This is a genomic window from Nocardioides sp. P4_G10 (genome assembly GCF_056401175.1).
On sequence record NZ_JBFUJV010000007.1, the window covers coordinates 1 to 114,628 of the forward strand.

The 114,628-nt window shown below is 71.4% G+C and carries 95 protein-coding genes and 1 pseudogene (1 of these 96 cut by a window edge); 50 read left to right on the forward strand and 46 right to left on the reverse strand.

The features are described 5' to 3' along the window. Positions 1 to 327: 327 nt before the first annotated feature. Together AC1DP1_RS09850 and AC1DP1_RS09855 are read left to right on the forward strand one after the other, a co-directional pair. Positions 328 to 666 carry a hypothetical protein gene (locus tag AC1DP1_RS09850; protein WP_477506711.1) on the forward strand — a complete coding sequence of 113 codons (339 nt, stop codon included), beginning with the start codon at positions 328 to 330 and terminating at the stop codon, positions 664 to 666. Further along, entirely contained in the window at positions 663 to 1,784 is a 1,122-nt protein-coding gene (locus AC1DP1_RS09855; RefSeq protein ID WP_457192331.1) for an AI-2E family transporter, read from the forward strand. Before AC1DP1_RS09850 ends, AC1DP1_RS09855 begins: the two co-directional genes overlap by 4 nt. A gap of 55 nt (positions 1,785 to 1,839) precedes the next feature. Here the strand turns inward: AC1DP1_RS09855 and AC1DP1_RS09860 are convergent, their stop codons facing one another. The 13 genes from AC1DP1_RS09860 to AC1DP1_RS09920 form a co-directional block, all read right to left on the reverse strand. Then, positions 1,840 to 5,583 carry a 5'-nucleotidase C-terminal domain-containing protein gene (locus AC1DP1_RS09860; RefSeq protein ID WP_477506712.1) on the reverse strand — a complete coding sequence of 1,248 codons (3,744 nt, stop codon included), beginning with the start codon at positions 5,581 to 5,583 and terminating at the stop codon, positions 1,840 to 1,842. Between the two features lie 209 nt (positions 5,584 to 5,792). Next, positions 5,793 to 7,160, reverse strand: a complete 1,368-nt coding sequence (locus AC1DP1_RS09865) for an LLM class flavin-dependent oxidoreductase (protein WP_477506713.1) — start codon at positions 7,158 to 7,160, stop codon at positions 5,793 to 5,795. After that, positions 7,157 to 8,116, reverse strand: a complete 960-nt coding sequence (locus AC1DP1_RS09870) for an aldo/keto reductase (protein ID WP_477506714.1) — start codon at positions 8,114 to 8,116, stop codon at positions 7,157 to 7,159. The genes AC1DP1_RS09865 and AC1DP1_RS09870 overlap by 4 nt, the downstream gene beginning before the upstream one ends. A gap of 61 nt (positions 8,117 to 8,177) precedes the next feature. Beyond that, positions 8,178 to 9,476, reverse strand: coding sequence for an LLM class flavin-dependent oxidoreductase (locus tag AC1DP1_RS09875; RefSeq protein ID WP_477506715.1), 1,299 nt, complete (start codon positions 9,474 to 9,476; stop codon positions 8,178 to 8,180). Then, positions 9,476 to 10,585: an acyl-CoA dehydrogenase family protein gene (locus AC1DP1_RS09880; protein WP_477506716.1), complete on the reverse strand. Its 1,110-nt coding sequence runs from the start codon at positions 10,583 to 10,585 to the stop codon at positions 9,476 to 9,478. The genes AC1DP1_RS09875 and AC1DP1_RS09880 overlap by 1 nt, the downstream gene beginning before the upstream one ends. Continuing rightward, complete coding sequence (locus AC1DP1_RS09885) at positions 10,569 to 11,312, reverse strand: SDR family NAD(P)-dependent oxidoreductase (protein WP_477506717.1); 744 nt, start codon at positions 11,310 to 11,312, stop codon at positions 10,569 to 10,571. The genes AC1DP1_RS09880 and AC1DP1_RS09885 overlap by 17 nt, the downstream gene beginning before the upstream one ends. After that, on the reverse strand, positions 11,312 to 12,637 hold the full coding sequence (locus tag AC1DP1_RS09890; protein WP_477506718.1) for an NtaA/DmoA family FMN-dependent monooxygenase: 1,326 nt from the start codon (positions 12,635 to 12,637) through the stop codon (positions 11,312 to 11,314). The genes AC1DP1_RS09885 and AC1DP1_RS09890 overlap by 1 nt, the downstream gene beginning before the upstream one ends. Next, on the reverse strand, positions 12,634 to 13,866 hold the full coding sequence (locus tag AC1DP1_RS09895) for an acyl-CoA dehydrogenase family protein (protein WP_477506719.1): 1,233 nt from the start codon (positions 13,864 to 13,866) through the stop codon (positions 12,634 to 12,636). Before AC1DP1_RS09895 ends, AC1DP1_RS09890 begins: the two co-directional genes overlap by 4 nt. Further along, entirely contained in the window at positions 13,863 to 14,903 is a 1,041-nt protein-coding gene (locus AC1DP1_RS09900) for an ABC transporter substrate-binding protein (protein ID WP_477506720.1), read from the reverse strand. The genes AC1DP1_RS09895 and AC1DP1_RS09900 overlap by 4 nt, the downstream gene beginning before the upstream one ends. Further along, on the reverse strand, positions 14,900 to 15,721 hold the full coding sequence (locus AC1DP1_RS09905; RefSeq protein WP_477506721.1) for an ABC transporter ATP-binding protein: 822 nt from the start codon (positions 15,719 to 15,721) through the stop codon (positions 14,900 to 14,902). Before AC1DP1_RS09905 ends, AC1DP1_RS09900 begins: the two co-directional genes overlap by 4 nt. Then, positions 15,708 to 16,580 carry an ABC transporter permease gene (locus tag AC1DP1_RS09910; RefSeq protein WP_477506722.1) on the reverse strand — a complete coding sequence of 291 codons (873 nt, stop codon included), beginning with the start codon at positions 16,578 to 16,580 and terminating at the stop codon, positions 15,708 to 15,710. Before AC1DP1_RS09910 ends, AC1DP1_RS09905 begins: the two co-directional genes overlap by 14 nt. Then, complete coding sequence (locus tag AC1DP1_RS09915) at positions 16,577 to 18,178, reverse strand: rhodanese-like domain-containing protein (RefSeq protein ID WP_477506723.1); 1,602 nt, start codon at positions 18,176 to 18,178, stop codon at positions 16,577 to 16,579. The genes AC1DP1_RS09910 and AC1DP1_RS09915 overlap by 4 nt, the downstream gene beginning before the upstream one ends. 408 nt (positions 18,179 to 18,586) lie before the next feature. Beyond that, positions 18,587 to 19,945 (reverse strand): APC family permease, encoded by a 1,359-nt coding sequence (locus AC1DP1_RS09920; protein ID WP_477506724.1) that lies wholly within the window; start codon positions 19,943 to 19,945, stop codon positions 18,587 to 18,589. Between the two features lie 181 nt (positions 19,946 to 20,126). Between AC1DP1_RS09920 and AC1DP1_RS09925 the strand changes: the two genes are divergently transcribed. The 6 genes from AC1DP1_RS09925 (at position 20,127) to AC1DP1_RS09950 (ending at position 26,998) form a co-directional block, all read left to right on the forward strand. Beyond that, entirely contained in the window at positions 20,127 to 20,579 is a 453-nt protein-coding gene (locus tag AC1DP1_RS09925; RefSeq protein WP_477506725.1) for a cation transporting ATPase C-terminal domain-containing protein, read from the forward strand. A gap of 14 nt (positions 20,580 to 20,593) precedes the next feature. Then, positions 20,594 to 21,595 (forward strand): ornithine carbamoyltransferase, encoded by a 1,002-nt coding sequence (gene argF / locus AC1DP1_RS09930; RefSeq protein WP_457192323.1) that lies wholly within the window; start codon positions 20,594 to 20,596, stop codon positions 21,593 to 21,595. A 6-nt stretch (positions 21,596 to 21,601) separates the two neighbouring features. After that, a complete protein-coding gene (gene arcC / locus AC1DP1_RS09935) occupies positions 21,602 to 22,528 on the forward strand; it encodes a carbamate kinase (RefSeq protein ID WP_457192321.1) in 927 nt (308 codons plus the stop codon). Further along, a complete protein-coding gene (locus AC1DP1_RS09940) occupies positions 22,525 to 23,787 on the forward strand; it encodes an arginine deiminase (protein ID WP_457192319.1) in 1,263 nt (420 codons plus the stop codon). The genes arcC and AC1DP1_RS09940 overlap by 4 nt, the downstream gene beginning before the upstream one ends. Positions 23,788 to 23,964: 177 nt before the next feature. Then, a complete protein-coding gene (locus tag AC1DP1_RS09945) occupies positions 23,965 to 25,512 on the forward strand; it encodes a Na+/H+ antiporter NhaC family protein (protein WP_457192315.1) in 1,548 nt (515 codons plus the stop codon). Beyond that, the gene (locus AC1DP1_RS09950) at positions 25,505 to 26,998 is read left to right on the forward strand and encodes a YfcC family protein (protein ID WP_477506726.1); all 1,494 of its coding nucleotides are present in this window, start codon (positions 25,505 to 25,507) and stop codon (positions 26,996 to 26,998) included. Before AC1DP1_RS09945 ends, AC1DP1_RS09950 begins: the two co-directional genes overlap by 8 nt. Before the next feature lie 115 nt (positions 26,999 to 27,113). Here AC1DP1_RS09950 and AC1DP1_RS09955 read toward each other — a convergent pair whose 3' ends face one another. The 3 genes from AC1DP1_RS09955 to AC1DP1_RS09965 form a co-directional block, all read right to left on the reverse strand. After that, on the reverse strand, positions 27,114 to 27,410 hold the full coding sequence (locus tag AC1DP1_RS09955) for a hypothetical protein (RefSeq protein WP_477506727.1): 297 nt from the start codon (positions 27,408 to 27,410) through the stop codon (positions 27,114 to 27,116). 224 nt (positions 27,411 to 27,634) lie between these two features. After that, a complete protein-coding gene (locus AC1DP1_RS09960) occupies positions 27,635 to 28,798 on the reverse strand; it encodes a peptidoglycan-binding domain-containing protein (RefSeq protein WP_477506728.1) in 1,164 nt (387 codons plus the stop codon). A 23-nt stretch (positions 28,799 to 28,821) separates the two neighbouring features. Next, on the reverse strand, positions 28,822 to 29,415 hold the full coding sequence (locus AC1DP1_RS09965; RefSeq protein ID WP_477506729.1) for a DUF1269 domain-containing protein: 594 nt from the start codon (positions 29,413 to 29,415) through the stop codon (positions 28,822 to 28,824). A 404-nt stretch (positions 29,416 to 29,819) separates the two neighbouring features. Here AC1DP1_RS09965 and AC1DP1_RS09970 point away from each other — a divergent pair. Next, positions 29,820 to 29,954, forward strand: a pseudogene (locus tag AC1DP1_RS09970) (DUF3500 domain-containing protein); the annotation flags it as partial. A 26-nt stretch (positions 29,955 to 29,980) separates the two neighbouring features. Here AC1DP1_RS09970 and AC1DP1_RS09975 read toward each other — a convergent pair. Continuing rightward, positions 29,981 to 31,438 carry an MFS transporter gene (locus AC1DP1_RS09975; protein ID WP_477506730.1) on the reverse strand — a complete coding sequence of 486 codons (1,458 nt, stop codon included), beginning with the start codon at positions 31,436 to 31,438 and terminating at the stop codon, positions 29,981 to 29,983. A gap of 153 nt (positions 31,439 to 31,591) precedes the next feature. Between AC1DP1_RS09975 and AC1DP1_RS09980 the strand changes: the two genes are divergently transcribed. After that, on the forward strand, positions 31,592 to 32,374 hold the full coding sequence (locus AC1DP1_RS09980; protein ID WP_477506731.1) for a TetR/AcrR family transcriptional regulator: 783 nt from the start codon (positions 31,592 to 31,594) through the stop codon (positions 32,372 to 32,374). Positions 32,375 to 32,544: 170 nt separating this feature from the next. On the opposite strand, the gene glnA is transcribed toward AC1DP1_RS09980, so the two are convergent. Further along, a complete protein-coding gene (glnA, locus tag AC1DP1_RS09985; RefSeq protein WP_477506732.1) occupies positions 32,545 to 33,966 on the reverse strand; it encodes a type I glutamate--ammonia ligase in 1,422 nt (473 codons plus the stop codon). Positions 33,967 to 34,146: 180 nt separating this feature from the next. Between glnA and AC1DP1_RS09990 the strand changes: the two genes are divergently transcribed. Next, positions 34,147 to 34,530 (forward strand): RDD family protein, encoded by a 384-nt coding sequence (locus tag AC1DP1_RS09990; RefSeq protein ID WP_477506733.1) that lies wholly within the window; start codon positions 34,147 to 34,149, stop codon positions 34,528 to 34,530. Between the two features lie 53 nt (positions 34,531 to 34,583). On the opposite strand, the gene AC1DP1_RS09995 is transcribed toward AC1DP1_RS09990, so the two are convergent. The 3 genes from AC1DP1_RS09995 to AC1DP1_RS10005 all read right to left on the reverse strand — a co-directional run bounded on the left by AC1DP1_RS09995 (position 34,584) and on the right by AC1DP1_RS10005 (position 36,940). Continuing rightward, positions 34,584 to 35,291: a DUF4191 domain-containing protein gene (locus AC1DP1_RS09995; RefSeq protein WP_477506734.1), complete on the reverse strand. Its 708-nt coding sequence runs from the start codon at positions 35,289 to 35,291 to the stop codon at positions 34,584 to 34,586. A gap of 73 nt (positions 35,292 to 35,364) precedes the next feature. After that, complete coding sequence (gene lipA / locus AC1DP1_RS10000) at positions 35,365 to 36,306, reverse strand: lipoyl synthase (protein ID WP_191195920.1); 942 nt, start codon at positions 36,304 to 36,306, stop codon at positions 35,365 to 35,367. 64 nt (positions 36,307 to 36,370) lie between these two features. Further along, positions 36,371 to 36,940 carry a DUF4188 domain-containing protein gene (locus AC1DP1_RS10005; RefSeq protein ID WP_477506735.1) on the reverse strand — a complete coding sequence of 190 codons (570 nt, stop codon included), beginning with the start codon at positions 36,938 to 36,940 and terminating at the stop codon, positions 36,371 to 36,373. An 81-nt stretch (positions 36,941 to 37,021) separates the two neighbouring features. Between AC1DP1_RS10005 and AC1DP1_RS10010 the strand changes: the two genes are divergently transcribed. Beyond that, entirely contained in the window at positions 37,022 to 37,660 is a 639-nt protein-coding gene (locus AC1DP1_RS10010; RefSeq protein WP_477506736.1) for a MerR family transcriptional regulator, read from the forward strand. Between the two features lie 18 nt (positions 37,661 to 37,678). Here the strand turns inward: AC1DP1_RS10010 and lipB are convergent, their stop codons facing one another. Further along, complete coding sequence (gene lipB, locus AC1DP1_RS10015; protein WP_457191768.1) at positions 37,679 to 38,431, reverse strand: lipoyl(octanoyl) transferase LipB; 753 nt, start codon at positions 38,429 to 38,431, stop codon at positions 37,679 to 37,681. A 166-nt stretch (positions 38,432 to 38,597) separates the two neighbouring features. Between lipB and AC1DP1_RS10020 the strand changes: the two genes are divergently transcribed. Beyond that, entirely contained in the window at positions 38,598 to 39,173 is a 576-nt protein-coding gene (locus AC1DP1_RS10020) for a hypothetical protein (protein WP_477506737.1), read from the forward strand. On the opposite strand, the gene AC1DP1_RS10025 is transcribed toward AC1DP1_RS10020, so the two are convergent. From AC1DP1_RS10025 to lpdA, 4 genes are all read right to left on the reverse strand, one after another. After that, positions 39,119 to 40,009: a TIGR01777 family oxidoreductase gene (locus AC1DP1_RS10025; protein WP_477506738.1), complete on the reverse strand. Its 891-nt coding sequence runs from the start codon at positions 40,007 to 40,009 to the stop codon at positions 39,119 to 39,121. The genes AC1DP1_RS10020 and AC1DP1_RS10025 overlap by 55 nt on opposite strands. A 40-nt stretch (positions 40,010 to 40,049) precedes the next feature. Next, positions 40,050 to 43,559 (reverse strand): ATP-binding cassette domain-containing protein, encoded by a 3,510-nt coding sequence (locus tag AC1DP1_RS10030; protein WP_477506739.1) that lies wholly within the window; start codon positions 43,557 to 43,559, stop codon positions 40,050 to 40,052. Between the two features lie 339 nt (positions 43,560 to 43,898). Beyond that, entirely contained in the window at positions 43,899 to 45,785 is a 1,887-nt protein-coding gene (gene sucB / locus AC1DP1_RS10035) for a 2-oxoglutarate dehydrogenase, E2 component, dihydrolipoamide succinyltransferase (protein WP_477506740.1), read from the reverse strand. 40 nt (positions 45,786 to 45,825) lie between these two features. Beyond that, positions 45,826 to 47,202 carry a dihydrolipoyl dehydrogenase gene (gene lpdA / locus AC1DP1_RS10040; protein WP_457190363.1) on the reverse strand — a complete coding sequence of 459 codons (1,377 nt, stop codon included), beginning with the start codon at positions 47,200 to 47,202 and terminating at the stop codon, positions 45,826 to 45,828. A gap of 145 nt (positions 47,203 to 47,347) precedes the next feature. On the opposite strand from lpdA, the gene AC1DP1_RS10045 reads away from it, so the two are divergent. Beyond that, the gene (locus AC1DP1_RS10045; RefSeq protein WP_300052602.1) at positions 47,348 to 47,707 is read left to right on the forward strand and encodes a hypothetical protein; all 360 of its coding nucleotides are present in this window, start codon (positions 47,348 to 47,350) and stop codon (positions 47,705 to 47,707) included. Between the two features lie 28 nt (positions 47,708 to 47,735). On the opposite strand, the gene AC1DP1_RS10050 is transcribed toward AC1DP1_RS10045, so the two are convergent. Further along, positions 47,736 to 49,262, reverse strand: coding sequence for a leucyl aminopeptidase (locus AC1DP1_RS10050; RefSeq protein WP_457190361.1), 1,527 nt, complete (start codon positions 49,260 to 49,262; stop codon positions 47,736 to 47,738). 45 nt (positions 49,263 to 49,307) lie between these two features. Between AC1DP1_RS10050 and gcvT the strand changes: the two genes are divergently transcribed. The 8 genes from gcvT to AC1DP1_RS10090 all read left to right on the forward strand — a co-directional run bounded on the left by gcvT (position 49,308) and on the right by AC1DP1_RS10090 (position 54,804). Continuing rightward, complete coding sequence (gcvT, locus tag AC1DP1_RS10055; RefSeq protein ID WP_457190359.1) at positions 49,308 to 50,417, forward strand: glycine cleavage system aminomethyltransferase GcvT; 1,110 nt, start codon at positions 49,308 to 49,310, stop codon at positions 50,415 to 50,417. Position 50,418: 1 nt separating this feature from the next. After that, the gene (locus AC1DP1_RS10060; protein ID WP_457190358.1) at positions 50,419 to 50,670 is read left to right on the forward strand and encodes a hypothetical protein; all 252 of its coding nucleotides are present in this window, start codon (positions 50,419 to 50,421) and stop codon (positions 50,668 to 50,670) included. A gap of 75 nt (positions 50,671 to 50,745) precedes the next feature. Then, complete coding sequence (locus tag AC1DP1_RS10065) at positions 50,746 to 51,621, forward strand: hypothetical protein (protein WP_477506741.1); 876 nt, start codon at positions 50,746 to 50,748, stop codon at positions 51,619 to 51,621. A 32-nt stretch (positions 51,622 to 51,653) separates the two neighbouring features. After that, entirely contained in the window at positions 51,654 to 52,433 is a 780-nt protein-coding gene (locus AC1DP1_RS10070; protein WP_477506742.1) for a class I SAM-dependent methyltransferase, read from the forward strand. A gap of 30 nt (positions 52,434 to 52,463) precedes the next feature. Continuing rightward, positions 52,464 to 53,273: a thymidylate synthase gene (locus tag AC1DP1_RS10075; protein ID WP_477506743.1), complete on the forward strand. Its 810-nt coding sequence runs from the start codon at positions 52,464 to 52,466 to the stop codon at positions 53,271 to 53,273. Further along, positions 53,270 to 53,773: a dihydrofolate reductase gene (locus tag AC1DP1_RS10080; protein WP_477506744.1), complete on the forward strand. Its 504-nt coding sequence runs from the start codon at positions 53,270 to 53,272 to the stop codon at positions 53,771 to 53,773. The genes AC1DP1_RS10075 and AC1DP1_RS10080 overlap by 4 nt, the downstream gene beginning before the upstream one ends. Then, positions 53,770 to 54,120, forward strand: a complete 351-nt coding sequence (locus AC1DP1_RS10085) for a GntR family transcriptional regulator (RefSeq protein ID WP_457190348.1) — start codon at positions 53,770 to 53,772, stop codon at positions 54,118 to 54,120. The genes AC1DP1_RS10080 and AC1DP1_RS10085 overlap by 4 nt, the downstream gene beginning before the upstream one ends. Before the next feature lie 273 nt (positions 54,121 to 54,393). Beyond that, a complete protein-coding gene (locus tag AC1DP1_RS10090; protein ID WP_457190346.1) occupies positions 54,394 to 54,804 on the forward strand; it encodes an NUDIX hydrolase in 411 nt (136 codons plus the stop codon). A gap of 8 nt (positions 54,805 to 54,812) precedes the next feature. On the opposite strand, the gene AC1DP1_RS10095 is transcribed toward AC1DP1_RS10090, so the two are convergent. Both AC1DP1_RS10095 and AC1DP1_RS10100 read right to left on the reverse strand, forming a co-directional pair. Next, positions 54,813 to 55,616, reverse strand: a complete 804-nt coding sequence (locus tag AC1DP1_RS10095) for a nucleotidyltransferase domain-containing protein (RefSeq protein WP_477506745.1) — start codon at positions 55,614 to 55,616, stop codon at positions 54,813 to 54,815. Then, complete coding sequence (locus tag AC1DP1_RS10100; protein WP_300052633.1) at positions 55,613 to 55,945, reverse strand: TfoX/Sxy family protein; 333 nt, start codon at positions 55,943 to 55,945, stop codon at positions 55,613 to 55,615. The genes AC1DP1_RS10095 and AC1DP1_RS10100 overlap by 4 nt, the downstream gene beginning before the upstream one ends. 82 nt (positions 55,946 to 56,027) lie before the next feature. Here AC1DP1_RS10100 and dapA point away from each other — a divergent pair, with 82 nt between their 5' ends. The 3 genes from dapA (at position 56,028) to AC1DP1_RS10115 (ending at position 60,491) form a co-directional block, all read left to right on the forward strand. Next, the gene (gene dapA, locus AC1DP1_RS10105; RefSeq protein ID WP_477506746.1) at positions 56,028 to 56,918 is read left to right on the forward strand and encodes a 4-hydroxy-tetrahydrodipicolinate synthase; all 891 of its coding nucleotides are present in this window, start codon (positions 56,028 to 56,030) and stop codon (positions 56,916 to 56,918) included. A gap of 28 nt (positions 56,919 to 56,946) precedes the next feature. Next, entirely contained in the window at positions 56,947 to 58,632 is a 1,686-nt protein-coding gene (locus tag AC1DP1_RS10110) for a ribonuclease J (protein ID WP_477506747.1), read from the forward strand. Between the two features lie 77 nt (positions 58,633 to 58,709). Continuing rightward, positions 58,710 to 60,491 carry an ATP-binding protein gene (locus AC1DP1_RS10115; protein ID WP_477506748.1) on the forward strand — a complete coding sequence of 594 codons (1,782 nt, stop codon included), beginning with the start codon at positions 58,710 to 58,712 and terminating at the stop codon, positions 60,489 to 60,491. Here the strand turns inward: AC1DP1_RS10115 and cydD are convergent. The 3 genes from cydD to AC1DP1_RS10130 are packed head-to-tail and all read right to left on the reverse strand — an operon-like array spanning position 60,451 to position 66,305. After that, positions 60,451 to 63,801 carry a thiol reductant ABC exporter subunit CydD gene (gene cydD, locus AC1DP1_RS10120; protein WP_477506749.1) on the reverse strand — a complete coding sequence of 1,117 codons (3,351 nt, stop codon included), beginning with the start codon at positions 63,799 to 63,801 and terminating at the stop codon, positions 60,451 to 60,453. The genes AC1DP1_RS10115 and cydD overlap by 41 nt on opposite strands. Further along, a complete protein-coding gene (cydB, locus tag AC1DP1_RS10125; RefSeq protein ID WP_477506750.1) occupies positions 63,798 to 64,817 on the reverse strand; it encodes a cytochrome d ubiquinol oxidase subunit II in 1,020 nt (339 codons plus the stop codon). The genes cydD and cydB overlap by 4 nt, the downstream gene beginning before the upstream one ends. 39 nt (positions 64,818 to 64,856) lie before the next feature. Then, positions 64,857 to 66,305: a cytochrome ubiquinol oxidase subunit I gene (locus AC1DP1_RS10130; protein WP_477506751.1), complete on the reverse strand. Its 1,449-nt coding sequence runs from the start codon at positions 66,303 to 66,305 to the stop codon at positions 64,857 to 64,859. Positions 66,306 to 66,396: 91 nt separating this feature from the next. On the opposite strand from AC1DP1_RS10130, the gene AC1DP1_RS10135 reads away from it, so the two are divergent. Together AC1DP1_RS10135 and AC1DP1_RS10140 are read left to right on the forward strand one after the other, a co-directional pair. Beyond that, a complete protein-coding gene (locus AC1DP1_RS10135; protein WP_477506752.1) occupies positions 66,397 to 66,786 on the forward strand; it encodes a BlaI/MecI/CopY family transcriptional regulator in 390 nt (129 codons plus the stop codon). Between the two features lie 9 nt (positions 66,787 to 66,795). Continuing rightward, positions 66,796 to 67,662, forward strand: coding sequence for a M56 family metallopeptidase (locus AC1DP1_RS10140; RefSeq protein ID WP_477506753.1), 867 nt, complete (start codon positions 66,796 to 66,798; stop codon positions 67,660 to 67,662). 83 nt (positions 67,663 to 67,745) lie between these two features. Here AC1DP1_RS10140 and AC1DP1_RS10145 read toward each other — a convergent pair whose 3' ends face one another. Continuing rightward, positions 67,746 to 71,189 (reverse strand): M4 family metallopeptidase, encoded by a 3,444-nt coding sequence (locus tag AC1DP1_RS10145; protein ID WP_477506754.1) that lies wholly within the window; start codon positions 71,187 to 71,189, stop codon positions 67,746 to 67,748. A 183-nt stretch (positions 71,190 to 71,372) separates the two neighbouring features. Here AC1DP1_RS10145 and AC1DP1_RS10150 point away from each other — a divergent pair, with 183 nt between their 5' ends. From AC1DP1_RS10150 to AC1DP1_RS10170, 5 genes are all read left to right on the forward strand, one after another. Further along, positions 71,373 to 74,012, forward strand: coding sequence for an FtsK/SpoIIIE family DNA translocase (locus tag AC1DP1_RS10150; protein WP_477506755.1), 2,640 nt, complete (start codon positions 71,373 to 71,375; stop codon positions 74,010 to 74,012). Continuing rightward, positions 74,012 to 75,712, forward strand: coding sequence for a helix-turn-helix domain-containing protein (locus AC1DP1_RS10155; RefSeq protein WP_477506756.1), 1,701 nt, complete (start codon positions 74,012 to 74,014; stop codon positions 75,710 to 75,712). Before AC1DP1_RS10150 ends, AC1DP1_RS10155 begins: the two co-directional genes overlap by 1 nt. A 190-nt stretch (positions 75,713 to 75,902) precedes the next feature. After that, complete coding sequence (gene rimO / locus AC1DP1_RS10160; RefSeq protein WP_457190373.1) at positions 75,903 to 77,363, forward strand: 30S ribosomal protein S12 methylthiotransferase RimO; 1,461 nt, start codon at positions 75,903 to 75,905, stop codon at positions 77,361 to 77,363. Continuing rightward, a complete protein-coding gene (pgsA, locus tag AC1DP1_RS10165) occupies positions 77,360 to 77,974 on the forward strand; it encodes a CDP-diacylglycerol--glycerol-3-phosphate 3-phosphatidyltransferase (protein ID WP_457190320.1) in 615 nt (204 codons plus the stop codon). The genes rimO and pgsA overlap by 4 nt, the downstream gene beginning before the upstream one ends. A 144-nt stretch (positions 77,975 to 78,118) precedes the next feature. Continuing rightward, complete coding sequence (locus AC1DP1_RS10170) at positions 78,119 to 83,536, forward strand: ExeM/NucH family extracellular endonuclease (RefSeq protein WP_477506757.1); 5,418 nt, start codon at positions 78,119 to 78,121, stop codon at positions 83,534 to 83,536. A 145-nt stretch (positions 83,537 to 83,681) separates the two neighbouring features. On the opposite strand, the gene AC1DP1_RS10175 is transcribed toward AC1DP1_RS10170, so the two are convergent. Then, positions 83,682 to 85,448 carry a glycoside hydrolase family 15 protein gene (locus AC1DP1_RS10175; protein WP_477506758.1) on the reverse strand — a complete coding sequence of 589 codons (1,767 nt, stop codon included), beginning with the start codon at positions 85,446 to 85,448 and terminating at the stop codon, positions 83,682 to 83,684. Between the two features lie 18 nt (positions 85,449 to 85,466). Between AC1DP1_RS10175 and AC1DP1_RS10180 the strand changes: the two genes are divergently transcribed. Continuing rightward, positions 85,467 to 85,955: a CinA family protein gene (locus tag AC1DP1_RS10180; protein ID WP_477506759.1), complete on the forward strand. Its 489-nt coding sequence runs from the start codon at positions 85,467 to 85,469 to the stop codon at positions 85,953 to 85,955. A 120-nt stretch (positions 85,956 to 86,075) separates the two neighbouring features. Beyond that, a complete protein-coding gene (locus tag AC1DP1_RS10185) occupies positions 86,076 to 86,387 on the forward strand; it encodes a helix-turn-helix domain-containing protein (RefSeq protein WP_457190311.1) in 312 nt (103 codons plus the stop codon). Between the two features lie 19 nt (positions 86,388 to 86,406). Here the strand turns inward: AC1DP1_RS10185 and AC1DP1_RS10190 are convergent, their stop codons facing one another. Together AC1DP1_RS10190 and AC1DP1_RS10195 are read right to left on the reverse strand one after the other, a co-directional pair. Next, a complete protein-coding gene (locus AC1DP1_RS10190; protein ID WP_457190309.1) occupies positions 86,407 to 87,198 on the reverse strand; it encodes a DNA-formamidopyrimidine glycosylase family protein in 792 nt (263 codons plus the stop codon). Then, a complete protein-coding gene (locus AC1DP1_RS10195; RefSeq protein ID WP_477506760.1) occupies positions 87,191 to 91,738 on the reverse strand; it encodes an ATP-dependent helicase in 4,548 nt (1,515 codons plus the stop codon). The genes AC1DP1_RS10190 and AC1DP1_RS10195 overlap by 8 nt, the downstream gene beginning before the upstream one ends. 155 nt (positions 91,739 to 91,893) lie before the next feature. Between AC1DP1_RS10195 and AC1DP1_RS10200 the strand changes: the two genes are divergently transcribed. Further along, positions 91,894 to 92,118, forward strand: a complete 225-nt coding sequence (locus AC1DP1_RS10200) for a hypothetical protein (protein ID WP_477506761.1) — start codon at positions 91,894 to 91,896, stop codon at positions 92,116 to 92,118. A gap of 65 nt (positions 92,119 to 92,183) precedes the next feature. On the opposite strand, the gene AC1DP1_RS10205 is transcribed toward AC1DP1_RS10200, so the two are convergent. Both AC1DP1_RS10205 and AC1DP1_RS10210 read right to left on the reverse strand, forming a co-directional pair. Beyond that, the gene (locus AC1DP1_RS10205; RefSeq protein WP_477506762.1) at positions 92,184 to 92,537 is read right to left on the reverse strand and encodes a YciI family protein; all 354 of its coding nucleotides are present in this window, start codon (positions 92,535 to 92,537) and stop codon (positions 92,184 to 92,186) included. Positions 92,538 to 92,628: 91 nt separating this feature from the next. Next, on the reverse strand, positions 92,629 to 93,300 hold the full coding sequence (locus tag AC1DP1_RS10210) for a 2'-5' RNA ligase family protein (protein ID WP_477506763.1): 672 nt from the start codon (positions 93,298 to 93,300) through the stop codon (positions 92,629 to 92,631). A gap of 179 nt (positions 93,301 to 93,479) precedes the next feature. On the opposite strand from AC1DP1_RS10210, the gene AC1DP1_RS10215 reads away from it, so the two are divergent. From AC1DP1_RS10215 to AC1DP1_RS10230, 4 genes are all read left to right on the forward strand, one after another. Then, positions 93,480 to 93,755 carry a Fe-S cluster assembly protein HesB gene (locus AC1DP1_RS10215; RefSeq protein WP_477506764.1) on the forward strand — a complete coding sequence of 92 codons (276 nt, stop codon included), beginning with the start codon at positions 93,480 to 93,482 and terminating at the stop codon, positions 93,753 to 93,755. Between the two features lie 110 nt (positions 93,756 to 93,865). Beyond that, positions 93,866 to 94,663, forward strand: coding sequence for an aldo/keto reductase (locus tag AC1DP1_RS10220; RefSeq protein ID WP_477506765.1), 798 nt, complete (start codon positions 93,866 to 93,868; stop codon positions 94,661 to 94,663). Between the two features lie 303 nt (positions 94,664 to 94,966). Further along, positions 94,967 to 95,497, forward strand: coding sequence for a hypothetical protein (locus AC1DP1_RS10225; protein WP_477506766.1), 531 nt, complete (start codon positions 94,967 to 94,969; stop codon positions 95,495 to 95,497). Positions 95,498 to 95,696: 199 nt separating this feature from the next. Further along, the gene (locus tag AC1DP1_RS10230; protein WP_477506767.1) at positions 95,697 to 96,359 is read left to right on the forward strand and encodes a maleylpyruvate isomerase family mycothiol-dependent enzyme; all 663 of its coding nucleotides are present in this window, start codon (positions 95,697 to 95,699) and stop codon (positions 96,357 to 96,359) included. Between the two features lie 237 nt (positions 96,360 to 96,596). Here the strand turns inward: AC1DP1_RS10230 and AC1DP1_RS10235 are convergent, their stop codons facing one another. Further along, on the reverse strand, positions 96,597 to 97,484 hold the full coding sequence (locus AC1DP1_RS10235; protein ID WP_477506768.1) for an NAD-dependent epimerase/dehydratase family protein: 888 nt from the start codon (positions 97,482 to 97,484) through the stop codon (positions 96,597 to 96,599). A gap of 136 nt (positions 97,485 to 97,620) precedes the next feature. Here AC1DP1_RS10235 and AC1DP1_RS10240 point away from each other — a divergent pair, with 136 nt between their 5' ends. From AC1DP1_RS10240 to AC1DP1_RS10260, 5 genes are all read left to right on the forward strand, one after another. Next, on the forward strand, positions 97,621 to 98,472 hold the full coding sequence (locus AC1DP1_RS10240; RefSeq protein ID WP_477506769.1) for an ATP-binding protein: 852 nt from the start codon (positions 97,621 to 97,623) through the stop codon (positions 98,470 to 98,472). Between the two features lie 26 nt (positions 98,473 to 98,498). Further along, positions 98,499 to 100,346, forward strand: a complete 1,848-nt coding sequence (locus tag AC1DP1_RS10245) for a helix-turn-helix transcriptional regulator (RefSeq protein WP_477506770.1) — start codon at positions 98,499 to 98,501, stop codon at positions 100,344 to 100,346. 132 nt (positions 100,347 to 100,478) lie between these two features. Next, entirely contained in the window at positions 100,479 to 101,303 is an 825-nt protein-coding gene (locus tag AC1DP1_RS10250; protein ID WP_477506771.1) for an alpha/beta fold hydrolase, read from the forward strand. 13 nt (positions 101,304 to 101,316) lie between these two features. Continuing rightward, the gene (locus tag AC1DP1_RS10255) at positions 101,317 to 102,156 is read left to right on the forward strand and encodes an alpha/beta hydrolase (RefSeq protein WP_477506772.1); all 840 of its coding nucleotides are present in this window, start codon (positions 101,317 to 101,319) and stop codon (positions 102,154 to 102,156) included. A gap of 16 nt (positions 102,157 to 102,172) precedes the next feature. Further along, positions 102,173 to 102,670, forward strand: a complete 498-nt coding sequence (locus AC1DP1_RS10260; RefSeq protein ID WP_477506828.1) for a winged helix-turn-helix transcriptional regulator — start codon at positions 102,173 to 102,175, stop codon at positions 102,668 to 102,670. 81 nt (positions 102,671 to 102,751) lie between these two features. On the opposite strand, the gene AC1DP1_RS10265 is transcribed toward AC1DP1_RS10260, so the two are convergent. The 3 genes from AC1DP1_RS10265 to AC1DP1_RS10275 all read right to left on the reverse strand — a co-directional run bounded on the left by AC1DP1_RS10265 (position 102,752) and on the right by AC1DP1_RS10275 (position 105,542). Further along, complete coding sequence (locus AC1DP1_RS10265; protein ID WP_477506773.1) at positions 102,752 to 103,429, reverse strand: alpha/beta fold hydrolase; 678 nt, start codon at positions 103,427 to 103,429, stop codon at positions 102,752 to 102,754. A 434-nt stretch (positions 103,430 to 103,863) separates the two neighbouring features. Next, entirely contained in the window at positions 103,864 to 105,156 is a 1,293-nt protein-coding gene (locus AC1DP1_RS10270; RefSeq protein WP_477506774.1) for an RNA polymerase sigma factor, read from the reverse strand. 23 nt (positions 105,157 to 105,179) lie between these two features. Then, positions 105,180 to 105,542 (reverse strand): YciI family protein, encoded by a 363-nt coding sequence (locus AC1DP1_RS10275; RefSeq protein ID WP_300052708.1) that lies wholly within the window; start codon positions 105,540 to 105,542, stop codon positions 105,180 to 105,182. A gap of 170 nt (positions 105,543 to 105,712) precedes the next feature. On the opposite strand from AC1DP1_RS10275, the gene AC1DP1_RS10280 reads away from it, so the two are divergent. From AC1DP1_RS10280 to AC1DP1_RS10305, 6 genes are all read left to right on the forward strand, one after another. After that, a complete protein-coding gene (locus AC1DP1_RS10280) occupies positions 105,713 to 106,873 on the forward strand; it encodes a PQQ-dependent sugar dehydrogenase (protein ID WP_477506775.1) in 1,161 nt (386 codons plus the stop codon). Between the two features lie 96 nt (positions 106,874 to 106,969). Continuing rightward, the gene (locus AC1DP1_RS10285; protein ID WP_477506776.1) at positions 106,970 to 107,365 is read left to right on the forward strand and encodes an SdpI family protein; all 396 of its coding nucleotides are present in this window, start codon (positions 106,970 to 106,972) and stop codon (positions 107,363 to 107,365) included. 240 nt (positions 107,366 to 107,605) lie between these two features. Then, positions 107,606 to 108,532 (forward strand): ABC transporter ATP-binding protein, encoded by a 927-nt coding sequence (locus AC1DP1_RS10290; protein ID WP_457190287.1) that lies wholly within the window; start codon positions 107,606 to 107,608, stop codon positions 108,530 to 108,532. Between the two features lie 11 nt (positions 108,533 to 108,543). Then, entirely contained in the window at positions 108,544 to 109,395 is an 852-nt protein-coding gene (locus tag AC1DP1_RS10295) for an ABC transporter permease (protein WP_477506777.1), read from the forward strand. Between the two features lies 1 nt (position 109,396). Then, positions 109,397 to 110,197, forward strand: coding sequence for an ABC transporter permease (locus AC1DP1_RS10300; RefSeq protein WP_457190283.1), 801 nt, complete (start codon positions 109,397 to 109,399; stop codon positions 110,195 to 110,197). A gap of 27 nt (positions 110,198 to 110,224) precedes the next feature. Further along, on the forward strand, positions 110,225 to 111,853 hold the full coding sequence (locus AC1DP1_RS10305) for an AMP-binding protein (protein ID WP_477506778.1): 1,629 nt from the start codon (positions 110,225 to 110,227) through the stop codon (positions 111,851 to 111,853). A gap of 9 nt (positions 111,854 to 111,862) precedes the next feature. Here AC1DP1_RS10305 and AC1DP1_RS10310 read toward each other — a convergent pair whose 3' ends face one another. The 4 genes in view from AC1DP1_RS10310 to AC1DP1_RS10325 are tightly spaced (each overlapping or abutting the next) and all read right to left on the reverse strand, a layout consistent with a single transcriptional unit that may run on beyond the window. Next, positions 111,863 to 112,840, reverse strand: a complete 978-nt coding sequence (locus AC1DP1_RS10310) for a nucleoside hydrolase (RefSeq protein WP_477506779.1) — start codon at positions 112,838 to 112,840, stop codon at positions 111,863 to 111,865. Next, on the reverse strand, positions 112,837 to 113,736 hold the full coding sequence (locus AC1DP1_RS10315) for a hypothetical protein (protein WP_477506780.1): 900 nt from the start codon (positions 113,734 to 113,736) through the stop codon (positions 112,837 to 112,839). Before AC1DP1_RS10315 ends, AC1DP1_RS10310 begins: the two co-directional genes overlap by 4 nt. Continuing rightward, complete coding sequence (locus AC1DP1_RS10320; RefSeq protein WP_477506781.1) at positions 113,733 to 114,281, reverse strand: hypothetical protein; 549 nt, start codon at positions 114,279 to 114,281, stop codon at positions 113,733 to 113,735. Before AC1DP1_RS10320 ends, AC1DP1_RS10315 begins: the two co-directional genes overlap by 4 nt. Further along, on the reverse strand, positions 114,278 to 114,628 hold the 3' end of the coding sequence (locus tag AC1DP1_RS10325; protein WP_477506782.1) for an ABC transporter ATP-binding protein. 528 nt of this gene lie beyond the right edge of the window; only the last 351 of its 879 coding nucleotides appear in the window; its start codon lies off the right edge, out of view — the gene reads right to left on this strand; its stop codon occupies positions 114,278 to 114,280. Before AC1DP1_RS10325 ends, AC1DP1_RS10320 begins: the two co-directional genes overlap by 4 nt.

The following is a 114,628-nucleotide window of genomic DNA, read 5'->3' on the forward strand; positions in this document are numbered from 1 at the left end:
TGGCGACAGTGCGACCGTCCTCGACCGACTTCAGGTCTTCATAGGCACTCCATGCTGACTCGGTGTCCGCGTAGTCGGCGACGACGAGGGCGTAGGCGCCATCCGTCACGCCGGTGACGATGTCGGCATCGGGTCCGTCCGGGCCCTGGTTCTCCGTCATGACTGCTCCTTGCTTCGTTCCGAGGTGGTCACCTCGCCGATCGTGGCAGCCAGGACCGTGCGGAGGGTCACCCGTCGCGGGGGACCGGTGCGGACGGCGTAGGCGAAACCACGAACGACCGAAGACGTCGCGCGCGGAACATGGCGGTTCGCCCCTATGGTGGCGAGGTGCCCGACGCGCCTGATGACCCCATCGCCTACTCCGCGCTCCAGCCAGGTACGCCCGTGCAGACGAGAGACGGGTCCCAGTTCGCCACGGTCCAGAGGGTGCTGGTCGACGAGAAGGTCTCGGTGTTCGACGGCATCGTGGTCCTGACGGCAACGGGGACAGGTTTCGTGGACGCCGACCAGGTCCACTCGATCTACACGAGCCACGTCCGGACGACGCTGTCCGCAGAGCAGGCCGCGAACCTTCCGCCGCCCGACGGATCCAACCTGGTCGAGATCAAGCCGGCACGATCGATGGGTGATCGGCTCGGCCGCCTCTTCGGACGGCGGAGACGGTGACCGAGGAGGGCGCCGAGGACACGGTTCACGCTGCACGTCGCGCGGCGACGGCGGCCACTCGGGAGTTCGTGCACCTGAGGCTCCCGTCCTGGCTCCGGACCCTCGGCACGGGCGCATGGCTCGTGGTCGGGATCGCCGTGCTCGTCGGGATCGCCCTCTTGCTGCTCGCAGGGGTGGCCTCGCTGATGATCCCGTTGGTTGTCGCCGCGGTTCTCGCCGCGATCCTGGTGCCGGCGGTCGACCGGCTCGAGCGCTGGCGCGTGCCGCGCTGGCTGGGAGCGGCTCTGCTCCTGCTGGTCGGGCTGTCGATCGTCGTGGTCGTCTTCGTGGTGGTCCTCCGGGTGCTCGTCGACCAGGGCTACGACATCTGGCTCGAGGTGACCGCAGGTCTCGACGCGGCCGGCGACCAGCTGGATCCGGGCGCCGATCGCGGCGAGCATCTCGCGACGGTGCTGGCATCGGCGTTGCGCGCCCTCCTCGCCGGCGCGCTGGGCTCGGCGCTGTTCTCCGCGACCGCTCTGCTCGTCGGGGTCGTGCTCAGCGTGTTCGTCCTGCTGTTCCTGCTCAAGGACTGGCACCCGATCACGACCTGGAGCACACATCACGCGGGTCTGCCGCCGCGTGTGTCGAGCGAGCTCCTGGACGGCACCGTCCGGGCGTTCCGGGGCTACGCCCTCGGGCTGACGGAGATCGGCGTGATGAACGCCGCCGTGGTCGGCATCGGGGCCGTCGCCCTCGGCGTACCGTCAGCGGGGGCGATCGCCCTGGTCACCTTCATCGCCTCCTACGTGCCCTACTTCGGTGCCGTTCTCGCCGGCTCCTTCGCGGTCGTGGTCGCACTCGGAGCGCAGGGGCTTCCCATCGCCCTGGCGATGCTGGCGATCGTGCTGCTGGCCAACACCACCATCCAGAACTTCTTCGAGCCCTTCGCGTTCGGGCGCTCACTGCGACTGCACCCGCTGGTGGTCCTCGTCGCCACCACCGCAGGCACGCTGCTCTTCGGATTGATGGGCGCCATCCTGGCTGCCCCGCTCACCTCCGCCTCCCTCAACGCGCTGCGCGTCCTCAGGGAGGTCGGACTCTTCGACGGGGCGACGCCGAGCGATCAGCCCCGCTGATTCCGGGGTGGACCGGCCATCTGCTCGCCGACTCACGCTGACGAGGCTGCACGGGTCAGTTCTGCGTGAGCCTCCCCTCGACCTGCGGGTCGACCGGGCTGTTGGCCGTCACGTAGTCGGTGGCGATCTGCATCAGGTCGTCGCCGGGCTGCTGGACGTCGGTTCCGCCCGCGAAGACCGTGTAGCCGTCACCGCCGGTGAACATGAAGTCGTTGATCACCAGCCGCACCGAGTCGCCGTCGGCGATCGGCGTCTGCGTCCCCCCGATGCCGTCGGGTGTCCTCCACATCCCGTCGACGATCGGAGTGGTGCCCTCGCAGTGGAAGGTCGCACGCAGACCGGAGACCTGCGGGAAGCGCCCGGTGGCGATCGACGTGTTGCACACCGGCGAGAACCCGTTGAGGAACGCCTGCCGCAGCTGTGCACCCGTGACGGTGAGGAGGGTGGTGCGGTTGCCGAACGGCAGCACCGCGAACATCTCGCCCCACGTGATCTCGCACGGCGCCTCACCCGCACTGGGCGGCGAGCAGACGATGTCCTGCCGCAGCCCGCCGGAGTTGGTGTAGGCCGCGTCGATGCCGGGGTACTTACCCAGCATCGCGTCGGCCACCATGTTGCCCATCTCGGACTCGTGCAGCCGGGTCGGGTCGCGCAGGATGTCGTTGGCCTGCGTGCCGATCACCTGGTTGCGCAGGACCGCGGTCTGCGCGTTGGCGTCGTCGACGATCGCCTGGACGTCGGGACGTCCCGCGACGCCGAGCGTCTTGGCGACCCGGGTCGCCCCTCCGGCCCACGCCACGTCGCCGTGGCGCACCATCAGCTGGAGCACGGAGTACGACGCGCCGGCGTTGACGCCCTCGGTGACGAGGATGTCGCCGCGCATCAGGTTCGACACCCGGTGGGTGTGCCCGACCACCATCGCGTCGACGGTCGTGTCCTGAAGCGAGTCGGCGATGTCGAGGATCGGACCCTCCCACGCGGCCCCCGGCGTGTTGCCGACGGGGTTGCTGCCCAGCGCGGTGCCCTGGTGGATGACGACGACCTGGACCTTGACGCCCTGCCGGCGCAGCCGCTCGGACTCGGCCTTGATGCGGGGCGCCTCGTCGAGGAACTCCAGTCCCTCCGTGGCGCCGGCCGCGACGAGCTCCGGGGTCTCCTTGAGCCCTGCACCGATGACGCCGACCTTCACGCCGTTGACCTGGAACACCACCGACGGCGTGACCCAGTCCGGTGCCTCTCCGGTGTCCGCGTCGACGATGTTGGTCGCCAGGAACGGGAAGTCGGCCCGCGCCTGCTGCTCCAGCAGCCGGGCGACGCCGTAGTCGAACTCGTGGTTGCCGTACGACGTGGCGTCGAGGCCCCAGGCGTTCTCCACGTCGATCGCCGGGGTGTCCTCGAGCAGCGCCGAGCTCGGGGGAGAGGCGCCCACGTTGTCGCCGCCGGCCAGGATCAGGCCCTCTCCCGGCAGCGCGGCGAGGTCCTCGTCGAACATCGTCGCGAGGAAGGCCGCGCCGCCCACCCGGGCGTTGATGCCGGCGTCGTACGCCCGCGTGGTCGGGTCGAGCTGGCCGTGGAAGTCGTTCAGGCCCACGATCGACACGGGCGTGTACTTCTTCCCGCCGTCGGACACGTCGAGCAGGACCTTGCCCTGGCTCTGCTGCGGCTCGGGGATCCCGAGCAGGAACGCCAGCGTCGGGGCGAGGTCGATCGATCGGGCGTCGACCTTGCCGTGGCCGATGCCCTCGCCACCGGCGAGGAACGTCGCGCGCATGTTGACGTTGGCCGCCAGGTCCTGCACGTCGGGGACGTAGCCGTGCTGCCCGAAGAAGTGCGAGGGCGCCACGAGCGTGCCGGGCGTCTCCGCGTCGAACTGGTAGGGCGGGTAGGAGAAGACCACCAGGTCACCGGTGCGGGTCGGGTGCGCCATGTCGGCGGTGCTGCCCGGACCGTTGGGGATGTAGCGAGACTCCGCCTTGGTGAAGGCGCGGTCGATGACCTTCCACCCCTCAGGGTTGCCGTCGTGCGTCCAGTCGTTGGGGTCGGTCAGGGCGAGGTACTTCGCCTTGATCGCCGCCACGGTCGACGCCTCGTCGGCCGCTGCGACCTGCTGGAGGCCACCTCCGGCCGGGTCGCGCCCGGCGAGGTTGAGGTAGACCTGCAGCGCGCCGCCGGCCCAGCAGGCCTTGGCCTTGCCGATCGTCTCGCCGGTGGCCGTGCGGCAGTTCGAGGTCTGCGGTCGCGACAGCAGGCCCATCTCGACCAGCGGCAGGCTGGCGTCGATCGCGAGGAACTGCGGCGCGAAGCCGTGGTCGGAGCCGACGAACGTGGTCGGGTCCTTGCCGACCAGCGAGCGCGCCAGGCGCAGCGTCTGGTCGGACTCCTGGTAGGCCTCGCGGATGAACGCGGAGCGTTGCTTCACGCGTCCGTCCTTGACGCCGTCGAGGTCCACGTCGTCGTACGCCGGGTTGGCTGCACCGTTGGGCAGGCGCTTGCTGACCAGGCCCAGGAACTGGTGCTGGAACTCGTCGGTGGTCGGCATGCCGACCATGAGCAGGTCGGGCTCATAGGTCTCGGCGATGTACTCCAGCATCGGCCAGTGGCCGGTGGACCAGTAGAGGCCCTGCTGGACGTAGGTCTCCTCGCTGGTGACGCCCGCCTCGAGGATCGCGAAGTCGGCCGCGGTGGAGGTCGGGAACTCGGCGGCGAGGTACTCGTCGAACTCGGTGTAGCCCGGCTCGCCCGGCCACGTCGGCCAGCTCGCGATCGCGCGGGTCACCGAGGTGTGGAACAGCCGGACGCGGGACAGGTCGGGGGAGAGGGTCTCGACCTTCACCAGCATGCCGGCGGTCTTGCCGGCCAGCGCGCCGCCGACGATCTTCACCTTCACGTCGGCCCACTGGCCCTGCTTCAGGTCGCCGACGGCGTCCGCGCCGTTCTTCGTGGGCGAGAACAGCACCCGGTCGTACTTCGCGCGGCCGTCGTTGCGGCTGTCGTAGATGTAGGCGTTCAGGCCGTACTTGTCGACCGTCCCGTCGAGCACCCGCATCCGCATCTCCTGCGCCGGGCTGTACGACCTCGGCACTCCGCTCCAGCCCGTGGCCGGGGTGGGGGCGGCGGCCGGGAACGGCTCGCGTCCGGCATACCCGGCCGGGTGGTCGAACTGCAGCCCGAACGAGGCGATGAACGGCGCGTCGTCGAAGAGCACGTCGCCCTTCTGGCCGATGAAGTTCGTGGTCACGCCCCGACCGGAGGAGAAGGTCTGGAAGTCGATCGTCGGCCCCTGGATCGAGGCGTTGCGCCCGCCGGCCCACTCCATCTGGGCGACCTTCAGGCCACCGCGCTCGGCCGCTTGCGCGATAGACTCCGCCTGCAGCACGCCGGGGTCGAACGCTGCGGTGCGGGTGGTGCCGAACGGGTCACCGTTCTTGTGGAACGTGTTGTTGGTCGAGCCGGTCACGCCCGGCCACGCTCCGGTCGCCATCGTGTACCAGCCCGCGCCGGTGTTCGGCGGCGCCTGGGTGAGCATGCCGTCACCGCGCGCCTTGACACCGTTCTTGAGGAACTTCCGCATCGTCGGCATCACGCCCTGGTCGGCGTACTTCTCGACCAAGTCCTGACGCATGCCGTCCGAGGCGAAGAAGACCGCCTTGCCCGGGGTGGAGTCGGGCGACGGATGGTGTCCGCCGCCCTTGTGGGCCGACGCGGCGGGCGTACCCACGGCGAGGGCTGCGACGGCGGCCGGGGCCACGAGGGCCAGGGCTGCTGCGATGACGACTGGACGACGGTCTCTGCGGTTCACGGCACCCTCCAAGGCGGGGTGGGAGCCCGTCCCTCAGGGACCGTGCTGCGCCCGGGCGCGGCTCCCCGGGGATGGATCGAACCTCCACCCGCGCTCCGGTGGCGTCAAGGCCCCGCTTGGGTATGTGCCTGCCGCAGGCGGAGCGTCGTCCTTCCGGTCCAGACCGGCACCCACACGGGCGCCGGCCGGGTACGTCGTCGAGGTCCTGGTCAGGCGCTGAGGGTCCGGTCCTCGCTGGGTTCGAGAGTCGGGGGTCGGGAACCGGGACCGAGCAGCTTGTCTCGCAGCGTCCCGGGCTCGTACGCCGTCGGGTAGGCGCCGCGCGCCTGCAGCTCGGGCACCACGTGCTCGATCACGTCGGCGAAGCTGCCGGGCGTGACGACGTAGGTGAGGTTGAACCCGTTCACGTCGGTCTCCTCGACCAGCGCCTGGAGCTCGTCGGCGACCTCCGTGCCGGACCCGACGCTGAGCAGCCCGAGCCCGCCGATCGCGGCCATCCGGCCCAGGTCGCGCACGGTCCACGGCCGGCCGTCGTCGCGCAACCCGGAGTAGGCAGCGGCATAGGTGTGGATGGCGTTGGACGTGATCTCRCCGAGCGGGGTGTCGAGGTCGTGGGTCGAGAGGTCTTCCCCCATCCAGCCCGACACGAGCGCGAGGGCTCCCTCGACGTCGGCGTACTGCAGGTAGTCGGCGTGCTTGGCGTGCGCGGCCTCGGAGGTGGTGTCGGTGATGATCGTGAGCTTGGTGTAGATCCGGACCGAGCGGGGATCACGCCCGGCGTCGGCCAGCGCCGCCCGGGCTCGTGCGACCGTCGCGGCCAGGGAGGCCGGACCGGACGCGCCGACGAAGATCGCCTCGGCGTGCCGGGCGGCGAAAGCGAGGCCGCGTGGCGAGGACCCGGCCTGGTAGATCACGGGGGTGCGCTGCGGCGACGGCTCGGAGAGGTGGTGGCCGGGTACGTCGAACCAGCGTCCGTGGTGGCCGACGGGGTGCACCCGCTCGGGGTCGGTGAACACGCCCGTGGCGGTGTCCCGCACGACCGCGTCGTCCTCCCACGAGTCCTCCCACAGCTTGCGGGCGACCTCCACGTACTCGTCGGCGTGGTCGTAGCGCAGGTCGTGGTCGAGCGGCTCGCCGCCCATGTTGCGCGCTGCGGACTCGAGGTAGCCGGTGACGATGTTCCAGCCGACCCGGCCGTCTGTGAGGTGGTCGAGCGTCGACATCCGGCGGGCGAACGGGAACGGGTGCTCGGCGGACGTGTTGGCCGTGACCCCGAAGCCCAGGTGCGTGGTCACGTGCGCCATTGCCGGCACCAGCAGCAGCGGGTCGTTGACGGGCGCCTGCGCGCCGGAGCGGAGGGACGCGGCCGCCGAGCCTCCATAGAGGTCGTAGTGGCCCAGCACGTCGGCGAGGAAGACCCCGTCGAAGAGCCCGCGCTCGAGCAGCCGGGCCAGGTCGGTCCAGTGGTCGAGGTCGGTGTAGCGCGCCGAGCGGTCCTCGGGGTGGCGCCACATGCCGGGGGACTGGTGGCTCACGGTGTTCATGGCGAACGCGTTGAGCCGGATCCGTCTGGTCACGACGCCACCGGGGTCTCGACGCGGAGCAGCTCGGGACGTGGCGAGCGGTGGCCCCGCACCTGGTCGGCCAGGGCGTCGAGCCGGGTGCGCTGCCCGTCGGAGAGGCGTACGTCGATCGCGCGGGTGTTGCTGCGCACGCGGCTCACCTGCTTGGTGCCGGGGATCGGCACGACGTCGTCGCCCTGGGCGAGGACCCAGGCGAGCGCGACCTGGCCGGGCTCGACGCCGAGCTCGCCGGCGACCGCGCGGACCTCGGCGGCCAGCGCCAGGTTGTGGTCCAGCGCCTGCTCGGTGAAGCGTTCGCGCCCCTGGAGCCGCGCGGGGACGTCGTCGAGCGTGCGGATGGCACCGGTGAGCAGCCCGCGGCCGAGCGGCGAGTAGGGGACGAGGCCGATGCCGAGCTCGCGGGCGACCGGCACGGTGTGGTCCTCGATGTCGCGGCTGAAGACCGACCACTCGGTCTGGATCGCGGCGATCGGGTGCACGGCGTGGGCCCGGCGGATGGTGTCGGGCGCTGCCTCGGACAGGCCGAGGTAGAGGACCTTGCCCTCGGCCACGAGCTCGGCCATCGTCCCGACGACCTCCTCGATCGGGAACCGCGGGTCGGTGCGGTGGAGGTACCAGAGGTCGACGTGGTCCGTGCCCAGCCGGCGCAGCGACGCCTCGATGGCGGCGCGCGCGTAGGCCGGGCTGCCGTCCACGGTCCCCGATCCGTCGACGGCGTAGCCGAACTTGGTGGCGAGCACGACGTCCTCGCGGATCGGCGCGACCACCTTGCCGACGAGGGTCTCGCTGGTGCCTCCGCCGTAGACGTCGGCGGTGTCGAGCAGCGTGACGCCCTCCTCGAGCGCAGCGGCGATGACGTCGCGCGCGGCCGCCTCGTGCTCGGGCTGCACGAGGCTCATGCAGCCGAGGCCGACAGGTCCGACCTCGAGGGGACCGAGGTGACGGGTCATGGGGTGTCCTTCCGGGGAACGGGATGGGGTGGCGGGATCGGTGCTGGCGGTCGGCCGGGGCTCAGCCGACCAGGCGGGAGCGCAGGGTCTCGCCCGGGGCGTACGCTGTGCGGGTCAGGCCGCGGCGCTGGAGCTCGGGGACGACCAGGTCGACGAAGTCGCGCAGTCCGCGCGGCTGCGCCTCGAACATCAGCACGAAGCCGTCCGCGGCTCCCTCGTCGAGCCATTGCTCGAGGTCGTCCGCGACGGAGACGGGGTCCCCGACGAGGGTCCGGTGGCCGAGCGATCCCTCCCGCAGGAAGTCGCCGATCGTGCGGCCCGGCTCGTCGAAGAAGGCGAGCACCGACTGCCGGAACCCCTCGGCGCCACCCGTCGAGGGGGTGGTGCGGACCGAGTCGGGCAAGGGCTCGTCGAGATCGAGGATCGCGGGGTCCACGCCGATGAAGTGGGCGAGGCCGGCCAGCCGGGCGTCCGGCGAGCCGACGAGGTCGTTGAGCTCGGCGCGCCTGGCCAGCGCCTCGTCGCGGCTCCGGCCCACGGTGACGGTGACACCCGGGAAGAGCTTCACCTCGTCGGGGTCGCGACCAGCCTTCTCCGCCCGCAACCGCAGGTCGTCGCGGTAGTCGCGAGCCGAGGCCACCGTCAGCTGTGCGGCGAACACCGCGTCCGCGGTGCGGGCGGCCAGGTCGCGCCCGGCGTCGGAGCCCCCGGCCTGGAAGACGACCGGTCGGCCCTGCGGCGGCGCCGGCACCTGGAGAGGTCCGGCGACGGAGAAGAACTCGCCGGAGTGGTCGATGGCGTGGACCTGGTCCAGGTCGACGAACGTGCGGGTGGCGCGGTCGAAGGCCAGCGACCCGTCCTTCCAGGAGCCCCACAGCGCGCCGACCACGTCGACGAACTCCTCGGCCCGGCGGTAGCGCGCGTCCTTGTCCGGCAGGTCGGTCAGGCCGTGGTTGCGCGCAGAGTTGGGGTCGAAGCTCGTCACGACGTTCCAGCCGGCGCGACCCCCGCTGACGTGGTCCAGCGAGGCGGTGGTGCGGGCGACGGCGTAGGGCTCGGAGAGGGTGGTGCTGATGCTCGCCACCAGCCCGATGTGCTGCGTGGCCGCCGCCAGCGCGGAGAGGGTGACGACAGGGTCGAACGTCCAGCGGGGCTGGCGGCCGGTCTCGGGCTGGAGCGCCGCGAAGTCGGCGAAGAAGACCGCGTCGAGGCGCCCGCGCTCGGCCAGCTCGGCGAGCTCGCGGTGGTAGTCGAGGCTGATGAACGCCCGCGGGTCGGCGTCGGGGAGCAGCCACGCCCCGGCGTGCACGCCCGAGGGCTGCATGTTGACGATGAGCGGCAGGCGCGAGCGTGTGGTCATCAGAAGAACGACCCTTCCGGTGCGGGGGTGCCGTTGAGGGCGTGGTCGCCGAGCACGCGAAGCTTGTAGGAACCCGGGTTGTGGGCGATGACCGTGCGGGCGTTGCGCCAGTGCCGGTCGAGGGCGAGGCCGGAGCGCACCGCCGAGGCGGAGCCCGCGTCCAGCAGGCCCGAGGTCGAGCGGGTGACGAGCTCGTCGACGACCACCTTCGCGCGCGCCGCGTCGAGCGGGGCCCGGCCGGTCCCGAGCGAGCGGGCCGCCTCCAGCACGATCGCGCGGGCGGCGTACGCGTCGGCGGAGAGCCGACCGACGGTGGTCTGCAGCACCGGGTCGCGGCGAGGCTCGACGTGCAGGCCGTGGAAGTAGTTGCGGGTGCGGCCGTGGACCAGGGCCACTGCGTCGCGCGCGCAGGCGGCGGCGATGCCGGCGAGGACCGCGGTCAGGTAGACCTGCGCGAGGGGCGAGGGGCGACCCGCCGGGACGGGCAGCACCTCGTCCGCCTCGACGCGGACGCCGGTGAACGTCGTGGTGCCCGACGCGGTGAACCGCTGGCCGAACCCGTCCCAGTCGTCGTGGCGTTCGACCCCGGCGCGATCGGTCGGCACGACGGCGGTCCGCACGCCGCGCGGGGTCGCGGCCTTCACGCAGATCCGGTCGCAGTAGAGGTTGCCCGTCGAGTAGTACTTGACCCCCTCCAGGACGAACCCGTCCCCGTCGGCTGCCGGCGTCAGGGTGGTGCCGAAGTCCTCGGCTCCGGCCCGCGGCATGTCGCTCTCGCCGAAGCCCATGCCGAAGAGCAGCCCCTCCGCGACCTCGTCGAGCCAGCGTCGGTGCGCGTCGGGGTCGAGGAGCGCGGCCTCGACGAACAGGAAGTGGTTGCGCAGCAGGTGGGCGACGTTGGCGTCGGCGGTCGCGAGCTCGATGGTGGCCTCGACGAGGTCCACCAGCGACGCGCCGTCGAGCCGCAGCGCGCCGTAGCCGGACCTCGCGAGCAGGCGCACCTCGACGTGGGGCGCGCGTCCGGTGCGCTCCCGCTCGAGCTCGCCCGCCGCCAGGTCGTCGAAGAGGTGCCGGAACGGCTCGGTCGTGAGCTCAGTAGTGGACGACACCCGGCGTCCCTCCGCCGACGGTCACGCCGTCGCCGTTGATCGCCACGCTGCGCGGCGAGGCCAGGAACGCCACCACGTCGGCGACCTCGGACGCCTCCACGATCCGTCCGATCCGGGTGTCCGCGGTCTGGAAACCGTCGGGACCGGTGCGGGTGGGACCGGGGTGGACGACCGTCACGTTGACGCCGTGCGGGCCCAGCTCCTCGGCCAGGTTGGCCGTGAGGCCGGTGACTCCGGCGTTGCGGATGGTCCGGACGATCGACCGGGTCTCGCGGCCCCCGGTGCCGCCGAGGTTGACGATCCGGCCCCAGCCCTGGGCGACGAGGTGGGGCGCGACCGCCCGCGCGGAGCGGAGGTAGCCGACCAGCTTGGTGTCCACGTCGTCCCAGAAGACGTCATCGCTCGTCGTGGCCAGGTCCGGCATGTGCCGGCCGACGCTCTGGTCGGAGGCGGAGTTGACCAGGATGTCGACACCACCGAGCAGCTCGACGGTCCGTGCGACCAGCGCCCGCACGGCACCGTCGTCGCGCACGTCCGCGACGACGGCGTACGCCGACCTGCCGGTGCGCTCGGCGACCTCGGCGGCGGCCTTCTCCAGGGTCTCGGCGGTGCGTCCGGCCAGCACCAGGTCGACGCCCTCCGCAGCGAGCGCGTGCGCGATCGGCAGCCCGATCCCGCCCGCGCCGCCGGTGACGATCGCTCGCTTGCCCGTCAGGTGCAGGTCCATCAGACCGCCACCTCCACGGTGCCCGCGGGCTCGGGGATGCCGAGGTTGCCGCGGAGCGTGGTGGCCTCGTAGTCGGTGCGGAACAGTCCTCGTCGCTGGAGCTCGGGCACCAGGTGGTCGACGATGGCGGTCAGGCCGTCGGGGAAGACGTCGACGTTGAGGTTGAACCCGTCGGCGCCCCGGCCGGTGAACCACTCCTCGATCGAGTCGGCGACCTGCTCGGGCGTGCCGACGATGCTGCGGTGACCGTTGGGGTTCTTGTCGAGCAGCTCGCGCACGGTGAGGCCGTCGCGGCGGGCGAGGTCGAGGATGGCCGAGGCGAACCCCCGGCTCAGGCCGCCGGACGCCTTCTCGATGCGGTCCCAGGGCGGGGACTGGTCGAGGTGCAGGTCCTCCTGGTCGATGCCCAGCGTGGTGCTCAGTGCGGTCAGCTCCTCGTCGAAGCCGGCCACCTCGTCGAGCCACGCCTTGCGCTCGCGGGCCTCGGCCTCAGTGCCCCCCAGTACCGGGAAGAGCCCCGGCAGGATGACGACGTGGTCGGGGTTGCGCCCGGCGGCCGCGGCCTGAGCCTTCACGTCGCGGTAGAAGTCCTGGGCGCTGCCGAGCGTGTGACTGACCGAGAAGACCGCATCGGCGTACGCCGCGGCCAGGGCGGTGCCCTGCGGCGACCCGCCGGCCTGGAGCAGCACCGGCCGGCCCTGGGGCGAGCGGGGCACGCTGAGGGCGCCGTGGACCTCGAGGTGCGTGCCCGTGAAGTCGACCGGGTGGATCCGGTTGGTGTCGGCGAAGACACCGCTGGCCTGGTCGGCAACGAGTGCCTCGCGTTCCCACGACTCCCAGAGCGCCAGGACGACCTGCACGGCCTCCTCGGCCCGGCCGTAGCGGTCGTCGTGGTCGGGCAGGTCGGCGAGGCCGAAGAGGCGCGCCGCGACCGGGTTGCGGGTCGCGACGACGTTCCAGGCGGCGCGGCCGCCGGAGACCAGGTCGAGCGAGGCGGTGGAGCGGGCGATGTTGTAGGGGTGCTGGAAGCTCGACGACTGCGTCGCCACCAGCCCGACGTGCTCGGTGACCCGGGCGACGGCGGTGAGCGGGATGAACGGGTCGAGCGACTGCCACGGCCGGGAGACCTTCGGCTGGCCGTAGTCGAAGCCGTCGGAGAAGAAGACGGCGTCGAGCCGGCCGCGCTCGGCGAGCCGGCCGATCTCCTCGAAGTAGCCGAGGTCGAGGAAGCCGAGCGGGTCCGGCTGGACCCGCCAGGAGGCGGGGTGGCGACCCGAGCTGTTGACGTTGACGTTGAGGTGCAGCTGCCGGCGTCCGTCGGTCATGACACGTGCCTCTCCGGGAGGGTCGTCAGCTCGTCGAGCGAGCGGAACGGGTGGGCGATGCTCCATGGATCGGCGAGGTCGCCGTGCACCAGCCAGCGGCCGAGCGAGAACGGCTTCCAGCGGGCGGCGTCGTGGAGGGTGTGGGTGCGGGCGTCGCGCCAGTAGCGGTCGTAGCCGAGCTCGGGCCGGGTCGAGCTGGAGCCCCCGACCTCGAAGAGGGCGGAGGTGACCTCGAGCGCGGCCCGGGTGCTGGCCAGCTTGGCCGCGGCCACCTCGTAGAACACGTCGGCCACCTCGTCCAGCGCCGACGTCTCGTCGAGGGCGGCCAGGCGTCGGGCGGCGGACTCGACCAAGCGGCGCGAGCCGAGTGTGGCGAGCCTCAGCTCGCCGACGAGGGCCACGCCGAGCACGTCGTCGGCGAACTCCCGTGCTCCGCTGCCCCGCCCGCCGTGCACCCGCCGGGCGAGCCCGACGGTCTCGGCCAGGGCCCCCTCAGCGATGCCGGCGTCGATGGCGGCGTGCACGAGCTGGCCCAGCGCCGAGATGCGGTAGGTCGCCACCGGGTCATCGGTGTGCTCGATGACGGCGAGGTCGTCGACCCGCACGTCGTCGTACTCGGAGACGCCGGAGGCGGTGGTGCGCTGCCCCAGGCTCTGCCAGTCGTCGTGGATGGTGACGCCCGGTGCGTCGGCCGCGACCACCGCAGTGCGCTGCTCGCCCCGCGGCCCGCGCACCTGGACGGCGACGTGGTCGGCGAGCAGGGCCCCGGTGCTGTAGACCTTGCGCCCGGTCAGGCGCCAGGCGCCGGGCCCGCCGCTGAGGGACGACTCGGACTCACCCGGCGGGCGCTCGCCCGGTTCCGCGGAGGCGTTGCCGAGGAACGCGCCCGCGCCGATGCGGCGCAGCCAGTGCTCGCGCTGCGCGCCGCTGGTGCCGAGCCGGATGCGCTCGACGGACATGAAGTGGTTCTGCGGGACCTGGCCCAGGCTGCCGTCGGCCGAGGCCAGCAGCAGGATCGCCTGGACGACGGTCTCCTGGTCGAGCCCGAGACCGCCGTGCTCGAGGGGGACGGTGATCTTCCAGAACCCGATCTCGCGCAGCCGCTCGATCTCGTCACGGGCGTAGCCGCGGTCCCGGTCGCGCCCGGTCGCGCCCGCCCGGACCTCCTCGACGACCTGCGTGAGGTCGTCGAGGAAGGCCGTGGCGGTCGGGAGGGCTGTCGTCGTCACCGGCCCGCGGCCGCGTCGGCCACGGCCTGCTGGCCGTCGTTGTAGCGCGGGTCGAACTCCACGCTGACGTCCGGCAGCTTGGGGATCCCGCCACCGTCGAACAGGCTCTGCGCGACGGCCTGCTCCTTGGCCAGGAGTGAGTCGTCGAACGCCTGGAAGACGCCCCGGCGCACCTCGTACTCGAAGTCGGCGCGTGCGTCGTCGACCTTGAGCTGCTTCTTGAGGATGTCCTTGACCTCGTCGGCGTTGTCGTCGTGCCACTTCCAGTAGCCCGACATCCGGGTGAAGAAGTCCTCCAGCGCGGCGTCCTTGGCGTCGTCCTCGAGCACGTCGCGGGTGGCGGTCCAGACGTTGAGGGCAGGGATCTCGGTCTGCTCGTCGGTCAGCAGGATCTTGGCGTCGCCCGAGGTGAGCGAGGACAGGATCGCGCCCTGGGCGCCGGAGTAGACGTCGACCTCACCGCTGTTGAAGGCCGCGGCGGAGGTGGCGCCGTCGGCGAACTGCGTCGGCTTGATGTCGTCCTCGGTCAGGCCCGCTTGGACGAGGGAGACGAGGTACTGCGCGTGGTTGTAGCCGCCGAAGTTGAAGCCCCAGGTGTGGCCCTCGGTCTGCTTGACGTCGTCGATGCCGGCCGAGGTGCGGACGGCGGTGACCAGGGGGGCGAACTCCTCGCTGTGGGGACTGCGCCAGCCAGCCACGATCTCGAGGGGCGCGTTGTCGGCCGTCCACTCGGTCTTGGAGTTGGCCTGCTCGATGGTGAGCGAGGTGTCGCCCATGTGGCCGAGGTCGATAGCACCGGAGTAGAGCGCCTGGAGGTTGGCCGCCGGGCCGGTGAGGTTGACCCACTCGACGTCGAAGTCGGCGTCGTCGAGCACGCCCGAGGCCTCGATCAGGGCCGGGAACGCTGTGTCCTGGTAGGAGATCGTGAGCTTGGTGGTGCCGTCGGCCGATGAGCCGTCGTCGGTGCCGAAGGCGGCGCATCCGGCGGTCGCAGCCGCCAGCGCGAGGGCGATGAGGGGAGTGAGGAGTCGCTTCATGAGGTGGTTCCGTAGCTCTTTCCGTGGTCGCGGTGAAGGGGGTTGTCCACGCTGAGGTGGGGCGAGACGTGGCCCAGCTGGGCCAGCACCTCACGCTTGATCTCGTTGAACGCGACCGAGGTCGTGTCCCGAGGGCGCTGGACGTCCATCCGGATGTCCGCCCGGATGTGACCGCCCCCGAGGACGATCACCCGGTCGGCGAGGAGGAGGGACTCCTCCACGTCGTGGGTGACGAGCAGGACGCCGGGCTGGTGCTCCTGCCAGAGGGTCAGGACCAGGTCCTGGGCCTTGCGGCGGGTGAAGGCGTCGAGCGCGCCGAAGGGCTCGTCGAGGAGCAGCAGGTCGGGGGAGCGGTAGAGCGCGCGCGCCAGTCCGACCCGCTGTGCCTCGCCCCCCGAGAGGACCTTCGGCCACGCGGTCGCCTTCTGCTGCAGCCCGACCTCGTCGAGCGCGGCGAAGGCACGCCTCTTGCTGGCGGCGCCGCCACCGTCTGCGAGGACCACGTTGCGCCAGACCCGCTGGGCCTGGATCAGCCGTGGCTCCTGGAACACCACGGAGGTGCGCTGGGCGATGGTCGCCTCGCCGGAGGTGGCGTCCTCCAGGTGGCCCAGGATGCGCAGGAGCGTGGTCTTGCCGGTGCCCGACGGTCCGAGCAGTGCGACGAACTCGCCGCGCTCGATGGTCAGGTCGATCCCGTCGAGGATCACCTGCTCGCCGTAGCTCTTGGAGAGGTTGCGCAGCTCCACCACCGGCTCGCCGGTGTGGTCGGTGCGGTCCTCCAGGACCGAGTCGTCGTGCTGCAGGTCAGTTGCCGTCATGGGTGGCCCTCCACGGGAGCAGGACGCGCTCGAGACCTCGCATCACGCCGTCGACCAGCAGCCCGAGGACTGCGTAGACGAGGATGCCGGCGAGGATGATGTCGGTGCGCTGGAACTGGTTGGCGGTGTTGAGGATGTAGCCGATGCCGGCCTGGGAGTTGATCTGCTCGGCCGCGACGAGCGCGAGCAGCGCCGTACCGGCCGCGTAGCGCCAGCCGACGAGGATGCCGGGCATGGCGAGGGGCACGACCACGAGCCGGATGGTCTCCCAGCGGCTCATGTCGAAGGTCCGCCCGACCTCCAGAAGCTTGCGGTCGATGCCGCGGATCGAGTGGTAGGTGTTGAGGTAGACGGGGAAGATCGAGGCACCGATGATCAGCGAGACCTTCGAGGTCTCCCCGATGCCGAACCACACCACGAACAGCGGCACGAGGGCGATGAACGGGATGGTGCGGATCATCTGCAGGGGCGCGTCGTAGACCCGCTCGGCGGTGACCGACAGGCCGGCGATGACGCCGAGCACGAGACCGGCCCCGCCGCCGATCAGCAGTCCGACGCCCGCGCGCTGCAGTGAGATCGGCAGGGCGGCCTGCAGGTCGCCGGCGGCCCAGAGCTCGCGGTAGGCGTCGAGGATCGTCGTGGGCCCCGGCAGGGTGGTGGGGTCGACCCAGCCCCGGCTGCTGCTGAGCTGCCAGAGCACGAGGAGCCCGACCGGCGCAATCATGCGCAGCGCCAGCTGGACCCCGTGCCCCTGGCGACGACCGCCGCCGGTGCTGGGCCGCTTGGGGTCGTAGTGGCGGGTGACGGTCTTGAGCAGCGTGTCCGGGCCGGTGACCGGGCTCTCCTGGAGGGCGGTCATCGCGCCGGCTCCGGTGCCTGGTCGAGGAAGCGCTCGAACGCGAAGTCGTCATCGCCCTCGGAGGAAGGCACCAGCGAGTACTCCCACTCGAAGTACTCGCGGTACCACGCGTCTCGCTCCGGACCGAAGGGCGGCGGACCGGTCTGGTCGACGACGTCCCCGGCGTGCTGCGGGTCGGCAGTGGTGCGCTCGCCGTCCCACGCCTCGATGCCGCCGTCGAGGACCCGTACGTCGCCGAGTCCCTGCACGTCGGCCGCGGCGAAGTGCGGCCGGTAGTGGGTGTCGCCCACGAGGACGACAGGTCCGGTGAGGGTCGGGACCAGCGCCGGGAGGTGCTCGCGACGGGCGTGCACCGAGCCGGGCAGGTGGCCCGCGGCGTACGACGAGGAGCTGCGGAGGTCGAGCACGGCGCCCGCGCCGGCGAGGTCGGCGCTGGTCGCGAGCGGCACAGCGGGCAGGTCGACGGTGGCGACCGGGACTGTTGCGGCACTGCCGTCGTGGACGTGCACGAGCACCGGTCCGTCGTGCAGGTATCGCAGCCACTGGACGGTGCTGGCGCTGCGGACCAGGTCCTCGGTGTCGACCAGGACGACGCGCGCGTGGTGCACGGCGAGGGCCTCGTCGGTGCCCTGCACCAGCTGCCCGCCCTGGACGTGCCGGCTGCCGGGGACGTGACCCGCGGCGTGCTCCTCCGGCGTGCGCACGTCGATGACGTACGTCGTGTGCGCGGCGTCGCCGACGAGCTCGCCGAGCCGAGGGCCGTCGACCAGCTCGACCCCGGCGGACTCGAGGGTCTGCTGCGCCCACTTGCGCAGGCCGTCGCTGACCTCGGTCGGCGCGGCGAGCAGCTCGCCATCTCCCTCGACCCCATGGCCGGACCAGCCACCGGCACCAGTGGTGTCGACGCCCTTGTCCAGCTCGAGTCCGGCCCACGTCCACGCCGGGGTGCCGTTGTGGAGCGAGTAGACCGGGTTGGTGATGCCGGTGTTGATGAGCGACTGGGCGCCCACGATGCCGCGGGTGCGGCCGGCGCAGTTGACCACGATCGTGGTGTCAGGACCGGGGACGGCAGGCAGTCCTCGGTAGGCGAGCTCGGCGCCGCCGCCGGTGTCCAGCCCACCGGGTATGTGGTGGTGGACGTACTCCGCGTGCGGTCGGCTGTCCAGGACGACGACGTCCCTGCCCTCGGCGCGCCAGCCGTCGACGGTGGCGGAGTCGATGGTGGCGGTGCCGAAGGTGTGCTCGATCCACTCGCCGAGGGTCTTGCTGCGGACGTTGGTGCCGGTGTAGACGCGGCCGCCGGCCTCGGTCCACGAGTCGATCCCGGCCTCGAGGATGCCGACGACGGTGTAGCCGAGCTGCTCGAGGATCCGGGCCCCCTGCTCGTCGAGCGAGCGACCCGACGCCAGCACGATCGGGGTGTCGAGGCGCGGCACCAGCACGCGGATGCGCTGCTCGAGCTCGTGCAGGGGGATCCCGGCGCTGCGGGCGAGGTGGCCGGTCGTGCGCTCGAGCGGGGAGCGCAGGTCGAGCACGGCCAGCTCGAGGTCGTCGTCGATCAGGCGGCGCAGGTCGGCGCCGGTCACAGTGGTGGGCATGCGTACCTCGGGTCTCGGGAGGTCGGGCTGCGGTCGATGAAGCCTTACTCTAGTAACTTAGTCGAGAATAGCGGTGATGACGGCCCACGATGTGGAACACGCCGGGCGTGCACGCACGCTCTGTGCGCGGAAACCCTGCTCCTACGGGCGTTTCCGGCCCGGACATGTGTGTGGAGTCACATGTCGAGCGGGCGACGACGTCCCGGACCTACGGCTCCAGACGCACCGAGGCCCCGGCCCCGACCTCGGGCACTGGGAGCCTGGATCCACGCAGCGACGACAGTCGCCTGGCCATCCCACGAGAGACCGGGTATGTCGGACAGCCCGCAGGGCGACAGGGACGGACCGTCCAGCGACTGCTCGTCACCACGCCGTGGTTCGCCCCACTGACCAAACGTGGCCTGGACATCACGACTGATCGGCGTCCTTGGACGAGACATCGTGGACGGAGACCCGTGCCGAGCTCCGGCGCCGCTTCCACCCGAAGTCCAGAACGATGCCGAGCAGCAGGATCGCGACCAGTGCGACGGCCGTTCCGGGCTCCTCGACCAGCGTGGTCAGGGCGAACGCGACCAAGACGACGACGGTCGTCAGGTTGGCGAGCAACAGCAGCCACGTGCTGGCACCCGTCTCGTGCCGGATACGCAGGTGCCCGAAGGTGACGAGGGTGAACACGACCAGCGCGACCGCACTACCGATCGAGGCGATCGCGCTGAGGTCCATGGAGATCGCGAGAACGATCGCCGCCGCCGCCGTGACCAGGATGCCCATGGGTGCGCGCCCCCCGACCCGGTGACCCATCTGCGGCGGAAACTGGCCGATCGTGGCCATCTCCTGTGCGAGACCGGCGGCCGGGAACAGCCCCGAGTTGGTCGCGCCAGCAGTGGCGAACAGGGCCGTGACCGTCATCAGCCAGTATCCGGCCGCCCCGAGCACCGGCTCCGCAGCGACCGCGAGCGCGGTACCCCCGGAGTCGATCACTTCGTCGACGGTGAGCGTTCCGAACACCCCGAGGGCGACGGCGACGTAGACGACGGTCGCGATGCCCAGCGCCAGGTAGATCGCCTTGGGGAGCTGGTGGGTCGGGTCGGCGAGGTCCTTGGCGGTGAAGGTGATGACACCGAAGCCGAGGAAGGCGAAGAAGGTCAGTGCCACGCTGGACACGATGTCTCGCAGGGCGGGATAGCCCGAGAACGCGAGCAGGTCGACGTCCAGGTTCGACAGGGTGGCGATGGAGAACACGATCAGGATGCCGACGACGACCACGACGATCACGGTCTGGGCACGGGCGACGGCGTGGGCGCCGAGGATGTTCAGCACTGACATCACCAGCAGGATCAGCACCGCGAACGGCTTCACCCACTCGTCGGTGTCAGCGAGAGCATCACTCGCGTAGCTTCCGAACGAAACGGCGACCATCGCGGTGATGATCGCGTTGACCGCGAGAAGCAGCCACGCGAGCACGCCCGTGAAGTGGCCGTCCCCCCAGCCACGGACGACGTACTCGAGAAACCCACCCGCGGAGGGATAGCGCGCGCCGAGCTTGGCAAAGGAGTACCCCTGGAGCACGGAGACCCCGCCCGCCAGGATGAACGAGATCCAGACCGCTGAGCCGGCCACCTCGCCGGCGGCGCCGAGGAGCGCGAAGATCCCGGCGCCGACCATGGACCCGACGCCGATGAAGGCGGCCTGCCGGACGGACAGGCTTCGGCTGCCGTCTGGTCCGTCACCGCCGGCCGCCGTCCCACCGTCTCCGGCACCGACCATGGTCCTCAGCCTCCGCCCGACCCTCGCGTCCATCGTGTCGAGAACGGGTCGGACTTCACTCCCCCAGCACGGGTGAAGTGGCCGGGTCACGAGGCGCCTAACGTCCGACTGAGGTTCGCTGGTGGGCGGACCCGCCGAGACAGCCCATCGGTGGAGGCCCTGATGTCGCAGACGGTCCAGGGTGCTGGCAATCGCACTCGGCTTCGACCAGGCCCCCTGCGGCCTGATGGACCGCCCCCCGCGACCCGTCGGTGCGCCAGTCCCGTCCCGCGACAACTGGGTCCGACTCTGCGCCCAGGGTGCGGTGATGACGGTCGGATCGCTGATCGCCCACCAGGTAGGCGACGACCAGGGCGACGGGGTGGTCGCCGCGACGATGCTGCTGACCACGCTGTCGGTCTTCCACGTGTCCGGGGCCCTGGTGTGCCGAGACCAGAGAAACACCGTCTTCGACCGCGACACGCTCCCCGGCATCGTCCAGCTGCGGCGCTACGCCGTCTCGCTGCTCGCCATCAGCGCCAGCTCCCTCGTCGTGGTCGATGAGCTCATCGAGCTCGTCATCCGCCGCCGGGGAGATCTGAGCTCCTCCGCAACCCCGGCCCATCCACTGAGCGTCACCCCGGCCACCACCTGAACAGGGAGAACTCCATGTCGTTCAACCTCCGCCACCGCAGCTTCCTCAAGGAGCTCGACTTCAGCCCCGCTGAGATGCGCTTCCTCCTGAGGCTCTCCGCCGACCTCAAGGCGGCGAAGTACGCCGGCTACGAGCAGCCACGCCTCGCCGGCAAGGACGTCGCGATGATCTTCGAGAAGACGTCCACGCGCACCCGCACGTCCTTCGAGGTCGCCGCGAAGGACCAGGGTGCCCACGTCACCTACCTCGAGCCCAGCGGCTCCCAGATCGGCCACAAGGAGTCGATCAAGGACACCGCACGGGTGCTCGGCCGCACCTACGACGCGATCGAGTACCGGGGCTTCTCCCAGGAGACCGTCGAGACCCTGGCGGCGCACGCCGGGGTGCCGGTGTGGAACGGTCTCACCAACGAGTTCCACCCCACGCAGATCCTCGCGGACGTGCTCACCATGACCGAGCACTGTGACAAGCCGCTGAGGGAGATCGCGTTCTGCTACCTCGGTGACGCACGCAACAACATGGGCAACTCGCTGATGGTCGGCGCCTGCAAGTTCGGCATGGACGTCAGGCTGTGCGCCCCCCGCGACCTGTGGCCGGCGGACGACCTGGTCAAGGCCTCCCGCGAGATCGCCGAGGAGACCGGAGCCCGGCTCACCCTGACCGAGGACGTCGACGAGGGGGTCTCCGGCGTGGACTACCTCTACACCGACGTCTGGGTGTCGATGGGCGAGGACAAGAGCGTCTGGGCCGAGCGGATCAAGCTCCTCACCCCGTACCAGGTGAACCGCGACGTGATCACCCGCACCGGCAACCCGACGGTCAAGTTCATGCACTGCCTACCCGCGTTCCACAACCGGGACACCAAGGTGGGCGAGGACATCTTCCAGGAGTTCGGGATGGACGGCCTCGAGGTCACCGACGACGTCTTCGAGTCCGAGCACTCGATCGTCTTCGACCAGGCGGAGAACCGCCTCCACACGATCAAGGCGATCATGGTCGCCACCCTGGGGGACTGACCTCCGATGCGCGTCGTGGTGGCTCTGGGTGGCAATGCGTTGCTGAAGCGCGGTGAGCCGATGACCGCGGAGAACCAGCGCGCCAACGTGCGGGTGGCGGCACCGGCCCTGGCCGCCGTCGCGAAGGAGCACGAGCTGGTCCTCTCCCACGGCAACGGCCCCCAGGTGGGCCTCCTGGCGCTGCAGGCGGCGGCCTACACGGAGGTCGACGCCTACCCCCTCGACATCCTGGGCGCGCAGACGGAAGGGATGATCGGCTACGTCCTCGAGCAGGAGCTGGGGAACGTGATGCCGCCCGAGGCGCCGCTGGCCACGATCCTGACGATGGTGGAGGTCGACCCCGCGGACCCGGCGTTCGAGGATCCGACCAAGTTCGTGGGCCCGATCTACACGAAGGCTGAGGCCGACGCGCTGCAAGCCGCCAAGGGCTGGGTGTTCAAGCCCGACGGTGACAGCTGGCGTCGGGTGGTCCCGTCACCCGAGCCACGCCACATCTTCGAGATCGACCCGATCCGATGGCTCCTCGAGCACGACGTCGTCACCATCTGCGCAGGAGGAGGTGGTGTGCCGACCATGTTCCTCGACGACCCCGCCCACACGCTCGTCGGTGTCGAGGCAGTCATCGACAAGGACCTCGCCAGCGAGCTGCTCGCCCGCGAGGTCTCGGCCGACCTCTACGTGATGGCCACCGACGTCGATGCTGTGTACGCCGACTGGGGGACACCACAGCAGCGGGCTCTGGGACGCGTGACGGCAGAGGAGCTTCGCCGGGCCGAGTTCCCGGCCGGCTCGATGGGACCGAAGGTCGACGCGGCGTGCCGCTTCGTCGAAGCCACCGGGGGGCGCGCCGCGATCGGCGCGCTCACGCAGATCCAGCAGATCGTCGATGGACAGGCGGGCACCCAGGTGGTGCCCGGGACGGAGGAGCGATGACGGGGTTCGGAGTCCACTCAGAGGTCGGGCGCCTGCGACAGGTGATGGTGCACCGCCCGGAGCTAAGTCTCCAGCGGTTGACGCCGTCCAGCCACGACGCCCTGCTCTTCGACGACGTGCTGTGGGTCGAGCGCGCCCAGTACGAGCACGACCAGTTCGTCGCGAGGATGCAGGAGCGTGGCGTCGAGGTCTTCCTGCTCCAGACCCTCCTCGCGGAGTCGCTGGCCGCGAGCGACGAAGGCCGGCACCGCCTGATCGAGGTGGCTGCCTCCGAGTACACCGTAGGGCTGTCCCTGGTGGACGAAATACGCGCCGGACTGGCCGCGATGGCGCCCGACGTCCTCGCCACCCACCTCATCGGCGGCCTCACCGTGGCCGAGTCCGGGCTCGACCTGGGGCAGTACCGATCGCGCTCGCTGCCGGCCGCGGCGCTGGACGACGAGAGCATGTTCGTGCTGCCACCCCTGCCGAACACCCTGTTCACACGCGACTCCTCTTGCTGGATCTACGGCGGTGTCTCGATCAACCCGATGTTCTGGCCCGCGCGCCGGCTCGAGGCCTACAACGTGGCTGCGATCTACCGTTACCACCCGATGTTCCGGGACGCCGAGTTCGAGTACTGGTACCCGCACCTCGGCGACGACGGGCGCTTCGAGGCGCACGACTTCGGTCGCTCCTCCCTCGAGGGTGGGGACGTGATGCCGATCGGCAACGGGACCGTCCTGATCGGGATGAGCGAACGTTCCCAGGCCCGGATGATCGAGCAGATCGCAGCAGCGCTGTTCGAGAAGGGGGCGGCCGAGCGGGTGATCGCGGCGGTCATGACCAAGGACCGGGCGCACATGCACCTCGACACCGTGTTCACGATGCTCGACCGGGACAAGGTGACGGCCTACCCCTCGGTGGTGAGTGGCATCCGGGCGATCAGCCTGCGACCCGGCAGCAACGGGCAGCGGTTCCACGTCACCGAGGAGGAATCGTTCCTTGCGGCTGTGGCCGATGCGATGGGCGTGCCCCGGCTGCGGGTGGTGGAGACCGGCGGCGACGCCTACCAACAGGAACGCGAGCAGTGGGACGACGGCAACAACGTCGTCGCCCTGGAACCGGGCGTCGTGGTGGCCTACGAGCGGAACACGTACACGATCGCCAAGATGCGCGAGGCCGGTGTCGAGGTCATCACGATCGAGGGATTCGAGCTCGGAAAAGGTCGCGGAGGCGGGCACTGCATGACGTGTCCGTTGACACGGGACCCGGTGTGAGGTGATCGGCGATGCCTCGTGAGCTGCCCCGCTGGGTGCTTGTCGTCGTCCTGCTCGCGTGCGTAGTCGCCCTCGTCGTGTGGGCGCGCGGGACCGAGCACCACCGGGGCATCTTCGAGGGTGCTCTCGGTGCCGGTGACGCTCTCGCACAGGGGCCGACAGGCTGAGGTGGCGGCGATGTCCGATCCCCCTGCCGCGCCCACGGCTGGACGCATGCGGCGCCCGGGTCCGCGGGCCCCCACCATGCTCGATGCCGTGCTGCCGATCGTCGTGCTGATCGTCATGCTCGCCATGACCATCTACCTGTTCGGGATCGACGCCACCAACGGGCCGCTCCAGGTGGCGTTGCTCCTGAGCGCCGCGTTCGCCAGCCTGATGGCGTTCAAGAACGGCTACACGGTCGCGGGTGTCGCCGACGCCGCGGTGGGCGGCGTCACCTCCGCGGTGGGGGCGATCTTCATCCTCCTCGCCGTCGGGGCGCTGATCGGCACCTGGAACATGGCCGGGACCATCCCCACCATCGTCGACTACGGCATCCGGCTCGTCAGTCCGTCGTGGTTCTACCTCACCGCCGCAGTCGTCTGTGCCCTGGTCGGGATGGTGACCGGCAGCTCCTGGACCACGGTGGGCACGCTCGGCGTCGCCTTCGTCGGGATGGCGAACGTCATGGGGCTCGACGACGCCATCGCTGCGGGCGCCGTCATCTGCGGCGCCTACTTCGGCGACAAGATGACTCCGCTGTCGGAGACCACGATCCTCGTCCCCCAGCTCGTCGGCGGTGGGCTCACCGTCGGTGAGCACGTCCGCAACATGTTCTGGACCGCCGGACCGGCGCTCGGCATCAGCCTCGTCATCTTCCTCGTGCTGGGGTTGAACGCGGACCCTGAGGCAGTGCTCAGCACCGACGTGGCGCGAGAGGCACTGGCCGCGGCCTTCAACATCGGCTTCGTGAACCTGCTCCCGCTGCTGCTGCTGGTGGTCTTCGCGGTACTCAAGTTCCCGCCGTTCCTGTCCATCCTGGGATCCGCGCTCTTTGCCGGCATCCTCGCGCCGTTCACCCAGTGGGAGGCGGTGAAGGCATTCGTGGCCGATCCGTCCCTCGGCCCGGTCGCCACGTCGATCGAAGCCATCTTCCGCGCCATGGCGACGGGGTTCGTCAGCAGCTCGGGGGTCGAACCCATCGACGAGCTCTTCACCCGTGGCGGGATGGCCAGCCTGCTGAGCACGATCTGGCTGGTGCTCGGCGCCCTGTCCTTCGCCGCGGTCATGGAGCACGCGGGCTTCCTCCAACGCCTGCTCGACCCGATCGTGTCGCGAGCCAGACGGCGCGGGTCGCTGATCGCCTCGGTCAACGGCAGCGGGATCGGCCTGAACGTGATCGCCGGGGACCAGTACGTCGCCGTTGTGCTGCCCGCACGCACGTTCCGCACCGAGTTCGCCCGCAGGGGGCTCGCACCTCAGGTGCTGAGTCGGGCGGTCGAGGACTCCGGCACCGTGACCTCGGTGCTGGTGCCGTGGAACACCTGCGGTGCCTACATCTCAGGAGTTCTCGGGGTCTCCACCGCCGCCTACTTCCCGTTCTGCTTCTTCAACCTGCTCAGCCCGTTGCTCGACATCATCTACGGCTACATCGGTTTCAAGGTGCCCCCGGCCGAGGGCCCGTGGGAGGACGACGCCACGACTGCCACGCTGCCCGCCGTTCCTCGAGGAGACCGTCATGACTGAAGCGACCACCGCCCCTCCGGCCGAGCCGAAGCGCGGCTTCAAGCTCCCCTCGGCCTACACCATCCTGTTCGCCCTCATCTTCCTCATGGCGCTTGCGACCTGGCTCATCCCGGCCGGGGCCTACCAGCTCGACAAGGAGGGAGCCCCGATCCCGGGAACGTACAGCGAGGTTGACGGCGACCCGCAGCGCATCCTGATCGACTCCTTGACCGCCCCCATCAACGGGCTCTACGGGATCGAGGACGCAGACGGGAAGATCAGCTACTACAACACCGGTGTCCTCTTCGGAGCCATCGACGTCGCCCTCTTCATCATCGTGATCGGCGGCTTCCTGGGCGTCACGATGCGTACGGGGGCCATCCAGACCGGCATCGGACGGCTGGTCGCGCGGCTCCGCGGCCGCGAACGCTGGATGATCCCCATCCTGATGATGGTCTTCGCCCTCGGCGGGTCGACGTACGGCATGGCCGAGGAGAGCCTCGCGTTCTACACCCTCGTCATCGCGGTCATGATCGCCGCCGGCTATGACGCCCTGACCGGCGCAGCCATCGTCCTCCTCGGGTGCGGCATCGGCACCCTCGGCTCGACGATCAACCCCTTCGCGACCGGCATCGCCTCCGGATTCGCCGGCGTCTCCATCAGCGAAGGCCTGCTCTCCCGGCTGATCATCCTCGTGGTCGGGCTCGGGGTCGGGATCTTCTTCGTGATGCGGTACGCCGAACGTGTCAAGGCGGACCCCACCAGATCGGCAGTCCGAGACATGCGCGTGGCCAACGAGGCCCACTTCAGCGTCCAAGGACACACGGACGAGGCCGTCATGACCAGCCGCGACAAGGTCATCCTGACCGTGTTCGGTCTGGCCTTCGTCATCATGATGTACGGCGTCATCCCCTGGCAGGACATGGGCATCGGGATCCCCACGCTGTGGTGGTGGTTCCCGGAGATGACCGCGCTCTTCATTCTGTTCTCGGTGATCATCGGACTGATCGGACGGTTGAGCGAGACCGACCTCACCGACTCGTTCGTCAACGGCGCCCGCGACCTGCTCGGAGTCGCGTTGATCATCGGCATCGCCCGAGGAATCACCGTGGTCATGAACAACGGCGGGATCACCGACACCGTGCTGCACTGGGCCGAGCAGGCGGTCGAGGGCCTCGGCCCCGTGGCCTTCGTGATCGTGGTGTTCCTGATCTTCCTGCCCCTGTCGTTCCTCATCCCCTCCTCGTCCGGCCTCGCCACCGTTTCGATGCCGATCCTGGCGCCGCTCGCAGCCTTTGTGAGCGTGGAGGCGGACCTGATCGTCACTGCATTCCAGAGCGCGTCGGGCCTGATGAACCTGTTCATCCCCACCTCCGCGGTCGTGATGGGCGGCCTGGCCATCGCCCGCGTGCCCTATGGCACCTATCTGCGCTGGGTCTGGCCGCTGCTGGCCATGCTCGCGGCGCTCGTCATCGTCGTCCTCGGCCTCGGAGCACTCATTGCGTGACCACGGCGCCGGGGGAGGGGACCACACGAAAGCCGCATGAGGCTTTTCGTCCGCCGAAACACGTCGAAGTGGCGAGCGGACGTCCCGAGGCCGTCCACGCCACGACCGCTAGCGCCTACTGGGCGCGTGGCAGCAGCCCGCTCAACTCGTCAGACATGCGGTCCACACCTGGACGGCGGCGGCCCGATCCGGCGATGCCGAACTTTGCCGTGGACATCGTCACCTGAATGGTCCCTGGCGCAACTTCCTCGCACTGGGCATGGACCTTCTCGCCGACCATCAGCAAGAACCTCCCCGAGGTGAACATCACGGTGCCCGTGCTCACATCGCCGGACAGGTACTGGAACCCCGTACGCCGCGCAGCCTCCAACAGCGCGGCGAAGACATCCGACGGCCTCGCCTGAAAGGTCATTGACCGCGAACTCTCACTACTCATCTGCCCAGCATGACAGGGCGCAACGGTGAAGACCCTGGGCGCGGCTGCTGCCGACCACTGTCACCGCAGGGTCCCACGCCTCATGTGATCGCACTTCGTCGTCCGCTCCTCGCCCGGATCGATCCGCGGAGGGACCTACTGGACCATCCGCAGCGCTGCTCAGGAGTGAGCGGCAGTCGACAGGAGAGCGCACGCGATGTTCAGTCCGACGAGGTCTCGGCGTCGTCGGGCTCGACGTCGGGCTCGACGTCGTCGGATGCTCCATCGTCCTCGGACGGCGATGCGGTCGGCGTGGCCTCGGGCTCGTCCGCCTCCGTGATCGCGCGTTCCAGGGCGGCGATCGTGGCAGCGTCGACCGTGCCCGTCGTCTTCACGCCGAGCTCGGCCTGGAACGCCTTCAGCGCCTCGGTGAGGGCAGGGGTCCACTCGCCGTCGACCGGCCCGGTCCAGAAACCGGCGAGGCTCAGGGTCTGCTGTACGGCTGCGGTGGTGGCGATCGACTGTTGCTCGGCAGCGCCGCCCTGCGCCGCCAGGTCGGACTGCAGCGCCGCAGCGGTCGCCGTGTCGACGGCTCCCGTCGCCGGCAGCCCGTGGGACTCCTGGAGGGACCGGACCGCCTCGACGGTCGCAGGACCGTAGACGCCGTCCACCTCGTCGGTGTAGTGCCCTGCGAGCGCGAGGGACTCCTGAAGCGTCGCGGTGTAGTCGCGCACCGCTGTGGCGGCCTGCGCCTGCTGCTCGTCGGTCAGGCAGCCCACCTCCGAGAAGAGACGGAGCCACGACATCTCGAGCGCCACGGCGGCCGCGTTGAGCTGCTGGCCGGCCTGCTCCAGGGGCGTCTGGTCGCTGATGCCGTCGACGGCGGCGTCGAGGTCGGCCTCGGCCTGCCGCACACGGTCCGCGGATGCGGGCGGGACCTCGGGGACCAGCACCGTGGCGGTGCTGGTCGGCGTGGGCTTGGGCGACGTGCCCCTCGCCTCGGCGAGCGCCGCCTGGGCCTGCACCAGGTCCTCCTCGGCCGTCACCACGTCCTCCCGGGCGGCAACCGCACTCTCTGCCCCGGCCGCGAGGTCCTCACCGGGCTCGGCGAGATCGGCACCGGCTTCCCGTGCGTCCCCGACCGTCGGCTTCGTCGAGGCCAGTACGTCGCCGTACCGGTCCAGGGCCACGACGTAGTCCCTCGTCTGGTCGCAGAACTCGGAGGCCGCCACCTCCGCCGCATCCCGCGCGCCCACGAGATCGTCCTGCGCAGCCGCTACCCGGGCCTGCGCCCGCTGTACCTCGTTGTCGCCGTCGCTGTTGCCGTCGTCACCGCATGCGACCAGGACCAGGCACGCGCAGGCAACGCCGACCGGAGCTCGCACGGAAAGTCCCCACATGGCAGGGGCTACTTCCCGGAGGAGGTGTCCTTCGCGGCCTTCTCCTCAGCCTCGGCCTCCTTGGCCGCGGCCTTGATGTCCTCGGCCGCCACCTTGTCGACCGTCCGCTCCACGACCGCATCGGCCAGGGCGAGCGCCTCGCGGATCTTCACCGCCCTGGGGTCGGAGACGAGAGCCACGATTCCGGAATGGCCGGGTGCGATCGAGTCCTGSAGGTCCTCGGCCAGCTCGTGGCGGTGCCGCAGCTGGCGGATCTTGCCGGCAGCGGCTCCGGTCGAGCCCAGGACGGCCGCGCTTCCCAGGATCGAGGGCGGGAAGATGATCCCGAGCGCGATGCCGCCGACGAGTCCCCACCGGAGCCCGGACCGGGTGCTGTGGTCGGTGGACTTCTGGATGTCCAGCTGTCCGTCCTCACCGCGCTTGACCACGACGACGCCTTCGATGGCGACAGTGCGACCGTCCTCGACCGACTTCAGGTCTTCATAGGCACTCCATGCTGACTCGGTGTCCGCGTAGTCGGCGACGACGAGGGCGTAGGCGCCATCCGTCACGCCGGTGACGATGTCGGCATCGGGTCCGTCCGGGCCCTGGTTCTCCGTCATGACTGCTCCTTGCTCATTTCGAGGTGCTTGGCTGGTGGGTCGCTCCAGGCGGCGATCGCGCCGGTCCGATCGCTGTGCCGCCCGGCGACCTGCATGGTGGCTGGGCTCACCTCGACGATCGTGGCAGCCAGGACCGTGCGGAGGGTCACCCGCTCCGGGCGAACGCGGACGGCACGTTCCGGCGCGGCTCATCGCGCAGTGCCTCTCCGTCGAGGGCTACGCCCAGGTCGTCCAGGTCATGTCGCTGGAGCACGTCCTGCGCGAGCTCACCGACGCGGACCGCGAAGCGCTTCGGTGCGTGAAGGGTCTGCCCTGGCCGGCGTTGCGTATCCGGTCCATCTCCCGTCCCACCTGTTCGGGCTTGAGCCGCAGGAGGAACGCCGCGACGAGACTTCCGCCTCGAGGGTCCGGTGACCCTCGTCGAGTTCGACAACACCGAGGACGACGCCAACCACGTCCACTGTGTGTGGCGCGAGCCCACCAACGACTTCGGTGTCGACATCCTGGCGCAGCACCGGGCGGCCCAGCACGGCTCCTGAGGCGCTGGGCCGGGGCCTCGGCGACGTCAGTGCGCCTCCTCCACCGAGCGGGAGTCGGTGAGGGTGAAGGCTCCCCAGCCGGCGACCAGCCCGACGATCACCGCGAGGGCGGCGTAGATCACCTGCTCGCCGTGGAAGAACGAGGCGACCAGGTCGCTGCTCCACGCGCCCGCCGGGAGGGTCGAGGTGACGAGGGCAGCGATCAGGGTGCCGACGACGGCGGTGCCGACGCTGGTGCCGACCTCCTGTGCGGTGTCGTTGAGCGCGGTGCCGATCGAGGTGCGGTTGGCGGGCATCGCGTCGACGAGCGCCACGGCGCAGATCGTCATCACGGTGCGCAGCCCGACCGTGAACGTGACCAGGAAGACGGCGATCGCGGCGTAGCCGTGGTCGACGCCCCACGAGAGGCCGGCGAGCGAGCCGGCGAGCAGCCCGGCCCCGATGAGGCAGGCGATCCGGTGGCCGAAGCGCTTGCCGAGTCCCTCGGAGATCGGCGTGGCGAGGATCATCGTGAGGATGAGCGGGAGGTTCGCCAGGCCGGCCTTCATCGGGCTCCAGCCGTAGGCGTACTGGTAGTGCAGGATCAGCCCGAACATCACCCCAGCCATCGCGATGGACGTGCCGACCTGCGCGATGGCCGCGCCACGGACGGTGCCGTGGGCGAACAGCCCCAGGTCGAGCATCGGCTGGGCCGTACGACGCTCGTGCCGGACGAACGCGGCCAGCGCGAGCAGCGCACCGACGGCCGACCCGACGGTCACGAGCGAGGTCCAGCCGTGCTCGACGCCGCTGGTGAGCGTGTAGCAGCCGAGGCCGATCGCGGCGATGCTGAAGACGGCGCCGAGGAGGTCGAGCCGGTCGGTCGTGAGGTCCCCCGGGCGGTCCGCCGCGACACCGGTCCGCACGCCGATCCAGGCGATGAGGGCGATCGGAGCGTTGACGACGAGCAGCCACTCCCAGCTCACGTGTGCGAGGACGGAGCCGCCGAGCACCGGGCCGAGGATGAAGCCGCTCATCCCGACGACGATCATCAGCGTCATCGCGCGCATCCGCAGGGCCTGGTCGTCGAAGAGCCGGAAGACCAGCGAGTTCGTGATCGGCGCCATGGCGGCGGCTGTGAGGCCGAGCGCGGCGCGCAGCGCGATGAGCTCGCCGGCTGTCTGCACGAGCACGACGAGGAGGCTGATGGTTCCGAAGGCCGCCAGGCCGACGAGCAGGACGCGGCGACGGCCGATCCGGTCGGCCATCGAGCCGGCCGTGAGGAGCAGGCCGCCGAAGGTGAGGGAGTAGGCGCCCGTGACCCACTGGAGCGCGGTGATGCCGCCGCCCAGGTCGCGGCCGATGGTCGGCAACGCGATCGTGAGCAGCGTGTTGTCGACCATCTCGACGAAGAACGCCAGGCAGAGCGCGAACAGCGGGATCCACGCCGCCCGGAGGGAGGAGTAGGTACGGGCCGGCGCGGGCTGGACGGTGAGAGCAGTCATGGGAGGCACCTCCTTGAAAGGGTGGCTGTGGGTGTCAGGTGTCGGTCCGAGGATCGAACGCTGTACCATTGTCGTACAACGTTCGATAATATAGAACACCGTTCGATGGTTCGGCAAGACCACGACGGCCGACGAGGTGATGGGATGGGTCACATGGCTGGCAAGAGAGCCGGAGGCCACGCGCGCTCCGCACCCGGACGACCCGACGAGCACGTACGCCCCCAGCGCGGCGGAGGCCGCGAGGCGCGGGAGGCGGGGCAGGGTGGAGGTCGCCGTCGCGCCACGCATTCGATGGAGGCCGTGATCTCCGAGGCGGTCGCCCTGCTCGACGAGGCCGGCGACTCTGCGCTGACCTTCCGCGCCCTCGCCGCGCGGCTCGGCGGGGGAGCGGCGAGCATCTACTGGTACGTCTCCAACAAGGACGAGCTGCTCGACCGGGCAAGCGACCACATCGTCGCCCAGGTGCTCGCCGACACCGCAGGCTTCCACGGCTCCGAGGACCCGATCGACGACCTACGCGGGATCGCGGTGACCCTCTTCGACGCCATCGCCGACCGGCCCTGGCTCGGCGCCTACTTCATGCGCGACACCGAGGTGCAGCCGAACGCACTCGCCCTCTATGAACGCCTCGGCCAGCAGGTCCTCCGGCTCGACCTCACTCCCAAGCAGTCCTTCCACGCAGTCTCAGCGGTCATGGGGTTCGTCGTGGGGATCGCCGCCGACCTCGGCCAGAAGCCGCCGGCGGAGGTGGCCGAGAGTTCCGTCGAGCGAGACGAGCACGTCGAGCGCTTCGCCGACCAGTGGCGCGCCCTCGACCCCGCCGAGTACCCGTTCGTGCACCACATCGCCGAGGAGTTCGCGAGCCACGACGACACCGAGCAGTTTCGCGCCGGCCTCGACCTGCTGCTCGCCGGGCTGCGGCTCCAAGCCGGCTGACTGCGAACTGGCCCCTAGTGGCTTGCCCGTTGGAGCCAGTAGTTCTCCATGCCACCTCCATGCCACAGGACAACTGAAAACGTCCCAAGACAACCGAAGGTGTCTTGGGACGTTTTCGCAGGTCAGGCGCTGTTCAGAGGGCGAACCCGCTGGTGAGCGCTGAGCGTGGCTCAGATGTCGTAGTAGAGCTCGAACTCGTGCGGGTGCGGGCGCTGCTGGACCGGGGCGATCTCCTGGGTCCGCTTGAAGTGGATCCACGTCTCGATCAGGTCGTCGGTGAAGACACCGCCGGCCGTCAGGTAGTCGTGGTCCGCCTCGAGGGCCTCGAGCACCGCGTCGAGGCTGGTCGGCACCTGGTTGATGTCGGCCATCTCGTCCGGCGGCAGCTCGTAGATGTCCTTGTCGATCGGCGCTGCGGGCTCGGTCTTGTTCTGGATGCCGTCGAGGCCGGCGAGCATCATGGCCGCGAAGGCGAGGTAGGGGTTGGCCGACGGGTCGGGGAAGCGGGCCTCGACGCGCTTGGCCTTCGGGTTGGCACCCGTGATCGGGATGCGCACCGAGGCGGAGCGGTTGCGCGAGGAGTAGACCAGCGAGATCGGCGCCTCGAACCCAGGCACGAGGCGGTGGTACGAGTTCACGGTCGGGTTGGTGAACGCGAGCAGCGACGGGGCGTGCTCGAGGATGCCGCCGATGTACCAGCGGGCCATGTCGGACAGGCCGGCGTAGCCGGTCTCGTCGAAGAACAGCGGGTCGCCGTCCTTCCACAGCGAGGAGTGGATGTGCATCCCCGAGCCGTTGTCGCCGAAGATGGGCTTCGGCATGAAGGTGACCGACTTGCCCTGCTCCCAGGCGGTGTTCTTGATGAGGTACTTGAACTTCATCACGTCGTCCGCTGCCTTCAGCAGCGTGTCGAAGCGGTAGTTGATCTCCGCCTGGCCGGCGGTGCCGACCTCGTGGTGGGCACGCTCGACGTGCAGTCCGCACGCCTCGAGGTTCTTGACCATGTCGGCGCGCAGGTCGCTGTAGTGGTCGTACGGCTCGACGGGGAAGTAGCCGCCCTTGAGGCGGGTCTTGTAGCCCTTGTTCTGGCCGTCGTCCTTGCCGGAGTTCCACCAGCCCTCGACGGAGTCGATGTGGTAGTACCCCTCGTTCACGCCCGTGCTGTAGCGGACGTTGTCGAAGATGTAGAACTCCGCCTCGGGAGCGAAGTAGGCGGTGTCCGCGATGCCGGTGGAGTCGAGGTACGCCAGCGCCTTGCGCGCGATGTTGCGCGGGTCGCGGCTGTAGGCCTCGCCAGTGATCGGGTCGTGGATGAAGAAGTTGACGTTGAGGGTCTTGCTGCGCCGGAACGGGTCGAGGTACGCCGTGGTCGGGTCCGGGAAGAGCGCCATGTCGGACTCGTTGATCGCCTGGAAGCCGCGGATCGACGAGCCGTCGAAGCCGAGGCCGTCGTCGAAGACGCTCTGGTCGAAGGAGGAGGCCGGGACCGTGAAGTGCTGCATCACGCCCGGCAGGTCGCAGAAGCGGACGTCGATCATCTCGACGCCCTCGTCCTTGATGAACTTCAGGAGCTCATCGGAGTTGTTGAACATTCGGTTCCTCCTTGACGGCGGCGCGCGCACGTCGAGTTTGCAGCGTTCGGGAGCGGAGCCTCGTTGCACCGTGCCGCCACGCTAGGTGGGAGCAGTTTCAAGACCGTATCCCGTTTGTTTCGCCCGTGTTACGGGTGACCGGTCGCTGGGCCGTCCCCGGACGCCTCCTAGGGTGGTCGCGTGACCAGCGCTGTAACACCGGAGCTCGCGTCGGCCTCGTGGGGACGGCGCATCCTGGCGCTGTTCGTCGACTGGGTGGCCTGCCTCGCGGTCATCGAGGGCCTGGTGGCGGTCGACGTCCTCAGCGGCAACCCCAACGGCCTCGGCACGCTGACGCTCTTCGTCCTCGAGTCGGCCCTGTTCACCACGCTGGCCGGCGGGTCGTTCGGCAAGCTCGCCACCCGGCTGCGGGTGGTCCGGAACGACGGCTCCGGCCAGCCGGTCTCGCTGCTGCGGTCCCTGGGTCGTTCCGTGYTCGTCGCGCTGCTCGTGCCGCCCCTGCTGACCTTCGACGGTCGCGGGCTCCACGACGTCGCGGCCGGCACCCGCACCGTCACGCTCTGACGTCGGTCTCGTGACGGGCGCAGGGCGCCCCCCTCGACCAGTGGGTCGAGCGGTCAGCGGCCGCGCTGCTGCGAGCGCATGCCCTTCATCGAGGTCGGCACCGGTCCCTTGGGGAGCGGCAGCTTGCCGCGCTGGGCGTCGAGGGCCTTGAGGCGCTGGAGGATGTCGGTCATCTCGGCGGGCTTGACGTTGCGGCCGAGCTTCTGGACGTGCTTGACCAGCTTGGGCAGCGGGACCTCGCCCTCGCCGCGGCCGCAGACGACCTCGTGGATCGGGACGCCGTAGGCGACGCGCTCGTGCTTCTTGCGCTCGTTCGCGAGCAGCTGCTTGACCCGGCTCGGGCTCGAGCCCTCGCCGACCAGGACGATTCCCGGCGGGCCGACGACGCGGTGAACGACGTCCTGCTGCTTGGTGAAGCCGACGACCGGGTCGACCTTCCAGCCGCGGCGCAGCATCTGCAGGGCTCCCGCCCCGGCGGCCGGCTGGCCCTCCATCTGGGTGTACGCCGCCTTCTGGGCGCGGCGACCGAAGACGAGCAGTGCGAAGAGCGCACCGATCAGGAGCGCGCCGACGACCGACATGATCCAGCCGATCATCCCGTCGCCCGGCAGCGCCCACATGAGCGCGAAGCCGAGGGCGGCGCCGAGCACGAACACACCCATCACGATCAGGCCGATGCGCGGGTCGCTCCGCTTGGCCATCTGGTAGGTCTGCATGATCTGCCCGCGGCGCGAGCTGGGCGTGGTGGCGGGGGTCGACATGAGGTGGCCTTGTCCGGTCAGGTGTTGAACAGGTGCTGGTGCGGGTTCAGATGAAGGTGGTGCTGGTGCTGGGTCAGACGGCGGCAGCGGCGCGCGCGTCCATCGCCTGACCGTACAGCCGACCGGCGCGGTAGGACGAGCGGACCAGCGGACCCGAGAGCGCTCCGGCGAAGCCGATCTCGTCGGCCTCGGCCTTGAGCTCGACGAACTCCTCGGGCTTGACCCAGCGCTCGACGGGGTGGTGGCGGGGGGAGGGGCGGAGGTACTGGGTGATGGTGATCAGCTCGCAGCCGGCCTCGTGGAGGTCGCGCAGCGCCTGGCTGACCTCCTCGCGGGTCTCGCCCATGCCGAGGATCAGGTTGGACTTGGTCACCAGTCCGAAGTCACGCGCCTGGGTGATCACGTCGAGCGAGCGGTCGTAACGGAACGCGGGGCGGATCCGCTTGAAGATCCGGGGGACCGTCTCCACGTTGTGGGCGAGCACCTCGGGACGGCTCTCGAAGACCTCCTGGAGGAGGTCGGGCTTGCCGTTGAAGTCAGGGATCAGGTTCTCGACGCCGGTTCCGGGGTTGAGCTCGTGGATCACCCGGACGGTCTCGGCGTACAGCCAGGCGCCACCGTCGGGCAGGTCGTCGCGGGCGACGCCGGTGATGGTGGCGTACTTGAGCTGCATCTTCTGCACGGACTCCGCGACGCGGCGCGGCTCGTCGCGGTCGAGCGGCTGCGGCTTGCCGGTGTCGATCTGGCAGAAGTCGCAGCGGCGGGTGCACTGGTCGCCGCCGATGAGGAAGGTGGCTTCCTTGTCCTCCCAGCACTCGAAGATGTTGGGGCAGCCCGCCGACTGGCAGACCGTGTGGAGCCCCTCGGACTTCACGAGGTTCTGCAGGGAGGTGTACTCCGGTCCCATCTTGGCCCGGGTCTTGATCCACTCCGGCTTGCGTTCGATCGGGGTCTCCGCGTTGCGGATCTCCAGTCGGAGAAGCTTGCGTCCTTCGGGTGCGGGAGCGGTCGTCACACGCGCCACTCTACGACGGTGCCCCGAGCGTCCCCAATCAGCATCCGGTCAGCATCCGGGGCACTCAGGTCGAGGCGTCGACGTAGTCGGGCTCGGTGGACTCGAGGCGCTCGTGCGCCGCCGTACGACCCTTGCCACGGCCGCGCTCGACGGAGCCGAACGCGGCGGCCAGCCCGAACTCCGTCATGTTGCCGTAGAGGGACTCCACGCGGTCGGCCGGGACGACGTAGGTCTCGTGGAAGATCCCGACGTCGCCCGTCGCGGCCAACTCCTTGTTGAACGCGCGCCATGCGGGCGCATGCGACAGGGAGGCGTCGCGGGCGAAGGCGCCGAGCTCCTCGGCGCTGCGCCAGTACTGGATGGTGACGAGCGTGCGTCCGCCGAACAGCGAGTGCGCGCCGAGCAGCCCGCGGTCGCTCCCCGCGAGCTCGCGGAGCATCCGCGGCATGCCGGTGAACACGGGCCACCAGCTGCGCACGCGGCGCAGCCGGTTGATCCGCATGCCGATGACGAAGACGACGACGTCGTCGACCTGCGGGTCGGCGACGTACTGGCCGCCGCGAACTCCTGCGGGGGCGCGTCCGGGCGCCGGGGCATAGGCGCGGGGGACACGCCGGGTGGTGGAGCCAGCCATGGCGGCCTCCTTGGATAGTGTTACTGTCTTGTACGACAGTGGCACTATCCACGACGTGGGTCAAGGGGGACGAGCGTGCGGATGTCCGAGCTCTCGGAGCGGACCGGCGTGCCGGTGCCGACGATCAAGTACTACCTCCGCGAGGGGCTGCTCCCCGAGGGTGAGAAGCGGACGCCGCGGCTCACCGACTACGACGAGCAGCACGTACGACGTCTCGAGCTGCTGCGGATCCTGCGCGACGCAGGCGACGTGCCCGTCGAGGGCCTCAAGCGCCTCGTCGCCGCGACGGAGACGCAGGGGACCGTGCACGACCTCTTCGCGGTGGCAGCCGACGCGCTCGCGCCCACCCCGCCCCCGGCGTCCGCCGACCCGTCGCGGGCGCAGGCGCGGGAGATCGCCGACGCGATCATCGACCAGGCGGGCTGGGACCGCGTGCGCACGGACTCGGTCGACCGCGACAACCTCGCGGCGACCCTGGAGCTGGTGGCGTCCTTCGACACCCATCCCCGCGGTCCCGGCGAGATCGCGCCCTACGTCGCGCTGGCCGACCAGCTCGCCCGCCACGAGATCGCCAACCTCGACGACCGCAAGGACCGCGTCGGCCTGCTCGAGGAGATGATCGTCGGGCAGGTCGTCTTCGCGACCGTTCTCACCACGCTGCGGCGGCTCGCCGAGGAGCACCACTCCCACAAGCGGTTCGGGGAGGACCGGCGCGACTGACCCACCGGTCCGCGCGGGTCACGCGCCCGGTCGCACCAGCTCGATGCGGGGGCCGCGGCCCGGCTCGGGACGGGCGTCGTAGTCGGGGGTGGCGTCGTAGGGCTGCCAGGCGAGGTACGTCGCCAGGTGCCGGCGCACGCTCGGCAGCACGTCGTCGATGGTGACGTCGCGACCGAGCTCCCGCGAGAGCGAGGTGACGCCGGCGTCGGCGATGCCGCACGGGACGAAGCGGTCGTACCAGCCCAGGTCGACGTCGCAGTTGAGGGCGAAGCCGTGCATCGTGACGCCCCGGCTGACCCGGATCCCGATCGCAGCGACCTTGCGCTCGGGGCCGCGCTCGTCCTCGCGCAGCCACACGCCGCTGCGGCCCGGGATGCGGGCGGTGGTGACGCCCAGGTCGGTGCAGACCGCGATGAGCGCCTCCTCGACCCGGCGCACGTAGTCGACGACCTTGACGTGGTCGGGCAGCTGGACGATCGGGTAGCCGACGAGCTGGCCGGGGCCGTGGAAGGTGATCTTGCCGCCGCGGTCGACGTCGATCACCGCCGCGCCACCCGGGTCGAGCGGCCGCTCGTGCGGCTCGGTGCGCTTGCCGGCGGTGAAGACGGGTGGGTGCTCGAGCAGCAGCACGGTGTCGGCCCGCGAGCCCGCGACGACCTCCTCGTGCACCCGGCGCTGGAGGTCCCAGGCGGCCAGGTAGTCGACGGCGTCGTCGCCGAGACCGGCGACCTCGACGTCGAGCGCGTGCGTGGCGATCTGGTCCGACGACATGGCCCCGAGCGTACGCCGCTGGGCCGCTCGCCTCGCTGCGGGGCGACGCTGCGTCATGCGGATCGGCACTCATGCGCTCGGGTTCGGATGACGCAGGGGAGGGGGGACGTGCGGGCGCCTGTGGATGACGCCTGCAGCCGGCCGGGGATTCGGCGAGGGTGGCGGGGTGGACCCGCGACGCATGCTCCCCGCGCTCACCGCCGCCGCCTGCGCGCTGGTGGTGGCGACGCTCGTGGTCGTCGTGGCGCGACCCGACCCGGCGCCGCCGCGCCCCCGTCTGGCGAGCCCGACGTCGTCCCCGTCCGCGCCACAGCCCGCCCGGTCCGGGCCGGCCGCGGTGCTGGCGGCCTGGGACGAGCGGCGGTCCGCCGCCTGGGCCGAGGGCGACGCGGGTGCGCTCGAGAGGTTGTACGCCGACGGGTCGGGCGCGGGCGCGGCCGACGTCCGGCTGCTGCGGGACTACGGCCGGCGCGGGCTCCGGGTCGAGGGGATGACGACGCAGGTGCTGGGCCTGCGGGTGGCGGCCCGGTCCCCGGGCCGGCTGGAGCTGGTGGTCACGGACCGTGTCGTCGGGGCGGAGGCCGTCGGGTCCGGCGCACCCGTCTCGTTGCCGGTCGACCGACCCTCCACGCGACAGGTGGTGCTGGTCCGCGAGGGCGCGGGGTGGGTGGTGGCCGAGGTGCGCGATCAGGACAGCGCGGCGGCCAGCACCTCGCGCACGTCCTCGTCCTCGAAGTCGTAGCCGGCCCGCTCGAGGGCGGCCGGCCGGGCGTTGACCGACCCGAGCACCTCCGGCGCGAGGTCGCCGGCGGCCATCTTCATCAAGGGCGCCGGGACGGCGAAGAGGGCCTTGCGGTGCAGCGCGGACGCCAGCGCCTTGGTGAACTCGGCGTTGGTCGGCGTGTTCGGGCAGCAGAGGTTGAAGGCGCCGGAGACGTCGCGCGACTCGATGAGGTAGCTCACCGCGCCGATCCAGTCGCGCAGCGAGATCATCGGCATGAACTGCGCGCCCGAGCCCAGCCGGGCGCCGCCGCCGGCCTGGAAGAGCAGGCGCAGCTGCTTCAGCGGCGGCGAGGTGCGGTCCATGACCGGGGAGGTCCGCAGCTCGCACACGCGCGCGCCCGCCTTGCGGGCCGGGTCGGCCGCCTCGGACCATTCGTGGGAGACGTTGGTGAGGAACGCGTCGCCCGTGCTGGGGGTGTCCTCGGTGACCGGCGACGCTCCGTGGTCGCCGTACCAGGCGATGCCGTTGCCGGCGAGGAAGGCCGCCGGGCGCTCGGTCTCGGCGATCGTCTCGGCGAGCAGCCGGGTGGTCGAGACCCGCGACTCGAGCACCTCCCGGGCCCACTTCTTCGAGTGCGGGTTGCCGGCGATGGGCGCGCCGGCGAGATTGACCACCGCGTCGGCGGACTCGATCACCGCGGCGTCGATGCTGCCGCCAGCCGGGTCCCACCGGGACTCGTGGGCCGAGCCGGGCTCGCGCCGGACGAGGGCCGTCACCTCGTGCCCGTGCACCCGCAGGTGGTCGGACAGGTGGGTCCCGAGAAAGCCCGAGGCACCGGCGATGACGACGCGCATGTCACCACCCAACCATGCGACCAAAGCGGCCGCGGGTGGTTCAGCCGGCCAGGTGGGCCCACCGCGACGACAGCTCGTGCCACGGTCCGTCGTCGACCACGCGACCGGAGTCGAGCACCACGACCCGGTCGGCCTGCGCGAGCGCCGCAGCCTTGCTGGTGGCGCCGATGACGGCCGTGCCCCGGGACCGCAGCGCCTGCCACAGCTCGATCTCGGTGGCGGCGTCGAGCGCGGACGACACGTCGTCGGCCAGCAGCACGTCGGCGTCCGTCGCCAGCGCCCGGGCCAGCGCGAGGCGCTGCACCTGCCCACCGGAGAGGCGTACGCCGCGGTGGCCGACGACGGCATCGGCGCCACCGGCCTCCCGGACGTCGCGCCCCATGCGGGCCGCCTCCAGCGCCGGCACCACCGACCGGTCGGCGTGGTCGAGCGCGACGTTGCCGGTGAACGTGCCGGAAAGCACCCGCGGCACCTGCGCCACGTGGGCGACGCGGCCGGGCCGCAGCGTGGTCTGGGGGTCGTCGACGAGGCGGTCGTTCCAGCGGATCTCGCCCGTGCTGCCGACGAGGCCGGCGAGCGCGCTGAGCAGGCTGGACTTGCCCGAGCCGACCTGGCCGAGCAGCAGGACCAGCTCGCCGGCCTGCACGTCGAGGTCGACGTCCTGGACGCCGACCGTGCCGTCGTCGTGCACCGCGGCGAGGTCGCGGATGGTGAGGGTGCGCAGCGGGTCGCGGTGGGGCGTGGACGGCTCCGGCCCGGTGCCGCGGACGAGGTCGACGCCGGGGGGCAGGTCCATCAGGTCGCCGCCGCCGGCGAGCTCGCTGGTGGCGTTCATCCAGGCCCGGGTGCCGGGCGCCTCGGTCACGACCGTGCCGGCGACCCGACCGAACCAGTCGAAGCCGCTGACGGCGTTGGCGACGAGCAGCGCGGTCGCGAGCTCCCACCGGCCGGTGAGCAGGCCGCCCCACGCGGCGACGACGCCGCACTGGACCATGACCACGGGTACGCCCTCGAGGAGGGCCTGCACGCGGTGCTCGCGGACGGCGGCGTCCACGCGGCCACCGTCGACGTCGCGCAGGTGCTGGTGGACCTGCGGCGTCGCCGCGGCGAGCTTGACGGTGCGCACCGACTCCAGCGCCGACACCAGCGACTGCCCGAACCTCGCGCGCGCGGTCGACGCGGCGGCGGCCGAGCGTCCGGCGACGCGGCGGCCCAGCGTGGAGGCGAGGGCGGACGCGACCATGACGGCGAGCAGGACCGCGCCGGCGAGCCACGTGCGGGCGATCAGGGCGGTCACCACGGCGATGATCAGTCCGTTGACGAAGTCGACCCAGCGGTCGGTGTAGCGCGCGAGCCGGTCGGCGTCCATCGTGCGGGCGACGACCTCACCGGGCGGCGTGCGCAGCAGCCGGCGCTGGGACGTCTGCCCGTGGAGGACCGCGGCCCGCACGCGGAGGCGTACCTCCACCCACCAGTGCGGGTAGGTGCGGAACGCCTGGGCGAGCAGGAGCGGGCCGACGAGGAGCGAGGCGACGAGGGCGACGACCAGGAGCTCGGGGCGCTCGCCCGCCTGCAGGTCGGTGACGATGTGGCCCCACACCCAGCCGGTGACCGCACCGAACGCGCCGGTCAGCGAGGAGACGAGGAACAGGACCGCTCCGAGCAGGCCCCACTGCGGCTGCATGCTGATCGTGTGGAGCACCTGCCGGGCCAGGCTCGGCGTCGGGGCGAGCTCGGGCGGCGCCGGGGGAGTGGTGCTGCGGCGCACCGACCCGATGGTGGTGTCGTCGTGGTGGTGCTCCTCGACGACCGCCTCGTGGGCGGCAGCGTCGAGGAGGTCGCGGAACCGGCCGGGCTCGGCGGCGAGACGGGCGCGCGGACCCTGCTGGACCACCCGACCGGACTCGAGGACGGCGACCTGCTCGGCGCGCTCGGTGGTGGAGAGCCGGTGGGCGACGAGGATGCCGGTGCGTCCCGAGATCAGCCGGTCGGCGGCGCGTACGACGCGGGCCTCGGTGACGGGGTCCATGCGGGCCGTGGCCTCGTCGAGGACGACGACGCTGACGTCGCGCACGAGGAGCCGGGCGAACGCGACGAGCTGCTCCTCCCCGGCGGACAGGCTGGTGCCGCCCGGGCCGAGGACGGTGTCGAGGCCGTCGGGCAGCCCGGCGACCCACTCGGTCAGGCCGAGCTCGGCCACCGCCGCCTCGACGACCGTGCGGGGGACGTCGTCGAACAGGGTGATGTTGTCGGCGAGGGTGCCGGCGAGGACCTCGGTGCGCTGGGTGACCACGCCGACCGAGGAGCGCAGCTGCTGCAGATCGAGGTCGAGGACGTCGACCCCGCCGAGGAACACCATGCCGCGGGGCGGCTCGACCGCACGGGAGAGCAGGGACGCGAGGGTGGACTTGCCGGACCCGGTGCGACCGACGAGGGCGCAGGTGTGGCCAGCGGTGAGCAGGAGGTCGACGTCGCGGAGGGCGAACGTGCCCGTGCCGTAGGCGAACTCCAGGTGCCGGAACTCCACGTCGAGCGGGCCGTCGGGCACGGGGAGGCCGCCCGTGGGCTCGACGGGCGAGGCCATCATGGCGCGCAGCCGGAGCACGGCGCCGAAGCCCTCCTGGAGGTCGGGCAGGTGGCGGGCGAGCATGTCGACGCCCCCGACGAACATCGTCGTGACGAGGAACAGCGTGACCAGCCGTGCCGTCGACAGGTCGCCGGACAGGACCAGCGCGACGCCGACGACGCCGACCGCGGCGAGGGCTCCGTGGAGCAGCCCGCCGCTGCGTCGGGTCACCCGCACCTCGACGGCCAGGACCGCGTCGAGGGTCTGGTGGATGACCGACGCGAGGTAGGCGTTGCGGCGCAGCACGTGGGCCTGGCCCAGCGACGTGCGTACGTCGTCACGGGCGGCGACGCCCTCCTCGGTCGACGCGGCATGGTCGGTCCAGGCTGCCTCCTCGACGACCTTGCGCTGGGCGATCTGGGGGAGCAGGCGGCGGATCGAGAGGTAGGTGACGACCGCCGTCAGCGGGAACAGGAAGGCTGCCGGCCACCAGGTGAGGGACGCGACCACCCACAGCGGGCCGGAGGCGAGGAAGGTGCGCGCGGCCTGCCACACGCCCCAGCGCATCAGCTGACCGACCTCCCACGTGTCGTCGTCGATGCGGTCGAGGACCTCGCCGACCGCCTGCTCGGAGAGCTCGGACAGCGGCTGGGCCATGGCCGCGTCGAGCAGGTCGGCACGCAGTTGCCCCTCGGCGCGGTCGCAGATGGTGGCCCAGATGGTCTTGGCGACCGTGTCGATCACCGCCCCGCCCACGACACACAGCGCCAGGAGCGTCAGGAGCGTGCTGGTCGGGCCGTCGGCGAGGCGTCCGGCGACCATCGTGCCGAGGGACGCCGCGACGGCTCCGAGCAGGGACATCGAGAAGCAGAGGTAGGTCAGCGGACGGCGGACCCGGTGCCAGTCGACAGGCATCCGACCCGGCGGCAGTCCGTCGGTCGCGGACGCGGTCGCCGGTGCCGGGTGGGTCTGCGTCTCGGTCACCGTCACAATCACCAGACGTTACGTGTCGGGACCGACATCGCGCGCCCGATTTTCGTGTGACCCCGGCTACCGCGCGGGGCCGCGCTTGAGCGGTGCGCCACCCACATTCCGTGGCAGACGAATGTGGCTCACGCACCGGCGCCCGGCGCGTCGGCGTACGACACGCGCGTGAGCGGTGCGCCACCTACGTTCCCGGGCAGGTGAATGTGGCTCACGCACCGCTCGGCGGCCGGCGAACGGCCCCCGGACGCGGCACGACGACGGCCCGCCCACCGAGGTGGACGCGTACGACGACGCCCCGCCCACCGAGGTGGACGGGGCGTCGGTCGGCGACTGGCCTCAGACCTCGAACTGGCCGGCCTCGAGGCGCTTCTTGACCTCCTGGAGGAAGCGGCCCGCGTCGGCGCCGTCGACCAGGCGGTGGTCGTAGGTCAGCGACAGGTGGACCATGTGGCGCACCGCGATCGTCTCGCCCAGGTTGGGGTCGTCGATCACGACGGGGCGCTTCACCACGGCACCGGGGCCGAGGATCGCGACCTGCGGCTTGTTGATGATCGGGGTGTCGAAGAGCGCCCCGAAGCTGCCGAGGTTGGTGATGGTGAAGGTGCCGCCGGACAGCTCGTCCGGGGTGATCTTGTTGGTGCGGGTGCGCTCGGCGACGTCGGCGATCTTCTTCGCCAGCCCGGCGATCGAGAGGTCACCGGCCTCCTTGACCACCGGGGTCAGCAGGCCCTTCTCGGTGTCGACAGCGAACGCGATGTTCTCGCGGTCGAAGTAGGTCACCTCGCCCTTGTCGGTGTCGATCGCCGCGTTGAGCTTGGGGTGCAGCTTGAGCGCGTCGATCGCGGCCTTGGCAAAGAAGGGCAGGTAGGTCAGCTTCACGCCCTCGCGGGCCAGGAAGTCGGCCTTCGACGCCTCGCGGAGGCGGGCGATCGCGGTGACGTCGACCTCCATGACCTGCGTCAGCTGGGCGGCCTCCCGCAGCGACTCGACCATGCGCGTGGCGATCACCTTGCGCAGGCGCGAGAGCGGCTCGGTGGTGCCACGCAGCGGCGACGGCGAGGCCGACGACGGAGCGGCAGCAGCGGGCGGAGCGCCGGCGGCGGCGGGCGCGGCGGCCGGAGCAGCCGGAGCGGCCGGGGCCGCGGCAGCCTGCTGGGCAGCAKCCGCGGCGTCGAGGACGTCCTGCTTGCGGATGCGGCCACCGACGCCGGTGCCCTGCACCGACCCGAGGTCGATGCCGTGCTGGTCGGCCATCTTGCGCACCAGCGGGGTGACGTACGCCGACTGGTCGCGGCCACCCTCGCTCGGGGCGGACGCGGTAGGTGCAGGCGCCTCCTGCTTCGGGGCCTCCTGCTTCGGGGCCTCCTGCTTCGGCTCCTCCTTGGCCTCGGGCTCCGGCTCGGGGGCCGACTCCTCCTGGGGCTCGGGCTCGGGCTCGCGCTCGGGCTCCGGCTCCGGCTCTTCCTTGGCCTGGGGCTCGGGCTCCGGCTCGTCGGACTTCGCGGGCGCGGCGTCGCCGGACCCGATGATCGCGAGCTCGGCGCCGACCTCGACGGTCTCGTCCTCCTCGGCCTTGATCTCCAGCAGGGTGCCGGCGACGGGCGAGGGGATCTCGGTGTCGACCTTGTCGGTGGAGACCTCGAGGAGCGGCTCGTCGACGGCGACCTCGTCGCCGACCTTCTTGAGCCACCGGGTGACGGTGCCCTCGGTCACGGACTCACCCAGCGCGGGCAGCGTGACCGGCGTACCGCCGCCACCGCCGCCGCCACCGGAGGAGGAGCCGCCGGACGAGGCCTGCTCGGCCGCGGGCTCGGACTCGGCCGGGGCGTCGTCCTTCTCCGACTCGGGGGTCTCGTCGCCCTCGGGGAGCTCGCCGGTGTCCTCGGCGACCTGCTCCTCCTGCTCGGCCTTCTTCTCCGACTCGCCCTCGTCCTGGGGCTGCGCCTCGGGCTCGGCGGTCTCGGAGGCGTCGCCCGCGGACTCGCCCTCCTCGCCGATCACGCCGAGGACCGCGCCGACCTCGACGGTGTCGTCCTCGTTGGCCTTGATCTCGAGGAGCGTGCCGGCGACCGGCGACGGGATCTCGGTGTCGACCTTGTCGGTGGAGACCTCCAGCAGCGGCTCGTCGACGGCAACCGTGTCACCGACCTGCTTCAGCCAGCGGGTGACGGTGCCCTCGGTGACGGACTCGCCGAGTGCGGGGAGGGTGACTTCGGAGGCCATGTGTTTCCTTCTCGCGTTGGTTGGGGAGATTCTGGGGTGTTCAGGAGTGCGCGTGGAGCGGCTTGCCGGCCAGCGCGAGGTGCGCCTCGCCGAGGGCCTCGTTCTGGGTGGGGTGGGCGTGCACGAGCGGCGCGACGTCGTCGGCGTGTGCCTCCCAGTTGTAGATGAGCTGGGCCTCGCCGATGAGTTCACCGACCCGATCGCCCACCATGTGGACGCCGAGGACCGGGCCGTCGACCAGGGCGACCAGCTTGACGAACCCCTGGGTCTGGAGGATCTGGCTCTTGCCGTTGCCGCCGAGGTCGTAGGTCACCGTCGTGACCGCGTCGCCGTGGAGCTCGCGCGCCGTCGCCTCGTCGAGCCCGACCGACGCGATCTCCGGGTGGGAGTACGTCACCCGCGGGATGCCGGCGTCGTCGACGGGACGCGGGTCGAGGCCGGCGATGTCCTCGGCCACGAAGATGCCCTGCTGGAAGCCGCGGTGGGCCAGCTGGAGGCCGGGCACGATGTCGCCGACGGCGTAGACGCCCTCGACGTTGGTGCGGCAGCGCTCGTCGGCGAGGACGAAGCCGCGGTCCATCTCGATGCCCTGCTCGGCGTAGCCGAGGCCGTCGGTCGAGGGGCCGCGCCCGACGGCGACGAGGAGCACCTCGGCCTCGATCACGTCGCCGCCCTCGACGGTGACGGCGACGCCGGTGTCGGTGGTCTTGACGCTCTGGAACGGGGTGCCGGTGAGGAAGCTGATCTTGCGCTTGCGGAAGGCACGCTCGAGGGCCTTGGAGGAGGCCTCGTCCTCGGCGGCGACGAGCCGCGGGAGGGCCTCGATGATGGTGACGTCGGAGCCGAAGGACTTCCACACGCTCGCGAACTCGCAGCCGATCACGCCGCCGCCCAGCACGATGGCGGACGCCGGGACGCGGTCGAGGCGGAGCGCGTGCTCGGAGGTGATGACCTTCTCGCCGTCGACCTCGAGGCCGGGCAGCGACTTGCTGTAGGAGCCGGAGGCCAGCACGACGGCCTTGCCGGTGTAGGCCGTGCCGTCGACGGTCACCTCGCGGGGACCGGTCAGCGTGCCGGTGCCCTCGATGACGGTGATGCCGCGCGACTTGATGAGGCCCTTGAGGCCCTTGAACAGCCGGTCGACGACCTTGTCCTTGTAGGCGTTGACGCCGGCCATGTCGATGCCGTCGAGGGTGGCGGTGACGCCGAACTGCGCGGCCTCGCGGGCCGAGTCGGCGACCTCCGCGGCGTGCAGGAGGGCCTTGGTCGGGATGCAGCCGACGTGGAGGCAGGTGCCGCCGAGGTTGCCCTTCTCGACCAGCCCGACGCTCAGGCCCAGCTGGGCCGCTCGCAGGGCACAGGCGTAACCGCCCGATCCAGCCCCGAGGACGAGGACGTCGAACTCACCGTCCGTCACTGATTTCCTCCACACGCTCGACTCGCACCGACCATCTCGGGCGCGTCCATCTTTGCACTCTTCACGACGCTGTCCACACCGGGTCGGGTGGGCCGAACCGGCGATCCGCGCGCACGATGGGGAACCTCCCGGCAGAATGTGCGCCATGGGCCTGTTCGACCGATTCCGCCGCCAAGGGCGCTCCAGTGCTCCGGCGCGCGACGCCACCCGCACCGGCTCGACGCGCGTGCGTGCTTCCGACGGCGAGGACGTGCGTCACCTCGAGTCCTTCGTCGCCACCCGCCAGGGGGTCGAGGGGTTCGTCGAGCCCCGCACGGCCGTCAACGACGTGACCCTCCTGCTGGTCGCGCACGACGGCGAGTGGACCCGACGGCGCGTGCCGAGCGTGAAGTGGGCGCACGACTTCGCCAACCGCCACCGCGTGCCGTCGTACGACGCCGCGGTGGTCGGCGTGCCGCAGCGGATGCGCGACTACAACCGGCGCAAGAAGGCCGAAGGCATCTGAGAGGCACCCAGCGCCGCGAGCCCCCGGGTCAGTCCTCGGACCGGCCCGCGGCGACGGAGCGGGCGATCTCGACGAGCGTGGTGACCCCGAAGCCGGTGGCGCCCGCGGGCACGTGGCCGTAGGGGCCGCCGGTGTTGATCTCCTTGCCGGCGATGTCGAGGTGCGCCCACGGCAGCCCGCCGGTGAACTCGCGCAGGAACGCCGACGCGTAGAGGCCGCCGCCCCAGCGCACCCAGTCGTGCTGGAGCAGGTCGGCGACCTTGGAGGACGTGATGCGCTCCTTCATCTCCTCCGGGATCGGCATCGGCCAGTGCTGCTCGCCCGCGGCCCGGCCTGCGGCCAGGACGACCTGCACCTCGTCATCGGTGCCCATGACGGCGCCGACCTTGTCGCCGAGCGCCAGCTGCATGTGGCCGGTGAGGGTGGCGATGTCGACGACCACGTCGGGCTTCTCCTGCACCGCGAGGGAGAGTGCGTCGCCCAGCAGCATCCGGCCCTCGGCGTCGGTGTTGGCGATCTCGACGGTCGACCCGTTGTGCATGGTGATGACGTCACCGGGGCGGGTGGCGGTGCCCGACACCATGTTCTCGGCCATCGGCGCGAACGCGGTCACCTTGACCGGCAGGCCGAGCCTGGCGATGGCGAGGGTGGCCGCGACGACGCTGGCCGCACCGGCCATGTCGCCCTTCATGTTCACCATGCTCGAGGACGGCTTGATGGTGAGGCCGCCGGAGTCGAAGGTGACGCCCTTGCCGACCAGCGCGAGGTGCGCCACGGCGTCCTGCGGCGCCCAGGTCAGCTTGACCAGGCGGGACGGCGCGTCCGAGGAGTCGCCGACGCTGAGGATGCCGCCACACCCCATCTCGGCGAGCTGCTCGTGGTCGAACACCTCGAGCTTCACCTTGGGCGCACCGCGGCCCTTGGTGACCTCCTTGTGCGCGGCCGTGACGAGGTCGGCCAGCAGCGGGGGCGTGCAGTCGCGCGGCGGCGTGTTGACCCAGTCGCGGGCCAGTGCGACGGCGTCGGCGAGGACCTCCGCGCGCTCGAGGGCGGCGACGGCGTCGGCCTTGCGCGCGATGGCGGTGAGCACGACGACGTCGTTCGGCTCGGTGGTCTCGGACTTCGTGGACTTGTACGCGGTGAACGTGTAGCCGCCGAGGCGGTGACCCTCGACGACCGCGGCGACCAGCTCGGGGGTGTCGCTCGGCAGGGCGAGGGCGACCGAGGCGGCGTTGGGGACGTTGCGGGCCGCGACGCCCGCGGCACGGCGTACGGCGATGGGGTCGGTCGGGTCCTCGCCGAGGCCCACGAACACCAGCAGCGGGGCGTTGACCTCGTCGCGCGTCGGCGTGCGGACCGCCTCACCGGCCTTGCCGGTCACGCCCATCGTGGAGAGGAAGGGGCGCAGCCGGCGGCCGTACGCCGCACTGACGTCCGCGGCGGCGTCGCACAGCCGTGGACCCTTCGGGCCAGCGACCACTCCGACGACGACGGCGTCGGCTCGGGTCTTGGCGGGACTGGCGCTGCGAAGGGTGTAAGAGGTCACCCGCGGCATGTTAGGGGAGACCTGACGCAGATCCTGCTGCGGTAGGTTCGCGCCATGGCCGGATCGCTCAAGCAGTCGCCCCTCCACGACCGTCACGAGGCCCTCGGCGCGAAGTTCGCCGAGTTCGGTGGGTGGTCGATGCCGCTGGAGTACCCGACCGGTGTCGTGAAGGAGCACACGGCCGTCCGCGAGGCCGTCGGCATCTTCGACGTGAGCCACCTCGGCAAGGCGATGGTGTCCGGTCCGGGCGCCGCCGACTTCGTCAACGCGACGCTGTCCAACGACCTCGCGAAGATCGAGCCCGGCAAGGCGCAGTACACCCTCTGCCTCGACGAGTCCGGCGGCATCGTCGACGACCTCATCGCCTACTGGCACGACCTCGAGCACGTGCTGCTGATCCCCAACGCGGCCAACACGGCCGAGGTCGTCGCCCGCCTCGCCGCCGCAGCGCCCGACGAGGTGAAGGTCAGGAGCCACCACGACGACTACGCCGTGCTGGCGGTCCAGGGCACCCGCTCCGACGAGGTGCTCGACAAGGTCGGCCTGCCCACCGGCCACGACTACATGACCTTCGTCGAGGCCGAGCTGGGCGACACGGGTGTCGGCGTCGTCGTGTGCCGCACCGGCTACACCGGCGAACGCGGCTACGAGCTCGTCGTCGCCAACTCCGTGGCCGGCCGGCTCTGGGACGACCTGATGGCCGCCGGCGAGGAGTGGGGCATCACCGCGTGCGGCCTCGGCTCCCGCGACACGCTGCGCACCGAGATGGGCTACCCCCTCCACGGCCAGGACATCAGCCTCGACACCAACCCCGTCGAGGCGGGGCTGTCGTGGGCGGTCGGGTGGAAGAAGAACGCCTTCTGGGGCCGCGACGCGGTCGTGAAGGTCAAGGAGGACGGGCCCAAGCGTCGCCTGCGCGGGCTCGTCGCCGTCGGCCGCGGCATCCCGCGACCCGGCATGGGCGTCACCCTGACCCACGACGTTCCGCTGGCCGACATCACCTCCGGCACCTTCTCCCCGACCCTGAAGAAGGGCATCGGGCTCGCGCTGATCCCGACGATGGTCGCCGAGGACGCGCAGGTCGGCGTGGACATCCGCGGCCGGCGCGAGATCTTCCAGCTGGTCAAGCCGCCCTTCGTCGACCCGTCGGTCAAGGAGTCCTGACGTGCTGCCCGGCCAGCCGCCGACGTTCCGCCAGCCCTCGGCCGCCGAGCGGCCGTGGTGGTGGCGCCTCGAGGACGCGTCCGGCGAGGCCGTCGAGGTCGGCGGCCACTCCGACCAGCGCTTCGCCAACCAGGGCGACGCCGAGTCGTGGGTCGGCGAGATCTGGGCCGACCTGGCCGAGCACGGCGTCGCCGCGGTGACGCTGTTCGAGCACGACCGCCAGGTCTACGGACCGATGTCGCTGAGCGCCTGACCCCATCCGCGCTGGCCACCGGATCCGAACGGTCCACGACGCCCGCCCGGGCGAGGCGGGACGGTGGGAGGTGGCATGACGGAGCGGACCGACTTCGCGACGTACGTCGACGCGCGCTGGCCCGACCTCGTCGGCGGGCTCGAGGACGAGGGCGTGCCGGGCGACCGCGCGCGGCTCGCGGTCGCCGAGGCCCTGATCGCCGCCCGTCGGTCGTGGCAGCGCCGAGTGCGCGACGAGCAGGTCGACGTCACGCTCTGGGCGGAGGTGCGCGAGTGGGCGGGGCTGCCCGCGCGGCCGGGAGAGCCGGCGCCCCACGCCGTACGTCCTCGCGACCCGCGTGACGGGCCGGAGGAGTGGCTCGAGCGCGCGGGGGAGGTGCGTGCCGCGCGTCGACGGCGGGGCGCACGTCGTGCCGTCGCCGGGCTCGCCGTCGCGGCCCTGCTCGCCGCAGCGTGGGCGTGGTGGGCGGCGCAGCCGGAGCCACCGGCCGTGCGCGCGGAGGCCAACCGGCTCCCGGTCGCGTGGTACGCCGACGGCCAGCTGCACCTCGAGGACGTGGTGGTCGAGCTCCCGGAGGTCGAGGTGTTCGTCGCCGACTTCGCCGACGGTGCGTCGCGTGCCGCCGTGGTCGCCCGGCTGCGCTCGGGCGAGGTGGTGCGGGTGGACTCGGAGGGCGAGGTCGAGCCGGTCGACGACTCGCCCGCCGCCCTCGACACGGTCCCCGTGGCGCCGCCCGTCCGCAGCCTCGGCCTGTACGACGTGTGGGTGGAGAGCGTGCCCCTGGCCGGCGGCGGATGGGCCCACCTCGTCGACTCCGCACGCCAGGCCGGTGCAGAGGACACCCTGCGGCAGTCGGAGACCGGGCGTCGCGCGGTCGTGGCATGCCCGACCGAACGGACGTGCCAGGCGCCGGTGACGGTCCCCGCCGGCGGCACGGTCCGGTTGCGCTGAGGTGCCGGTGCCCGCCGCTAGGGTCGCGCCTCGTGGCCGAAGCACTCTGGACAGGCGTGGCGCACGCCTACGCACGCAGCTTCGCCGGYCTGTGCGCCGGCGCGATCCCGACCCTGCTGGCGGGCCTGCCGCGCGACGGGCGGCTGCTCGACGTCGGGTGCGGCACCGGCGCGCTCGTCCAGGCAGCCCGCGAGGCGGGGCACGACGCCGTCGGTGTCGAGCCCGACGCGGAGATGGCCGCGCTGGCCTCGGCAGCCCTCGGCGCCGACGTGGTCGTGGGCGGCCTGCCCGACCTGCCCCTGGCCGACGACGGCTTCGACGCGGTGACGGCGTCCTTCGTGCTCAACCACGTCGACGACCCCCGCGCCGGAGCGCGTGAGCTGGCGCGGGTGGCGGCGCCCGGCGGCACCGTGCGTGCGACGATCTGGGGCGCGACCCCACCGCCGCAGGCGGTGATGTGGAGCGGGCTCCTCGACGCGGCCGGCGCCACCCGCTCCCCGTCGCCCCGGCTGCGGGTCGACCGCGACTTCGAGCGCTCGCCCCACGGGCTCGCCGGCATCCTCGGCGAGGCCGGGCTCGCGGTCACCCACGCCGGAACGCACGCCTGGCGGTGGCGCGTCGCCGCCGACGACCTGTGGGAGGGACTCACCTCGGTCGGCAACTTCGGCGTCCTGTGGCGCGAGCAGACCGACGAGGTGCAGGCCCGCCTGCGAGCGGCGTACGAGGCCCTGGACGCGCCGTGGCGCGACGGTCCCGACCTGGTCTTCGACGTCGAGTGCGTCGTGGCCGAGGCGCGCGTGCCGCGATCGTAGGAGGGTCGTAGGAGGCCGTAGAGTCGTCCCGTGCGCGCCTACCTCGACCTGCTCCATCGGATCCTCGACGAGGGAGTGGAGAAGACCGATCGCACCGGGACCGGCACGCTGAGCGTCTTCGGCCACCAGATGCGCTTCGACCTGTCCGAGGGGTTCCCCCTCGTGACCACCAAGAAGGTGCACACACGCTCGGTCTTCGGTGAGCTGCTGTGGTTCCTGCGCGGCGACACCAACGTCAAGTGGCTGCAGGACCGCGGCATCACCATCTGGGACGAGTGGGCCGACGACAACGGCGACCTCGGTCCCGTGTACGGCTACCAGTGGCGGTCCTGGCCGACCCCCGACGGCCGGCACGTCGACCAGGTCTCGCGGCTCGTCGAGGGCATCCGCACCAACCCCGACTCGCGCCGCCACATCGTCTCGGCGTGGAACGTCGCCGACGTCGACGACATGGCCCTGCCGCCCTGCCACACGATGTTCCAGTTCTACGTCGAGCCCACCCCGAACGGACCGGGACGGCTCTCCTGCCAGCTCTACCAGCGCTCGGCCGACACCTTCCTCGGCGTGCCGTTCAACATCGCGTCCTACGCGCTGCTGACGCACATGGTCGCCCAGGTGACCGGCCTTGAGGTGGGCGACTTCGTGCACACGATGGGTGACGCCCACCTCTACCTCAACCACGTCGAGCAGGCGAAGCTCCAGCTCTCGCGCGAGCCGCGCCCGCTGCCGCGCCTCGTCCTCGACCCCACCGTCACCGAGATCGACGGCTTCGACCTCGAGCACGTCGCCGTCGAGGGCTACGACCCCCACCCGGGCATCAAGGCGCCCATCGCCGTATGACCGGCTCGCTCCGGCCCGACCAGCGGGTCGTGCTGGTGGCGGCCCACGCCCGCAACCGGGTGATCGGCAACGGTCCCGACATCCCGTGGCGCCTCCCCGGCGAGCAGGCGCAGTTCAAGGAGCTCACGTGGGGGCACACCCTCCTCATGGGCCGCACGACCTTCGAGTCCATCGGCCGGCCGCTGCCCGGTCGGACGACGATCGTGCTGACCCGCCACCTCGGCTGGAGCCACGAGGGCGTGCTGGTCGCCCACACGGTCGAGGAGGCGCTGGCGCTGGCCGGCGGCCAGTCCGGTGACCTGATGGTCGCGGGTGGCGGTGAGGTCTACGACGCCCTGCTGCCGCACGCCACCCACCAGGTGCTGACCGAGGTCGACCTCGAGCCCGAGGGGGACGTGCACTACCCGCAGTTCCCCACCGGGGAGTGGGTGGAGACGCGTCGCGAGGCCTTCGACGGCTACGAGCGCGTGTGGCTGGAGCGGATGGACCCGGCCGCGTGAACCTCGCCGTCGACCCGTCCTCCGGTGTCCCTCCCTTCGAGCAGGTGCGCGACGGCCTCCGGGCGCAGGTCGACGCCGGCACCCTCGAGGCGGGCTTCCGGCTGCCGCCCGTGCGTGCCCTCGCCGACGAGCTCGACCTCGCGCCCGGCACCGTGGCCCGCGCCTACAAGGAGCTCGAGGCGCTCGGTGTCGTCGAGACCCGCGGCCGCGCCGGGACGTTCGTCGCCGGGTCGGGCGTCCAGCGGTCGCTGCGCGAGGCCGCGTCGTCGTACGTCGCCACCGCGCGCTCGCTCGGCCTGACGGACGACGAGGCCCTCGACTCCGTACGCCGCGCGCTGGGCTCGTAGCCCGTCCGCGGCGGCGCGATCCGGGGAACCTCCCGGGGCGGTGGGGCGTCACGCGCGACCACAGGAGCGTCGGGAATGAACCCGGCCCGGTCGTCGTTGGACCGGACAGCTGGCTCCGCATCAAGCCCCCGGGCCTCACCACTTGCCGCTACGAGCGGCCCTTCGCCGAGAGGCGGCTGACGGACCAGCGAGCAGCATCACTCAGCCACCCGCCGGGTAAGCCCCGGTCAGGGTGGCTGCGTGCTGTCCGGGCGCACCTGCGATCCTCGGCCCATGGAGGTCGACCGGGACAGGCACATCGTCGTCGCGGCCGTCGCGCTCGTGCGTGACGGGCACGTGCTGACGGTCCGCAAGCGGGGGACCGAGCGGTTCATGCTGGTCGGCGGCAAGCTCGAGCCCGGCGAGTCGGCCCGGGAGGCCGCGCTGCGGGAGACCTACGAAGAGGTCGGTCTGGAGATCGAGTCGGCCACCCTGCTCGGCGAGTTCCTCTCCGAGGCGGCCAACGAGCCCGGCCACTCGCTGCACTCGACGGTGTTCTGGGTGGAGTCCGACGCCGACCCGGTGGCGTCCGCCGAGATCGCGGAGGTGCGCTGGACCCCGCTGCACGACCACCCCGACGACCTCGCGCCGATGCTCGAGCACCACGTGCTGCCCGTCATCCGGGCGACGGCCGACAAGGCCTGAGCCGGCCATCAGCCGGCGCGCACCTCGAACAGCCGCAGCTCCTCGCCCCAGCCCTCGACCATGTCGGTCGTGAGGGTGTGGCCGCGGGCGGCGTCGTAGGACGAACAGGCCGGGCGAACCCGGGCGAAGGTCTCGCGGATCGCGTCCACGTCGCCCGCCAGCGTGCGCTCGACCAGCCCGAGCAGGTCGTCGGCCGGCCACCCGTCGAGCGGGTGGGTGCGGAGCTCCCAGGGGAGGTACTTGTTGTAGGGGCGCACCCGGCCGGACATCGCGAAGACGACGTCGAGCAGCCACGACACCGACTCGGCCGCGTCGAGGCGCGTCTCGAGCGGGCGGCCGTCGCGGTCGTTCTTCAGGGCGCGGTAGGCGAAGTTGAGCCAGCCGTCGAGCCGGTCGTGGTCGATCAGCACGCCGTCGGCCTCGTCCGGGGGCAGCGTCGCCTGGCGGCGTACGGCGTCGGCCAACGCGCCGCCCGTGCGGTCGAGGAGCACGGGCGCCCAGGCGTAGGACCAGCGCTGCCACCAGTCCTCGGTGCCGAACATCGGGACGTCCTGCAGCTCGGACCAGGAGTCCACCGCCTCGTCGACCTCGCGGGACTTGGCGGTCGAGCGTCCGGCGGCGGCCTCGTCGGTCAGCACGACGATCACGTCGAGGTCGGAGCGCTCGGTGGCGAGGTCACGGGCCGCCGACCCGCTCAGCACGAGCCCGAGCAGGTCGTCGCCGTGCGCCGCCTCGTTGCGCTCGGCGAGGGACACGATGGTGGACCGCTGGGCCGGGGTGAGCCACCCCGGGAGGACGAGGTCGGCGCTCACTTGGGCGGCAGCGTCCGGACGAAGGCGACGCCACGGTCGACCCACAGCTGGAGCTGGTCGTCGTCGGCCAGCCCCTCGGAGGCCACCAGCAGCCACCCGGCCATCGGCCGGCCACGCATCTCCATCGGCGTCACCGACGAGCCGTCGGCCCATTCCTCGCCGTCGGCCGGGTCGGCCCGCACCATGAGCGAGCCCTGGCTCCCGGCCGCGACCGCCATGTGCCCGTCGACCATGAAGCCGAGCCCGCCGAACATCTTCTTCGACGTCACGCCGGGCTCCCCGTCGAGCAGGTCGTGGATGCGCTGCGCCAGCTCCTCGTCGTACGCCATGTCGCGAGCGTAGGGCAGACCTCCGACAGGCACCCGGCTCGGCGCTGGAGGTCATCCCGGACCGGGGCGATAACCTTCGACCATGAGCTCCTCCGTCCCGTTCGGCCGCCTCCTCACCGCGATGGCCACCGCGTTCCACGAGGACGGCAGTGTCGACCTCGAGGGCACCGCGCGGATCGCGACGCACCTCGTCGACCACGGCAACGACGGGGTCGTCGTCAGCGGGACGACGGGGGAGAGCCCCACCACCTCGGTGGCCGAGGACGGCGAGATCCTCCGAGCCGTCCAGGACGCGGTCGGCGACAGCGCCAGCGTCATCGCGGGCGTCGGCACCAACGCCACCGCCCACTCGGTCGAGCTGGCCCGCCAGGCGGAGAAGATCGGCGTCGACGGGGTGCTGCTCGTCAGCCCTTACTACAACAAGCCCGGCCAGGTCGGCCTGCAGCACCACTTCACCTCCGTGGCCGAGGCGACCGACCTCCCGGTCATGCTCTACGACGTGCCGGGCCGCACGGCGAGCCTCATCGAGCTCGAGACCTACGAGGCGATGCGCCGCTACGACCACGTCACCTCGGTCAAGGAGGCCTCCGGCCTGCTGCCGCGCACGGCCCAGCTGGTGGAGATGGGCTACTCCGTCTACTCCGGCGACGACGTCGCCACCCTGGGCTACCTCGCCTACGGCGGCGTGGGCCTGGTCTCGGTCGTCGCGCACGCCGCGGGCGACCAGCTGGCGTCGATGATCGACGCCTGGGTCAGCGGCGACCACGCCGAGGCCCTCCGCATCCACACGTCGCTCCTCCCGGCCTTCGACGCCGTGATGGGCGTCCCCAACTACGGCGCCACCACCGCCAAGGCAGCCCTCGAGCTGCTCGGCGTGCTCGACAACCGCCGCGTCCGCGGCCCGCTCGTCGCGCTCGACGACCACGAGGTCGCGTCGCTCCGCACGGGCCTGGCTGCCGCCGGCCTCATCTGAACCACTGACAACGAACCCGAGGAATACCTTGAGCCATCCCCACCCCGACCTGAGCGCGCCCGCCCCCCTCCCGGCAGGAGGCCTCCGGGTCATCCCGCTCGGTGGGCTGGGCGAGGTGGGCCGCAACATGACCGCCTTCGAGTACGACGGTCGACTGCTGCTCGTCGACTGCGGCGTGCTGTTCCCCGAGGACCACCACCCCGGCGTGGACCTGATCCTCCCCGACTTCGAGCCCATCAGGGACCGCCTCGACGCCGTCGAGGCGCTGGTGCTGACCCACGGCCACGAGGACCACATCGGCGCCACGCCGTACCTCCTGCGCGAGCGCGGCGACATCCCGCTCGTCGGCTCCAAGCTGACCCTGGCCCTGCTCGGCTCGAAGCTGCGCGAGCACCGCCTCAAGGAGACGGCGCAGTACGAGGTCGCCGAGGGCCAGACGATCACCTTCGGCCCGTTCGTGCTGGAGTTCGTCGCGGTCAACCACTCGATCCCCGACGCGCTCGCGGTCGTCATCCGCACCGGTGCCGGCGTCGTGCTCCACACCGGCGACTTCAAGATGGACCAGCTCCCGCTCGACGGTCGGATCACCGACCTCAACGAGTTCGCGCGCCTCGGCGACGAGGGCGTCGACCTGTTCCTCACCGACTCCACCAACGCCGAGGTGCCGGGCTTCACCACCTCCGAGAAGGACATCGCGCCGGTGCTCGACCGCGTCTTCGCCAAGAGCGAGAAGCGCATCATCGTGGCCTGCTTCGCCTCGCACGTGCACCGCGTGCAGCAGGTGCTGGACGCGGCCGTGGCGCACGGCCGCAAGGTCGGCTACGTCGGCCGCTCGATGGTGCGCAACATGGCCATCGCGCAGGAGCTCGGCTACCTGACCGTCCCGCCCGGCGTGATGGTCGAGGCCAAGGAGCTCGCCGACCTCCCGCCCCACAAGCAGGTCCTCATCTCGACAGGCTCGCAGGGCGAGCCGCTGGCGGCGCTGAGCCGGATGTCCCAGAGCAACCACCACTTCGTGCACCTCGAGCCGGGCGACACGGTGGTCCTCGCCAGCTCGCTCATCCCGGGCAACGAGAACGCGGTCTACCGCGTGATCAATGGCCTGTCCCGACTGGGCGCCAACGTCGTGCACAAGGGCAACTCGCTCGTGCACGTCTCCGGCCACGCCAGCGCCGGCGAGCTGCTCTACTGCTACAACATCGTCAAGCCGCGCAACGTGATGCCGGTCCACGGCGAGGTCCGCCACATGCGCGCCAACGCCGACCTCGCCCGGGCGACCGGTGTGGAGAACGTCGTGCTGGCCGAGGACGGCGTGGTCGTCGACCTGGTCGACGGTGTCGCCAAGATCTCCGGCAAGGTCGAGGTCGGCTACGTCTTCGTCGACGGCACGACCATCGGTGACGTCTCCGAGGCCTCGATGAAGGACCGCCGGATCCTCGGCGAGGAGGGCTTCCTGTCGGTCATCGTCGTCGTCGACTCCGTGACCGGCAAGGTGGCCTCCGGCCCGGAGATCCACGCCCGCGGGTTCGCCGAGGACGAGACCACGTTCGACGAGATCCGGCAGCCGATCATCGACGCGATCGCCGCGGCGGTGCAGGAGGGCGTCACCGACTCCCACCAGCTCCAGCAGACCATCCGCCGCGTGGTCGGTCGCTGGGTCAACCGCGCGCACCGCCGGCGTCCGATGATCATTCCTGTGGTGATCGAGGCCTGACGGCCCTAGCATCGACGCGGGAGCGTACGGCGGTACCAGCAGCTGCGGGCCGTCGGACCTGGGTGGGGAGGTGGGGCATGCCGCGCAGCCAGGGTGCGTTGAGCCGGTTGGCGGAGCTGATGCGGCGCGTGAACTCCTCCACCGACACCGAGGTGATCCTCGAGGAGATCGCCCACGGGGTCGTCGACGTGCTGGGCTACGGCGTCGCCGCCATCGCCCGGCTCGAGGGCGACGTGCTGGTGATGACCAACGTCGCCGGCCCGTCCGAGGTGGTCGCGCAGATCCTCTACCGCCGCACCCCGGCCGAGCAGATCCTCGACGAGTTCCGCGAGGCCGACAAGTGGGGCATCCTCCGCTTCGTCCCGGCCGGGCGGATGTCGGCGGCGCGGCTGCAGGCGGCGTGGGTCCCCGAGTTCCAGCCGACCGGTGACCCGGACGCGTGGCACCCCGAGCACGCCCTCTACGCACCGCTCTACTCGGCGGGCGGCGAGCTGCTCGGCAACATGGCGGTCGACCTCCCGGCCGACGGCCGGGTGCCCGACGAGGCCGACCGCGAGCTCCTCGAGATGTTCGCCGTGCAGGCGGGCGTCGCACTGTCCAACGCACGCGAGCGCGAGCGCCTCACCGACCGGGTGCGCCTGGACCGGATGCTGACCACGGTGGCCGGCGCCTCGACCGCCCAGAACCTGTCCCAGGCGCTCGGCGCAGCCGTGGTGGCCGTCGCCGAGTCCCTCGGCACGGTGCAGACCGTGGTGCGCACGTTCCCCTCCGACGCGCAGGGCAGCCAGCTCGGCGTCGGGACGCCGTACGCCTTCACCTCCGAGCACGACGTGCCCGAGATCCGCGAGGACCTCACTCGCCTCGAGGAGCTCCCCGTGCTCATCGAGCTCGGCGTCGACGACCCGTCGTCACCGCAGCTGCCCCGCAGTGCGGCCCGGATGCAAGAGCTGATGCGGGGCATGCGCGTCGACCGTGCGCTCGTGTCGCCGCTCGTGTCGCAGGACGACCTGGTCGGCTACCTCGTGCTCGGCTTCGCCCGCCACGCCCGCGCCGTGACCGCCAACGAGGCCGACGCCGTGCTCGAGGTGGGCCGCCTCCTCGCCCAGACCGTCCGCGCCTCCCGCGTCCTGGAGACCGAGCAGCGCCTCGTCCAGGAGCTGCGCGAGCTCGCCCGCTACCGCAGCGAGCTGATCGCGACGATCTCCCACGAGCTCAAGACGCCGCTCACCGCGATCCTCGGCCACGCCGAGCTCCTCGCCGACCGGCACCCCGAGCTCTCCTCGATCGACGCGATCATCCGCAACGCCGGCCGGCTCAACAACCTCGTCGCCAACCTGCTCCACTACTCGCGGATCCAGGGCAGGCGCGAGACGGTGCGCCGGGCCGTCGACATCGCCGAGCTGTGCGAGGCCAGCGTCGACCTGCTCAGCATCCGCGCCAAGCAGGCCGGCGTCGGACTCCACTTCGACCGACCTGGGACGACACCGGTGGTGGTCTTCGGCGACCCAGAGGAGCTGGCCCGGGTGATCGACAACATGGTCGACAACGCCGTGAAGTACACGCCCGAGGACGGGTCGGTGTCAGTCGCGATGACGGTCGGCGACGACCAGGTGAGCGTCGACGTCACCGACACCGGCCTGGGCATCTCGATGGCCGACCAGCAGCACGTGTTCTCCGCGTTCCACCGCTCCACCAACCCGAACGCGCTCTCCGTGCCGGGCACCGGGCTCGGGCTCCCGATCGCGCAGCGGATCGCGGAGTCGCACGGCGGGACCCTGTCGGTCTCCTCCGAGCTGGGTCAGGGGAGCACGTTCACCTTCACGCTCCCGTTGCGCTCGCCGCGAGAGCAGGCCGACTGACCGAGGCGTCCGTCCCCGCCTCGAGGTGCACCACCCGGTCCATCGCGTCCAGCCCGACCGTGCCGTGGGTGATCCACAGGATCGAGCGCCCGACCCGGGCCGCCGAGTCGAGCATCTCCTCGGCGACGGCCCGCGCGGTGGGCCCGTCGAGGTGGGCGGTCGGCTCGTCGAGCACGAGGACTGGCGGGTCCGCCAGCAGCGAGCGTGCCAGCGCCAGGCGCGCGCGCTCGCCTCCGGACACCTCGCGTCGGCCCGCACCGACGTGGGTGTGGATGCCGGCGGGCAGGCCGTCCACCCACGGGCCGAGGCACGCCCGGTCCAGCGCCGCGCGGACCTCGTCGTCCTCGGCGTCCGGTCGGGCGAGCCGGACGTTCTCGGCGACCGTCGAGGCAAAGACGTGGGGGTCGTCGTCGACCAGCCCGACCCGGCGGCGTACGTCGTCGAGGGCCAGCCGCCGCAGGTCGGTCCCGTCGAGCAGCACCTCGCCGCTGACCGGGTCGATGAAGCGGACGAGGGTGGCGGCGAGGGTGGACTTCCCGCACCCGGAGGGCCCGGTGATCCCGAGGTGCTCACCCGGACGCAGGACGAGGTGGTCGAGCGCCAGTGCCGGGCGGTCGGTCCACCCCAGCTCGGCACCGTGCACCACGACGCCGTGGCCGTCGGGCAGGGGCAGGGGAGCGGCGGGGTCGCTGACCGCTGGCGCGGCGACGGCGAGCCGGTCGAGGCGCTCGCGGGCCGCACGTGCACGCACCGAGAGCGCGCCTGCGTCGGCCAGCCCGCCGACGGCATCGGCCAGGGCGAGGGGCACGAGCAGCAGCAGGGCCAGGCGGGCGGGGGAGGTGGCCGCCGGGTCGACGAGGGCGGCCACGGCGACCACGCCCAGCCCGGCTGCCGCGCTGGTGAGGGCCGTGCCGGTCGCGACGGCGCGGGAGGAGCGTCGTACGGCCCGGGCGACCCCCGCCGCCTCCTGGCGGACGGCGTCGAGGGCCCGGTCCGTCGCGCCCCACTGCTCGAGCTCGCGCAGTCCGTGCGCGAGCTCCTCGACCCGGGTCCCGAGCAGTGCGCGGTGCGAGACCACGAGCGGCTCCGCGGCGGCGGTTCCGCGGCGGGCGAGCACGAACGCGAGCGCCCCCGATCCGGCGACCAGCAGCACGACCGCGCCCGCCGCCGGGGCGACGAGGGCGGTGAGCACGGCGGCGCCGACGCCGACCAGCGCCGCGGTGACGAGCGGCTGGCGCACCCGCAGCCGGTCGTCGAGCAGGGCGTCGACGTCGTCGACGACACCGGTGAGCAGGTCACCGCGGCGCGGGCCGAGGCGACCGGGGACCAGCGGGACGAGGTCGGCGAAGACCCTGGCTCGGCGCTCGGCCAGCTCGCGGAGGACGACGTCGTGGCTGAGCACGCGCTCGGCGTGACGGAGCACCGGGCGGGCGAGCCCGAAGAGGCGGACCCCGACGATCGCCACCATCAGGTAGAGCACCGGCGGCTGCTCGCTGGCGCGGGTGATGAGCCAGCCCGCGGTCGCAGTGAGGGCGACGCCGGACGCGGTGGACAGGGCACCGAGCAGCGTGGCCGTCCGGATGCCCCACCGCGGCTGACGCTCGTCGTCCTCGTCCGGGACCACCGCAGGGGCCGCCGGACGTTGAGGGCGTACGCCGTCCGCAGCAGCCGGTCGGGTGTCGCGGGCGGCCACCGTGGCGGTCGCCGGCACCAGCTCGACCACCCGGTCGGCGGCCGCGAGCACGGCCGGCCGGTGGGCCACCACGAGCACCAGGCTGCGCTCCGCGAGGAGGGCGAGGGTCTCGAGGAGGACCTGCTCGGTCTCCTCGTCGAGGTGGGCGCTCGGCTCGTCGAGGAGCACGACGGGACGTCCGGCGAGCACGACGCGGGCGAGCGCGACGCGAGCCCGCTGGCCGGCGGACAGACCGGCACCGTCCTCGCCGAGCGGCGTCTCCAGGCCGTGGGGGAGGGCGCGTACGACGTCGGCGAGGCCGACGCTGCGCAGGGCCTCCCAGACCTCGTCGTCGCCGGCCGAGGGGCGGCCGATCCGCAGGTTGGCGCCGACGGTGTCGGCCAGCAGCCACGGTCGCTGCGGTGCCCACCCGACCAGGCTGCGCCACCAGCCCGGGTCGAGGTCGGCGAGCGGGGTGCCGCCGAGCCGGACGTCGCCGGCCACGGGCGCCAGCTCGCCGCGGATCGTCGCCAGGAGCGTCGACTTGCCGCAGCCGGACGGCCCGGCGATGGCGACCAGGCCCCGGTCGGGCAGCTCGAGGTCGAGCGGACGGGTCAGGGCAGCGCCGGGGGAGTGGCCGATCTCGAGGTCGCGCAGCACGAGCCCGGTGGCGGTGGGCAGGGCCGTACCGGTCTCGACCAGGCCGGCCCGCGCCAGGAGGGCGTCGGCGTCGGCGAGGGCGGCGGTGCCTTCGGCTGCCGCGTGGAACTCCGCGCCCACGCGACGCAGCGGCCAGTAGGCCTCGGGGGCGAGCAGCAGGACGGTGAGGGCGACCTGGAAACCGACGCTCCCCGACGCGAGCCGCAGGCCCACCGTCACCGCCACCAGTGCGACGGACAGGGTGGCGATCAGCTCCAGCACCGACGAGGAGGCGAAGGCGACCTTGAGGGTGTCGACGGTCGCGCGGCGGTAGCGGTGCGTGACGGACCGGATCGTGGCGACCTGCGCCTCGGCGCGGCGGTGGGCGACGAGGGTCGGCAGCCCGCGCACCACGTCGAGGAAGTGCCCCGAGAGCGCCTCGAGCGCGCGCCACTGCGTGCGGGCGCGGTCGCGGGTCGTGAGCCCGACCAGCACGGCGAAGACCGGGACCAGCGGAAGCGTCAGCGCGACCACCAGGCCCGAGAGCGGGTCGAGCCAGGTGATCGCGGCGAGCGCGACGAGGGGGAGGACGACGGCCGGCACGAGCGCGGGGAGGTAGCGCGTGACGTAGGGCTCGACGCCGGCGACGCCGCGGGTGGCCAGCACGACGAGGCGGGCGGGCGACAGGTCGTCGCTGCGGCGTGCGGCGTCCAGGAGCCGTTGCCGGAGCGCCCCGGAGACCTCGCCCGCCGCACGGGCCGCCGCCCGCTGGCCGACGTACGCCGCACCGGTCCGCAGCAGCACGAGACCGGCGAACGCCCACGCGGCACCCGTCCAGCCGCCGGCCGGCGGGGTGACGGCTGCGACCACGAGCGCACCCAGTGCGAAGGCCTGCGCCACCGTGGCCAGCCCTCCGACGACCCCGCTCGCGACGACCAGGGACAGGGCACCGCGCGCGGGACGGAGGTGGCGGAGGACCGCCGGGTCGACCGGCTTCACTTCGCCGCGTCCGCGAGGACCGGCGTGGGGATGTGGTGCACCGCGATCCGCTTGCGGAACACCCAGTAGGTCCACGCCTGGTAGCCGAGGACGATCGGGGTGAAGACGACCGCGACCCACGTCATCACCTTCAGCGTGTACGCCGTCGCCGCCGCGTTGGTGGTGGTGAGCGAGAAGGCGGGATCGGTCGTCGACGGCATCACGTCGGGGAACAGCGCCACGAACAGGCCGGCGACGGCGAGGCCGATCGTGAGGAAGGTGCCGACGAACGCCCAGCCCTCGCGGCCGCGCACCGCCGCGAGCAGGCCGCCGACGAGCGACAGCGCGGCGACCACGAAGACGACCGCCGAGACGCCGGTGCCCGTCTTCAGCTGCGTCCACGTCAGGAAGACCACGGCCAGCACGGCGGCGACCGCGCCGATCCGTACCGCCAGGTCGCGGGCGCGGTGGCGGATGTCGCCGTCGGTCTTGAGCGCGACGAACATCGCGCCGTGCGTGGCGAAGAGCGTCAGCGTGACGAGCCCGCCCAGCAGGCCGAAGGGGTTGAGCAGGGTGAGGAGCGTCCCGGTGAACTCCTTGTCGGCGTCGATCGGCACGCCCGCGACGATGTTGGCGAAGGCGACGCCCCACAGCACCGCCGGCACGAACGACCCCCAGATGATGGCGAGGTCCCAGCGGCCCTTCCAGCTGTCGGCCTCACGCTTGTGGCGGTACTCGAAGGAGAGCCCGCGCACGATGAGCGCGACCAGGATCATCAGCAGCGGCAGGTAGAACCCGCTGAAGAGGGTGGCGTACCACTCGGGGAAGGCCGCGAAGGTCGCGCCGCCCGCCACGAGCACCCAGACCTCGTTGCCGTCCCACACCGGCCCGATGGTGTTGATCATGACGCGTCGCTCGGTCTCGTTGCGGGACAGCACGGGCAGCAGCATCCCGACTCCGAAGTCGAAGCCCTCGAGGCAGAAGTACCCGACCCACAGGACGGCGATCAGGGCGAACCAGACGGTGGTCAGTTCCATGGTGTCTCTCTGGTGTCTCTCTCGTGGTCCGGCGGGCGGTCAGTAGGCGAAGGTGAGCGGGGCGTCCTCGTCGTCGGAGCCGCCGACCTTGACGCGCGGTGGTTCCAGATAGGGATCGGCGCCCTTGTTGACGTAGGTGACGAGGAGCTTGACCTCGATCACCGCGAGCACGGCGTAGAGCGAGGTGAGCACGACGAGCGACGTGGCGGCCTCGAAGACCGAGACGCCGGGCGAGACGCCGGACTCGGTGGTCATCAGCCCGAAGACGACCCACGGCTGGCGGCCCATCTCGGTGAAGATCCATCCCCACGACGACGCGAGCGTGGTCGCGATCGGCAGGCTGAGCCCGAGCACTCCGAGCCAGCGGACGCCGGGCGTACGCCCCTTGCGCGTCAGCCACAGGATGAGTGCCGAGCCGGCCGCGGCGAACATGCCGAGGCCCATCATGAAGCGGAACGACCAGTAGGTCACCGGGATCACCGGGGTGTAGTCACCCTCGGTGAAGGCCGTCGAGGACGGGTCCGAGCCGTAGGTCTGGGCGTACTGCTCGCGCAGCGGGTTGATGCCCTCGACCTTTCCGTCGAACGAGCCGGTGCCGAGGAAGGACAACAGGCAGGGGACCGTGACGGCGAACTTCTCCTCCTTCCCGTCGGGGGTGCCGAGGGTGAAGACGGAGAACGGCGCGCAGCTCTCGCTGGTCTCGTAGAGGCCCTCCGCGGCAGCCATCTTCATCGGCTGCACCTCGGTCATCACCTTGCCCTGCAGGTCGCCGGTGACGGCCACGCCGATGCCGGCGAGCAGGGTGATGACCGCGCCGATGCGGATGGCGCGGTGGTACATCGGACGGTCGGCCTCGTGCTTCTTCTTCATGTAGAGGTAGGCCGAGACCCCGAGCAGGAAGGTGCCCGCGGTCATGTACGCCGCGAAGATCACGTGCGGGAACGTCACCACCTGGACCTTGTTGAACATCACCGCCCAGAAGTCGGTCAGCTCGGCGCGGCCGGTGTCGGGGTTGAAGACGTAGCCCACCGGGTGCTGCATCCAGGAGTTGGCCGCGAGGATGAAGTACGACGACGCGAGGGTGCCGAGGTGCACCAGCCACATGCAGGCGGCGTGCAGGCCGCGGGGGAGCTTGTCCCAACCGAAGATCCAGAGGCCGAGGAAGGTCGACTCGAGGAAGAAGGCCAGCAGCCCCTCGATCGCGAGCGGCGCCCCGAAGACGTCGCCGACGAAGCGCGAGTAGTCCGACCAGTTCATCCCGAACTGGAACTCCTGGACGATCCCGGTCACGACGCCGATGGCGAAGTTGATGAGGAAGAGCTTGCCGAAGAACTTCGTCAGCCGGAGGTAGTCCTCCTTGCCGGTGCGCAGCCACGCGGTCTCCAGCCCCGCGATGACTGCGGTGAGTCCGATCGTCAACGGCACGAACAGGAAGTGGTAGACGGTGATGATCCCGAACTGCCACCGGGCGATGTCGAGGACGTCCATGGGACCCTTTCGGCGAAGGAGTTACTACAAAGTGTAGTAGATACTACGCCGTGTCGTACTTCGCGGGTCAGGGCCCCTAGACTCCTGTTCCATGAGTCCAAGGTCCCGGATGGGAGAGCTCGAGCAGGCCGTCCTCGAGACGCTGTGGGACCTCGACGGCACCGATGCTGAGCGCCCGGGGGCCAGTGGCCGCGCCGTGCACGACCGGCTCCAGGGGCGCGACGGCCGCGACCTGGCCTACACGACCGTGATGACCGTGCTCGACCGCCTGGCCCGCAAGGACGTCGTGGTCCGCGAGCGCGACGGACGAGCGTTCCGCTACGCACCACGACTCACCCGGGCCGCGATGACCGCCGAGGTCATGCACGAGGCGCTCGAGGGCACGCGCGGCGACCGCGAGCAGGCCCTGGTGTCGTTCGTGGGGGAGGCCAGCGCCGAGGACCTCGCGGCCCTGCGACGCGCCCTCGACGACCTGGCCTGACCGCCGGCGATGCCGACCCCTGTCGTGCTCGGCGTGCTCGCCGTGCTCCTGGCCGGCCCACTGCCGTGGGTGCTCTCCCGCTGGACCGGGCTCCGTCGTACGTCGGCCGCCGCGATGCTGCTCTGGCAGAGCGCCGCGCTGGCCGCCGTCCTCGCCGCGCTCGGTGCCGGGCTGTCGCTGGTGACCGCGCACCTCTGGGAGGACCCGGTCGGCCCCGCCGACGTCGTCGTGGCCGGTCTCGCCGGAGCAGTCACCGTGGTCGTACTGGCGCGGCTCCTGCTGAGCGGGCACCGCACCGGTACCTCGCTGCGCCGGATGCGACGTCTGCACCGCGAGCGGGTCGACCTGGTCGCCCAGGTGGACGGGGGAGTCTCGGTCCTCGACCACGACGTGCCGGTGGCCTACTGCGTGCCCGGCATGAGCCGCTCGCGCATCGTCGTGTCCCGCTCGACCCTGACCCGCCTCGCGCCGGCCGAGCTCGGCGCCGTCCTCGAGCACGAGCGCTCGCATCTGCGGTCACGCCACGACCTGGTGCTGGAGGCCTTCACGGTCCTGCACCTGGCGTTCCCGCGATGGGTCGCCAGTGCGTCGGCCCGCCGCGAGGTCGAGGTGCTCGTCGAGGTGCTCGCCGACCGTGCGGCGTGCCGGACGGGCGGTCGCCGGGACCTGGTCTCCGCGCTGGTCACCCTGGCGGGGTCGCCGGCGCCCGCCGGGTCTCTCGGGTCGGCCGGGTCGAGCCTCGCCGCCCGGGTCGAGGTGCTGCGCGACACGCGCCCGCACCCGTGGCAGTCGGCAGCGGTGTCCGTGCTCGCGGCGGCCATCCTGGCCCTGCCCACGCTCCTGGTGGTGCTGCCCTGGCTGGACCGCCTGGTCTGAGCCGGGCCGGACAGCACCGAGGGCCCCGGCGGAGATCCGCCGAGGCCCTCGGGTGTGTCAGGTGGTGCGGTCGGTGACCGGGGTCAGCGACGCTTGATGCGGAAGGTCAGCTTGTCCTTGCTGCCCTCGACCAGCTGGGAGCCCTTGTAGATGACGACCAGCTTGTGCGTGCCGGCCCCGTAGTTCTTGCGGACCGTCATCACCGCCCGTCCGTCATCGAGCTTCCGGGTGCCGACCTTCTTGCCGTCGATCCGGAAGACGACCTTGCTCCTGGGGACGAGGTGTGCCTTGGTGCGGAGCTTCCCGATGACCGTGAAGTCGTGGTTGAACCTGGGGCTCTTGGGGGAGACCTTGGCGATCGCCCTGGAGCTGACCTTCTTGACCTTGCCCGCGACGGTCGCGGTGAAGGTCGTGCTTGCCGGCGCCAGCGTGTCGGTGCCGAGGTAGGCGGCCGTCAACGTGTGCGTGCCTGCAGGCAGGGTTGCCGGCAGGGGCACGTTGGCGGAGCCGTCCGCGGCCAGCGTGGCGCGACCGAGCTCGGTGCCGTCAGCCTTCTTCACGACGACGGTGCCCGTCGGGGCCGTGCCGGTGGATCCGTCGCGCGAGACGGTGACCTTGGCCGAGGAGGCCTGGCCCGCCTTGGACGGCTCCGGGACGTGCGTCGCCGCGACCTTGGTCGCCACCTTGCAGATGGTGACCTTCATGTTGTCGACCCACCAGCCGGTGATGCCGCCGCAGCCGTCGCGACCGATGTCGAGGCGGAACTGGATCTTGTCACCGCTCTTGACGTTGAGGCGGCCGAGGTCCACGACGGACGTCCCCCACTTGGTGGTGAGCTGGCCACCGTCGGAGCCGGTGAAGGCCGGCTCGCCCGCCATCGGGTTGGTGTTGCCCGCAGAGGCGGGGAGCAGCGTCCGGGGCGCGTTGAAGGCGTACGCCGAAGCCGGGATGGCCTCGAACGCGCCTCCGTTGATGCTCGCCTTGACGTTGCCGCCGTCCACGTCGAGCTCGGTCGCGACCGAGTGCTCGAAGGAGAGACGCTCCCCGGTCAGTGCGCCGGCGGGCATCGTGATGGCCGGGCTGATGATCGAGTCGCGGCTGGAGAAGTCACCGGGGCCGTTGACGCACTGACCGAGGCGGCCGTCGGCGTTGCCGAAGGCGACCCGGCTCGAGTGCCCCACGGCGTCGGTGACGGTCGTCCACGGACGCGCGATGCCGCCCGTGTAGACGATCTGCTGATCGGTGCCCCATCCGGCGAGCCCGTCCTCGAAGTCCTCGCTCCACACGACGGACTCGGAGAACCCGGTGCCGCACGACACCTTGCCCTCGTTGAACAGCGGCTGGAAGTTGCACTGGGTGGGCTCCCTGCGCAGCTCCACCGCCGCAGCGACGTTGTCGACCTGGGCGCAGTCGGCAGCCGTGACCGGGGTGGCGGCCACCGGGGTGGCGTTGGGCACGACGGTCAGCTTGTTGATCGGCTGGCCGGTCAGGTCGCGGCACGCAGAGGCCAGGGCGTCCGCGTGGTCGGTGAAGTCCGACGTGGGCGTCTGGTACGCGGTCATGGCGCGGTAGTAGATCGCCGCGGCCTTGTCGAGACCGATGCCCGTGACAGCCACGCCGTTGGACGTGCCACCGTCGACCAGCAGGGCGTAGCCGTGGTTGGGCACACCGGAGTTGGTGTGCACGCCACCGGCGTCACTCGTGTCGCACTGGTACTCGACGTCAGAGACCTTGCCGGGGTCGCCGGCGCAGGTCGGCATCCACATGTCGCGGATGGCGCCACCAAAGGCCGTGGACTTCTCGCCCATGAGCCAGCGGTAGGAGTTGTCGGTCTGGGCGGTGCCGGACAGACGGATCGTGCCGTTGACCGCACTCTTGGTGAGACCGGCCACGATACGCTGGCCGTCGGCCTGCGAGATGCCCACGACGGGGATGTCGAGCGGCGGGTTGATACCGCCACCGGGGGCGAAGGGCCCGCCACCACCGCTGTTGTAGAGGATCACGCCGACCGCACCGGCAGCCTTCAGGTTCTGCGCCTTGACGGTGAAGGCGCAGGTGCCGCGCTGGACCATGCCGATCTTGCCGTTGACGGCAGCCGCGTTGGTGAGCGGGGAGCAACCGTCGTTGGTGGCCGGTCCGGCCGTGTCGGCCGGGTCGAGGCCGAGGACGATGTCCTGGGTCACGCCCGTGGTGCTCGGCTGGGCGGCCCAGCTGGCGCTTCCGGCGACGCAGACCTTGGCCACGTTGGCGGGAGAGTTGAGGACGACCTGGACCGCGCGCGGGCCGGCGCTGGCGCACAGGCCGTCGGTGCGCTTGACGGTGAGGTCACCCTCGCCGTCGTCGAGCTTGCCGTTGATCAGGTCGATCGTCTCGCCCCAGATGTCGGAGTACGACTCGTTGAGGGCGCCGGCCTGCCACTGGTAGATGAGGCCGTGGGTGTACTCGGTGTAGGCGTGACCCCACTCGTGGGCGACGACGTCGTCGGAGGTGACACCGTTGCAGTAGTTGGTGGTCGTGCCGTTCCAGTTCGCGTTGGGGCAGCTGATCCGGCCGTCGTTGTTGACGGTCGTCATCGTGTGGCCCGCGGCGTCGTAGGAGTCGCGGTTGAAGACGTCCTTGAAGAACCAGTAGGCGTCCCCGGTGAAGTTGACCTCGTTCTGCTGGTCCTGGTTGAGGGTGCCCGGGAACGGGTCGCCCTCCTGCCACACCTGGGTGAAGGTGGCCGGGTTGCTCGAGCCGTTCGCCTCGATGAGGCGTCGGCTGAGCGCGCTGTCCACGAGGGAGTAGCGGTTGACCGGCTTGCCGGTGTTGGCGTCCAGGAGGACGACGTCGCGGATCGAGTCGCCGTTGCCGACCTCGGTGTACCAGGCCAGGACGGAGTCCCCGGTCTCGCCCTTGGTCGAGCCCTTGCGGTAGATCACCAGGCGCGGGTCACTCGCCTCGAGGTCGGCGGTGCTGTCGGCGCCGTCATCGGTGGCCGGCGGCTGGGCCGTGACCACGCCGACGGCGTTCTTCGCGGCCGTGCCCGCGGAGACGCGCGGGTCGACGGAGAGCGAGAGGTCGGGGGCGGCGAATCCGTTGACCGAGGTCAGGTCGCCCTGCTCGTCGACCTGCGCACGCAGCATGGAGCCGAAGACGTCGACACCCTGGTAGCTCTGGGTGTAGGTGACGGTCCAGCCGGAGTTCGGAGTGGCGTCCACACCGACTCGTCGGAGCTCGTCCGGTCGCGCGCCGAAGTTGGTCGCGTAGCGGTCGAGGTAGGCGTCCGCCTTGTCCCGCGCCGCGTCGAGCGAGTCGCCCGCGACGGACGGGAGCAGGTCTCCGTTGCCCTTCACGCGGATGAAGCCGACCTTGTTGGTCGCTCCTTCCCGCGACACGGCGACCTCGCCGCTGGCCCGGTCGGCCATGGCTGCGACGCCGTTGTTGTCGGCCTGTGCGGCCGGTGCAGCCTGCGCTCCGATGGCGGGGACAGCGGCAAGGCCTGCCCCCACGACGGCGAGCGCAAGTCCTCTGTTGAGGATCTTCACTCCGTTTCCTCCGATTCGAGTCGCACTCGGAGTCTGAAGCGCCCGAGTGACCTGGGTCACCATAAGTAGGACGTCCGACAATTGGGAAGGGCGACATCCCGAACTCCCCCCTCAGGGGTGCTCGTGGCGACACGCACCCGTGTGGTCCCTGTGACGGGTGTGACGTGGCCGTAGGGTCTGACCATGGCGACCCGTACGTCTTCCCCGCCGGGGTCGCGGAGCTCGAGCACGTCTGGATCCAAGCGCACCACCAAGGGTTCGAGCACCCGATCACGGAGTACCAGCAAGCGCCCCGCCCCTCGCTCTTCAGCGAAGGGCCGGAGCGGCTCGAGCGCGCGCCCGGCACCTCGTGCCGTCAGGAGCGGACCCGGTCCGGTCGCGCGCAGCTTCGGCATGCTCGGGCGAGGTGTCGCAGCGGTGTGGCTCGGCATCGCCCACGCCGTCGGCTCGGTCGCGCGGTCGATCGGGCAGTCCGCCCGCGACCTCGACCCCGAGCACCGCCGCGACGGCGTCGGCCTGTTCCTCTTCGGCCTCGCCATGGTCGTGGCCGCAGCCGTGTGGTGGCAGCTGCCCGGCGGAGTGATGGACTTCGCCCGGTCGGTGACGTCGGGCGCGGTCGGCAAGGTCGGCTGGTTCGTGCCGCTGTTCCTGGTCTACGCCGGCTGGCGCACCCTGCGTGACCCCGAGCGCAACGGTCCTGCCGGTCGACAGGTCATCGGGTGGGCCGCCTTCACGCTCGGGCTGCTCGGCATCGTGCACATCGCCAACGGCAACCCGCAGCCGGTGCTCGGCGACGCCACCAACCTGCAGGAGGCCGGCGGCGCCGTCGGCTACGTCACCTCGAGCCTGCTGCTCGACCTCATGCAGACGACGTACGTCGTCGTGCCGCTGCTGGCGCTGCTGGCCCTCTTCGGCGTCCTGATCATCACCGCGACGCCCGTCTACCAGGTGCCGGTCCGGCTCGCCGAGCTGCGCGACAAGGCACTCGGCCGCACCCCGGCCGTCGAGGCCGAGGGCGACGAGCCCACCAAGCCGGTGCGCCAGCGCCGCCGCTCGATGCTGGACGACGACATCGACCCCGAGATGGGCGACCCCGCCTACGACAGCCCGGTCCTCAGCGACCGCGAGCTGCGCAAGCGTCGCAAGAAGAAGGAGGTCGAGCCCCAGGAGGACTACGGGATCGACCTGTTCGCCGACCCGATCGACTCGGGTGACTCCTCGGCAGACGCCCCCACCGCGGTCACCCCGGCCGTGGCCCCCGCCGCGGCGGGCGGCAAGGACGACACCGGTCCGGTCGAGCCGCCGCCGCACACACCGCTGCCGGCCCGCGTGGAGCAGCTCGCGCTGTCGGGCGACATCACGTACTCGCTGCCCGACAACTCCTCGCTCAAGCCCGGCTCGCCGCACAAGGCGCGCTCCAAGGCCAGCGACGCGGTCGTCGAGCGGCTGATGCAGGTGATGGACGAGTTCGGCATCGACGCCACCGTCACCGGCTACACCCGCGGTCCGACGGTCACCCGCTACGAGGTCGAGCTCGGCCCCGCGGTGAAGGTCGAGAAGGTCACGGCGCTGTCGAAGAACATCGCCTACGCCGTGGCGTCCGCCGACGTCCGCATCCTCAGCCCGATCCCCGGCAAGTCGGCGATCGGTATCGAGATCCCCAACGTCGACAAGGAGATCGTCTCCCTCGGCGACGTGCTGCGGTCCACCACGGCCCGCTCGGACCACCACCCGATGGTGGCCGGGCTCGGCAAGGACGTCGAGGGCGGGTTCGTCGTGGCCAACATGGCGAAGATGCCGCACCTGCTGGTCGCCGGTGCGACGGGCTCCGGAAAGTCGAGCTTCATCAACTCGCTGATCACCTCGATCCTGATGCGCTCCACGCCCGACGAGGTGCGGATGATCATGGTCGACCCGAAGCGGGTGGAGCTGAACGCCTACGAGGGCGTGCCGCACCTGATCACCCCGATCATCACCAACCCCAAGAAGGCCGCCGAGGCGCTGGCGTGGGTCGTGCGCGAGATGGACATGCGCTACGACGACCTGGCCAACTTCGGCTTCCGTCACATCGACGACTTCAACAAGGCGGTGCGGGCCGGCAAGGTCGAGGTGCCCGCGGGCAGCGAGCGCACGCTGACGCCGTACCCCTACCTCCTCGTCATCGTCGACGAGCTGGCCGACCTGATGATGGTCTCGCCGCGCGACGTCGAGGACTCGGTCGTCCGCATCACCCAGCTGGCCCGCGCGGCCGGCATCCACCTGGTGCTCGCCACTCAGCGGCCCTCGGTCGACGTGGTGACCGGCCTGATCAAGGCCAACGTGCCGTCCCGGCTCGCGTTCGCGACGAGCTCGCTCGGCGACAGCCGCGTGATCCTCGACCAGCCGGGCGCGGAGAAGCTGGTCGGCCAGGGTGACGGTCTCTTCCTGCCGATGGGCGCGTCCAAGCCGGTGCGTGTCCAGGGCGCGTGGGTCACCGAGGCGGAGATCCACCAGGTCGTCAAGCACTGCAAGGACCAGCTCGAGCCGACCTACGTCGAGGAGGTGACGGCGCCGAAGGAGTCCAAGCGCGAGCTCGACGACGACATCGGCGACGACATGGAGCTCGTGGTGCAGGCCATCGAGCTGATCGTCTCCACGCAGTTCGGCTCGACCTCGATGCTCCAGCGCAAGCTGCGCGTCGGCTTCGCCAAGGCGGGCCGGCTGATGGACATCCTCGAGAGCCGCGGGGTCGTCGGCCCCAGTGAGGGCTCCAAGGCCCGTGACGTCCTGGTCAAGCCGGACGAGCTCGATTCCGTGATCGCCACGTTGGAGGGGGGAGCCTGATGGGCGCCGCAGCAGTGCACGAGGACGACACCACCTGGAACGAGACCGGGGAGCACGAGTCGCTCGCCGTCGCTCCCGACGCGGTGGAGGTACGCCGCAGCGCCGCCGTCGCCGGCGGCGTCGGGCTGACCGCCTCCGCGGTCGCCATCGCCTACCTCGGTCGCGCCACCCAGACCGGGTCGGTGCTCGACTGGGCCTTCGTGCTCGCGATGGGCCTCCTGGGCGCCTACTGGCTCGTGAGCCTCGTCGACGCCCGCACCCCGCTGCTCGTCGCCGATGCGCAGGGGATCCGGATCCGGCTCGGCAGGACCTGGCGTGGGCTGCCCTGGACGGCGGTGCACCACGTGGAGCACACGCCGCGGCAGGGCCTGCTGCGCGACGGCCGCCTGGTCGTCGTACCCCACAACCTCGAGCTGATCGAGGCCGAGCTCACCGGCGCCGGCAAGCGCCACACGAGCATCTCCCGCCTGTTGCACGGCGCCCCGTTCGCCGTCCCGCTCGGGCTCTCGACGCGCGTGATCGGCGCCGACGGCGACCTGACGGAGGCCCTCGGCCGCGTGGCTCGTGACGCCAGCCAGATCGTCGTCCTCGAGCCGGCCGCCGCGGAGGTCGAGGACTCCGAGAACGTCGAGGCTCCCGTCGAGGACGCAGGGACCGTCGACGCTCCCGAGGCCACGGAGGCGTCCGAGGCGCTCGAAGTCCCCGTGGCACCCGTGTCCGCGGAGCCCGAGGTCGTCGTGCCGGTCGTCGTCGCCAGCCCGACGCCGGCCGCGCTCCGCGAGACCGGCGCTGCCCGCCGCTCCGAGGTGCGGCGCGACGTCGTCGTCGACGAGGACGAGCCGGAAGGTCGCGAGCTGCGCCGCCCCGGTCGGGTCAGCCTCGTGGAGGAGACCCAGTCCTGGGGCGACCGCGTCCGCGCGATCGCCCGACCGGGGGAGCCGGTGGAGCCGCTGGTGCTCGACGACTTCGAGGTCGAGCCTGCCGAGGACCCGGTCATCGGTCCCGAGCTCGCCGCGGCCCGCACCCGCCTCGGCCTGACCGTCGACCAGCTGGCCGACCGCACCCGCATCCGTCCGCACGTGATCGAGGCCGTCGAGGTCGACGACTTCGAGCCCTGCGGTGGCGACTTCTACGCGCGTGGCCACCTGCGCACGCTCGCCCGCGTCCTCGGTATCGACGTCGCGCCGCTGCTGGCGTCGTACGACGAGCGCTACGCCCGCGCGCCGATCAACCCGCGTCGCGTCTTCGAGGCCGAGCTCGCCACCGGCGCGCACGGCTCCATCCGCGGCACGCGTGGCGGTCCCAACTGGTCGGTGCTCGTCGCCGTCGTCATGGCCCTCGTGCTCGCCTGGTCGATCGCCCGGCTGGTCATGGACACCCCGCCCGAGCTGCGCGGCGCCACCCCGGTCCTCAACGGCTCCGGCGGCCCGCAGGGCGCCGGCACGGCCCCGCTGGCCGAGAAGGTGGCGGTCGTCGTCAGCGCCGCGTCGGGCGGCGCCCAGGTCGTCGTGCGCGACGGCGCGGGGGAGCAGGTCTTCAAGGGCAACCTCGCCGTGGGCCAGACCCGCGAGCTCAAGGCCTCGCCCCCGGTGCGCGTGATGTCCTCCGACGGTGCCGTCACCGTCTCGCTGGCCGGCGGCGACGCCCGCCCGGTCGGCGAGCCCGGCGTCGCCGGTCAGGGCACCTTCGTCACCGACTGATGCCCGCCCGCTCTCCAGCGATCCCCGGTCAGCCGGGGATCGCTGAGGTTGTCGGCCCGTGCACGGCCTGACAAGCTCAGGAAGTGCCGGTCAGCCGGGGATCACGTGGGCCCGGGATGGCAGTCCGCACGGCCGGAACGGGCATACTCACGGTGCGATGACGATTGATACAGACCTTCCCCTGACCCCGCTGAACGTTGCTGTGGTCACCCTCGGGTGCGCCCGCAACGAGGTCGACTCCGAGGAGCTCGCCGGACGGCTCGAGGCCGGCGGCTTCGTGCTGGTCGACGACGCGGAGGACGCCGACACCGTCGTGGTCAACACCTGCGGCTTCGTCGAGGCCGCGAAGAAGGACTCGGTCGACACGCTGCTCGAGGCGGCCGACCTCAAGGCGTCCGCCGGCCACGGCGGCCGCGCGCAGGCCGTCGTCGCGGTGGGCTGCCTGGCCGAGAGGTACGGCAAGGACCTCGCCGAGTCGCTCCCCGAGGCCGACGCGGTCCTCGGCTTCGACGACTACCCCGACATCGCGGCCCGCCTGCGGGCGATCGTGGCGGGGGAGACCCACCACCCGCACACGCCGTCCGACCGCCGGCGGCTGCTGCCGATCTCGCCGGTCGACCGCGACGCCTCCGGGATCTCGGTGCCGGGGCACCAGGACCAGCCCGCGGTCGGTGACGTCGCCGAGATAGGTGCCGGTGCTCCCGCGACGGGCCCTCGCGCCGTACGCCGTCGCCTCGACGCCGGCCCGATGGCGCCCCTCAAGCTCGCCAGCGGTTGCGACAGGCGCTGCACCTTCTGCGCCATCCCGAGCTTCCGCGGCTCGTTCGTGAGCCGTCGTCCGAGCGACGTCCTGCAGGAGGGCCAGTGGCTGGCCACGCAGGGCGTCAAGGAGCTCTTCCTCGTCAGCGAGAACTCCACGTCCTACGGCAAGGACCTGGGCGACCTCCGCCTGCTGGAGACGCTGCTGCCCGAGCTGAGCGGCATCGACGGCATCGAGCGGGTGCGCGTGTCCTACCTGCAGCCCGCCGAGACGCGCCCCGGCCTGATCGAGGCGATCGCGTCGACGCCCGGCGTGGTGCCCTACTTCGACCTGTCCTTCCAGCACGCCAGCGCCTCGGTGCTGCGGCGGATGCGCCGGTTCGGTGATCCTGACAGCTTCCTCGGCCTGCTCGAGCAGATCCGCTCGCTGGCCCCGCTGGCCGGCGTACGGTCCAACGTCATCGTCGGCTTCCCGGGCGAGACCGAGGACGACCTGCAGACCCTGTGCGACTTTCTGGTCGAGGCCCGGATGGACGTCACGGGCGTGTTCGGCTACTCCGACGAGGACGGCACCGAGGCCGCGGGCTTCGCCGACGACGTCAAGCTCGACGAGGACGAGATCCGTGCCCGCACCGAGCACGTCACCACTCTCGTCGAGGAGCTCAACGCCCAGCGCGCCGAGGAGCGCGTCGGCGAGCAGGTGGTCGTGCTGGTCGAGTCCGTCGACGACGACGTCGTGGAGGGCCGGGCGGCCCACCAGGGACCGGAGGTCGACGGTACGACGATGCTGACCGACGCCGCTCGCGCGGGCGTCGGCGACCTGGTGACGGCCACTGTCACGGGCACCGACGGCGTCGACCTGATCGCTCGCACGGACGGAGTCCCGGCATGACCACCGACCACCAGGTCTCCAACTTCAACATCGCCAACGTGCTGACAGTGCTGCGCATCGCCATGGTGCCGCTCTTCGGCTGGGCGCTGCTCTACGACGGCGGCAACGACCCGACGTGGCGCTGGATCGCGTTCGGGCTGTTCGCGGTCGCGATGATCACCGACAAGATCGACGGCGACCTCGCGCGCAAGCACAACCTGATCACCGACTTCGGCAAGATCGCCGACCCGATCGCCGACAAGGCCATCACGGGCATGGCCTTCATCGGCCTCTCGATCGTCGGCGACATCTGGTGGTGGGTGACGATCATCGTGCTGCTGCGCGAGTGGAGCGTGACCCTGCTGCGCCTGTCGATCCTCAAGGACGTCGTCATCGCCGCCGCGCAGAGCGGCAAGATCAAGACCGTCCTGCAGGCCGTCGCGCTCGCCGGCCTCATCATGCCGTTGCCCCACGGCGATGCGCACGGAGGGGCCTTCGACTTCTGGCCCGGAATGCTGGGCGAGGCCCTCTTCTACCTCGCGCAGGCCATGCTCGCGGCGGCCGTCGCGATGACGATGTGGTCCGGCTACGAGTTCCTCCGCGACGTCCGCAGGCAGCGAATCCGCCCCTAAGGGGGTGGAATATCAGCACTCGCCAACTCGCGCAGTGACATTTCGTCACCACTTGGCCAGCATTCGTTTGGCCGGTACTGCCGCAAATGTCGGCTGAGTGGGTGAGGATGCGACGGTCACATCACCCGAACACCCGGAGCACACATGCGCACACCCGCGCTCCCCTCGTCGCGTCACATCGCGGTAGGAGCCGGTCTGGCCGTCCTGGCCGCCGGACTCACCCCGATAGCAGCAGCATCCGCGAATCCAGCCGGCACCAACTTGGTCATCAGTGAGGCCTATGGGGGTGGTGGCAACACCGGCGCCACCCTGAAGAACGACTTCATCGAACTCTTCAACCCCACCGGCAGCGCGATCAGCGTGTCGGGAATGTCCGTTCAGTACCGCTCCTCCGGAGGGACGGGAACGGGGTTCACCAATCTCACCGGTTCGGTTCCGGCACACGGTCACTATCTGATTCAGCAGGCCGCAGGCACGGGAGGAACCGAAGACCTCCCGGCCCCGGACGCCACGGGATCGCTCACCATGAGCGGGACCGCGGGGTCCGTTGCGCTGGTGACGGGGACCGGAACAGTCGCGCCGACCGCCGGCAACACGATCGACCTCGTCGGTTTCGGCGGGGCGACGCTACGGGAGGGCACGGCTGCTCCTGCTCCGAGCAACACCACCTCGGTGTCCCGCGACGGTGCGCGCAAGGACACCGACGACAACTCAGTTGACTTCACCGTCCAGACCCCTGCGCCGCAGAACAGCTCGGTGATCAACACGCCCCAGACCGTCTCGGTCAGCGCCACGGACCAGAGCTTCGTGGTCGACCAGGCAATCACGCCGTTCACCGTCACTGCGACGGGCGGCAACGAGCCCTACGCGTGGACCGCCACCGGTCTGCCGGCCGGCCTGTCGATCGACGCGACCAGCGGTCAGGTGACTGGCACGCCGACCACGGTCGGCACTTCCCCCGTGACGGTCACCGCGACCGACGCTGACGATGCGACGGGGTCCACGACGTTCACCATCGCCGTCACGCCGGCCGCTGGCGCCGTCACCCCGATCGCGGAGATCCAGGGCACTGGTGCGACCACCCCGCTCGACGGTCAGACCCTCACCACGCAGGGCGTCGTCACGGCGTCGTACCCGACCGGTGGCCTCAACGGCTTCTACATCCAGACCCCTGGCGCCGACACGGCCAACGCCTCGGACGCCATCTTCGTCTACGGCGGCACCACGGGCTTCTCGAGCTACCCGGCAGTGGGTGACTCGGTCAAGGTGACCGGTGACGCGGCCGAGTTCTCGGGCGCCACCCAGATCGTCTCCACCAACTCGGGAGTCACGTCGATCCCCGCACTGGGCGATGTCGCCCCGAAGACCGACATCCCCGGCACTGACTGCGCGCTGCCCGGCACCACCTGCCTGACCGGTGCTGCGCTCGATGACGCACGCGAGGTCGTCGAGGGCGAGCTGTTCAAGCCGACCGCCCCGTGGACCGCAACCGACGTCTACGACGGCGGCCCGTACTACAACGACGGCTCGAACTCGACGTCGTTCCGCGGCGAGCTCGGTGTCGTGGCCAACAGCAGCAAGCCGCTGGTGGCGCCGACCGAGGTCATCGACGCGCAGGCGACCGCCCAGGTCGCGGAGCGCAAGCGCTACAACGACGCGCACCGGATCATCCTCGACGACGGCTCGTCGTGGACGTACTCCACCACTCAGAACAGCGACAAGCCCTTCCCGTGGTTCACCAAGGACCACAGCGTGYGCGTGGGCTCGTCGATCACGTTCCCGAAGCCCGTCGTGTTCACCTACGGCTTCAACGCGTGGCGGATCCTGCCGCAGTCGCAGGTGGTCGGTGACCCCACTGGCACGATCAACTTCAGCCAGACCCGGCCGGCTGCCCCCGAGAACGTGGGCGGCGACCTGAAGCTGGCGACGTTCAACGTCCTGAACTTCTTCCCCACCACGGGTCAGGAGTTCGTCGCCCTCGGCGGCGGGCGCACGTGCTCGTTCTTCAACGACCGCGCGGGGAACCCGATCTCCAACAACCAGTGCAACCCCAGCGGACCTCGCGGGGCGGCCAACGACGCGAACCTTGTCAGGCAGCGGGACAAGATCGTCGCGGCGATCAACACCGCCGACGCCGACATCGTTTCGCTCGAGGAGCTCGAGAACTCGGTGCAGTTCGGCAAGGACCGTGACTTCGCGATCAACGAGCTGGTCTCGGCCCTCAACGCGGACGCCGGCGCGGGCACCTGGGCCGCGGTCCCGTCACCCGCGGCGAGCGAGCTGCCCCCGCTCAGTGAGCAGGACGTGATCCGCAACGGATTCATCTACCAGCCGGCCAACGTCGCGCTGGTCGGGGAGTCCGACGTCCTGGCCGACCTCTCCACGGGAACCGAGGCGTTCGCCGACGCCCGTGAGCCCGTCGCCCAGGCGTTCAAGCAGGTCGGAACGGCTGACGCCGAGGCCTTCGCCGTCATCGTCAACCACTTCAAGTCGAAGGGCTCCGGCACGGCAGACCCCAACGGTCAGGGCAACGCGAACGACCGTCGGGTCCTGCAGGCCAACGCGCTCGTGACGTTCGCCAACGAGTTCAAGACCGCTCGAGGCATCTCGCGCGTCTTCCTCGCCGGTGACTTCAACGCCTACTCCGAGGAGGACCCGATCCAGGTCCTCAAGGACGCCGGCTACACGAACCTCGAGTCGTCCAGCAAGCCCGAGGAGGAGACCTACAACTTCGACGGCATGGTCGGTTCGCTCGACCACGTGCTCGCCAACGCGGCGGCCTTCGCCGACGTGAACGCGGTCGACATCTGGGACATCAACGGCTACGAGTCGGTCTACTACGAGTACGCCCGGTTCAACACCAACGTCACCAACCTCTACGCGCCCAACCCGTTCCGTTCCTCCGACCACAGCCCGGAGATCGTGGGCATCAACACCTCTCCTGCGGCGCCCGCGCCGGTGGACGTGCAGATCCTGGCGACCAACGACTTCCACGGCCGGATCGCCAACGACCCGACCTCGGCAGCAGCTGGTGCCGCGGCCATGGCCGGGGCCGTCAAGTCGCTCCGCAACACCAACCCGAACACGGTGTTCGCGGCGGCCGGTGACCTCATCGGTGCCTCGACCTTCGAATCGTTCATCGACAACGACAAGCCGACCATCGATGCCCTCAACTCTGCGGGTCTCGAGGTCTCGGCTGCGGGCAACCACGAGTTCGACCAGGGGTACGACGACCTGATCAACCGCGTGATGGCGCCCTACAACGCGACGACGAACCCCCAGGGTGGTGCGAACTGGGAGTACATCGCCGCCAACGTCAAGCTGCGTGCCGACGGTGCGGACGCCCTGACGCCGTCGTGGACCAAGACCATGGACGGTGTCGAGGTCGGCTTCGTGGGTGCGGTCACCGAGCACCTTCCCGAGCTGGTCACCCCCAGCGGCATCGCCGAGATCCAGGTGACGGACATCGTCACCGCGGTCAACGAGGAGGCCGACGAGCTGAAGGCCGACGGGGCCGACGTCATCGTCATGCTGGTGCACGAGGGCTCGGGCAGCACGGCCTGTGCAGAGATGGACGACGACCCGACGTCCGACTTCGGCAGCATCATCACCGGCGTCAACGACAACGTCGACGCGATCGTCTCCGGCCACACCCACCTGGAGTACAACTGCTCCTTCCCGGTGGCCGGCTGGGCCGACCGTGCCGTCAAGGAGCGCCCCGTGGTCTCTGCGGGCCAGTACGGCGCGGCTCTCAACCAGATCGTCTTCACGGTCGACCCCACCACGGGTGAGATCCAGGACAAGGCTCAGGCCGTGCTCAAGCTGAAGGCCGCCAACGGCGGTCCCTTCAACTACACCCCCGACGCCCCGACCCAGACGATCGTGGACGCCGCGGTCGCCAAGGCCGATGTCCTCGGTGCACGTCCGCTGGGCAAGATCGGTGCGGCCTTCAACCGGGCCAAGTTCGCTGGTGGCACCGCAGAGAACCGCGGTGGCGAGTCGACCCTGGGCAACCTGGTCGCGGAGATCCAGCGGTGGGCCACGCGTGGCTCGGAGTCCGGTGCGGCGCAGATCGCGTTCATGAACCCCGGTGGTCTGCGTACGGACCTGCCGGGTGGCATCACCGGCGAGACGGGCTATCCCAGGACGGTGACCTACAAGCAGGCCGCCAACGTCCAGCCTTTCGCCAACACGCTGGTGAACATGGACCTGACGGGTGCCCAGATCAAGGCGACGCTCGAGCAGCAGTGGCAGGCAGCGGGTGCGGCTCGACCGTTCCTCAAGCTGGGCATGTCGAAGGGCTTCGAGTACACCTACGACCCCTCGAAGTCGCAGGGCAACCGCATCCAGAAGATGTGGCTCAACGGCACCGAGATCGAGCCGGCCACCGTCTACTCGGTGACGGTGAACTCGTTCCTCGCCACTGGCGGTGACGGTTTCGCGGCGCTCAACGGCGGTTCGGGCAAGCAGGACACCGGCAAGTCGGACCTGCAGGCCCAGGTGGACTACTTCAGCGAGTTCGCCAACGCCGCCGAGGGCGACGACCCGCTCCCGATCGACTACAAGCAGCAGGCCGTGGGCGTCAAGCTCCCGGCCGGTGCCCCGGCGAGCTACGCGATCGGCGACCACGTTGCCTTCGACCTCTCGTCGCTGTCGATGACCGACCCGATGGACCTCCGCGACTCCGAGGTCTCGGTGGAGCTGGGAGACTTCGACCTCGGGTCGTTCCCGGTCACCACGACGCTGAGCGCTCCGGGCAACGCCAACAGCAACGACGAGGCCGGCACCGCGTCGGTCGACGTGACGCTGCCGCCGTGCAGCCCGATCGGTGCGGCGACGCTCACCGTGACGGGCACGGCGACCGGTACGGAGATCGAGGTGCCGATCACCATCACCGGCACTGGCGACGAGTGCATCGCCACCACGGTGTCGGGCACGAACGTCACGATCGAGGAGGGTTCCTCCGGGGCCGTCCAGGTCAAGGTCACCCCGTCCGCTGCGACGGGTGAGGTCGTCCTCGGCCTCGGCCAGATGACGCTCGAGACCACGCTGGTCAACGGTGAGGGCTCCATCGAGCTCGCCGCCGGCGCACTGCCGGTCGGCGTGCACACGCTGCCCATCACCTACACCGGTGACGACCGCTACGCCTCCTCGAGGGGCACGGTCGTGGTCACGGTGACCGCCAAGCCGACGACGCCTCCGACCACCCCGCCGACGACCCCGCCGACGACTCCGCCGACGACCCCGCCGACGACGACTCCCACCCCGGAGCCGGAGAAGGTGGAGCCGAAGCTCAAGGCGGTCAACGCCAAGGGCAAGGTGGGCGAGAAGGTCCGCTTCAAGGTCAAGGTGAAGGCCGGCGACGAGACCGCCACCGGCTGGATCAAGGTCCGGGTCAAGGGCGCCGACAAGGTGTACCGGTTCAAGGTGAAGAACGGTGTGGCGATCGTGAAGCTGCCCGCCTTCAACCGGGCCGGCACCAAGAAGGTTGTCGTGCGTTACCTCGGCAACGACTCGGTCAAGCGCGACAAGACGGTGGTGAAGCTGAAGATCAGGCGCTGACCTGACACAGCACCAGCCGCGGCCCTCGTCCTGCTCAGCAGGACGGGGGCCGTCGGCCATTTCTTGCAGGACTCGACGGAGTTCATCAACATCAAGGTGCGTCGCGGCTGACCCCGTGACCTGAGCCTCGCGGCCCTCGTCCTGCTCAGCGCAGGGCGAGAGCCGCTTGCACGAGCGCGAGGTGGCTGAACGCCTGCGGGAAGTTGCCCGCCATCCGACCGTTCCCGGCGTCGTACTCCTCCGACAGCAGGCCGACGTCGTTGGCCAGGCCGCAGAGGCGGTCCATCAGCTCCGTCGCCTGGTCGCGCCGCCCGGCCTTCGCGAGGGCGGACACGAGCCAGAAGGAGCAGGCGAGGAACGGGTGCTCGTCGCCCGAGATCCCGTCGACCCCCGTCTCGGTGCGGTAGCGCAGCAGCAGGCCGTCGACGTCGAGGTCGGCGATCACGGCGTCGATCGTGCCCAGCACCCGCGGGTCGTCGCCGGGAAGGAACCCGACCAGCGGGATGGTCAGCAGCGAGGCGTCGACGGCGGTCGTGTCGTAGTGCTGGGTGAAGGTGCCGCGCTCGTGGTCGAAGCCCTTGTCGAGGATCTCCTCGCGCACCCGGTCACGCAGCTCGCGCCACCTCTCGACCGTGCCGTCGAGCCCGTGGAGCTCGACCGCCTTCACGGCGCGGTCGAAGGCCACCCACACCATCACCCGGGAGTGGGTGAAGTGTCGCTGCGGCCCGCGGATCTCCCACAGGCCGTTGTCCGGCTCGTCCCAGTGCTCGGCGAGCTCGTCGACCAGCGCGCGCTGCAGGGACCAGGAGTTGTGCGTCTCCTCGAGGCCGGCCTCCCGGGCGAGCTCGAGCGCGATCATCACCTCGCCCAGCACGTCGTTCTGGCGCTGTGACACCGCGCCGTTGCCGATCCGCACCGGGCGGCTGTCCGCGTAGCCGGGGAGGTGCGGCACCTCGCGCTCGGGCAGCTGGCGTCCACCGTCGACGGTGTACATGATCTGCAGGTCGGCGGGGTCGCCGGCGACGGCCCTCAGCAGCCAGCTACGCCAGTGCAGCGCTTCCTGCGCGTAGCCGGCGCCGAGCAGCGACTCGAGCGTCAGAGCCGCGTCGCGCAGCCAGCAGAAGCGGTAGTCCCAGTTGCGCTCGCCACCGAAGTCCTCCGGCAGCGATGTGGTCGGCGCCGCGACGATGCCACCGGTCTCGGCGTGCGTCATCAGCAGGAGGGTGAGCAGGCTGCGTCGCACCATGTCGGCGTGCGGCACGTCCTCCGGCGAGCGCGCGGACCACTCGCGCTGGCGCGCGGTCGTGGCGTCGATCCGCTCGTCGAAGCCGAGCGGCCGGGGGATGTCGCGCCACGAACGCACCCAGGTCGTGGAGAAGGTGACCTCGTCGCCGGCGGTCAGCTCGAACTCGTCGCTGTGGTGGCCGTCGTGACCGTGGGGCAGGTGCGGCCCGCGCAGCACGAGCTTGTCCGGACCGGCGACCGCCACGACCACCTCGTTGCCGTGCGCATTCTCCCGGCTCACCCACGGCCGCACGCGACCGTAGTCGGTGCGCACCACCCAGTCGTGCCGGATCCGTACCGTGCCGCGCGTGCACGTCAGACGGCGTACGACGTCCGCGCGGTCGTCGCCGACGGGCATCACGTCGAGCAGCACCACCTCGCCGTCGGCGACAGTGAAGGTGGTCTCGAGGCACGCGGTCCCGTCGAGGTACTGCCGCGAGGTGGCGAGCACCTCGTCGGCCGGGGCGAGCAGCCAGCGGCCGTTCTCCTCCGTTCCGAGCAGCGCGGCGAAGCAGGCGGGGGAGTCGAAGCGCGGCAGGCACAGCCAGTCAATCGACCCGTCCTTGCCGACCAGGGCGGCTGTGCCCCGGTCACCGATCAGTGCGTAGTCCTCGATGGGGAGTGCCATGCGGCTAGTGTCGCCGACATGTGGTCAGCCGAGCCGGACGGCAGCGTGGCCGCGCGCGTCCTGGAGACCCTGGCGGGTCGCGGCGAGACGCTCGCGACGGCCGAGTCGCTGACCGGAGGCCTGTTGTCGTCGCGGCTCACCGACGTGCCCGGCGCCTCGCGCAGCTTCGTCGGAGGCGTGGTGTCGTACGCCACCCGCGTGAAGGTGTCGCTGCTCGGCGTGCCGGACGAGGTGGTGCAGGAGCACGGCGTGGTCTCGCAGGAGTGCGCGCTCGCGATGGCCCAGGGCGTGTGTGACCGGCTCGACGCGACGTGGGGCCTGGCCACCACTGGCGTCGCCGGACCCGACGAGCAGGAAGGTCGCGCGGTCGGGACGGTGTGGGTCGCGATCGCCGGTCCGGCAGGGGCGACCGCCCGGTTGCTGGAGCTCGGCGGCGACCGGACCGCGATCCGGCAGGCATCGTGCGACGCGGTCCTCGAGATCCTCGCCCGCGAGCTGGGGGACTGACCCGTGGCGACGCCCGGTCTGCTCAAACCGAGGTAACCCCGCGGGAAGAAGGAGGCCTCGGGTAGCGTTGGGGGCAGAGACTTCCCTCATCCGGACATCCCAGAGAGTAAGGACTCGCGCATGGTGCTCTTCCGACGACTGCTCGGTGACGTGCTGCGCAGTGCCCGGATGCAGCGTGGGATGACCCTGAGAGAGCTCTCTGCGGAGGCCCGGGTGAGCCTGGGCTACATCTCCGAGATCGAGCGGGGCCAGAAGGAAGCGTCCTCCGAGCTCCTGGCTTCCCTGTGCCAGGCGATGGACCTGCCGCTGTCCGACGTGCTGCGTGACGTCGCCGACGCGGTGTCGATCGAGGAGGCCGCCATGGGCGTGGTCGTCAGCACCCCCATCGATGTCGGCCGCCGCGCCGGCGACGTGGTCGCCTCCGCCGCCTGACCCGACCGCCGGCTCGGGCTCAGCGCTCGGGCTGGCAGCTGGGACACCAGTAGGCAGCGCGCTCGCGACCGAGCTCGCCCAGCATCGTGACCGCGATCGGGGTGCGGCACCGCCGGCACGGGGAGCCGTCGCGACGGTAGACCCACATCCGCTCGCGCTCGCGGAGGTCGCCGGTCGTCGTCTGGATCGCCCGTTCCTTGTTGACCTCGAGCATCTGCTTCCCGCGCCGCACGAGCCGGGGGAGCTGGTCGACGGTGGCGACGGCGCTGGCCGGGTGGACGCCCATGGTGAAGCACAGCTCGGCCATGTACATGTTGCCGATGCCGGCGAGGTTGCGCTGGTCGAGCAGCGCCTGTCCGATCGGCCGGGCCGGCTCGTCGCGGAGGTTGGCGAGGGCGCGCTCCTCGTCCCAGTCGGGGCCGAGCAGGTCGGGACCGAGGTGGGCCACCAGGTCGGCCTCCTGCTCCCGCGGCACGAGCTCGACGATGCCGAGCTGGAAGCCGACGGCCTTGCGCCCCTCGATGCCGAGCACGAGTCGTACCTGGGTGTCGGGACGACGCCACCGCTCGCCGTCGGGGTAGACGTGCCACGAGCCCTCCATCTTGAGGTGGGTGTGGATCGTCCAGGCGCGCTGGTGGTCGACGCGGGTCAGGAGGTGCTTGCCGCGGGACAGCGTGCGGATGACGGTGCCCTCGCGGAGGTCGACGGTGGCGAAGGAGGGCACGCGGAAGTCGGAGAGGGTCAGGCGGTGACCGGTGAGGGCGCGGTCGAGCTTGGCTGCCGCGCGGTAGACGGTGTCTCCCTCAGGCACGCAGCCTCAACCCCTTGGGTGTCGCCAGGAAGCCCGCCGCCGTGAGCGCGAGCCTGATGGGTGTCTCGCCGCCGCTTCCGATCAGCGCCTGGCCGTCGGCCTTCTCGACGGTGAGCCGACCGAGCGCCCCACGGCGGGCGGCGTCGGCCAGCGCCCCCATCGCCGGGGTGAGCACGTCGAGGTCGTCGTTCCAGGTGAGGAGCGTGCGACCGCCGCGCTCGACGTAGACGGTGAGCGCCCCGTCGACCAGGACGACCAGCGCCCCCGCCTTGCGGCCCGGCCGGTGGCCGGTGCGCTCGGGGTCGCCCGCGTCGGGCCACGGGAGGGCGGCGCCGAAGACGTTGGCGGGATCGGTCGCGGCGAGCGCGACGACCGACGGCTTGGTGCCGGGCTTGACGCTGTCGGGCTCCGCGAAGGTGCGCAGCCGGTCGATCGCACCGGCGCTGCCGAACTGCGCGGCCCCGAGACCCTCGATGAAGTAGCCACGGCGGCAGCGCCCCGTGTCCTCGAAGGCGCTGAGCACCTTGTAGACCCCGGCGAACCCGCCCACGATGCGTTCGCTGACGACGGCGCCGCGGGTGACGACGCCGTGCCGCTCGAGGAGGTGCTCGGCGCGGGCGTGGGCACGCCGCGTCGGGTCACCGTCGCGGTCGGGCAGCAGCGCCCACCGGCCCGCCGTCTCCGGGGGACCGGTGCGCACGGGCATCCGGCCGCCGGTCGTGCGGCCGAGCCGCGGCGGCGTACGACGGGTGCGGTGGGACGGGGTGCCGCTGCGGACGAGCGCGCGCAGCGGCGCCAGGGTGTCGTTGGTGACCAGGCCCTTCCACGTCAGCTCCCACAGCGCGTTGCTGAGGTCGGCGTCGGACGTCGACCCCACGCGGTCGGCGAGCTGGCGGAAGAACCACGCCCCGCCCGGGTCGAGCGCGTCGAGGACGGCCCGCTGGAGGCCGTCGGGCTCGTCGCCCTCGACCTCGGGCAGGGTCAGGTGGGCCTGGTCGGCGAGGTGGAGGCTGACCCAGCCGTCGCTGCCGGGCAGCGGGGCGTGACCGGTCCAGATGACCTCGCCGGACGCGGTGAGCTCGTCGAGCATCGACGGCTCGTAGTCGCGCACGCGGGCGGCGAGCACCAGGGGCTCGAGGGCGCTCGCGGGGACTGGGCACCCGGCGAGCTGGTCGATGGCGGCGACCACCCCGTCGACGCCGCGCAGGGAACCGCCGACGCGCTGCCAGGTGGGGAGGAAGCGGGCGACCGCGTCGTGGCTGACCGGCTCGATCTCGTGCCGCAGCCGCGCGAGGGAACGGCGGCGCAGCTTGCGCAGCACCTCGGCGTCGCACCACTCGGTGCCCGACCCCGAGGGACGGAACTCCCCGTCGAGAACCCGGCCGCGGTGGGCGAGGCGCTGCAGGGTCTGGCGTGCGACGGCCTCCCCGAGGCCCAGCCGGGCGGCCACCTCGGCGGTGGTGAAGGGGCCGTGGCTGCGGGCATAGCGGGACACGAGGTCGCCGAGCGGGTCCTCGGGGAGCTGGAGGAACGCGTCGGGGGTGCCGACCGGGACGGGTACGCCGAGCCCGTCGCGCAGGCGGCCGATGTCCTCGATCGCGGTCCACCGGTCGTCGCCGGCCATCCGGACGACGGCCACGCGACGGTCGAGCGAGGCGAGCCAGCCCTCCACGTCGGCGCCCTCGACCGACCGCGCCCGGATCTCCTCCACCGACAGCGGGCCGACGAGGCGCAGCAGGTCGGCGACCGCCTCGGCGTTGCGGGCGCGACGATCGGTGGCGAGCCACTGCAGCTCGGCCTCGACCTCGGTCAGCACCTCCGGGTCGAGCAGCTCGCGGAGCTCGGCGCGGCCGAGCAGCTCGGCGAGCAGGCCCTGGTCGAGGGAGAGCGCGGCGGCTCGTCGCTCGGCGATGGGGGAGTCGCCCTCGTAGACGAACTGGGCGACGTAGCCGAAGAGCAGGCTGCGGGCGAACGGGCTGGGCTGGGTGGTGGCGACGTCGAGGACGTTGACCTCGCGCCGCTGCACACGACCGAGGAGGGTGACGAGCGCCGGCAGGTCGTAGACGTCCTGCAGGCACTCGCGGACCGCCTCGAGCACGATCGGGAACGCTGGATATTGCGACGCGACCTCGAGGAGCTGGGCGCTGCGCTGGCGCTGCTGCCACAGCGGGCTGCGACGGCCCGGGTCGCGGCGGGGGAGCAGCAGGGCGCGGGCGGCGCACTCGCGGAACCGGCTGGCGAACAACGCGGACCCGCCGACCTCCTGGGTGACGAGCTGCTCGATCTCCTCGGGCTCGAAGACGATGACCTCGCCGGTCGGCGGCTCGGCGTCGGTGTCGGGGATGCGGATGACGATGCCGTCGTCGGAGGCGACGGCCTGCCCGTCGACGTCGAAGCGCTCGCGCAGCCGGGCGTTGATCGCCAGCGCCCACGGGGCGTGGACCGGCGTGCCGTAGGGGGAGTGGACGACGAGGCGCCAGTCGCCCAGCTCGTCACGGAACCGCTCGACGACGATCTGGGTGTCGTTGGGGACGACCTGGGTGGCCTCACGCTGCTCGCCGAGGTAGGTGACCAGGTTGGTCGCGGCGTTGACGTCGAGGCCGCGCTCGCGGACGCTGTCGATCGCCTTGGCCGCCGGCTTGGCGGCGAGCTCGCGGGTGAACGCACCGACGGCCGCTCCGAGCTCGGCGGGTCTGCCGAGCGCGTCGCCCTTCCAGAACGGCAGGCGGCCGGGGATGCCCGGCGCGGGGGTGACGAGCACCCGGTCGTGGGTGATGTCCTCGATCCGCCAGCTGGTGGCGCCGAGGGCGAAGATGTCACCCACGCGGGACTCGTAGACCATCTCCTCGTCGAGCTCGCCGACGCGGCTGGCCTTCTCGCCCACGAGGAAGACGCCGAAGAGGCCGCGGTCGGGGATGGTGCCGCCGCTGGTGACGGCGAGCCGCTGGGCGCCGGGGCGCCCGCTGAGCTGGCCGGTCACCCGGTCCCAGACGATGCGCGGGCGCAGCTCGGCGAACTCGTCGCTCGGGTAGCGGCCGCTGAGCAGGTCGAGGGTGGCGTCGTAGGCGCTGCGGGGGAGCTGGGTGTAGGACGCGGCGCGGGTCATGAGCGAGAACAGCTCGTCGACCTGCCACTCCTCCATGGCGAGCGCCGCCACGACCTGCTGGGCCAGGACGTCGAGCGGGTTGGTGGGCACCGCCATCTTCTCGATGGCTCCCGAGCGCATCCGCTCGACCGACACAGCCGTCTGCGCGAGGTCGCCGCGGTGCTTGGGGAACAGCACGCCCCGGCTCACCTCGCCGACCTGGTGGCCGGCGCGACCGACGCGCTGGAGCGCGCTGGCGACGCTCGGCGGCGACTCGATCTGGATGACGAGGTCGACCGAGCCCATGTCGATGCCGAGCTCGAGGCTGCTGGTCGCGACGACGCAGGGGAGGCGACCGCGCTTGAGGTCGTCCTCGATGATGGCGCGCTGCTCCTTGGAGACCGAGCCGTGGTGGGCCTTGGCGATGACGGCCTCGGCGCCGCTGCTCTGGCCCGACTGCGCCATCACCTGGGCGGGCGGCTTGCCTGCCTCCGCTGGTCGCTGCGCGCCCGTCGCGCCGGGGTCCTGCTCACGGGCGGCGGCGCGCTCGGCAGCGATCTCGTTGAGGCGGGCGGTGAGCCGCTCGGCCAGTCGGCGCGAGTTGGCGAAGACGATCGTGGAGCGGTGCTGCTCGACGAGGTCGACGACGTGCTCCTCCACGTGGGGCCAGATGCTCGTCGATCGGCCGGGGTCGCCGGACTCCTCGTCGTACTCCTCGGGCATGGTCATGTCCTCGACGGGCACGACGACGCGCAGGTCCCACTCCTTGGTGCTGGGCGGGGAGACGATCTCGACGGGCTGGGTGCCGCCGAGGAAGCGGGCGACCTCCTCGAGGGGACGGACGGTCGCGCTGAGACCGATGCGCTGGGCCGGCCGCTCGAGCAGGTGGTCGAGGCGCTCGAGGCTGATGCCGAGGTGGGCGCCGCGCTTGGTGCCGGCGACCGCATGGACCTCGTCGATGATGACGGTGTCGACGCCGCGGAGCGTCTCGCGCGCCTGGCTGGTCAGCATGAGGAACAGCGACTCGGGCGTCGTGATGAGGATGTCGGGCGGGGTCGTGCCGAGCTTGCGCCGATCGGCGGGGCTGGTGTCGCCCGAGCGCAGGCCGACGGTGATGTCGGGGACGGCGGTCTCGAGCCGCTCGGCGGTGTTGCGGATGCCGATCAGCGGGGCACGGAGGTTGCGCTCGACGTCGACGCCGAGCGCCTTGAGCGGGGAGATGTAGAGCACGCGCGTGCGGCGGGTCTTGTCGTCGGGGCGCTCGGTGCAGAGGAGCCGGTCGATCGCGTGGAGGAAGGCACTGAGGGTCTTGCCGCTGCCGGTGGGCGCGACGACCAGCGCGTTCTTGCCGGCGGCGATCGCATCCCAGGCGCCTTCCTGCGCCGGAGTCGGGCTCGCGAAGGACGCTTCGAACCACTCGCGCGTGGGTGCGCTGAAGCGGTCGAGGGCGGTCATGCCCTGCAGTCTTGCACCGGGGGCTGACAGTGGTCCCCGTCCTTGGGGGGCTGTACTGCACGTTCGGCCGCTGATTCTTCGGCGCCGGGCCACCAAATCGGGCATGTTGGCGCGCGGCGGCCGACCCCGGCCGGACGAGCGTGCAGGCTGTCGTCATGACAGCGGTGATGCTCGACGAGACGGCCACGGTGATCCGTGAGCTGGCTCGCGCCGCCGAGGCCTTCGCGCAGCGCGCGCAGGAGCAGGAGGCCTGCCGGGACCGTGCGCGTCCCGGCACCGCCGTGCAGCACCGCCACGCACACTCCGCCACGCTGTGGCGGCTGGCCGAGTCGAGCCTGCGGGCACGGATCACCGAGCTGGAGACCGCGCCGGCCGCGTGACCGGCGCATGGTGTACGTCGACCTCGAACGTGGGTCGCACCAACCGGTCAGGCCGCCCGGACGCCTCAGTCGTCCGCGACCGGCCGGATCTCGACGACGGGGTGCGCGCGGGTGAGCACCTGCGCGGCCTCGACGAGGGCGTCGTGGTCGTCGCACGTGACGAGGAAGAACCCGGACATCTGCTCCGCCGTCTCGGCGTACGGGCCGTCGGTGACCAGGGGGCCGTCCGGGCCGCGTCGCAGCGTCCGCGTCTCGCTGCTGTGGCCCAGCGCGGCGCCGCCCGTGATGGCGCCTCCACTCTCGCGCAGCAGCCGGGCGAACTCGGCGTCGGTGTCGAACGTGACCTGGTGGTCGGCGTCGGTGCCGCGCTGCCACGCGGCCTCGTCGTCGGCCGGGAACAGCAGGACGTACTCGGTCATGGGTTCTTCCTCTCGGGTGTCGTCACCACGATGACGGGTGCGCCGAGCCGGGATCGACAACGAGGACCGGAGGTCGCACACGTGCGACGGATCAGTCGCCGCCGTCGGCGCTGGGCTCCGCGAGGGCGGGCGCGAGATCGACCTGCGAGAGCTCCGAGTACGTCGCCCCGGACGCACCGAACGATGCGCGGACGAGCGTGACGTGGGCCGGTGACCAGGAAGGGCCGGCGTGGGGGGCCTCCGCGCCCAGGAGGGTGGGGGGCACCGGGGCGCCGTCCTGACCCCCGGCTGAGCCGACGACGAGCTCGCTGCGGAAGCTGCGGCGGTCGAGGAAGAACCGCTGCTGGCGGGCGACCTCGTTGACGTTGCCGTGGATGTCGCGCAGTGCGTCGACGTCGCCGCCGAGCTGGGCCGTCACGGTGTGGGGCTCGGACTCCGTGACGCTCACGCCCGTGGTGCGGAGCACGGGTGCCGGCCAGGTCCCGGCCACCGCTCTGAGGGCTCGGGCGAGGCCCTCGACGTCGTCGCCGGCGACGTTGCCGAACTTGGCCAGGCGTACGAACACGGCGTCGGACGACACCGGATGCAGGGCGACGGACGGCGCGGTGCGCGACGCACCCCCGCGGCGACCGCGGATGCGGTCGAGGAGGCCGCGGCCAGGTTCGTCCTCGGTCGCCGGTTCCGTCGAGCACAGCGCCTGCGCAGCCTCGAGAGCGTCTCGGACCACCTCCGGTGGCGGGACGATCACGGCGAGCAGCTGCATGCGTTGGCCTCCTTCGACCGCGACCGTGGTCGCGACGCGGTCCATCGGAACGGGGTCACCCTAGCCACACCCGCATCGCGCGACGGGGATCCACAAGAGCCTCTTGCGCCCGCGGTTTGCGTGTGCGCCGGGTCCGAGCAATGGTGAGGGCGACACATTCTCCATTCGGAAGGAGAGCCATGCTTGCTCTCACCGAGAACGTGACCGACATCGTGAAGCAGCTCGCCGACGAGGTGCCCGAGATCACCGCACTCCGTATCGCCACCGAGGCGGACGGGGAGTCCCTGTCCGTGAGCCCGGCCGACCACGCCGAGAGCGACGACCAGGTCATCGAGCAGGACGGCGCGACCGTCTACGTCGACGGACCGGCGTCGGAGTTCCTCTCCGACAAGGTGCTGGACGGCGGCGTGGACGAGGACGGCACCATCCAGTTCGCGCTGGGCCAGCAGGCCTGATTCGCGCGACTGACACCGACTGACGGAGTCCCGGGCCCATGGGGGTCCGGGACTCCGCTCATGTCCGGGGTTCCCCCGCGGCCCTTGGCGACGGTGACAGCATCGGACGGGTGACCGACCTCGACCTGCAGCTGCCCGACCAGACCCTGACGTTGACGAACGGGACGAGCATCCCGCTGCTGGGCTTCGGCACCTGGCAGATCACCGGGGACGACGCAGTCCGCGCGACGACTGCCGCGCTCGAGGCCGGCTACCGGCACCTCGACACCGCGACGGTGTACGGCAACGAGGCCGAGGTTGGCCGCGCACTCGCCGAGAGCGGTGTCGCGCGCGAGGACATGTTCGTGACGACCAAGTGCCCGCCGGGCCGCGTCGGCCGCGAGCTCGAGACCCTGCGCGAGAGCCTGGACATGCTGCGCACCGACCACGTCGACCTCTGGCTCGTCCACTGGTCGGGCAAGGGCTCGACGAACGTCGACATGTGGCGCGCGTTCGTGGAGGCCCGCGAGCTGGGCCTGACCCGCGAGATCGGCGTGAGCAACTTCGACGCCGCCCTCATCGACGAGGTCACCGACGCCACTCGCGTGCCGCCGGCGATCGACCAGATCGAGTGGAGCCCGCTCCTCTTCGACGCCGGGACGCTGCAGGAGCACCGCGAGCGCGACGTGGTCGTCGAGGGCTACAGCGCCCTGCGGGGCGGCACCCTCGACCACCCCGCCATCGTCGCGATCGCCGAGCGGCTCGACCGCACCCCCGCCCAGGTCATCATCCGGTGGCACCTCCAGCACGACGTCGTCGTGATCCCGAAGTCGACGCACCCGGAGCGGATCCGGTCGAACGCCGACGTCGGCGGGTTCACCCTGGCCGAGGAGGACATGGCGACGCTCGACGCCCTGGGCGGGCGCTGACGGCTAGGTGGGCTTTCTCACCAGGTTGTCGTCGGAAAGCGCTCATCGCGCGAGATCCGGGCGAGACGGGTTCCACCGCAGGGTGGAAGAAGTGCTGGGAAGTAGACCCCGCCTCCCCGCCAGCCATGGCCAGCCCCACGGCCCCTCCGAGCCGACGTGCCTGCCCCGGTGTGCGTGGAGTGGTGCCGCGCACCTGCGATGAGCTGACCCCTGCGCCGGTAGCCCCCGGGACGTCTTGATCGCGTGTCCTCGCTACGGGCGCTGTGCCTTCCACTTCTCAACAGCACATGGGAAGGTGCCGACGTGCTCAGGAACCTCACAGCGGTCGCAGTCGCATCCCTCGTCCTCGGCCTCGCGCCGATGTCGGCCTACGGGGCGACGATCACCCTCGATGACCCGCAAGGGGACGCCGGCGGCGCCAGGCGGCTCGACGTGTCGAGCGTCAGGGTTGCGAACAACGACGACCGCGTCGTCGTGCGGGTGGTCTTCGCCAGCGACGTCCCAGGTGACCTCATCGTGAGCATCGATCCCCGCGGCGCCCGGGGCCTGCGCCTGGTCGCACAGAAGCGCGCCGGCCAAGGCGGTGGCGGCAGGGTCTCGTCGCAGATTGTTCCCGACGCCTTCACCGACATGACGAGCCGCATCAGCCCCGTCACCTGCGACGGTTACCGCTTGCGGTGGTCCGGCACCGTGGTGCGTTTGACCATGCCATCAACCTGCCTCCACGACGGCGACTACGGCGCGATCCGCGTCGCCGTGCTCACCGAGAACGGCTCCGACTCCGACTTCGCCCCGGAGACGAAGAAGGGCACCGGCTGGATCGCTCGCGGCTGAACCGGCTTGCGCAGTGCGTCCGACATGAGACGCCCCTTCCGATCCGGTCGTCGTCCTCTGAGCGCCATCGGCAGTTCCGCGCACTATCAGCGGCAGAGCCGGATGCTTGGGGCTATGTTCCTTCGTGCACCTGCGTGGTGCTTGTGGACGGGGAAAATGAGTGACGAGCGAATCGCCTGACTGGCTGCCGCTACTACGCATGCACACCGAGCGATTCGGCGACGTTGCTCGGGATGCCGAACTCGACGCACCGGTGCCTTCTTGTCCGGGTTGGTCACTGCGAGACCTTGTGGTGCACCTGGGCGGTGTGCATCAGTGGGCGACTCATGCGGTAGTCGAAGGCAACCCCAACCTCCGACCAGAACCGCCCGCCGGCGAAGGGCGCTCGGGGTTGACAGCGTGGTACCGCCGACACGCCACGCACCTGGTCGAAGTGCTGACCTCGACCGCGACGGACGCGCCCGCGTGGACCCTCGACGACCAAGACCACACCGCACAGTTCTGGATGAGGCGTCAGGTTCACGAGACCGTGATGCATGCGTGGGACGCCGAGAATGCGCTAGGCCAAACGCGACCGATGGACCCCTACCTGGCTTGGGATGGAGTCCTCGAAGTCCGGGACGTGATCTACCCACGGCAAGTGAGACTCGGGCGCGTTCAGCCCCTGTTACGTGCCGTCCGCGTGGTTGGTTCGGACGTCTCCGGCGACGCCGTCATTGGCGGCGACGGCGACGGCGAGTCGGTTGTGCTTCGAGACAAGGCGGAGACGCTTCTGAGGTTGCTGTGGCATCGTGCGGATCCCCACGTCCACGTGTCTGACCTACAAGCGCGCGGGCTCTTGTCAGGTGCCTTGACCCCGTAGCCCTCGCCGTCCGCGCATCGGCAGATCCGGTCACCCGGATGTTCCGTCGACGCCACACGCGAACCTGGCAACGTCATGGTGGGCGGCTGCTGGGACGACCAGGACCCATGACGTTCTCAACTGACGTCATGGGGGCCGGTCGCGGGCGTGACCACCAGCCATGACCTCCTGCGGCACGCCCGCTCACGTCAGATCCGGATGTTCGCGAGGCGTCAACAACCTCATGAGATGCAGCAGCTACGCGTCCAGCACGTCGCGCCACGAGTGCTGCGGCTCGAAGCCGACCAGCTCGCGCGCCTTGTCGATGGCGTAGAAGGTCTCGTCGCGGCCCATCTCCCGCCGCACCTCCACCCCGTCGTAGAACCGCTCGACGATCTCGTCGGTCGTGGCGGCCACGGACATGTCCGCGTTGGCGACGTTGAAGACCTCGTAGCCCAGGCCGTCGGTCTCCAGGCAGCGCTGCACCATCTGGCCGAGGTCGCGCACGTCGATGTAGGCGAAGATGTTGCGCCGTCGCAGCGCCGGGTCGTCGAGGAAGTCCGGGAACAGCTCGGCGTACTCGTGCGGCTCGATGACGTTGTTGATCCGCAGGCCGTAGACGTCGGCGCCGGTGCGTGCCTGGAACGAGCGGGCGGTCACCTCGTTGGCGACCTTCGACATCGCGTAGGAGTCCTCCGGGACGGTCGGGTGCTCCTCGTCGACCGGGACGTACAGCGGTCGCCGCTCGCCCTGCGCGAAGCAGACGCCGTACGTCGTCTCGGACGAGGCGAACACGACCTTGCGGATGCCGAGCCGGGTTGCCGCCTCGAGCACGTGGTAGGTGCTGAGCACGTTGGTGGCGTACGTCGCCGAGTCGGCCGTGCGCAGGATCGCGGGCACGGCGGCGAAGTGCACCACGGCGTCGTACGACGGCTTCTCCGGCAGGTCGAGCTCGTCGAACGTCGCCAGCCCGGCGAGCGCCGAGTAGACCTGGCCGGCGTCGGTCAGGTCGACCTGGAGGTCGTGGACGTCGGGGTGCCCGAGCGGCACGAGGTCGGCGTTGGTGACCTGGTGGCCCTGCCCGGCGAGGAAAGGAGCGACGTGCCGGCCGGCCTTGCCGCTGCCACCGGTGAAGAGGATGCGCATGGCACCTTCCTACTCCGGGCCCGAAGGGGTGGTCTGGCGTCGGTCGGGACCCGCCACCCGGGACGTCGTCCCGCGACGCGGAAAGGTCTGTACCAGCGCTGGCGAGCCCTGACTTCATCTCGTTAGAGTCAGCAGGATGGCGAGTGCTGAGGGGCTTCTCGGGCGGCACGGCGAGCGGGAGCAGGTGCGTGCCCTGCTCGGGCACGCGCGCAACGGGCGCGGCGGCGCGCTGCTCGTCACCGGCGAGCCGGGCATCGGCAAGACCACCCTGCTCGACGCCACGACGTCCGACCGGGCCGGGCTCCGCCTGCTCCGGGTGGACGGGTTCGAGGCGGAGTCGATGATCCCCTTCGCCGGCGTGCAGCGGCTGGCGATCCCGTTGCGGGGCTTCCTCTCGCAGCTTCCCGAGAGCCACCGCCACGCGCTGCGGGTGGCGGCCGGCGTGGCGGAGGGCGAGCCGCCCGACCGCTTCCTGGTGGGTCTCGGGGTGCTGGGCCTCCTCGGCGCCGCCGGCGAGGTCGAACCCGTGCTGTGCGTGATCGACGACGCCCACCTGCTCGACCCCGAGTCGCTCGACGTCCTCGGTCTGGTCGCCCGTCGGCTGGAGGCCGAGTCGGTCGCGCTCGTCCTGGCCGGGCGCGACACCGCGCACGTCGCGACCCAGCTGGCCGGCGTTCCCGGCCTGCCCCTCGCCGGGCTGGAGACCGAGCCGGCCCTGCGGCTGCTGTCGGCCTCGCTCCCCGACCCGATCGACCCGGCCGCGGCCGCGCAGGTCATCGCCGCCACCGGCGGCAACCCGCTCGCCCTCGTGGACCTGGCGCGGGAGCTGAGCGCACGGCGACTCACCGAGGTCAGCCTCGCCGACGAGCCGCTGCCGATCGGCCACCACCTCGAGGCGCTCTACCTGAGGAGGATCCGCCACCTCGCCGCGGACCTCCAGACCTGGCTGCTGATCGCCGCCGCCGACTCCACCGGCAACTCGACCTGATCCGGGCCGCCGGCCAGTCGTGGGGCTTGCCGGACGACCCCCTCGAGGAGGCCGAGTCGGAAGGCCTGGTCGAGCTCGGCCCGACCATCAGGTTCCGGCACCCCCTGGTGCGCTCGGCGGCGTACAACGCCGTCCAGGGCTCCCAGCGCAGGCGGGCCCACCGTGCGCTGTCGGTGGCCGCGGAGCAGCTCGGTCTGGTCGAGGTGGCCGCGTGGCACGCCGCCAAGGCGACGCTGGGCACCGACGCGGACGTCGCCGACCGGCTCGAGCGGGTGGCCGACGCAGCCGGTCGCCGGGGCGGTCTCGCCTCCCGCGCGCGGGTGCTGGCCCAGGCCTCGGAGCTCACCCCACCCGGTCGCCTGAAGTACGCCCGTCTCGTCGATGCCGCGGAGGCCGCGCTCGGATCAGGAGCGGCCCAGCTCGCCAAGACCTACCTCGACGACGTGGACGAGGACGCGCTGGACGCGGTGTCCCGGGGGCGGCTCGTCTGGATCCGCGCGAGCATCTCGCTCTTCACCGCCGATCCCGCGCTGATGGAGGCGGGCGCGACCATGCTGTCGGCCGCGGAGTGCTTCCACGGGCACGACGCCGCGCTGGAGCAGGAGGCGCTGATCAAGGCGTTCGAGTACACCCTGCCGGCCGAGAGGTTCGCGCAGGGCCTCACCCTGTCGGAGCTCGGGGCCCGGCTGCGCAAGGGGGCCGAGCTGCGCGAGGGGACGGCGAGCACCATCCTGCGCGGCCTCAGCGCGCACATCCTGCTGCCGTACGACCAAGCTGTCCCGGTCATGCGCAGCGCGGTGGAGACGATCCTCGACCTCGACGCGCCCGGCCTGCTGCAGTACGGCGCCACGAGCGTGGCGTTGACGACGGCACTGTGGGACGCGCCCGCCCGGCGCGAGTGCCTCGCGCGGACCGCGGCCGCCGCGCGCGACGCCGGCGCCCTGCAGCTGCTGGACACCACGCTGTGGATCATGTCGCTGGCCGAGCTCTCCGGCGGCACGCCGCGGCACGCGCACGAGTACATCGAGCAGGTGCGTGAGCTCCGCCGAGCCATCGGATACGACGCCGAGCACGTCATCAACGTGGCGCTGCTCGCCTGGGCCGATGCCCCCCGCGCCCAGGTGGAGATGATCGCGGAGGGCGCCGGCTCGATGGGCTTCGCCGGCGTGCGGGCGGCCGGCCAGGCCGCCCTGGCGGTGCGTGACCTGGCCGAGGGCGACTACGACGGGGCGCGCCGCAGGCTCGAGCCGTTGGTGGCCGATCCCTTCCTGCAGGTCACACCGCTGCAGCTGCCCGACTATGTCGAGGCGGCGTGCCGGAGCGGGCGCGCGCCCGAGGCGACGGTGCACGTCCGGCACCTGGAGGGACTGGCGAAGGTCAACGGCTCGCCGTGGACCGCGGGGGTGGCGCACCGCTCGCGCGCGCTGGTCGAGGACGATGCCGAACCGCACCACAGAGCGGCGATCGAGGCCCTGGCCTCGGGCGACGTGCCCATCGAGCTGGGCCGCGCCCACCTCCTGTACGGCGAGTGGCTGCGTCGCTCCAAGCGCCGCCGTGAGGCCCGGGAGCAGCTCCACGCGGCCCTCGACCTCTTCGAGCGCGGCCAGGCTCCGGCCTTCGCCCACCGCACCCGCGCCGAGCTCACCGCCATCGGCGACCCGGCCGCCCCGGCCGGCGTGCGCGACCCGCTGGACCTCACCGCCCAGCAGCTCACCGTCGCGCGCCTCGCGGCCGCAGGCCACACCAACGCCGAGATCGGGTCGACGATGTTCCTGAGCCCCCACACCGTCGACTACCACCTCCGAAATGTCTTCCACAAGCTCGGCATCTCCTCCAGGCGCCAGCTGGCCGAGCGCCTCGACGGGTCGGACTGACGTCCCCCGCCGGCCCAGCCGCGGGCGGACTACGCGGACTACGTGGCGTACGTGGTCCGCGTGGTCCCGGCCTCCACCACGCTCGGAGGAACCCCATCCCAGCCCCATCCCAGCCCCATCCCAGGAGGCACCATGCCCTACGTGACCGCCGACGACGGTGCTCGCATCTTCTACAAGGACTGGGGTGTCGACGGCACCCCCGTCATCCTCAGCCACGGCTGGCCGCTCAACGCGGACGCCTGGGAGGCCACTGCGTTGTTCCTCGCCGAGCACGGACACCGCGCGATCGCCCACGACCGTCGCGGTCACGGACGCTCGAGCCAGACGTGGGACGGCAACGAGATGGACACCTACGCCGACGACCTGGCCTGCCTGGTCGAGGCGCTCGACCTCTCGGACCTGACCCTCGTGGGCCACTCCACGGGCGGTGGTGAGGTCGTGCACTACGTGGGTCGCCACGGCACGGCCCGCGTGGCCCGGCTCGTGCTGGTCTCCGCCGTGCCGCCGCTGATGCTGCGCACCGACGACAACCCCGACGGCCTGCCGATCGAGGTGTTCGACGGCATCCGGGCGGGGGAGGTCGCCAACCGATCGCAGCTCTACCGCGACCTGGCCGACGGACCGTTCTTCGGTCACAACCGCAACCAGGACGTGGCCCAGGGATTCCGTGACGCCTTCTGGCTCCAGAGCATGGCCTGCGGCCACCGGGCGGCGTACGAGTGCATCGCGGCGTTCAGTGCGACGGACTTCCGGCCCGACCTGGAGAAGGTGGACGTCCCCACCCTGGTCATCCACGGCGACGACGACCAGATCGTGCCCTTCGAGGTCGGCGGCGCACGGTCGGCGGCCATGGTCGCCGGCGCCGAGCTGAAGGTCTACAAGGGCAGTGGCCACGCGCTGCCAGACACCGCCCGCGACCGACTCCACGCCGACCTGCTCGCCTTCATCGACTCCTGAGAGGAACCACCCCATGACCGAGACACGACCCGAGACCATCGTGCTGGTGCACGGCCTCTGGATGACCCCCCGCAGCTGGGAGCACTGGGTCACCCACTACGAGGCGCAGGGGCACACCGTGCTCACGCCGGCCTACCCCGGATTCGACATCGAGGTCGAGGCGCTGCGGGAGAACCCGCAGGTCATCGCCGACCTCACCGTCACCGAGACCGTCGACCACCTCGCCTCGGTGGTCGAGGGGGTCGGCACCCCGCCGATCATCATCGGACACTCGTTCGGGGGGACCCTCACGCAGCTGCTCCTGGCCCGCGGGCTCGGGTCGGCTGGGGTGGTCATCGACTCAGCGCCTACCGAGGGCGTGCGGGTGAACCCGATCTCCCAGGCCAGGTCGCTGTTCCCCGCGCTGAAGAACCCGGCCAACCGGCACAAGGCGGTGGGCTTCACGCCCGAGGAGTTCCACTACGCCTTCACCAACACCCTCTCCGAGGAGGAGTCGCGCAAGGTCTGGGACCGCTACGCGATCGCGGCCCCCGGATACTGGGTGTGGGAGTACGGGCTGTTCGCCAACTTCAAGCCCGGCCACCAGGACACCTGGGTGGACTATTCCGCCGACCGTGCACCGCTGCTGTTCATCGCCGGCTCCGAGGACCACATCATGCCGCCGTCGGTCAACCGGTCGAACGCCAAGCACTACGACAAGTCGCCGGCCGTCACCGACTTCCACGAGTTCGAGGGACGCGACCACTGGACCTGCGCCGCGCCCGGGTGGGAGGCGGTCGCCGACCACGCACTGGCCTGGGCCCGTGAGCACAGCCGTACGGCGTCGACCGAAGGGGTGACGCCGCCGAACTAGAGTGGCGAGGGTGTCGATGAAGCTCGAGGGGGCGCTCGCCCTGCGCGACAACCAGCCGGTCGGCGGCTACTGCCCGATCGAGCGCACGATCGCGGTCGTGAGCACCCGGTCGGCGATGCTGGTCCTGCGCGAGGCGTTCTACGGCGCCTCCCGCTTCGAGGAGTTCGCCGCACGCGCCGACCTGACCGACGGAACGACGTCTGCCCGGCTCCGCGACCTGGTCGAGGCCGGGATCCTCGAGAAGCGGCCCTACCAGGAGCCCGGCCAGCGCCGGCGGCACGAGTACGCCCTGACGCCGGCGGGGGAGGACCTGATGCCGGCGCTGTTCGCCCTGCTCCAGTGGGCCAACCGCCACGACCCGCCGCCGTACCCGCCGCGGCTGACCCACGACGGGTGCGGCCGACCGGTGACCATCGAGGCGCGGTGCGACGCCGGGCACCACGTCACGAGCGACGACGTCACCGTCACGGCCGCCGGACCCTTCGGTCTCGACGACCCCGTCGCGTCGACCTGAGGCCGCGGCGCCGAGCCGGCGCCGTGACACCGGCCGACCGCCCGAGCGGCCGACCGGTGTCGTGGACCGGTGTCGTGCCCGTCAGCGAGCGGCCTCCCGGATGACCTTCGTGACGGCTCGGGGGTGGCTCATCATCACGACGTGGGAGCTGTCGACCTCCACGACCCGAGCACCAGCCCTCTCGGCCATCGCCCGCTCGGCCTCGGGCGGGATGATCCGGTCCTGCGTGGCGACCACGTACCAGCTCGGGACCTCCGCCCAGGCCGGCGGCCCGGACTCCGTGACGAGGGCTGCCAGGGCGCCGGGTCGCTGGGTGGCTGCCATGAACCGGGTGGTCCGGCGCGGCAGGTCCTGCGCGAAGAGCTCGCCGAACCACGCCGGGTCGATGTAGGCGTCGGCGTTCTGGGTCTGGCCCGGGATCGGCCACGTCACGAGGTGGTCGGTGACCGTGGTGTGACCGCCGCCCAGGTAGTTGGCCTCCGCGACGCTCTCGCCCTCGGCGGGGGCGTACGCCGCCACGTAGACGAGGGAGCGGACGGCGGGGTTGCCCGTCGCGGCGTTGCTGATCACCGCGCCGCCGTAGGAGTGACCGACCAGCACGACCGGTCCCTCGACGGTGGTCAGGAACTCACGCAGGTACGCGCCGTCGCTGATCGGGTCGCGCAGCGGGTTGGAGAAGGCGAGGACCGGGTAGCCCTGGTCCATCAGCTGCGTCGCAACGGCCTCCCAGCCACTGGAGTCGGCGAACGCGCCGTGCACCAGGACGACGGTCGGCCGGTCTCCGTGGCCGGGGTGATGGGGGTGGCCGGGCCGGTCAGGCCCGGGGGGGCGCGCAGCCGAGGCCGCGGTTGGGCCCGGCGGCACGCTCGACGTGGCGGCGGCGAACAGGGTGCCGACCAGTGTCAGCGCCAGCACCAGTGGCAGGAGGGCGGCCGACAGCGGGCGGATCAGGAACCGGTGTCTCCTCAGGGGACTCCTCGTCTCGTGGGTGACCTCGATCGTCGATCGGCCCGCGTCCCGCGCGGACCACGTGCGACTCGTAGTCGGCGCGCGCCAACCTGCGCGACGGGCTCGCGGTGGTGCAGTTGTCGGACGCCTCGCGGGTCACGACCCTCATCGCCCGGCCGGCGCAGAGCACGTCGGAATCGCCGGGCTGGTCCGCGCGGCCGCTGCCCTCTGTCTGAGCCGAGGACTCACCGGTCCGATCGGCGATGGTTCTCCTCCGCGCGTCGCCGCAGCACGCGTCGCTCGCCCTCGTTGCGGGTGAGGGCGACCGCCTCGTCGAAGGCCGACGCGGCGTCGGCGTGATGCCCGGCGCGCTCCAGGAGGTCGCCGCGCACGCTGGGCAGCAGCGGAGAGTCGCCGAGCCGGGACGGGTCCACGGCGTCGAGCACGGCGAGCCCGGCGGCGGCTCCGTGCGCCCGGCCGTGGGCCACGGCCCGGTTGACCTCGACGACCGCGCCGGGCGCGGCCTCGGCGAGGACGTCGTACAGCGCGGCGATGCGGCCCCAGTCCGTGTCCTCGGCGCGGGACGCGGTCGCGTGCTCGGCGGCGATGGAGGCCTGGAGGAAGTAGCGACCGACGGGCGCGCCGGCGGCAGCGAGGCGGGAGGCGGCCCGGAGCGCGGCGAGGCCGCGCCGGATCATCAGCTCGTCCCACAGGGAGCGGTCCTGCGCCTCGAGCAGCACGGGCGTGCCGTCCGGGGAGAGGCGCGCGGCGGTCCGCGATCCCTGCAGCTCGAGCAGCGCCTGCAGGCCGAGCACCTCGGGCTCGTCGGGCGCGAGGTCGGCGAGCATCCGGGCCAGCCGGGTCGCCTCGGCGGTGAGGTCGGGGCGCATCCAGTCGTCTCCGGCGGTGGCGGCGTAGCCCTCGTTGAAGATCAGGTAGACCACGGCCATCACGTCGTCGAGACGCGCCGTCCGCTCCTCGCCCGTCGGCAGCTCGAGCTCCGCCCGGGCGGCCGTCAACGTCTTCTTCGCCCGGGAGATGCGCTGGCCCATCGTCGTCTCGCTGGTGAGGAAGCCGCGGGCGATCTCGGCGGTGGTGAGGCCCCCGACGAGCCGCAGCGTGAGCGCGGCGCGGGACTCGGGGGTCAGCGAGGGGTGGCAGGACAGGAAGACCAGCCGCAGGACGTCGTCCTCGATGTGGTCGACCTGGTCGTCGAGGTCGGGCATCCGTGCCTCCTCCCCGCCCCCGACGTGCTCGAGCTCGGCCACCTTGCGGCGCAGCGTGTCGGCGCGCCGGAAGTGGTCGACACCGCGGCGCTTGGCCGTCGTCATCAGCCAGGCCGACGGGTTGTCGGGGATCCCCGACACCGGCCACTGCTCCAGCGCGGCGACGAGCGCGTCCTGCGCGAGGTCCTCGGCCAGGTCGACGTCACGCGTCATCCGGGCGAGAGCGCCGACGAGGCGGGCCGACTCGGCCCGCCACGTGGCGATCACGACCCCTGAAGCCCCCGAGGGGTCGTCGTACGTCGCTGCCGGCACGCGGCCAGCGTAGTGAGCCGGCGTCAGTCGCCGGGAGCCTCCGGGCCTTCGGACACCTGGCGCAGCGTGGAGACCACGGTGACCTCCGGCCAGTGCTTGGCGTGCAGCTCGGCGAAGAGCCGCTGGTCGGCCACGGCCTCCTCGAGGCTGGCGTACTCCATCAGCGACCAGCCGCCGACGACCTCCTTGCCCTCGGCGTAGGGCCCGTCGACGCGGGTGACCTCGCCCCGGCGGACCACGAAGTTGACGGCGTCCTCGGTGCCGAAGAGCCCGCCGCCGTCGACGAACGAGCCGTTGGCGGCGCGCTCCCCGATGAAGACGTCCATCGCGTCGAACAGCGACTGTGGCGGCACCCCGATGCCCTCTTCCATCCTGACGAATCCCATGAAACGCGGCATTGTGATCGTTCCTCCTGTGGTGCGGTGGGTGTGTTCTCGCACGTACGTCGAACGGGCGCGGCGCGGCTCGACATCGGCGCCGACGATTTCTTCGACATCTTTTGCGACATCCTTCTCCGACGGGTGCCGCGCTTGCCACCCCTGCGCACCATGGACCCATGAAGCCCCTCGCGCCGGCGCTGGCCGGACTGCTGACCGTGCTGGCCACCGCCTGCTCCGGGGACACCGCGGCCTCCGGCTCGCTCGGACCGGCATCGGGGGAGGGGGACGACGGCTGGCCCTTCGCCGTCGAGGAGCTCGACCGGCTCGACGAGCCCTGGGCGATGGCGTTCCTGCCCGACACCGGCGACCTGCTCATCACCGAGCGCAGCGGCACCCTCCACCTGCGCGACGCCGAGACCGGGGACCGGGTCGCGGTCGCGGGCGTGCCCGAGGTGGTCGACGCCGGGCAGGGCGGGCTGGGCGACGTGCTGCCGGCGCCGTCGTACGAGGAGGACGGGCAGGTCTACCTCAGCTGGGTCGAGGCGGGTGACGGCGGCACGGGCGCCGTCGTGGGTCGCGCGGTGCTCGAGACCGACGGGGACGAGCCCCGCCTCGACGATCTCGAGGTGCTGTGGCGACAGACGCCGAAGGTCGACGGGGACGGTCACTTCAGCCACCGCCTCGCGCTGTCTCCCGACGGCGAGCACCTCTTCGTCTCCTCCGGCGAGCGCCAGCTCGGCGACCCAGCCCAGGACACCACGAACAACCTCGGCACGATCGTGCGCCTCACCCTCGACGGCGAGCCGGCCCCGGGCAACCCGCTCGCCGACCGGGGCGGGGTCAGCGCCGAGATCTGGAGCTGGGGACACCGCAACCCGCTGGGCCTCGAGCACGCCCCCGACGGCACCCTGTGGTCCTCGGAGATGGGGCCGGAGGGCGGCGACGAGCTCAACCTGATCGAGCCCGGCTCGAACTACGGCTGGCCCGAGGTGTCCGACGGCAGCGACTACGGCGGCGGGGAGATCCCCGACCACGCCGAGGGCGACGGGTACGCCGCGCCCGCGCGGTCGTGGAACCCGAGCATCTCGCCGGGGAGCCTGATGGTCTACGACGGCGACCTGTTCGAGGCCTGGCGGGGCGACGCGTTCCTCGGCGCGCTGTCGGGTGAGGCGCTGGTGCGCGTCGACCTCGACGGCCGGACCGCGGGCAGGACCGAGGTCTTCGACATGGGGGCACGCGTGCGCGCGGTCGAGGAGGGCCCCGACGGTGCGATCTGGGTGCTCGAGGACGAGGGCGCGGGACGGCTGCTGCGCCTGACGCCGATCGAGGCCGAGTGAGCACGTGACCCTCCTGCCTCGGTGCGTCGTCCTTTGCGTGCCGCGCCCTCCGTCGGTAGCGTCCGGCCCGACATCCAGTTCTCGGGGGAGATTGGCATGGATTCTGCCTACGTACCGCTGCTCGTCCTGACGGCAGCACTCTCGGCGGTCTGCCTGCTGCAGTTCGTCATGACGCAGCTCGGCGCGACCCAGGGCATGGGCCCCAACCGGCTCGCCGGCATCAAGACCAAGGCGACGCTCGCCTCCGACGGCGCGTGGCGGGCGGGGCACGCTGCCGCGCAGCCAGCACTCCTGACGGCGGCCGTCATCGGCCTCGGTGCCGCTATCCCGCTGGCGCTCTGGCAGGCCTCGTCGGACACCGACCCGTCACCGGCGTTCACGGTCGTGTGTGCCCTGGCGGCAGCCGCCGTAGCCGTCCTCTTCGGACTCGCCGTCCACCGCGCCAACCGCGCCGCACGTCAGATCACCGACAACGGGGGAGAACAGGAATGAGCACCAAGCGTCATCGGCCTTGACGCACCTGCCAGGTGCCCTCGTGGACGCGGACCAGGACGAGGGTTCAGCGGTCACTCGCACCCGTGAAGACCTGGGCCTCGCCGTCGATGCTGGTAGCGCTCGCCCGTCATCGGTGCGAGGCCGTCGTCGTGCGGCGCCGCGATCCGACGGAGAAGCCCGCTGATGATCCGACCTGTGGCCCTCGAAGCCCGACCGAATGATCTAGGGTCGACGCCTGTGACAGAAGCCATGATCTCGGCACGGGGACTGCGCAAGTCGTTCGGCGACTTCGAGGCCGTCAAGGGCATCGACGTGGAGGTGCGACGGGGCGAGGCGTTCGGCTTCCTCGGCCCCAACGGCGCCGGCAAGTCGAGCACGATGCGGATGATCGCCTCGGTGAGCCCCGTGAGCTCCGGCGAGCTGCGGATCCTCGGCATGGACCCCGCCACCGACGGCCCGGCGATCCGAGGCCGGCTCGGTGTGTGCCCGCAGGAGGACACGCTCGACAACGAGCTCAACGTGTTCGACAACCTCTACATCTACGGCCGCTACTTCGGCATCGACCGCGCCACCTGCCGCGAGCGCGCGCACGAGCTGCTGGAGTTCGCGCAGATCACCGAGAAGGCGAAGGCCAAGGTCGAGGACCTGTCCGGCGGCATGAAGCGTCGGCTCACGATCGCCCGCAGCCTGATCAACAACCCCGACCTGCTGCTGCTCGACGAGCCGACCACCGGCCTCGACCCGCAGGCTCGCCACGTCCTGTGGGACCAGCTGTTCCGGCTGAAGCAGGCAGGGGTGACGCTCGTCATCACCACTCACTACATGGATGAGGCGGAGCAGCTCTGTGATCGCCTCGTCGTGATGGACAAGGGCCGCATCGCCGCCGAGGGGTCCCCGCGCCAGCTGATCGACGCGCACTCCACCCGCGAGGTCGCCGAGCTCCGCTTCGGCGTGGGCGAGCACGAGGCGCTCGCGGAGAAGATCGAGGACCTGGGGGAGCGGATCGAGGTGCTGCCCGACCGGCTCCTCGTCTACAGCGACCACGGCGAGGACGTCGTCACTGCGGTCCTCGACCGCGGGCTGCACCCGATCGCGACCCTCGTGCGCCGCTCCACGCTCGAGGACGTCTTCCTGCGCCTCACCGGCCGGAGCCTGGCGGACTGATGGGATCCGACATGGCCTCCGACACGAGCTCTCCGACCCCGTCCGCCGTCCCTGCCCGCCCGGCGCGCCCCACCGGCTCCCTGTCGGCGTGGGAGGGCATGGCCCGGCAGTACGACTACTGGCTCACGGTCCTCAAGCGCACGTGGCGCGGGGGAGTGGTGAGCAGCTTCCTCACGCCGCTGCTCTACGTCGTGGCGATGGGCGTCCTGCTCGGCGGGTTCATCGAGGCCGACCCCGACCAGCTCGAGGGTGCGACCTCCTACCTCGCCTTCGTGGTCCCCGGCCTCGTCGCCTCGCACGCCATGACGCTCGCGGTCAGCGAGTCGACGTACCCCGTCATGGGGTCCATCAAGTGGCACAAGACGTTCTTCGCGCAGCTGGCGACGCCGCTGGCCGTGCGCGACCTGGTCAACGCCTACGTCGCGTTCGTGATGTTCCGGGTGGCCTCGGCGTGTGCGGTGTTCATGCTGGTGATGGCGCCGTTCGGCGTCTTCGCCACGTGGTGGGGGCCGATCCTGGCGTGGCTCTCGCAGGTGCTCGTCGGCTTCGCGTTCACCACGCTGGTCTTCGCCTACAGCGCGTGGCTGAAGTCGGAGGAGGGTTTCGGACTGCTGTTCCGCCTCGGCGTCATCCCGCTCACGCTCTTCTCCGGTGCCTTCTTCCCGATCAGCAACCTCGGGCCGGTGCTGGAGTGGATCGCCCGGCTGACGCCGCTGTGGCACGGCGTCTCGCTCTCCCGGATGTTCTGCGTCGACCAGATCGACTGGTCGCTCGTCGTGCTGAACGTCGTCGTCCTCGTGACCCTCACCGTCATCGGCTGGTTCCTCGCCGTGCGCAACCTCGACCGCCGGCTGGAGGTCTGACATGGCGCTCCTCGAGGGGATCCCGGCCCCGCTCACGCCGGCCGCCGCCACCAAGGTGCTGGTGCTGCGCAACTACGTCGTCTACAAGGGCGCGTGGAAGCTCTTCATCACCGGCTTCCTGGAGCCGGTCTTCTACCTGTTCTCGATCGGCATCGGCGTCGGCCAGCTGATCGACACCTTCGAGTTCCACGGCGAGGCGATCCCGTACGCCGAGTTCGTCGCGCCGGCCATGCTCGCGACCTCCGCCTTCAACGGCGCGCTGCTCGACTCGACCTACAACGTCTTCTTCAAGATGAAGTACGAGAAGCTCTACGACCAGATGCTCGCCACGCCGCTGTCCACCGGTGACATCGCGCGCGGTGAGATCACCTGGGGCCTGATGCGGGGCTCGGTCTACTCCGCTGCCTTCCTCGTCGTCATGGCGCTGATGGGTCTGACCCAGTCGTGGTGGGCCGTGCTCGCCCTGCCGGCCGCGATCCTCATCGCCTTCGCGTTCTCCGCCGTGTGCATGGCCGTGACGACGTGGATGACGAGCTGGCAGGACTTCGACAAGATCACGCTCGCCCAGATGCCGCTGTTCCTCTTCTCGGCCACCTTCTTCCCGGTCGAGGCATTCGGTGACGGGGTGCTGCGCTGGGTCGTCGAGGCCACCCCGCTCTACCGCGGGGTCGTGCTGTGCCGCGAGCTGACCACCGGCGTCATCACCTGGGAGTCGGCGGTCTCGGTGGTCTACCTCGTCGTGATGGGCGTGGTCGGCCTGCTCGTCGTACGACGCCGGCTCGACAAGCTGCTGCTGACGTGAGGCCTGCTCAGGGCTAGGTTCGGGAGCATGGCGAGCAGCACGGACTCCTGGACGAAGGGCGAGTCGACCCCGGCACTGCTGGAGGAGACGATCGGGGACAACCTGGCGCGCACCGTCGCCTCGTACGCCGACCGCGAGGCGCTGGTCGAGTGCGCGAGCGGGCGGCGCTGGACCTGGGCGGAGCTGCAGGCCGACGTCGACGCCGTCGCGCGCGGCCTGGTCGGTGCGGGCATCGGCAAGGGCGACCGCGTGGGCATCTGGGGGCCGAACAGCGCCGAGTGGACCCTGGTGCAGTTCGCCACCGCGAGGGTCGGCGCCATCCTGGTCAACGTCAACCCGGCCTACCGCACCCACGAGTTCTCCTACGTCGCCAACCAGTCGGGCATGCGGCTGCTGGTCGCCGCGACATCGTTCCGGACCAGCGACTACCGCGCGATGGTCGACGAGACCGCTGCGGAGAACCGGGCCCTGGAGCGCGTGGTCTACCTCGACGACGAGGAGAGCTGGGCCGGCCTGCTGGCCGACGGCGAGGGCGTCTCCGCCGACGACCTGGCCGCGCGGGCCGCGAGCCTCGCGCCCGGCGACCCGATCAACATCCAGTACACCTCCGGCACCACCGGCTTCCCCAAGGGCGCGACCCTGAGCCACCGCAACATCCTCAACAACGGCTACCTCGTCGGCGAGGTGTGCCGCTACACCGAGGCCGACCGCGTCTGCATCCCGGTGCCCTTCTACCACTGCTTCGGCATGGTCATGGGCAACCTCGCGTGCTCCACCCACGGGGCCGCGATGGTGATCCCGGCGCCCGGCTTCGATCCCTCGCTCACGCTGAAGGCGGTGGCCGACGAGCGCTGCACCTCGCTCTACGGCGTACCGACGATGTTCATCGCCGAGTGGGCGCTGCCCGACGTCGACTCCTACGACCTGTCCTCGGTGCGCACCGGGATCATGGCGGGCTCGCCCTGCCCCGCGGAGATGATGAAGAAGCTCATCGCCGCCGGCATCGAGGAGATGACGATCGCCTACGGCATGACCGAGACGTCACCGGTCTCGATGCAGACCCGCACGGACGACTCGTTCGAGCACAAGGTCGGCACGGTCGGCCGGGTCTGCGCGCACCTCGAGGTCAAGATCGCCGACCCGCTCACCGGCGAGGCCCTCCCGCGCGGTGAGGCGGGGGAGTTCTGCACCCGCGGCTACTCGGTGATGCTGGGCTACTGGGACGACGAGGAGAAGACCCGCGAGGCGATCGACGCCGACGGCTGGATGCACACCGGCGACCTCGGCGTGATGGACGAGGACGGGTTCGTGCAGATCACCGGACGCATCAAGGACATGGTCATCCGCGGCGGCGAGAACATCTACCCGCGCGAGATCGAGGAGTTCCTCTACACCCACCCCGACATCGAGGACGTCCAGGTGGTCGGTGTCCCGGACGAGAAGTACGGCGAGGAGCTGTGCGCGTGGGTGCGGATGCGCCCGGGCAGCGAGCCGCTCGACGCCGACGGGGTGCGCGCCTTCGCGACCGGAAAGCTCGCCCACTACAAGATCCCGCGCTACGTGATGGTCGTCGAGGAGTTCCCGATGACCGTCACCGGCAAGGTGCGCAAGGTCGAGATGCGCGAGGTGTCCACTGCCCGCCTCGGGCTGGCCTGACCCGGCCCGTCACCGGAAGACGCTGCGGTAGACCTCGTCGAGGGCCGCGGTGTCGAGGGCGGTCACGACGCGCACCGGCCCGTCGCCCGTACGCCGGAGCCGTCCCCGGTCCTCGCTCGTGTCGACGGCCCAGGTGCCCGACTCGGTGGTCGCGACCGAGCCGTCCACGAACGTGCCCGCGGTCGCGAGGTCCCAGTACTTCGGCGACTCGAACCCGGGGACGCGGCCGAGCCCACCGACGACGGGACCGGCCAACCCGCCCGGGGCGCCGGGCGGCACCGGGTCGTCCGGCAGCACCGTCACCGGCACGGGGCCGGCCAGCACCTCCGCGAACGGCACCGGGTCGGCCCCGACGTTCCACTCGCCCACGCCGTCGGCGTGCGACTCGCTGTCGACCGTGCCCGCCATCGTGGTGACCCCGCCCAGCCGGGCGTACGCCGCCGGGTGCTCGCGCAGGACGGCGGCCACCTCGGTCAGGGGTGCCAGGGCGACCACCTGCAGCCCGGGATGGCGCCGGGCGAGGCGGGCGATGAGCTCGGCGGCCGGCGTACGCACGGGGGTGAGCTCGCCGCCGCCGTCGCGCGGCAGCCCGCTGTTCATCAGTGCGCCGGCGCCCCACTCGGGCGGGAACATCACCCCGTCGTCGCCACGTGGCGTGGAGCCGCAGGCGACCGGCGGCGGGGCCGTCTCGAGAGCGTGGAAGAAGTCGCCCAGCAGGCCGGTGCCACGGCAGTCCAGCTCCCCGGTCTGCGGGACCGTCACGGCGACGACACGGACGCGGGGGTGGCGCAGGAGCAGGGCGAGCGCGGCGAGGTCGTCGGGCGCGAGGTCGGTGTCGACGACGACCGGCACGGCGTCCGGCTGCTTGGCGGCGGCCGGGCTCATCGGACCGCGGGCGAACACCTCGCCGTCGACATCGGAGGCCGCGGGGCTGCAGGCGGCCAGCACCGCGACGGCCAGCGGCACGAGGAGCACGCGCAGTCTCACGGGATCACCACGTGCTGGCCGACGAGGCCCGCCACGGCGAGGACCGTCCCGACGGCGAGCAGCGCCCGACGTCCCGACCGGGGCCACGCGACGCCGAGCAGCAGCGCGGCGAGCCCGAGCAGCCACACGTCGTGCCACCACGCCAGCGCCTCCGAGACCCACTGCCGCTCCCAACCGCCGCTGCTGTGCGGTGGCCCGACCAGCAGCCAGTCGGACGGGAGGCGGAGGGGGTCGGTCGTCGGCGTACCGACCGGGAGGTGGACGGGCTGGACTTGGATCACCGAGAACGGCGTCACTCCCTCCTGGACGAAGAGCCAGTAGACGCTTGCGACGAACCACAGCACGAAGAGGGCAGGGACCACGGCCACCAGCCGCGACGTCCGTCGTCCCAGAGCAGCCCCGAGCGCGACGGCCACCAGCGCGAGGGCGACCAGCTGCGACAGCTCGGCCGTGGTGTGCAACGCCTCGGTCGTGCGACCTGGCTCCATGCCCAGCCACAGGCCGCCGAGGTCCCGCTCGCGCCACGCGGCCAGGGCGGCGTACGCCGCTGCGACCACGACGAACGGCAGCGCCGCCAGCAGCCGGGCGAGCGCCCGTTGGGCCTCCGAGACGGGTGCGGCCGGGGCCACGTCGTGGCGTGCGCGGTGGAACGGCACGGCGACGGCGAGCGAGATGCCGAAGAGGAGGGGCGTGACGGCGGGCATGATCCCCTCGTACGACTCGCCCGGCCACTCGCCCGGTCTGGGCCTCACGGTCCACATCGCCCAGACCGACAGCGCCAGGCAGGCCCAGGGCACCGGGTTGCGCAGCATCCGGCGCGCCTCGGTGACGACCAGCGCGCGGGTCACCATCGCGGGCGCCGACGCGGTCGCTGGCCTGACCGTCGTCGTGCTCATCGCCGCCGCCCCGCGACGCAGAGGAGGGTCGCGGCCGCGAGCACCCACCACGGCTCCGTCAGCCACCAGCCGACGACGTCCGAGACGGTCCCGCCCGGCAGGAACTGGTGGAGCGCGAACAGGGCCACCGGGGTGGACGCGCCCATGACCACGGCCCGTCGCGGGGGTGCCCACAGTGCGACGGCCACACCGCACGCCGTCAGGGCGAGGAGCGGACCCGGCCCCGACACTTGTGCGTCAGTCAGCGAGTCGAGCAGGAACCACACCGCGAGGGCCGGCAGGCCGAGCAGCGCGAGCCGCAGGACCCGACGCTGCATGACCGACACCGGCACCGCCGAGAGCATCGCGGCGGCCGGATCGTGCAGGCCGGACACGACGGTCGCGGCGAGTCCGGCTGCGGCGATCGCCAGGACGATGTCCGCGGGCCTACCGGCGGACCGCGCCAGCACGGTCGCAGCGACGAGCACGCCCGCGAGGCAGACCGCGGGCGTCCAGCGGATGGCTCGTGCGGTGGGCAGGGCGGCCTGGGCAAGCGCGGTGTTCATCGCGTCAGCCTCGTCACGAGCAGGTACCCGTCGTCCACGGTGGGGACGGCCGGTGCGGCCCCGTCCGGCAGGGTGCCCACGTGGCGGCGCGTGCCGGGGCCGGTCAGCCACGATCGCAGCGCGGTGGGCTCCTCGACGTCGGACTCCCAGACCCGGCCCTCGGCCTTGCCCGCCAGGTCGGCGGGCGTGCCGGACCAGCAGATCCTGCCGCGGTCCATGACGAGGACCTGTTGGCACAGGGCCGCGACCTCGGCGGTGTTGTGCGTCGACAGCACGACGCAGCCGCGGTGCGCGGTCTCGGCGAGGACGGACCTCAGCGCGATGCGCTGCTCCGGGTCCAGGCCGGT

Excerpts from the sequence above, each read along its gene's own strand:
- AC1DP1_RS10230 (WP_477506767.1), top strand. The coding sequence starts at position 95,697 with ATGCACACCGAGCGATTCGGCGACGTTGCTCGGGATGCCGAACTCGAC.
- AC1DP1_RS09910 (WP_477506722.1), bottom strand. The coding sequence starts at position 16,580 with ATGACCGCCCTCCAGGAGAGCCCGGTCACCGGCCCGGACACGCTGCTC.
- AC1DP1_RS10320 (WP_477506781.1), bottom strand. The coding sequence starts at position 114,281 with ATGAACACCGCGCTTGCCCAGGCCGCCCTGCCCACCGCACGAGCCATC.
- AC1DP1_RS10135 (WP_477506752.1), top strand. The coding sequence starts at position 66,397 with ATGAGTCCAAGGTCCCGGATGGGAGAGCTCGAGCAGGCCGTCCTCGAG.
- AC1DP1_RS10235 (WP_477506768.1), bottom strand. The coding sequence starts at position 97,484 with ATGCGCATCCTCTTCACCGGTGGCAGCGGCAAGGCCGGCCGGCACGTC.
- AC1DP1_RS10175 (WP_477506758.1), bottom strand. The coding sequence starts at position 85,448 with ATGGCACTCCCCATCGAGGACTACGCACTGATCGGTGACCGGGGCACA.
- AC1DP1_RS10065 (WP_477506741.1), top strand. The coding sequence starts at position 50,746 with ATGACGGAGCGGACCGACTTCGCGACGTACGTCGACGCGCGCTGGCCC.
- glnA (WP_477506732.1), bottom strand. The coding sequence starts at position 33,966 with ATGTTCAACAACTCCGATGAGCTCCTGAAGTTCATCAAGGACGAGGGC.
- AC1DP1_RS09900 (WP_477506720.1), bottom strand. The coding sequence starts at position 14,903 with ATGAAGCGACTCCTCACTCCCCTCATCGCCCTCGCGCTGGCGGCTGCG.
- AC1DP1_RS09875 (WP_477506715.1), bottom strand. The coding sequence starts at position 9,476 with ATGACCACACGCTCGCGCCTGCCGCTCATCGTCAACATGCAGCCCTCG.
- pgsA (WP_457190320.1), top strand. The coding sequence starts at position 77,360 with ATGACCACCGACCACCAGGTCTCCAACTTCAACATCGCCAACGTGCTG.
- AC1DP1_RS10115 (WP_477506748.1), top strand. The coding sequence starts at position 58,710 with ATGCCGCGCAGCCAGGGTGCGTTGAGCCGGTTGGCGGAGCTGATGCGG.
- AC1DP1_RS09955 (WP_477506727.1), bottom strand. The coding sequence starts at position 27,410 with ATGACCTTTCAGGCGAGGCCGTCGGATGTCTTCGCCGCGCTGTTGGAG.
- AC1DP1_RS10275 (WP_300052708.1), bottom strand. The coding sequence starts at position 105,542 with ATGGGATTCGTCAGGATGGAAGAGGGCATCGGGGTGCCGCCACAGTCG.
- AC1DP1_RS10140 (WP_477506753.1), top strand. The coding sequence starts at position 66,796 with ATGCCGACCCCTGTCGTGCTCGGCGTGCTCGCCGTGCTCCTGGCCGGC.
- AC1DP1_RS10185 (WP_457190311.1), top strand. The coding sequence starts at position 86,076 with ATGGTGCTCTTCCGACGACTGCTCGGTGACGTGCTGCGCAGTGCCCGG.
- AC1DP1_RS10280 (WP_477506775.1), top strand. The coding sequence starts at position 105,713 with ATGAAGCCCCTCGCGCCGGCGCTGGCCGGACTGCTGACCGTGCTGGCC.
- AC1DP1_RS10200 (WP_477506761.1), top strand. The coding sequence starts at position 91,894 with ATGACAGCGGTGATGCTCGACGAGACGGCCACGGTGATCCGTGAGCTG.
- AC1DP1_RS10300 (WP_457190283.1), top strand. The coding sequence starts at position 109,397 with ATGGCGCTCCTCGAGGGGATCCCGGCCCCGCTCACGCCGGCCGCCGCC.
- AC1DP1_RS10100 (WP_300052633.1), bottom strand. The coding sequence starts at position 55,945 with ATGGCGTACGACGAGGAGCTGGCGCAGCGCATCCACGACCTGCTCGAC.
- AC1DP1_RS09905 (WP_477506721.1), bottom strand. The coding sequence starts at position 15,721 with ATGACGGCAACTGACCTGCAGCACGACGACTCGGTCCTGGAGGACCGC.
- AC1DP1_RS10205 (WP_477506762.1), bottom strand. The coding sequence starts at position 92,537 with ATGACCGAGTACGTCCTGCTGTTCCCGGCCGACGACGAGGCCGCGTGG.
- lipB (WP_457191768.1), bottom strand. The coding sequence starts at position 38,431 with ATGTCGTCGGACCAGATCGCCACGCACGCGCTCGACGTCGAGGTCGCC.
- dapA (WP_477506746.1), top strand. The coding sequence starts at position 56,028 with ATGAGCTCCTCCGTCCCGTTCGGCCGCCTCCTCACCGCGATGGCCACC.
- AC1DP1_RS09885 (WP_477506717.1), bottom strand. The coding sequence starts at position 11,312 with ATGGACCTGCACCTGACGGGCAAGCGAGCGATCGTCACCGGCGGCGCG.
- AC1DP1_RS10150 (WP_477506755.1), top strand. The coding sequence starts at position 71,373 with ATGGCGACCCGTACGTCTTCCCCGCCGGGGTCGCGGAGCTCGAGCACG.
- AC1DP1_RS09980 (WP_477506731.1), top strand. The coding sequence starts at position 31,592 with ATGGCTGGCAAGAGAGCCGGAGGCCACGCGCGCTCCGCACCCGGACGA.
- AC1DP1_RS10210 (WP_477506763.1), bottom strand. The coding sequence starts at position 93,300 with ATGCAGCTGCTCGCCGTGATCGTCCCGCCACCGGAGGTGGTCCGAGAC.
- argF (WP_457192323.1), top strand. The coding sequence starts at position 20,594 with ATGTCGTTCAACCTCCGCCACCGCAGCTTCCTCAAGGAGCTCGACTTC.
- AC1DP1_RS09940 (WP_457192319.1), top strand. The coding sequence starts at position 22,525 with ATGACGGGGTTCGGAGTCCACTCAGAGGTCGGGCGCCTGCGACAGGTG.
- AC1DP1_RS10240 (WP_477506769.1), top strand. The coding sequence starts at position 97,621 with ATGGCGAGTGCTGAGGGGCTTCTCGGGCGGCACGGCGAGCGGGAGCAG.
- AC1DP1_RS10080 (WP_477506744.1), top strand. The coding sequence starts at position 53,270 with ATGACCGGCTCGCTCCGGCCCGACCAGCGGGTCGTGCTGGTGGCGGCC.
- AC1DP1_RS09870 (WP_477506714.1), bottom strand. The coding sequence starts at position 8,116 with ATGACCCGTCACCTCGGTCCCCTCGAGGTCGGACCTGTCGGCCTCGGC.
- AC1DP1_RS10285 (WP_477506776.1), top strand. The coding sequence starts at position 106,970 with ATGGATTCTGCCTACGTACCGCTGCTCGTCCTGACGGCAGCACTCTCG.
- AC1DP1_RS10025 (WP_477506738.1), bottom strand. The coding sequence starts at position 40,009 with ATGCGCGTCGTCATCGCCGGTGCCTCGGGCTTTCTCGGGACCCACCTG.
- AC1DP1_RS10005 (WP_477506735.1), bottom strand. The coding sequence starts at position 36,940 with ATGGCTGGCTCCACCACCCGGCGTGTCCCCCGCGCCTATGCCCCGGCG.
- AC1DP1_RS09945 (WP_457192315.1), top strand. The coding sequence starts at position 23,965 with ATGTCCGATCCCCCTGCCGCGCCCACGGCTGGACGCATGCGGCGCCCG.
- AC1DP1_RS10155 (WP_477506756.1), top strand. The coding sequence starts at position 74,012 with ATGGGCGCCGCAGCAGTGCACGAGGACGACACCACCTGGAACGAGACC.
- AC1DP1_RS10215 (WP_477506764.1), top strand. The coding sequence starts at position 93,480 with ATGCTTGCTCTCACCGAGAACGTGACCGACATCGTGAAGCAGCTCGCC.
- AC1DP1_RS10260 (WP_477506828.1), top strand. The coding sequence starts at position 102,173 with ATGAAGCTCGAGGGGGCGCTCGCCCTGCGCGACAACCAGCCGGTCGGC.
- AC1DP1_RS10195 (WP_477506760.1), bottom strand. The coding sequence starts at position 91,738 with ATGACCGCCCTCGACCGCTTCAGCGCACCCACGCGCGAGTGGTTCGAA.
- gcvT (WP_457190359.1), top strand. The coding sequence starts at position 49,308 with ATGGCCGGATCGCTCAAGCAGTCGCCCCTCCACGACCGTCACGAGGCC.
- arcC (WP_457192321.1), top strand. The coding sequence starts at position 21,602 with ATGCGCGTCGTGGTGGCTCTGGGTGGCAATGCGTTGCTGAAGCGCGGT.
- AC1DP1_RS10295 (WP_477506777.1), top strand. The coding sequence starts at position 108,544 with ATGGCCTCCGACACGAGCTCTCCGACCCCGTCCGCCGTCCCTGCCCGC.
- AC1DP1_RS10250 (WP_477506771.1), top strand. The coding sequence starts at position 100,479 with ATGCCCTACGTGACCGCCGACGACGGTGCTCGCATCTTCTACAAGGAC.
- AC1DP1_RS09890 (WP_477506718.1), bottom strand. The coding sequence starts at position 12,637 with ATGACCGACGGACGCCGGCAGCTGCACCTCAACGTCAACGTCAACAGC.
- AC1DP1_RS10010 (WP_477506736.1), top strand. The coding sequence starts at position 37,022 with ATGTCCGAGCTCTCGGAGCGGACCGGCGTGCCGGTGCCGACGATCAAG.
- AC1DP1_RS09995 (WP_477506734.1), bottom strand. The coding sequence starts at position 35,291 with ATGTCGACCCCCGCCACCACGCCCAGCTCGCGCCGCGGGCAGATCATG.
- AC1DP1_RS10045 (WP_300052602.1), top strand. The coding sequence starts at position 47,348 with ATGGGCCTGTTCGACCGATTCCGCCGCCAAGGGCGCTCCAGTGCTCCG.
- AC1DP1_RS10050 (WP_457190361.1), bottom strand. The coding sequence starts at position 49,262 with ATGCCGCGGGTGACCTCTTACACCCTTCGCAGCGCCAGTCCCGCCAAG.
- AC1DP1_RS10305 (WP_477506778.1), top strand. The coding sequence starts at position 110,225 with ATGGCGAGCAGCACGGACTCCTGGACGAAGGGCGAGTCGACCCCGGCA.
- AC1DP1_RS09950 (WP_477506726.1), top strand. The coding sequence starts at position 25,505 with ATGACTGAAGCGACCACCGCCCCTCCGGCCGAGCCGAAGCGCGGCTTC.
- AC1DP1_RS10180 (WP_477506759.1), top strand. The coding sequence starts at position 85,467 with ATGTGGTCAGCCGAGCCGGACGGCAGCGTGGCCGCGCGCGTCCTGGAG.
- AC1DP1_RS10255 (WP_477506772.1), top strand. The coding sequence starts at position 101,317 with ATGACCGAGACACGACCCGAGACCATCGTGCTGGTGCACGGCCTCTGG.
- AC1DP1_RS09920 (WP_477506724.1), bottom strand. The coding sequence starts at position 19,945 with ATGGTCGGTGCCGGAGACGGTGGGACGGCGGCCGGCGGTGACGGACCA.
- AC1DP1_RS09975 (WP_477506730.1), bottom strand. The coding sequence starts at position 31,438 with ATGACTGCTCTCACCGTCCAGCCCGCGCCGGCCCGTACCTACTCCTCC.
- AC1DP1_RS10130 (WP_477506751.1), bottom strand. The coding sequence starts at position 66,305 with ATGGACGTCCTCGACATCGCCCGGTGGCAGTTCGGGATCATCACCGTC.
- cydB (WP_477506750.1), bottom strand. The coding sequence starts at position 64,817 with ATGGAACTGACCACCGTCTGGTTCGCCCTGATCGCCGTCCTGTGGGTC.
- AC1DP1_RS10090 (WP_457190346.1), top strand. The coding sequence starts at position 54,394 with ATGGAGGTCGACCGGGACAGGCACATCGTCGTCGCGGCCGTCGCGCTC.
- AC1DP1_RS09915 (WP_477506723.1), bottom strand. The coding sequence starts at position 18,178 with ATGCCCACCACTGTGACCGGCGCCGACCTGCGCCGCCTGATCGACGAC.
- AC1DP1_RS10315 (WP_477506780.1), bottom strand. The coding sequence starts at position 113,736 with ATGAGCACGACGACGGTCAGGCCAGCGACCGCGTCGGCGCCCGCGATG.